The sequence below is a fragment of the Halosimplex yunnanense genome (genome assembly GCF_054504345.1).
The window spans coordinates 1-111,741 of the sequence record NZ_JBTJEL010000028.1 but is presented as its reverse complement, the minus strand read 5'-3'; the positions used below and the strand labels follow the sequence as shown (position 1 = coordinate 111,741).

General features: G+C 65.9%; 112 protein-coding genes (1 of these 112 only partly in view). 55 read left to right on the top strand and 57 right to left on the bottom strand.

Features of this window, described 5'->3' with window-relative positions; all coding sequences use genetic code 11:
• A protein-coding gene (locus AB2U09_RS03230; RefSeq protein WP_459191250.1) for a DUF8108 domain-containing protein crosses the window boundary here: on the bottom strand, window positions 1–807 show its 5' portion. It extends 165 nt beyond the left edge of the window; the window shows 807 of its 972 coding nt (coding positions 1–807); the start codon lies at window positions 805–807; its stop codon lies off the left edge, out of view.
• A 222-nt stretch (window positions 808–1,029) separates the two neighbouring features.
• On the opposite strand from AB2U09_RS03230, the gene AB2U09_RS03225 reads away from it, so the two are divergent.
• The 4 genes from AB2U09_RS03225 to AB2U09_RS03210 all read left to right on the top strand — a co-directional run bounded on the left by AB2U09_RS03225 (window position 1,030) and on the right by AB2U09_RS03210 (window position 6,377).
• Entirely contained in the window at window positions 1,030–1,737 is a 708-nt protein-coding gene (locus AB2U09_RS03225; RefSeq protein ID WP_459191249.1) for a hypothetical protein, read from the top strand.
• 14 nt (window positions 1,738–1,751) lie between these two features.
• Window positions 1,752–3,560, top strand: coding sequence for a spermidine synthase (locus AB2U09_RS03220; RefSeq protein WP_459191248.1), 1,809 nt, complete (start codon window positions 1,752–1,754; stop codon window positions 3,558–3,560).
• Window positions 3,557–4,156 carry a DUF2617 family protein gene (locus tag AB2U09_RS03215; protein WP_459191247.1) on the top strand — a complete coding sequence of 200 codons (600 nt, stop codon included), beginning with the start codon at window positions 3,557–3,559 and terminating at the stop codon, window positions 4,154–4,156. Before AB2U09_RS03220 ends, AB2U09_RS03215 begins: the two co-directional genes overlap by 4 nt.
• 64 nt (window positions 4,157–4,220) lie before the next feature.
• Complete coding sequence (locus AB2U09_RS03210; RefSeq protein WP_459191246.1) at window positions 4,221–6,377, top strand: pentapeptide repeat-containing protein; 2,157 nt, start codon at window positions 4,221–4,223, stop codon at window positions 6,375–6,377.
• On the opposite strand, the gene AB2U09_RS03205 is transcribed toward AB2U09_RS03210, so the two are convergent.
• Window positions 6,347–7,117: a class I SAM-dependent methyltransferase gene (locus AB2U09_RS03205; RefSeq protein WP_459191245.1), complete on the bottom strand. Its 771-nt coding sequence runs from the start codon at window positions 7,115–7,117 to the stop codon at window positions 6,347–6,349. The two genes, AB2U09_RS03210 and AB2U09_RS03205, sit on opposite strands and share 31 nt — an antisense overlap.
• 43 nt (window positions 7,118–7,160) lie before the next feature.
• Window positions 7,161–8,228 (bottom strand): phosphotransferase family protein, encoded by a 1,068-nt coding sequence (locus AB2U09_RS03200; protein ID WP_459191244.1) that lies wholly within the window; start codon window positions 8,226–8,228, stop codon window positions 7,161–7,163.
• A gap of 162 nt (window positions 8,229–8,390) precedes the next feature.
• Between AB2U09_RS03200 and AB2U09_RS03195 the strand changes: the two genes are divergently transcribed.
• Entirely contained in the window at window positions 8,391–8,624 is a 234-nt protein-coding gene (locus tag AB2U09_RS03195) for an antitoxin VapB family protein (RefSeq protein WP_459191243.1), read from the top strand.
• A 75-nt stretch (window positions 8,625–8,699) separates the two neighbouring features.
• Here AB2U09_RS03195 and AB2U09_RS03190 read toward each other — a convergent pair whose 3' ends face one another.
• Window positions 8,700–10,394 carry a Coenzyme F420 hydrogenase/dehydrogenase, beta subunit C-terminal domain gene (locus AB2U09_RS03190; protein ID WP_459191242.1) on the bottom strand — a complete coding sequence of 565 codons (1,695 nt, stop codon included), beginning with the start codon at window positions 10,392–10,394 and terminating at the stop codon, window positions 8,700–8,702.
• On the bottom strand, window positions 10,384–12,132 hold the full coding sequence (locus tag AB2U09_RS03185) for a nitrite/sulfite reductase (protein ID WP_459191302.1): 1,749 nt from the start codon (window positions 12,130–12,132) through the stop codon (window positions 10,384–10,386). The genes AB2U09_RS03190 and AB2U09_RS03185 overlap by 11 nt, the downstream gene beginning before the upstream one ends.
• A 431-nt stretch (window positions 12,133–12,563) precedes the next feature.
• Between AB2U09_RS03185 and AB2U09_RS03180 the strand changes: the two genes are divergently transcribed.
• The 3 genes from AB2U09_RS03180 (at window position 12,564) to AB2U09_RS03170 (ending at window position 13,908) form a co-directional block, all read left to right on the top strand.
• Window positions 12,564–12,722 (top strand): DUF8595 family protein, encoded by a 159-nt coding sequence (locus tag AB2U09_RS03180; RefSeq protein ID WP_459191241.1) that lies wholly within the window; start codon window positions 12,564–12,566, stop codon window positions 12,720–12,722.
• Window positions 12,723–12,780: 58 nt separating this feature from the next.
• The gene (locus AB2U09_RS03175; RefSeq protein WP_459191240.1) at window positions 12,781–13,446 is read left to right on the top strand and encodes a helix-turn-helix domain-containing protein; all 666 of its coding nucleotides are present in this window, start codon (window positions 12,781–12,783) and stop codon (window positions 13,444–13,446) included.
• 195 nt (window positions 13,447–13,641) lie between these two features.
• Window positions 13,642–13,908, top strand: a complete 267-nt coding sequence (locus tag AB2U09_RS03170) for a HalOD1 output domain-containing protein (protein WP_459191239.1) — start codon at window positions 13,642–13,644, stop codon at window positions 13,906–13,908.
• Between the two features lie 56 nt (window positions 13,909–13,964).
• Here AB2U09_RS03170 and ftsY read toward each other — a convergent pair whose 3' ends face one another.
• From ftsY to rpl18a, 3 genes are read right to left on the bottom strand one after another with little or no spacing between them, the layout of a single operon-like run.
• The gene (ftsY, locus tag AB2U09_RS03165) at window positions 13,965–15,260 is read right to left on the bottom strand and encodes a signal recognition particle-docking protein FtsY (protein ID WP_459191238.1); all 1,296 of its coding nucleotides are present in this window, start codon (window positions 15,258–15,260) and stop codon (window positions 13,965–13,967) included.
• Between the two features lie 6 nt (window positions 15,261–15,266).
• Entirely contained in the window at window positions 15,267–15,731 is a 465-nt protein-coding gene (pfdA, locus tag AB2U09_RS03160; protein ID WP_459191237.1) for a prefoldin subunit alpha, read from the bottom strand.
• Window positions 15,728–15,901 (bottom strand): 50S ribosomal protein L18Ae, encoded by a 174-nt coding sequence (gene rpl18a, locus AB2U09_RS03155; protein ID WP_459191236.1) that lies wholly within the window; start codon window positions 15,899–15,901, stop codon window positions 15,728–15,730. The genes pfdA and rpl18a overlap by 4 nt, the downstream gene beginning before the upstream one ends.
• A 169-nt stretch (window positions 15,902–16,070) precedes the next feature.
• On the opposite strand from rpl18a, the gene AB2U09_RS03150 reads away from it, so the two are divergent.
• Window positions 16,071–16,418 (top strand): DUF7344 domain-containing protein, encoded by a 348-nt coding sequence (locus tag AB2U09_RS03150; protein WP_459191235.1) that lies wholly within the window; start codon window positions 16,071–16,073, stop codon window positions 16,416–16,418.
• Window positions 16,419–16,431: 13 nt separating this feature from the next.
• Here AB2U09_RS03150 and AB2U09_RS03145 read toward each other — a convergent pair whose 3' ends face one another.
• The 3 genes from AB2U09_RS03145 to AB2U09_RS03135 are packed head-to-tail and all read right to left on the bottom strand — an operon-like array spanning window position 16,432 to window position 17,527.
• Window positions 16,432–17,097, bottom strand: coding sequence for a translation initiation factor IF-6 (locus AB2U09_RS03145; protein ID WP_459191234.1), 666 nt, complete (start codon window positions 17,095–17,097; stop codon window positions 16,432–16,434).
• A 2-nt stretch (window positions 17,098–17,099) separates the two neighbouring features.
• On the bottom strand, window positions 17,100–17,378 hold the full coding sequence (locus AB2U09_RS03140) for a 50S ribosomal protein L31e (RefSeq protein WP_459191233.1): 279 nt from the start codon (window positions 17,376–17,378) through the stop codon (window positions 17,100–17,102).
• Window positions 17,375–17,527 carry a 50S ribosomal protein L39e gene (locus AB2U09_RS03135; RefSeq protein ID WP_274325978.1) on the bottom strand — a complete coding sequence of 51 codons (153 nt, stop codon included), beginning with the start codon at window positions 17,525–17,527 and terminating at the stop codon, window positions 17,375–17,377. The genes AB2U09_RS03140 and AB2U09_RS03135 overlap by 4 nt, the downstream gene beginning before the upstream one ends.
• 153 nt (window positions 17,528–17,680) lie before the next feature.
• On the opposite strand from AB2U09_RS03135, the gene AB2U09_RS03130 reads away from it, so the two are divergent.
• Entirely contained in the window at window positions 17,681–18,187 is a 507-nt protein-coding gene (locus AB2U09_RS03130; RefSeq protein ID WP_459191232.1) for a hypothetical protein, read from the top strand.
• Window positions 18,188–18,222: 35 nt separating this feature from the next.
• On the opposite strand, the gene AB2U09_RS03125 is transcribed toward AB2U09_RS03130, so the two are convergent.
• Window positions 18,223–19,050 (bottom strand): ZIP family metal transporter, encoded by an 828-nt coding sequence (locus AB2U09_RS03125; protein ID WP_459191231.1) that lies wholly within the window; start codon window positions 19,048–19,050, stop codon window positions 18,223–18,225.
• Between the two features lie 208 nt (window positions 19,051–19,258).
• Here AB2U09_RS03125 and AB2U09_RS03120 point away from each other — a divergent pair, with 208 nt between their 5' ends.
• The gene (locus tag AB2U09_RS03120) at window positions 19,259–19,534 is read left to right on the top strand and encodes a DUF7999 family protein (RefSeq protein ID WP_459191230.1); all 276 of its coding nucleotides are present in this window, start codon (window positions 19,259–19,261) and stop codon (window positions 19,532–19,534) included.
• Between the two features lie 24 nt (window positions 19,535–19,558).
• On the opposite strand, the gene thpR is transcribed toward AB2U09_RS03120, so the two are convergent.
• Window positions 19,559–20,116 carry an RNA 2',3'-cyclic phosphodiesterase gene (gene thpR / locus AB2U09_RS03115; RefSeq protein ID WP_459191229.1) on the bottom strand — a complete coding sequence of 186 codons (558 nt, stop codon included), beginning with the start codon at window positions 20,114–20,116 and terminating at the stop codon, window positions 19,559–19,561.
• 113 nt (window positions 20,117–20,229) lie between these two features.
• Here thpR and hisS point away from each other — a divergent pair, with 113 nt between their 5' ends.
• From hisS to AB2U09_RS03090, 5 genes are all read left to right on the top strand, one after another.
• Window positions 20,230–21,540 (top strand): histidine--tRNA ligase, encoded by a 1,311-nt coding sequence (gene hisS, locus AB2U09_RS03110; RefSeq protein WP_459191228.1) that lies wholly within the window; start codon window positions 20,230–20,232, stop codon window positions 21,538–21,540.
• A 133-nt stretch (window positions 21,541–21,673) separates the two neighbouring features.
• A complete protein-coding gene (locus AB2U09_RS03105) occupies window positions 21,674–22,045 on the top strand; it encodes an SHOCT domain-containing protein (protein WP_459191227.1) in 372 nt (123 codons plus the stop codon).
• Window positions 22,045–22,857, top strand: coding sequence for a tRNA pseudouridine(38-40) synthase TruA (truA, locus tag AB2U09_RS03100; RefSeq protein WP_459191226.1), 813 nt, complete (start codon window positions 22,045–22,047; stop codon window positions 22,855–22,857). Before AB2U09_RS03105 ends, truA begins: the two co-directional genes overlap by 1 nt.
• A 515-nt stretch (window positions 22,858–23,372) precedes the next feature.
• On the top strand, window positions 23,373–24,107 hold the full coding sequence (locus AB2U09_RS03095) for a class I SAM-dependent methyltransferase (protein WP_459191225.1): 735 nt from the start codon (window positions 23,373–23,375) through the stop codon (window positions 24,105–24,107).
• Between the two features lie 67 nt (window positions 24,108–24,174).
• Window positions 24,175–25,083: a hypothetical protein gene (locus tag AB2U09_RS03090; RefSeq protein WP_459191224.1), complete on the top strand. Its 909-nt coding sequence runs from the start codon at window positions 24,175–24,177 to the stop codon at window positions 25,081–25,083.
• Window positions 25,084–25,092: 9 nt separating this feature from the next.
• Here the strand turns inward: AB2U09_RS03090 and AB2U09_RS03085 are convergent, their stop codons facing one another.
• A complete protein-coding gene (locus AB2U09_RS03085; protein ID WP_459191223.1) occupies window positions 25,093–26,493 on the bottom strand; it encodes a M28 family peptidase in 1,401 nt (466 codons plus the stop codon).
• Window positions 26,494–26,641: 148 nt separating this feature from the next.
• Here AB2U09_RS03085 and AB2U09_RS03080 point away from each other — a divergent pair, with 148 nt between their 5' ends.
• From AB2U09_RS03080 to AB2U09_RS03070, 3 genes are all read left to right on the top strand, one after another.
• The gene (locus tag AB2U09_RS03080) at window positions 26,642–27,973 is read left to right on the top strand and encodes a TIGR00341 family protein (protein ID WP_459191222.1); all 1,332 of its coding nucleotides are present in this window, start codon (window positions 26,642–26,644) and stop codon (window positions 27,971–27,973) included.
• A gap of 84 nt (window positions 27,974–28,057) precedes the next feature.
• Entirely contained in the window at window positions 28,058–29,848 is a 1,791-nt protein-coding gene (pepF, locus tag AB2U09_RS03075) for an oligoendopeptidase F (RefSeq protein WP_459191221.1), read from the top strand.
• A 103-nt stretch (window positions 29,849–29,951) separates the two neighbouring features.
• A complete protein-coding gene (locus tag AB2U09_RS03070) occupies window positions 29,952–30,296 on the top strand; it encodes a DUF7968 family protein (RefSeq protein WP_459191220.1) in 345 nt (114 codons plus the stop codon).
• Window positions 30,297–30,317: 21 nt separating this feature from the next.
• Here AB2U09_RS03070 and AB2U09_RS03065 read toward each other — a convergent pair whose 3' ends face one another.
• Window positions 30,318–30,776 carry a DUF5812 family protein gene (locus AB2U09_RS03065; RefSeq protein ID WP_459191219.1) on the bottom strand — a complete coding sequence of 153 codons (459 nt, stop codon included), beginning with the start codon at window positions 30,774–30,776 and terminating at the stop codon, window positions 30,318–30,320.
• Between the two features lie 142 nt (window positions 30,777–30,918).
• Here AB2U09_RS03065 and AB2U09_RS03060 point away from each other — a divergent pair, with 142 nt between their 5' ends.
• Entirely contained in the window at window positions 30,919–31,353 is a 435-nt protein-coding gene (locus AB2U09_RS03060) for a hypothetical protein (protein WP_459191218.1), read from the top strand.
• Between the two features lie 17 nt (window positions 31,354–31,370).
• On the opposite strand, the gene AB2U09_RS03055 is transcribed toward AB2U09_RS03060, so the two are convergent.
• Window positions 31,371–31,928: a DUF8056 family protein gene (locus AB2U09_RS03055; RefSeq protein ID WP_459191217.1), complete on the bottom strand. Its 558-nt coding sequence runs from the start codon at window positions 31,926–31,928 to the stop codon at window positions 31,371–31,373.
• Between the two features lie 105 nt (window positions 31,929–32,033).
• Between AB2U09_RS03055 and AB2U09_RS03050 the strand changes: the two genes are divergently transcribed.
• The 3 genes from AB2U09_RS03050 (at window position 32,034) to AB2U09_RS03040 (ending at window position 34,380) form a co-directional block, all read left to right on the top strand.
• Window positions 32,034–33,329, top strand: coding sequence for a phosphoglucose isomerase-related protein (locus AB2U09_RS03050; RefSeq protein ID WP_459191216.1), 1,296 nt, complete (start codon window positions 32,034–32,036; stop codon window positions 33,327–33,329).
• Between the two features lie 41 nt (window positions 33,330–33,370).
• A complete protein-coding gene (locus AB2U09_RS03045) occupies window positions 33,371–34,165 on the top strand; it encodes a CPBP family intramembrane glutamic endopeptidase (RefSeq protein WP_459191215.1) in 795 nt (264 codons plus the stop codon).
• 68 nt (window positions 34,166–34,233) lie between these two features.
• A complete protein-coding gene (locus AB2U09_RS03040; RefSeq protein WP_459191214.1) occupies window positions 34,234–34,380 on the top strand; it encodes a CopG family transcriptional regulator in 147 nt (48 codons plus the stop codon).
• A 125-nt stretch (window positions 34,381–34,505) separates the two neighbouring features.
• Here the strand turns inward: AB2U09_RS03040 and AB2U09_RS03035 are convergent, their stop codons facing one another.
• Both AB2U09_RS03035 and AB2U09_RS03030 read right to left on the bottom strand, forming a co-directional pair.
• Window positions 34,506–34,970, bottom strand: a complete 465-nt coding sequence (locus AB2U09_RS03035; RefSeq protein ID WP_459191213.1) for an NOB1 family endonuclease — start codon at window positions 34,968–34,970, stop codon at window positions 34,506–34,508.
• Window positions 34,971–35,210, bottom strand: coding sequence for a PRC-barrel domain-containing protein (locus AB2U09_RS03030; RefSeq protein WP_459191212.1), 240 nt, complete (start codon window positions 35,208–35,210; stop codon window positions 34,971–34,973). It abuts the gene before it with no gap.
• Window positions 35,211–35,369: 159 nt separating this feature from the next.
• Here AB2U09_RS03030 and AB2U09_RS03025 point away from each other — a divergent pair, with 159 nt between their 5' ends.
• The 4 genes from AB2U09_RS03025 to AB2U09_RS03010 all read left to right on the top strand — a co-directional run bounded on the left by AB2U09_RS03025 (window position 35,370) and on the right by AB2U09_RS03010 (window position 38,790).
• Window positions 35,370–35,861 (top strand): cupredoxin domain-containing protein, encoded by a 492-nt coding sequence (locus AB2U09_RS03025; RefSeq protein ID WP_459191211.1) that lies wholly within the window; start codon window positions 35,370–35,372, stop codon window positions 35,859–35,861.
• Window positions 35,862–35,916: 55 nt separating this feature from the next.
• Window positions 35,917–36,516 carry a plastocyanin/azurin family copper-binding protein gene (locus AB2U09_RS03020; protein WP_459191210.1) on the top strand — a complete coding sequence of 200 codons (600 nt, stop codon included), beginning with the start codon at window positions 35,917–35,919 and terminating at the stop codon, window positions 36,514–36,516.
• A gap of 159 nt (window positions 36,517–36,675) precedes the next feature.
• Window positions 36,676–38,490: a translation initiation factor IF-2 gene (infB, locus tag AB2U09_RS03015; RefSeq protein ID WP_459191209.1), complete on the top strand. Its 1,815-nt coding sequence runs from the start codon at window positions 36,676–36,678 to the stop codon at window positions 38,488–38,490.
• A 69-nt stretch (window positions 38,491–38,559) separates the two neighbouring features.
• Window positions 38,560–38,790, top strand: coding sequence for a DUF8015 family protein (locus tag AB2U09_RS03010; protein ID WP_459191208.1), 231 nt, complete (start codon window positions 38,560–38,562; stop codon window positions 38,788–38,790).
• 81 nt (window positions 38,791–38,871) lie between these two features.
• On the opposite strand, the gene AB2U09_RS03005 is transcribed toward AB2U09_RS03010, so the two are convergent.
• Both AB2U09_RS03005 and AB2U09_RS03000 read right to left on the bottom strand, forming a co-directional pair.
• Window positions 38,872–39,225, bottom strand: a complete 354-nt coding sequence (locus AB2U09_RS03005) for a DUF5811 family protein (RefSeq protein ID WP_459191207.1) — start codon at window positions 39,223–39,225, stop codon at window positions 38,872–38,874.
• Window positions 39,226–39,314: 89 nt separating this feature from the next.
• Window positions 39,315–39,800 (bottom strand): pyruvoyl-dependent arginine decarboxylase, encoded by a 486-nt coding sequence (locus AB2U09_RS03000; RefSeq protein WP_459191206.1) that lies wholly within the window; start codon window positions 39,798–39,800, stop codon window positions 39,315–39,317.
• A 111-nt stretch (window positions 39,801–39,911) separates the two neighbouring features.
• On the opposite strand from AB2U09_RS03000, the gene AB2U09_RS02995 reads away from it, so the two are divergent.
• Entirely contained in the window at window positions 39,912–40,514 is a 603-nt protein-coding gene (locus AB2U09_RS02995) for a hypothetical protein (RefSeq protein WP_459191205.1), read from the top strand.
• A 12-nt stretch (window positions 40,515–40,526) separates the two neighbouring features.
• On the opposite strand, the gene AB2U09_RS02990 is transcribed toward AB2U09_RS02995, so the two are convergent.
• The gene (locus AB2U09_RS02990) at window positions 40,527–41,450 is read right to left on the bottom strand and encodes an NAD+ synthase (protein ID WP_459191204.1); all 924 of its coding nucleotides are present in this window, start codon (window positions 41,448–41,450) and stop codon (window positions 40,527–40,529) included.
• Between the two features lie 224 nt (window positions 41,451–41,674).
• Entirely contained in the window at window positions 41,675–42,895 is a 1,221-nt protein-coding gene (gene pan2, locus AB2U09_RS02985; protein WP_459191203.1) for a proteasome-activating nucleotidase Pan2, read from the bottom strand.
• A 226-nt stretch (window positions 42,896–43,121) separates the two neighbouring features.
• Between pan2 and secF the strand changes: the two genes are divergently transcribed.
• The 4 genes from secF to galT all read left to right on the top strand — a co-directional run bounded on the left by secF (window position 43,122) and on the right by galT (window position 48,165).
• Window positions 43,122–43,976, top strand: a complete 855-nt coding sequence (secF, locus tag AB2U09_RS02980; RefSeq protein ID WP_459191202.1) for a protein translocase subunit SecF — start codon at window positions 43,122–43,124, stop codon at window positions 43,974–43,976.
• Complete coding sequence (locus tag AB2U09_RS02975; protein ID WP_459191201.1) at window positions 43,973–45,571, top strand: preprotein translocase subunit SecD; 1,599 nt, start codon at window positions 43,973–43,975, stop codon at window positions 45,569–45,571. The genes secF and AB2U09_RS02975 overlap by 4 nt, the downstream gene beginning before the upstream one ends.
• A 211-nt stretch (window positions 45,572–45,782) precedes the next feature.
• The gene (gene galK / locus AB2U09_RS02970; RefSeq protein WP_459191200.1) at window positions 45,783–46,958 is read left to right on the top strand and encodes a galactokinase; all 1,176 of its coding nucleotides are present in this window, start codon (window positions 45,783–45,785) and stop codon (window positions 46,956–46,958) included.
• A 223-nt stretch (window positions 46,959–47,181) separates the two neighbouring features.
• Window positions 47,182–48,165, top strand: a complete 984-nt coding sequence (gene galT / locus AB2U09_RS02965) for a galactose-1-phosphate uridylyltransferase (RefSeq protein WP_459191199.1) — start codon at window positions 47,182–47,184, stop codon at window positions 48,163–48,165.
• A 24-nt stretch (window positions 48,166–48,189) separates the two neighbouring features.
• On the opposite strand, the gene AB2U09_RS02960 is transcribed toward galT, so the two are convergent.
• The 4 genes from AB2U09_RS02960 to AB2U09_RS02945 all read right to left on the bottom strand — a co-directional run bounded on the left by AB2U09_RS02960 (window position 48,190) and on the right by AB2U09_RS02945 (window position 50,979).
• Entirely contained in the window at window positions 48,190–48,813 is a 624-nt protein-coding gene (locus AB2U09_RS02960; RefSeq protein ID WP_459191198.1) for a DUF7411 family protein, read from the bottom strand.
• Entirely contained in the window at window positions 48,813–49,172 is a 360-nt protein-coding gene (locus AB2U09_RS02955; protein WP_459191197.1) for a DNA-binding protein, read from the bottom strand. The genes AB2U09_RS02960 and AB2U09_RS02955 overlap by 1 nt, the downstream gene beginning before the upstream one ends.
• 217 nt (window positions 49,173–49,389) lie before the next feature.
• Window positions 49,390–49,851, bottom strand: coding sequence for a 30S ribosomal protein S19e (locus tag AB2U09_RS02950; RefSeq protein WP_459191196.1), 462 nt, complete (start codon window positions 49,849–49,851; stop codon window positions 49,390–49,392).
• Window positions 49,852–49,956: 105 nt separating this feature from the next.
• A complete protein-coding gene (locus AB2U09_RS02945; RefSeq protein ID WP_459191195.1) occupies window positions 49,957–50,979 on the bottom strand; it encodes a lysylphosphatidylglycerol synthase transmembrane domain-containing protein in 1,023 nt (340 codons plus the stop codon).
• A 138-nt stretch (window positions 50,980–51,117) separates the two neighbouring features.
• Between AB2U09_RS02945 and AB2U09_RS02940 the strand changes: the two genes are divergently transcribed.
• Together AB2U09_RS02940 and thiL are read left to right on the top strand one after the other, a co-directional pair.
• Window positions 51,118–51,543, top strand: a complete 426-nt coding sequence (locus AB2U09_RS02940) for an Ig-like domain-containing protein (RefSeq protein ID WP_459191194.1) — start codon at window positions 51,118–51,120, stop codon at window positions 51,541–51,543.
• An 81-nt stretch (window positions 51,544–51,624) separates the two neighbouring features.
• Entirely contained in the window at window positions 51,625–52,536 is a 912-nt protein-coding gene (gene thiL / locus AB2U09_RS02935) for a thiamine-phosphate kinase (protein ID WP_459191193.1), read from the top strand.
• A gap of 55 nt (window positions 52,537–52,591) precedes the next feature.
• Here thiL and AB2U09_RS02930 read toward each other — a convergent pair whose 3' ends face one another.
• Entirely contained in the window at window positions 52,592–53,767 is a 1,176-nt protein-coding gene (locus AB2U09_RS02930) for a site-2 protease family protein (RefSeq protein ID WP_459191192.1), read from the bottom strand.
• 353 nt (window positions 53,768–54,120) lie between these two features.
• Entirely contained in the window at window positions 54,121–54,369 is a 249-nt protein-coding gene (locus tag AB2U09_RS02925; RefSeq protein WP_436926346.1) for a DUF7123 family protein, read from the bottom strand.
• Window positions 54,370–54,771: 402 nt separating this feature from the next.
• On the opposite strand from AB2U09_RS02925, the gene pyrH reads away from it, so the two are divergent.
• The 3 genes from pyrH to AB2U09_RS02910 are packed head-to-tail and all read left to right on the top strand — an operon-like array spanning window position 54,772 to window position 57,741.
• Window positions 54,772–55,491, top strand: a complete 720-nt coding sequence (pyrH, locus tag AB2U09_RS02920; protein WP_459191191.1) for a UMP kinase — start codon at window positions 54,772–54,774, stop codon at window positions 55,489–55,491.
• Window positions 55,492–55,507: 16 nt separating this feature from the next.
• Window positions 55,508–57,379 (top strand): lysine--tRNA ligase, encoded by a 1,872-nt coding sequence (lysS, locus tag AB2U09_RS02915; RefSeq protein ID WP_459191190.1) that lies wholly within the window; start codon window positions 55,508–55,510, stop codon window positions 57,377–57,379.
• Window positions 57,380–57,420: 41 nt separating this feature from the next.
• A complete protein-coding gene (locus tag AB2U09_RS02910) occupies window positions 57,421–57,741 on the top strand; it encodes a hypothetical protein (RefSeq protein ID WP_459191189.1) in 321 nt (106 codons plus the stop codon).
• On the opposite strand, the gene AB2U09_RS02905 is transcribed toward AB2U09_RS02910, so the two are convergent.
• A complete protein-coding gene (locus AB2U09_RS02905; protein WP_459191188.1) occupies window positions 57,738–58,955 on the bottom strand; it encodes an inorganic phosphate transporter in 1,218 nt (405 codons plus the stop codon). The two genes, AB2U09_RS02910 and AB2U09_RS02905, sit on opposite strands and share 4 nt — an antisense overlap.
• 127 nt (window positions 58,956–59,082) lie before the next feature.
• Here AB2U09_RS02905 and AB2U09_RS02900 point away from each other — a divergent pair, with 127 nt between their 5' ends.
• The 3 genes from AB2U09_RS02900 to AB2U09_RS02890 all read left to right on the top strand — a co-directional run bounded on the left by AB2U09_RS02900 (window position 59,083) and on the right by AB2U09_RS02890 (window position 63,396).
• On the top strand, window positions 59,083–60,861 hold the full coding sequence (locus AB2U09_RS02900) for a site-2 protease family protein (RefSeq protein WP_459191187.1): 1,779 nt from the start codon (window positions 59,083–59,085) through the stop codon (window positions 60,859–60,861).
• A 72-nt stretch (window positions 60,862–60,933) separates the two neighbouring features.
• Window positions 60,934–62,961, top strand: a complete 2,028-nt coding sequence (locus AB2U09_RS02895; RefSeq protein ID WP_459191186.1) for a heme-binding protein — start codon at window positions 60,934–60,936, stop codon at window positions 62,959–62,961.
• 75 nt (window positions 62,962–63,036) lie between these two features.
• Window positions 63,037–63,396 (top strand): VOC family protein, encoded by a 360-nt coding sequence (locus tag AB2U09_RS02890; RefSeq protein ID WP_459191185.1) that lies wholly within the window; start codon window positions 63,037–63,039, stop codon window positions 63,394–63,396.
• Between the two features lie 152 nt (window positions 63,397–63,548).
• Here AB2U09_RS02890 and AB2U09_RS02885 read toward each other — a convergent pair whose 3' ends face one another.
• Entirely contained in the window at window positions 63,549–64,781 is a 1,233-nt protein-coding gene (locus tag AB2U09_RS02885) for an MFS transporter (protein WP_459191184.1), read from the bottom strand.
• A 316-nt stretch (window positions 64,782–65,097) separates the two neighbouring features.
• Here AB2U09_RS02885 and AB2U09_RS02880 point away from each other — a divergent pair, with 316 nt between their 5' ends.
• Window positions 65,098–65,430 carry a DUF8062 family protein gene (locus AB2U09_RS02880; protein ID WP_459191301.1) on the top strand — a complete coding sequence of 111 codons (333 nt, stop codon included), beginning with the start codon at window positions 65,098–65,100 and terminating at the stop codon, window positions 65,428–65,430.
• 116 nt (window positions 65,431–65,546) lie between these two features.
• On the opposite strand, the gene sufU is transcribed toward AB2U09_RS02880, so the two are convergent.
• The gene (gene sufU / locus AB2U09_RS02875; protein WP_459191183.1) at window positions 65,547–65,978 is read right to left on the bottom strand and encodes a Fe-S cluster assembly sulfur transfer protein SufU; all 432 of its coding nucleotides are present in this window, start codon (window positions 65,976–65,978) and stop codon (window positions 65,547–65,549) included.
• A gap of 189 nt (window positions 65,979–66,167) precedes the next feature.
• Between sufU and AB2U09_RS02870 the strand changes: the two genes are divergently transcribed.
• Window positions 66,168–67,418: a hypothetical protein gene (locus tag AB2U09_RS02870; protein ID WP_459191182.1), complete on the top strand. Its 1,251-nt coding sequence runs from the start codon at window positions 66,168–66,170 to the stop codon at window positions 67,416–67,418.
• An 86-nt stretch (window positions 67,419–67,504) separates the two neighbouring features.
• Here AB2U09_RS02870 and AB2U09_RS02865 read toward each other — a convergent pair whose 3' ends face one another.
• From AB2U09_RS02865 to AB2U09_RS02805, 13 genes are all read right to left on the bottom strand, one after another.
• On the bottom strand, window positions 67,505–68,272 hold the full coding sequence (locus tag AB2U09_RS02865; RefSeq protein WP_459191181.1) for an SAM-dependent methyltransferase: 768 nt from the start codon (window positions 68,270–68,272) through the stop codon (window positions 67,505–67,507).
• A gap of 61 nt (window positions 68,273–68,333) precedes the next feature.
• Window positions 68,334–69,020, bottom strand: coding sequence for a ferredoxin Fer (fer, locus tag AB2U09_RS02860; protein ID WP_459191180.1), 687 nt, complete (start codon window positions 69,018–69,020; stop codon window positions 68,334–68,336).
• A gap of 80 nt (window positions 69,021–69,100) precedes the next feature.
• Complete coding sequence (locus AB2U09_RS02855) at window positions 69,101–69,433, bottom strand: hypothetical protein (protein ID WP_459191179.1); 333 nt, start codon at window positions 69,431–69,433, stop codon at window positions 69,101–69,103.
• The gene (locus AB2U09_RS02850) at window positions 69,430–69,780 is read right to left on the bottom strand and encodes a helix-turn-helix domain-containing protein (RefSeq protein ID WP_459191178.1); all 351 of its coding nucleotides are present in this window, start codon (window positions 69,778–69,780) and stop codon (window positions 69,430–69,432) included. The genes AB2U09_RS02855 and AB2U09_RS02850 overlap by 4 nt, the downstream gene beginning before the upstream one ends.
• Window positions 69,781–69,866: 86 nt before the next feature.
• Window positions 69,867–71,102, bottom strand: a complete 1,236-nt coding sequence (locus tag AB2U09_RS02845; protein WP_459191300.1) for an aminotransferase class V-fold PLP-dependent enzyme — start codon at window positions 71,100–71,102, stop codon at window positions 69,867–69,869.
• 97 nt (window positions 71,103–71,199) lie between these two features.
• Window positions 71,200–71,529, bottom strand: a complete 330-nt coding sequence (locus AB2U09_RS02840) for a hypothetical protein (protein WP_459191177.1) — start codon at window positions 71,527–71,529, stop codon at window positions 71,200–71,202.
• Window positions 71,530–71,585: 56 nt separating this feature from the next.
• Window positions 71,586–71,876 (bottom strand): DUF424 domain-containing protein, encoded by a 291-nt coding sequence (locus AB2U09_RS02835; RefSeq protein WP_459191176.1) that lies wholly within the window; start codon window positions 71,874–71,876, stop codon window positions 71,586–71,588.
• Window positions 71,877–71,879: 3 nt separating this feature from the next.
• Window positions 71,880–72,608 (bottom strand): tetratricopeptide repeat protein, encoded by a 729-nt coding sequence (locus tag AB2U09_RS02830; protein ID WP_459191175.1) that lies wholly within the window; start codon window positions 72,606–72,608, stop codon window positions 71,880–71,882.
• A gap of 76 nt (window positions 72,609–72,684) precedes the next feature.
• Window positions 72,685–72,936 (bottom strand): hypothetical protein, encoded by a 252-nt coding sequence (locus AB2U09_RS02825; protein WP_459191174.1) that lies wholly within the window; start codon window positions 72,934–72,936, stop codon window positions 72,685–72,687.
• 59 nt (window positions 72,937–72,995) lie between these two features.
• The gene (rnhB, locus tag AB2U09_RS02820; protein WP_459191173.1) at window positions 72,996–73,751 is read right to left on the bottom strand and encodes a ribonuclease HII; all 756 of its coding nucleotides are present in this window, start codon (window positions 73,749–73,751) and stop codon (window positions 72,996–72,998) included.
• 180 nt (window positions 73,752–73,931) lie between these two features.
• Window positions 73,932–74,945 (bottom strand): SGNH/GDSL hydrolase family protein, encoded by a 1,014-nt coding sequence (locus AB2U09_RS02815; protein WP_459191172.1) that lies wholly within the window; start codon window positions 74,943–74,945, stop codon window positions 73,932–73,934.
• Window positions 74,946–75,026: 81 nt separating this feature from the next.
• Window positions 75,027–76,349 (bottom strand): tRNA pseudouridine(54/55) synthase Pus10, encoded by a 1,323-nt coding sequence (locus AB2U09_RS02810; RefSeq protein WP_459191171.1) that lies wholly within the window; start codon window positions 76,347–76,349, stop codon window positions 75,027–75,029.
• A gap of 69 nt (window positions 76,350–76,418) precedes the next feature.
• A complete protein-coding gene (locus AB2U09_RS02805; RefSeq protein ID WP_459191170.1) occupies window positions 76,419–77,549 on the bottom strand; it encodes a mechanosensitive ion channel family protein in 1,131 nt (376 codons plus the stop codon).
• A 128-nt stretch (window positions 77,550–77,677) separates the two neighbouring features.
• Between AB2U09_RS02805 and AB2U09_RS02800 the strand changes: the two genes are divergently transcribed.
• Window positions 77,678–78,526: an undecaprenyl-diphosphate phosphatase gene (locus AB2U09_RS02800; protein WP_459191169.1), complete on the top strand. Its 849-nt coding sequence runs from the start codon at window positions 77,678–77,680 to the stop codon at window positions 78,524–78,526.
• Between the two features lie 153 nt (window positions 78,527–78,679).
• Here AB2U09_RS02800 and AB2U09_RS02795 read toward each other — a convergent pair whose 3' ends face one another.
• Complete coding sequence (locus AB2U09_RS02795; RefSeq protein WP_459191168.1) at window positions 78,680–78,934, bottom strand: hypothetical protein; 255 nt, start codon at window positions 78,932–78,934, stop codon at window positions 78,680–78,682.
• A gap of 188 nt (window positions 78,935–79,122) precedes the next feature.
• Here AB2U09_RS02795 and AB2U09_RS02790 point away from each other — a divergent pair, with 188 nt between their 5' ends.
• From AB2U09_RS02790 to AB2U09_RS02780, 3 genes are all read left to right on the top strand, one after another.
• Window positions 79,123–79,395, top strand: coding sequence for an AbrB/MazE/SpoVT family DNA-binding domain-containing protein (locus AB2U09_RS02790; RefSeq protein WP_459191167.1), 273 nt, complete (start codon window positions 79,123–79,125; stop codon window positions 79,393–79,395).
• Window positions 79,395–79,832, top strand: coding sequence for a type II toxin-antitoxin system VapC family toxin (locus tag AB2U09_RS02785; RefSeq protein ID WP_459191166.1), 438 nt, complete (start codon window positions 79,395–79,397; stop codon window positions 79,830–79,832). Before AB2U09_RS02790 ends, AB2U09_RS02785 begins: the two co-directional genes overlap by 1 nt.
• A 97-nt stretch (window positions 79,833–79,929) precedes the next feature.
• On the top strand, window positions 79,930–80,799 hold the full coding sequence (locus tag AB2U09_RS02780; protein ID WP_459191165.1) for a CheF family chemotaxis protein: 870 nt from the start codon (window positions 79,930–79,932) through the stop codon (window positions 80,797–80,799).
• A 22-nt stretch (window positions 80,800–80,821) separates the two neighbouring features.
• Here the strand turns inward: AB2U09_RS02780 and AB2U09_RS02775 are convergent, their stop codons facing one another.
• Complete coding sequence (locus tag AB2U09_RS02775) at window positions 80,822–81,907, bottom strand: Gfo/Idh/MocA family protein (RefSeq protein ID WP_459191164.1); 1,086 nt, start codon at window positions 81,905–81,907, stop codon at window positions 80,822–80,824.
• Between the two features lie 169 nt (window positions 81,908–82,076).
• Here AB2U09_RS02775 and AB2U09_RS02770 point away from each other — a divergent pair, with 169 nt between their 5' ends.
• The 3 genes from AB2U09_RS02770 to glmS all read left to right on the top strand — a co-directional run bounded on the left by AB2U09_RS02770 (window position 82,077) and on the right by glmS (window position 86,148).
• Window positions 82,077–82,937 carry a CheF family chemotaxis protein gene (locus AB2U09_RS02770; protein WP_459191163.1) on the top strand — a complete coding sequence of 287 codons (861 nt, stop codon included), beginning with the start codon at window positions 82,077–82,079 and terminating at the stop codon, window positions 82,935–82,937.
• Between the two features lie 144 nt (window positions 82,938–83,081).
• Window positions 83,082–84,272 carry a bifunctional sugar-1-phosphate nucleotidylyltransferase/acetyltransferase gene (gene glmU / locus AB2U09_RS02765; protein WP_459191162.1) on the top strand — a complete coding sequence of 397 codons (1,191 nt, stop codon included), beginning with the start codon at window positions 83,082–83,084 and terminating at the stop codon, window positions 84,270–84,272.
• 67 nt (window positions 84,273–84,339) lie between these two features.
• Window positions 84,340–86,148, top strand: a complete 1,809-nt coding sequence (gene glmS, locus AB2U09_RS02760) for a glutamine--fructose-6-phosphate transaminase (isomerizing) (RefSeq protein ID WP_459191161.1) — start codon at window positions 84,340–84,342, stop codon at window positions 86,146–86,148.
• 46 nt (window positions 86,149–86,194) lie between these two features.
• Here glmS and AB2U09_RS02755 read toward each other — a convergent pair whose 3' ends face one another.
• Window positions 86,195–86,809, bottom strand: coding sequence for a hypothetical protein (locus AB2U09_RS02755; protein ID WP_459191160.1), 615 nt, complete (start codon window positions 86,807–86,809; stop codon window positions 86,195–86,197).
• Window positions 86,806–88,203 (bottom strand): DUF4330 family protein, encoded by a 1,398-nt coding sequence (locus AB2U09_RS02750; RefSeq protein ID WP_459191159.1) that lies wholly within the window; start codon window positions 88,201–88,203, stop codon window positions 86,806–86,808. Before AB2U09_RS02750 ends, AB2U09_RS02755 begins: the two co-directional genes overlap by 4 nt.
• A 184-nt stretch (window positions 88,204–88,387) precedes the next feature.
• On the opposite strand from AB2U09_RS02750, the gene AB2U09_RS02745 reads away from it, so the two are divergent.
• The 3 genes from AB2U09_RS02745 to AB2U09_RS02735 are packed head-to-tail and all read left to right on the top strand — an operon-like array spanning window position 88,388 to window position 91,487.
• Complete coding sequence (locus tag AB2U09_RS02745; protein WP_459191158.1) at window positions 88,388–89,572, top strand: NAD-dependent epimerase/dehydratase family protein; 1,185 nt, start codon at window positions 88,388–88,390, stop codon at window positions 89,570–89,572.
• A gap of 3 nt (window positions 89,573–89,575) precedes the next feature.
• Window positions 89,576–90,505, top strand: a complete 930-nt coding sequence (locus tag AB2U09_RS02740; protein WP_459191157.1) for an NAD-dependent epimerase/dehydratase family protein — start codon at window positions 89,576–89,578, stop codon at window positions 90,503–90,505.
• A complete protein-coding gene (locus AB2U09_RS02735; RefSeq protein WP_459191156.1) occupies window positions 90,498–91,487 on the top strand; it encodes an NAD-dependent epimerase/dehydratase family protein in 990 nt (329 codons plus the stop codon). Before AB2U09_RS02740 ends, AB2U09_RS02735 begins: the two co-directional genes overlap by 8 nt.
• A 44-nt stretch (window positions 91,488–91,531) precedes the next feature.
• Here the strand turns inward: AB2U09_RS02735 and AB2U09_RS02730 are convergent, their stop codons facing one another.
• On the bottom strand, window positions 91,532–91,843 hold the full coding sequence (locus AB2U09_RS02730) for a hypothetical protein (protein WP_459191155.1): 312 nt from the start codon (window positions 91,841–91,843) through the stop codon (window positions 91,532–91,534).
• Window positions 91,844–92,119: 276 nt separating this feature from the next.
• On the opposite strand from AB2U09_RS02730, the gene AB2U09_RS02725 reads away from it, so the two are divergent.
• Window positions 92,120–93,556 carry a sugar transferase gene (locus AB2U09_RS02725; protein WP_459191154.1) on the top strand — a complete coding sequence of 479 codons (1,437 nt, stop codon included), beginning with the start codon at window positions 92,120–92,122 and terminating at the stop codon, window positions 93,554–93,556.
• A 49-nt stretch (window positions 93,557–93,605) separates the two neighbouring features.
• Here AB2U09_RS02725 and AB2U09_RS02720 read toward each other — a convergent pair whose 3' ends face one another.
• The 8 genes from AB2U09_RS02720 to AB2U09_RS02685 all read right to left on the bottom strand — a co-directional run bounded on the left by AB2U09_RS02720 (window position 93,606) and on the right by AB2U09_RS02685 (window position 104,901).
• Window positions 93,606–95,054 carry a flippase gene (locus tag AB2U09_RS02720; protein ID WP_459191153.1) on the bottom strand — a complete coding sequence of 483 codons (1,449 nt, stop codon included), beginning with the start codon at window positions 95,052–95,054 and terminating at the stop codon, window positions 93,606–93,608.
• Window positions 95,054–96,595, bottom strand: coding sequence for an alkaline phosphatase family protein (locus AB2U09_RS02715; protein ID WP_459191152.1), 1,542 nt, complete (start codon window positions 96,593–96,595; stop codon window positions 95,054–95,056). Before AB2U09_RS02715 ends, AB2U09_RS02720 begins: the two co-directional genes overlap by 1 nt.
• A gap of 13 nt (window positions 96,596–96,608) precedes the next feature.
• Window positions 96,609–97,547 (bottom strand): polysaccharide deacetylase family protein, encoded by a 939-nt coding sequence (locus AB2U09_RS02710; protein WP_459191151.1) that lies wholly within the window; start codon window positions 97,545–97,547, stop codon window positions 96,609–96,611.
• Window positions 97,540–98,346 carry a glycosyltransferase family 2 protein gene (locus AB2U09_RS02705; protein ID WP_459191150.1) on the bottom strand — a complete coding sequence of 269 codons (807 nt, stop codon included), beginning with the start codon at window positions 98,344–98,346 and terminating at the stop codon, window positions 97,540–97,542. The genes AB2U09_RS02710 and AB2U09_RS02705 overlap by 8 nt, the downstream gene beginning before the upstream one ends.
• A gap of 2 nt (window positions 98,347–98,348) precedes the next feature.
• Window positions 98,349–99,464 carry a glycosyltransferase gene (locus AB2U09_RS02700; RefSeq protein ID WP_459191149.1) on the bottom strand — a complete coding sequence of 372 codons (1,116 nt, stop codon included), beginning with the start codon at window positions 99,462–99,464 and terminating at the stop codon, window positions 98,349–98,351.
• Entirely contained in the window at window positions 99,461–100,603 is a 1,143-nt protein-coding gene (locus AB2U09_RS02695; RefSeq protein ID WP_459191148.1) for a glycosyltransferase family 4 protein, read from the bottom strand. The genes AB2U09_RS02700 and AB2U09_RS02695 overlap by 4 nt, the downstream gene beginning before the upstream one ends.
• A gap of 23 nt (window positions 100,604–100,626) precedes the next feature.
• The gene (locus AB2U09_RS02690) at window positions 100,627–101,490 is read right to left on the bottom strand and encodes an O-antigen ligase family protein (RefSeq protein ID WP_459191147.1); all 864 of its coding nucleotides are present in this window, start codon (window positions 101,488–101,490) and stop codon (window positions 100,627–100,629) included.
• A gap of 489 nt (window positions 101,491–101,979) precedes the next feature.
• The gene (locus tag AB2U09_RS02685) at window positions 101,980–104,901 is read right to left on the bottom strand and encodes a LamG-like jellyroll fold domain-containing protein (protein WP_459191146.1); all 2,922 of its coding nucleotides are present in this window, start codon (window positions 104,899–104,901) and stop codon (window positions 101,980–101,982) included.
• Between the two features lie 559 nt (window positions 104,902–105,460).
• Here AB2U09_RS02685 and AB2U09_RS02680 point away from each other — a divergent pair.
• The gene (locus AB2U09_RS02680; RefSeq protein ID WP_459191145.1) at window positions 105,461–110,581 is read left to right on the top strand and encodes a right-handed parallel beta-helix repeat-containing protein; all 5,121 of its coding nucleotides are present in this window, start codon (window positions 105,461–105,463) and stop codon (window positions 110,579–110,581) included.
• A 266-nt stretch (window positions 110,582–110,847) separates the two neighbouring features.
• The coding region (locus AB2U09_RS02675; RefSeq protein ID WP_459191144.1) for a glycoside hydrolase family 5 protein at window positions 110,848–111,741 on the top strand (894 nt) is incomplete at its 3' end.

The following is a 111,741-nucleotide window of genomic DNA, read 5'->3' as shown; positions in this document are numbered from 1 at the left end:
GGCGTTCTCGCCGCAGTGCGGGCACCAGTCCTTGTCGGGGGCCGGCTCCTGCCAGGTGATCCGGTGGCGGCCGAAGGTGGCCTCGCCGTGGGCCTCGTCTTTCGACGTCTCGATCACGGCCTCGGGAGGGATCGGGTCCGAGTCGACTGCGTTGTCGAAGCCGCTCTCGGCGGCGGTCGTGACCGAGACGTACGGGCCGACGCTGACGCGGTTGTCCCGGCCGACGAAGTAGACGGTCGCGTCGACGTCACGGCCCTCGATCCGCACTTCGTTGTCCCAGCCGACGACGTAGACGGTGAGGTCGTGTTTCCCCTCGCCGACCTCGACGGTGTTCTTCGCGCCGCGGACGGCGACACCGTCTCGCGGGTCGCGGGCGTCGCGCGAGTGGTTCCACCCCGTGACGGTCACGTCGTAGCCGTCCGGCGAGTCGGTCGGCGTCCCAGCGCCGTCGTGGAAGACCTGCTCGGCGCCCGCCGGGTTGAGCGCGTCGGCGGCCCCCGCGGCCACGAACACGTCGTCGACGTCGCTGACGACCACGTCGCCGGCCACGTCCTCGACGTAGCCGTCTTCGAGGTCGCCCGTCACCTCGGTCGCCACTGCCGGTGTGTCCGGGCTTGCGCCGCCACTCGGGGCCGGTACGTCCGTGAAGACGTACTCCGCATCGGCGAGCCGAAGCGTGCCGTCGACCGACTCGGGGCCGACGAAGACGTCTTCGGCCCCCCGGAGGGCGACCGGCGGGTCGTGACTGCCGGCGAGTCGCACGTCGCCGGCGTAGCGTTCCGTGTCCGCGTCGAACGTGTCGCTCATTCGATCGTAGCCTCGTTAGCCCACTCCTACCGTCGGTCGTCACTTGAAGGGCCGCCATGCCGACCGGAGACCGCCGCGGGGTCCGGGTCGCCCGCGACGCCCGGCCGACTGGGCCGCCGACATCCCGAGCGGGCCGCCGCCGTCCCGAGATCGCGCGAGCCCGATATCGTCACGACGCGATAACATAAAGATACTTACCGGATGCCCGATGCGATACAGGGTATGAAGCGTAGACGCTTCCTTCGTGGAGGTACCGGCCTGCTGGCCGGTGCCGGCCTGGCGGGCTGTCTCGGCGGGAACAACTCGCCCCCGCCGCGGAAGTCGAGAGTGTTCGACGACGTGAATGTGCAGGGGACGACGCTGGCGATCCAGCTGGTCTCCGACGTCGAGGTCGAGTCGCGACTGGAGAACCAGGGCGACCTCGGCGCCGGCGTCGCCGGGCTCGCACCCGTCGGCGTCGCCAGCGCGGCCAAAGGCGCCAGCGGGCGCGCCTCCGGGGGCTACTCCTCGGCGCCGAGGCACTCCCGCCACCGCACCTGGGCCGTCTGGCACGGCGGGAGCTACACCGACGACTGGCGCGACGACCACGACGACGAACTGCGGATGTACGACGCCGTCGTCGCGACGCTGGCGGTCTCCTATCTCGGCAGCGAGCAGAGCTACGAGAACGACGCTCCCGGCCCCGGCCCGGGCGACGTCTCGTGGGACGAGACCTGGGATCAGCCCGAGGAGGGGACCGAACTGACGGCCGACCTCACCGCGGTGTCACCGGGCGACGGCGTCCGCGAGGGCTGGTACCGGATCGGCACCGAGCTCGTCTCGGAGGACGGCTCGATGGACTTCGGCTGGCAGGCCGTCGACATGGAGATCGACGCCAACGGCGACAGGGTACAGACGGGCGAGACCTGGTACGTCAAACCGAGAGTGTGAGCGTCTGACCGCCGATGGCCTCCGATAGCGACGACCGCGAGGCGGCCACTGCGCCCACCGATTCGACCGACCGGGAGCCGCCGCTGTCGGGACTCACGGACCGCCGGGTCCTGCTCGGGCTGACCTTCGTCGTCGCGTTCTGTTCGATCGCTTACGAACTCGTCTACTCGGAGCTGTTGACGGTCTTCTACGGCGGGACCGTCCTCCGGTACTCGATCACCATCGGCCTCTACCTCTTCTCGATGGGCGTCGGCGCGTTCCTCTCGGCGCACCTCGACGACCCCGGCCCGAACTTCCTCCGGACGGAGCTGTACCTCGCGTTCGCCGGGCCGGTCGGCGCCGGGTTCGTGATCGCCCTGAACTCCTTCCCGGACGTGGCCTTCCAGTTCAAGGGGCCGGTGACGCTCGCGCTCGCGCACGTCCCGATCCTCCTCGTCGGGCTGCTCTCGGGGTTCGAGATACCGCTGTTGAACGAACTCGTCGACCACCGCGAGCGGACGGTGTTCGCTGCGCTCGGCGGTATCTACCCCCGGCGAATCATTCGCGGGATCCTCGGGGCGTTCTTCTCGGTCTCGGAGGCCGAGGGGCGGTCGTTCTCCGAAGTACTGGGGGTCGACTACCTCGGGGGGCTGGCGGGGACGGTCGTCTACGCGCTGGTGCTGTACCCGCGCTACGGCCTCGTCGTGACGGTGCTCGTCCTCGGCCTGCTGAACGGGCTGGCCGCACTGGTCTTTGCGGCCTGGTCGGCTCGCGGCACCGAGCGCACGAGCGGCCGGTCGCTGTCGCTCGCCCGCTGGCGCGGCGTCGTCCTCGCCTGCCTGCTGCTGACGGGCACCTACGGCGGGCTGGTCGCCAACGCCGGCGCGGTCGACCGCGCGGTCACCGGCGCGTACATGGGCGACCGCATCGAGAGCGAGTACCAGCCCCAGAGCGCCGGGCACGTGACCGACCGGGCCGAGGTGACCGTCGAGTCCTTCGAGCGGACGCGCTACCAGCGGATCACTACCTACGAGCGCGACCTCGCGGGGAACGGCGCGAGCGAGACCTGCCTCCATCTCGACCAGGCGATCCAGCTCTGTGACAGCTGGATCGATTCCTACCACAGCGGCCTCGTCGACGTGCCGATGTCGGCGCTGGCGGGCGAGACGGGCGACGTCGCCTCGCTCGACGTGTTGATCGTCGGCGGCGGCGACTACATCGCCGTCGACCACTTGCGCGAGTACAACGTCAGCGTCGACCAGATCGACATCGACGGGGAGTTCCTCGCCTACTCGAAGGAGGAGTCGCGGTTCTCCCGCTACCACGACGACGCCGACGAGTACGGCCGGCTGAACACGACCGTCGGCGACGCCTACGACTACCTCCGCGGCTCCGAGAAGCGCTACGACCTCGTCCTGCTGGACGTGCCGGGCGCTCGCAGCGACGACTCGCTCGCCCTGTACTCGACGGAGTTCTACCGGACGCTGCGGAACCACCTCAGCGACCGCGGCGTCGTCGCGACGTGGGCCTACTCGAAGTACTGGTTCCCCGAGCACCACAAGGCGTACGTCAACACCGTCCGTGCGGCCGGGTTCGACCGCTATCTCCCCTACTCGGCCTACGAGGACCACGACGAGGACGGCGAACTCGAGCGCGGCGAGCGCTTCTACCTGCTCTCGGACGGTCCCCAGCCGGTCCCGAACGTCTCCCGCGCACGCAGCGACTACCTCGACGGCGTGGCCGACCGTTACGACGGGCTGTCCTGGCGGTCGATCCCCTCCTACCGCGGCGTCGAGCCGAACAGCGTCTTCGACCCCAACTACGACGTGATCGTCGACCCATGACACGAGACACCCTCCAGTTCGTCCACAGTACCGCCCCGCCCGCCGGCGATGTCCGGGTGTTCGACTCGCTCACCCGCGACCTGCTCGGCGCGACCTTCACCTTCCGGGTCATCGGGAGTTCCCACTACGTCAGCGCGCCCGCCTACGACTTCCACGAACTCGCCTCCTGCGAGCCGGTCGACGCCGAGGCGACCACGCTCCGCCTCGACGGCGCGACGACTGCCGACCCGCCGGACGCCGCCGCTCGCCGTCGACTCGACTACGCGGCCGGGGGACTGCGCTGCGCCACGGTCGTCGAGCGGCGTCCGCTGGCCGCGTTCCCGGCCGACGACTCGTTCGATCTCGCCTACCGGTTCGACCCGGACGCCTACACGACGGTCGACGTGACCCCCGACGGCTACGAGACCTACCACACGTACCCCGAGTTCGACCTCGCGCTGTACACGCGGACGGCCTTCGAGTCGGTCCCCGGCGGCGACCCGGTCGGCGAATCCGCGGACGGGACCGGCGACTACGCCGACCACGTCGACGAGATCGACCGCAGCGGCTTCCCGGACGACCGTGCCGTCGAGCAGGCCGGACAGCCGACCGACTGAGCGACGCCGGCGCCCTGCTGGTCGAGAGTAATATTTATCCCCGGTGGTTGTCCTGTTGGGTAGTATGACAGGTGGACGCGGGGCAACGGGCGAGACGGGCGCCTCGGCGGGGCAGATGGCCCGGTCGGTCGACGACTCGGTCCTGCACCTCTCGCCCGACGAACGCGAGCAGCAGGGGGTCACCGACGACGAGGTCCGAGAGGCGTTCCTCGCGGTCCTCCGCGAGGGCGACGCCGACCAGAAGGACCTGCGCGGCGTGACCCTCCCGGCGATCGATCTGGACCGCCGGACGATCGAGGGGGTCGACCGGCACCCGGTCGACCTGCGCGAGGCGACGATCGAGTCGCTCTCGGCGTCGTTCGCGTCGATCCGTCTCCCCGTCCGGCTCGACGACGCGACGCTCGGCGACGTGACGCTGGAGGAGGCCCACTTCGAGTCGGCGCTGCTGGCCGACGGCGCGACCGTCACCGGCGACTTCGACGCCTTCGAGGCGCGCTTCGACGGCGACGTCGAGTTCGAGGGCGCCACGTTCGAGGGGCGGTTCCACGCCGACGAGGCCGCCTTCGCCAACGACGTGAGCTTCGACGACGCGACCTTCGAGGGGGTCGTCGAGGCCAGAGGCGCGGAGTTCTACGGCGACTCGAATCTCTTCGACGACAACACGAGTTTCACCGGCGCGGCCTTCGAGGCGGACGCGGACTTCCGGCAGACGGAGTTCGGCTTCACGCACTTCGAGCGAGCGACGTTCGCCGGCGAGGCCGCCTTCCAGGAGGTGACCGTCGACGGCGACGCCGAGTTCGACGCGGTCGTCTTCGAGGCGCTCGCGGACTTCGACGAGGCCCGCTTCGACGGCGACACCTCCTTCGCCGAGACGACGTTCCGCGGCCCGGCGGACTTCCGCGGCGCGGCGTTTTCCGGCCGCGAGCGCGCGCTCGACGAGGACGCGACCTTCGAGGGGTCGACGTTCCGCGAGGGGGCCGACTTCAGCGACGCCCGGTTCCGATACGTCTCGTTCGTGGACGTCGGGTTCGGTGCGACGGTTCACTTCGAGCGCGCGGCGTTCGACGCCGACGCCGACTTCCCCGGCGCCCGCTTCGACGGCGAGGCGGACTTCGACGAGGCGCGATTCCACGAGGACGCCGACTTCTCGGCCGTCGAATTCGCCGACCGCTGTGTCTTCCGCGGCGCGGAGTTCACCGGCGGCGCCAACTTCCTGGAGGACGACCTGACCTTCGAGGGCGCTCACTTCGGCGACGACGCCGACTTCCACAACGCCGAGATCAGCTCGGCGAACTTCGAAGACACCGGCTTCGCCGGGCAGATCGACTTCGAGGGAGTCGTCGTCTCCGACCGCATCGACTTCGAGGCGACCCAGGTCGCCGAGGACGCGTTCGTCGACTTCACCCGCGCGAAGATCCGCACCGGTCGCATCGCACAGCCAGCGGACGACTGGGTGCGCTACGACCTCACCCTGGCCTCGCTGGGCGACGTGGAACTGGCCGCCGCGGCCGACGAGGACTACCGCCGCCTGCTGGATTTCTTCCGGTTCTGCCGGACGGAGTTCACCGAGTTCGACGGCCACGAGTTCGACTTCAGCGCCCACCGCGAGTACCTCGACCGCAACGCCTGGGCCATCCACGAGTTCCACGAACCTCCGGCGGCCGACCCCGACTACGCCCTGGAGATGACCCCCGAGGTCGTCGAGACCACCTACCTCAAGGCCAAACAGAGCGCGGCGGGCGTCGGCGACATGAAGGCCGCCGGCGAGTTCCGCGTCAAGCGCCAGCAGTACAGCCGCGCCGAGAACCTCGAGGTCGCCCGCGACCGCTCGCAGGACCTCTGGACGCGATTCAAGAACCTCGGCCGGGCGACCGAGAACTACTTCCTCGGGATCACCTGCGGCCACGGGATGCGCCCCATCAGGATCGGCTTTTCCTTCCTCCTCGCGCCGCTGCTGTACGTCCCGTTCTACGCCTTCGGCGGCTCCCTCTTCGAGACGCAGGCCGGGCAGATACCCCTCGGTGAAGCGCTGACGACGAGCGGTCTGGAGACGCTCTTCGAGATCGCCCGCTTCAGCTACGTCTCCTACACGACCATCGGCTACGGGTTCATGGGCCCCGTCGGTCCGGCCGCGGAGGTCGCGGCCGCCAGCGAGGCGTACCTCAGCGTCGTCCTCTCGGCGCTGCTGGTCTACGCGCTGGTCAAGCGCTCCGAACTCTGAGTCGCGACGAAGACGGTCCGACCGTCTTCCGGTCCGTAGCCGTCGCGGGTTTCGACGGCGAGACCCGCCGCCTCGAGCGCGCCGGCGACTTCCGCGTCGCTAAACGGCGTCATCGGCCGGCTGTTCGTGAACACCTCGCCGGCCTCGGTGAACGTGGCCGACACCCAGTTTAGCCGGTCGTCGGGCCGTCTCTGCATCTGCGCGACGCGGACGTAGCGCCCGCCGTCGTACTCGCCGACGTGGTACGCGGGGTCGTTGCCCTCCGGCGGCAACGGCGAGTTGTCGAAGACGAGGACGCCCCCCGCCGCGAGGTGGTCGCACATGTTTCCGACCGCGGGACCCAGATCCGCAGGCGGCAGGTGGTTGATGACTCCTCTGATGGCGACGACGGCGTCGAAACGCCCGTCGATGTCGATGTCGGGAAGCGCGCCGCGGCGGAACGTGGCCCCGTCGCCACACTTCTCGCGTGCGCGTTCGAGCATCCCCTCGTGGGGGTCGATCCCTGTCACGTCGAAGCCGGCCTCGGCGAACCGCCGCCCGTGCTCGCCCGTCCCGCAGCCCACGTCGAGGACGGACGGGTCACCCGCGGCCGCCCGCTCGGCGACGAACGACACGTCCCGGTCGTAGTCCCACTCGCGCTGGATCGCGTCGTACAGATCCGGGTGTTCGGTGTAGAGCCGCTCGGTCATCGCGTGGACCGGTTCATCGGTCCTCTCGCGGGTAGTCGTTTCGCCGACCACGTTCGCGCCGCACCCCTCGTGATCGGTGACCGCGCGTCGCCCCTCACAGCAACTCGGCGACGAACTCGCGGTAGTCTCGTTCGACCACGTCGGCGTTCTCGGGCCCGACTCCCCCGTCGACCCAGTTCATGATCTCGGTGACGAACACGAGCCGGTAGAGCCGGCGGCGCTCCTCGAAGCCGTCGCCGGGCGAGTGACCGGCGGTCCGGTCGTACCCCTCGTAGAGCCCACTCCGAACCCGGTTCCGTCGCTCTGAGTCGAGCGTGTCCGTGCCACAGAAGCCCTGCTCGGCGCAGACAAGTTCGTACTCTGGATGCGTCGTCCGTGCCAGCTCCCAGTCGAGCAGCCCGGTCACCGTCCGCGACCCGCGGTCGACGACCAAGTTCCTCGGGTTGTAGTCGATCCGGGCGATCGCCGGCCTCCCCGTGAGGTCGAGACCGTCGCGCTGCCGGTCGATCGCCGCGCGCAGCTCGGACGCGAGGTCGCGAAATCGAGTGTCGCCGAGGCGCTCCAGTGCCTCCTTCGCGGTCGCCTGCAGCCGGGACGCCCAGCTTTCGTGGGGATCCTCGAGCGCCAGCCCGTACTCGGGGGCGAGCGGCAGTTCCCCGCCCGCGTCGGTCGGGTCGACGCGCTCGGCGTCGACGATCGGCCCGTAGGCGTCGAACGCGTCGAGACAGTGGACCCGGCCGAGCGAACGGCCGACCTGGCGGGCGTACGCAACTAGCTCGCCGTCCGGAACCGTCGACACGTTCGCGGGTAGGGGGTCGCCGTCGGCCCGTTCCATGAGAAAGAAGGGCGCCGGAAGATCCGGATGGCCGTCAACGATACCGTACACTTCGGGGACGGGGACGGCCGTCTCGGCGCCGAGCAGGCGGAGGAGCGTCGCTTCCGCGGCGAGTTCCCCGCCGCCGTTCTCGTCGTCGGTCGCCTTGAGGACGCACTCGCGGACGCTGTCGCCCGTCTCGACGGTTACCGATACCGTCTCGCTGCCGCCGTCGTCGATCCGAAACGCCTCGCGGACGTCCCAGGCGTCGTCGACGGCGGTGATCATCCGTTCGACCGTCGTCGCGTCGAGCGCGTCCGACGCCGATACCCGTTCGTCTGTAGCCACGTGGTCGCTCACGTTCGACCAGCAGTTAGGGTTTCTCCTGCCCGGTCCAGCTGTGACCGGTGCGATGGAACCCGCGGAACGGAGAACGGGCCGACATCGACCCGACAGTGGAACCGCTGGTCGCCCGACGATTTACATAGATGCGCACACGGCTGTGTATTGATGGCGGCCAAGACGATCTCGCTCGACGAGGAGGCATACGAGCGGCTCGCTGCCGAAAAGCGAGCGGGAGAGAGCTTCAGTGACGTGGTGAAGCGTCTGGCAGGTGAGCGGTCCTGGAGCGAAGTCGCCGGCATCTGGAGCGATGGAACCGAGAACATCGAAGCGGCGATCGAGGAGGGACGCGACCGGTCGCGTACCCGTCGGGAGCGCCTGGGCGACGAAATACCCGAATAATTCACGCCACCTCCGTCGTTCTCGACGTAGAAACGTATTGAGCGGATCGGCGAAAAAGACCGCCGAGACCCGCGTTCAGTGCTCGGCTTCGTGCGGGTTCAGTTCGGTCCCGTAGTTCTCGGCGTGCTCGGTGTACTCGATGAACCGGGGCGCGTCCGGGTCGAAGGGTCGCTGCAGCGAGTCGAAGGCCTTCTTCTTGTCCCACGACTGCAGGCCACCGATGGCCGAGCGGTCTTCCAGGTCGTGGTAGTCGAGGTCGTCCTTGGTCAGGTTCCAGGCGTCCAGCCCCTGCTCGGTGCGGACGATGACCGAGGAGTACTCGTCGCTGGAGCCGACGGAGCCGACGGTCAGGTCGGCGCAGTAGCCGGTGAAGTCGGCGCACTCGTCACAGCCCTTCAGCGCGGCGTCGTGGAACTCCTCGACGTCCTCGTCGACGATGAGTTCGCCCTCGTGGTCGTAGGCCATCATCCGGCCGTCGAGGACGTCCATCTTGCCCACGTCGTCCAGATCGATGTCGCGCTCTTCCTCGAGCTTCTCGCCCATGAGCTTCTCGTAGTTGAAGTTCTTCGTGCACATCAGGGCGATGGCGTAGTCGATGGAGCGGACGCCCTCCTCCTGACTGGCGTAGTCCCACTCGAAGTCCTGCAGGGCGCGGATGCCCTCGATCTCGCAGGGGGTGCCGACGAGCGCGAGCGAGGCGTCGTCGATAGGTACGTCGAGCTTGTGCTCCCACCGTTCGAGGTCGAGGTTGCCGAGGGCCATCGTCTGGTTGTAGAAGCTCCCGGCGTTCTCGATGCACTCCTCGGGCGTGGTGGCGAGGAACGACTCGGCCTTCCACGGCTCGTCGTCGCTCTCGGTGGCGATGAGCGCGCCGTCGATCTCGCCCTCCTCTAAGAGCTTGCAGAGGACGGCGGTGACGAGGCCGCCGTCCTGGGCGTTTTCGCGCCAGTCCTCGTCGACCTTCGCGGAGAACTCCGTGATGGGGTCGCCGGCGCCGGAGACGTTGTCGTCGCCGCCGGTGATCTTCCACTGGCGCTCGTAGCGCAGGCCGCCGCGGGGGCAGAAGTCCCAGCACATCGAACAGCCCGTGCACATCTTGACGAGTTCGGGCAGGCCGTCGTCGCCGATGCCGATGGAGTCCGACGGGCAGGAGGCGACGCAGGTACCGCACTGGATGCAGCGGCCGGCGTCGATGACGCCCTCGTCGAGTTCCATGAACCACGTCTTGTCGTCGGGCGTCTCGATGTCGTTCATCTGCGACCTGATCTCGTAGGAGGGGGTGTCGAGAGCCAGATCCTCCTCGCCCGGGCGCTGGACGCGCTGGTCCGGCGCCGTCTCGTAGACGTCCTGGCTCTTGCCCTCGGCCGGCGCGGTGAACTGGACGTCCCGGAGCTTGCCGTTCTCGTCGACGTTGGCTGGCGTGGCGCCGCCGTCCGGGACCGCGGGCGATTGCCCACCCGACTGCCCGCCGCCGTGGGTGTGCGAGTGTCCGCTACCGTTGCTGTGCGAGTGACCGCTTTCGGAGTGGCCGCCGCAGCCACAGGAACTCCCGCAGCCGCAGTCGTCGGCGTCGTCGCTTCCCACGTCCGGGACGCCGGGCATCGGCCCGTCGCGTCCCCCGTCGGTCAGCAGCCGCGAGTCGTCCAGTTCGACGTCGTCGCCCTCCGTCTGCTCGGTGAGTTCGGGCGCGGCGTCGGCCGGGGCCACCTGTTCGTGGTCGTCGCTCCGGAGGTCGCGCTCGCGGCGGTCCCACGGGCGCTCAGTCGCCATGGGCGACACCTCCGGAGACGTTGGCGTCCGCACGCTGCATGATCTTCCGCAGGCGGTTGTTGCCGACCCGGCGGGTCCACTCGTAGAAGCGCTCGCTCTCCTCGCGCTCGTCGACGTAGGCCTCGAACAGCTGTTCGATGGCCGGGATGACGGCGCTGGCGGGGACGGCGTTCTCGACCCAGTCGATGAACTCGTTGTCGGCGCCGAGCGCGCCGCCGAGGCCGAAGTCCATGCCCTCGACGATGTTGTCGCCTTCCTCGTTGGTCGTCGTCTCGGGGTCGTCGACGTTGACCGTCTCGCCGCGGAAGCCGATGTCGGCGATCTGCGGCTGGGCGCAGGAGGCCGAGCAGCCCGACATGTGCATCCGGACCACGTCGAGGTCGTCGGGCGTATCGATGCGGCGATCCAGGGCCTTCGCCCAGCGGTACACCCGATTCTTGGTCTCGATGATGCCGTAGTTGCAGAACTCCGAGCCCGTGCAGCCGACGGCGCCCCGCGAGAACGGACCGGGGTCCGGGCTGTACTTGCGGGCGAACGGCTCGTTCAGCAGGTCGCCGACGTTCTCCTCGGGGACGTGCGTGATGAGGAAGTTCTGGTCGGTCGCGAGGCGGATCGAGGTGTCCTCCGTGCCGTACTTCTCGGCGGCGCGGGCGGCCTCTGCGAACTCGTCGCCGCCCATGCGGCCGGCGATGACGTTGAAGCCGACGTACTTCAGCCCCTCGCCCTTCTGGTCGTGGACGCCGACGTGGTCGCCGGTGTAGCCCTCCGTCAGATCGGTGCCGCTGGTGGGCAGGTCGACCTCACAGCGGGTGCGGACCGCTCGCTCGAACTTGTCGGTGCCCATCTGCTGGACGAGGTAGCGCATCCGGCAGACGCCGCGGTTGTTCCGGTCGCCGAGCTCCTTGAACGTCTGGGCGACGGCGCGGCAGAACTCGACCGTGTCCTCCGGCGGGACGAACACGTCCATCTGCGTCGCCATCCGCGGGCCGTCCGAGAGGCCGCCGCCGACCTTGCAGTGGAAGCCGTAGATCTCCTCGCCACCGTCGGACGAGTCCGACGAGCCTCCGGCGGAGCCGGAGACATCGACTTCCTTCCGGGCCGGGGTCAGTCCCACGTCGTTGATCTGCGACTGGCCGCAGTCGTGCTTGCAGCCCGTGATGGTCATCTTGAACTTCCGGGGCAGGTTGGCGTACTCGCGGTTGCCCGTGAAGTAGTCGGAGACGGCGTCGATGACCGGCTGGGCGTCGAAACACTCGTGGCCGTCGAGACCGGCTGCGGGGCAGCCGAGGACGTTGCGGGCGCCGTCGCCACAGCCCTGGATCGTCGTGAGGTCGACCTCGTCGTAGGTGTCCCAGATCTCGGGCACGTCCTCGACCCGGATCCAGTGCATCTGGATGTCCTGGCGGGTCGTGATGTCCATGAACGCGTCGCCCCAGATGTCGTTCTGGTCCTCGCCGCCGTACTCCTCGGGGGCGACGGCGTACTCCTCGGCGACCTCGCCGATCACCTCGGCCTGCTCGGGCGACAGGTAGCCGCCCGGAACCTTGGTCCGCATCATGAAGTACCCCTCCTTGCGGCCGTGGGAGTACATCCCGGCCCACTTGAGCCGTTCCCACTCGCCGCTGCCGGCCCGCTCCTCGATCTCCTCGAACGAGAGGCCTTCCTCGGCGTACTCCTTGACGTCCTCGACGACGTCCAGCGGGTGTTTCTCCTGTTTGTGCTGCTCGACCGTGTTCACGTCGAATCCCTCCGCGTTCCAGAGGCGAGTCTGTCTGTCCCGTTCATGAGTGAGAGCCTGCGCGGCGATTGCGCGCGTGCCTAGCGGCACAACGTGATCATCCATGTAAGTCCTCGTCACGGACAGGTCTGCCAGGGCTGCGGGAAACCCCCACCTGATTGCCGGTACCTGTGATGGATCGCGAGCGCTGACAGGCCCCCCTGTTTCACCTGCAACGTCCCGGCGACCCGAGTTCGCGGGACCCGATACCACCGATCCGGCGTCATTTGCCGGTGGTCTCGAGAACCCGTCTCGCTTCCTCTCTCTACCCGAATCAGCCCGATCGGAGCTCACCGGGATCCGGAGATATTTGTCGCTTCCGGGCAGTGACGGCGAGGGGTGCACGGATGTGGAGGTTTATACGTAGTGGGTCCTTGGAACTGAACAACCAAATGACCGACACGGCAAACGTGCAGGCGACCGACGAGGATGCGCAGGTCGAATCGGACGAACGAGCTCAGGACGTCGACACGTCTCATCTCGACGACGTCGAGGACGGATGCGGCTGCGCCGAGGTGTGGGAGCACCTCTCCGACGAGCGCGACGAGTAACGCCCCCAAGGGGCTCCACCGGCGAGACGTTTATGCGCCGGCGACGCGAATTCCGCCTGTGTCCATCATCGGCGAGTTCAGCGTCCCGGCGGCCGTTTTTCTCCTCGATGACGCGCTCGACGCGGTGGAGAGTTCGGTCACCATCGAGCGCATGGTGTCCGACGGCGACGAAGCCGTCACGCCGTACGTCTGGGTCGCGACGGGGGACTTCGAGGCGTTCGAAGGGGCGCTGCGGGAGGATACCTCGGTCGATGAGTTCGAGACCGTCGAGCGCTACGACGAGGAGGCCCTCTACCGGGTCACGTGGCGCGAGGACGGCATCGACCTGCTGGCGGCCCTCGAGGACGTGGCGGCGACCGTCCTGACCGCCGAGGGCCACGGCGACCGCTGGGTTCTCCGTGCGCTGTTCGCCGGCCGGGAGGCCGTCTCGGCGTTCGACGACCGCTTTTGCGCCGCCCACGAGCGGGTCGAACTCGCCCGGCTCTATGGCAGCGACGATCCCTCCTCGTACGGGAAATTCGAGGTGACCGACAAGCAGCGCGCGGCGCTGACGACTGCCCGCGAGGCGGGCTACTTTGCGGTCCCCCGGGAGTGTTCCCTGCAAGACGTCGCCGACGAACTCGGTATCTCGCGCAACGCGGCGTCGGCGCGACTTCGCCGCGGACAGGACGCCCTCGTCGGCCACACGCTCGACCACGACCACCGTGATCCCCGCCGGCTCTGACGGTTCGCAACAGTCGGCCGCTGGCGTCTCCAGCAGCGGACGCCGCGAGTCACGGTCGGTGCGATCAACGCGCCGTCGAGCACTTAATACCCGTGACGCGTCACACCGAGGACTGATCCCCGTCGCGGCCCAACGCGCCAGTGGTGGTACTGTTCGTACAGCGACCGCGACGGTCGTACCAGTGGAGGAGTGAGTATGGTTCGTGAACAGCAGACCGACGGCGGCCACGCGGGCGGATCGCCCGACGCGATCGACGCCGTCTCGGTGGCGGTCGTCGAGCGGCTCGCAGCGGCGAAAGGGTGTGACCCCGAGGTGCTCCCGCCGCTGTACCGGTCGGTCGACCCCGACGCGCTCGAACGCCTCGTCACCCGCTCGAAGGGCGGGCTGTCGCGAATCTCTTTTTCACACGCGGGCTGCGACGTGACCGTCACCGGCGACGGCGACGTGTCGGTCTCCGGGTGAGGTGTCCGCACCGCTCCGGCTGAGCGGCGCCCGCGAAACGACCGCAGAAAGCCGGCTCAGTCTTCGCCGATGAGCCGGTCGACGATCTCCTCGGGGTCGAACTCCGTGAGGTCGTCGTAGTCCTGCCCGGTACCGAGAAAGAGGATCGGCTTGCCGGTGACGTGGGCGATCGAGATGGCCGCGCCGCCCTGCGGGTCGGCGTCGGCCTTCGTCAGCACGGCGCCGTCGATCTCCGCGGCGTCGTTGAACTCGCGGGCGCGGTTGACGGCGTCCTGCCCGGCGACCGCTTCGTCGACGAACAGCGTCAGGTCCGGCTCGACGACCCGGTCGATCTTCGAGAGCTGGTCCATCAGCCCGTCGGAGGTGTGGAGTCGGCCGGCCGTGTCGCCGAGCACGACGTCGACATCGTGGGCCTTCGCGTACTCGACGGCGTCGTAGATCACGGCGGCGGGATCCGAGCCCTGCTCGTGGGAGATGACCTCCTTGTCGAGGTTGTCGGCGTGTTGCTGCAGTTGCTCGTTGGCTCCCGCGCGGTAGGTGTCGCCGTTTGCCAGCACCGTCGACAGCCCCCGGTCCTCGAAGTACTGCGAGAGCTTCGCGATGGTCGTCGTCTTCCCGACGCCGTTGACGCCGGTGAAGATGATGACCACGGGGCGGTCGGCCTCCGTGACCCGCTCGTCGAAGTCGAACTGCCCGACGCTGATCACGTCGTACAGCGCTTCCCGCAGCGCGTCGCGGACGAGGTTGCCCGTCGAGGACAGGCGCCGCCGCGTCTCGCCGACGAGGTTCTCCTCGACGCCATCGAGGATCTCCTGGGCGACGCCCATCTCCACGTCGCTCTGTAGCAGGGCCAGCTCGAGGTCGTCGAGGTGGTCCTGCAGGTCGTCCTCGTCGATGACCGTCTTCCCGGTCGCGAGGATCTTCGCCCGCTCGCCGAGGCTCCGGCCGTCGTCCTCGTCGTCTTCGTCCGCTTCGTCTTCGTCCGCTTCGTCTTCGTCGTCGGATTCCGGCGTTTCCTCGACCTCGGCGTCGTCCTCGATCTCGTCCGTCTCCGCGTCGAGGTCGTCCACGTCTGCGTCGTCGGTTTCGACCTCGGTAGCGTCGGCCTCCTCGGTGTCGTCGACCTCGGCGGCTTCGGCGTCCGCGGCCGCGTCGACCGTATCGGCATCGTCGACGGCTTCGCTCTCGGCGGACGCTTCGCTGGCTTCGGATTCCGCCGCGGCTTCGGGATCGGCTTCCTCGGCGGCAGCCGGCTCCTCCTCGGTCGCTTCCTCGTCGACTGCGTCCTCGTCGACGTCCTCTTCGACGTCGCTGCTGAAGCGGCCGAGTTTCTCTTTCAGTCCGTCGAACATCGCGCCTTACTCGTCGTCCTGCTGCTGCTGCATCTGCTGCATCTGCTGCATCTGCTGTTGCTGCATCTGCTGGGCCTGCTGTTCGAGCTCCTCGCTCTCGGTCTCCAGCTCCGCGATGTCCGAGCGCACGTCCTCGATGCGATCGTCGAGGGTGTCCTGCTTGTTCTCGAGGACGTCGATGGCGTCGTTCTGCTCCTGCTCGGCGGCGTAGCCGGCGCCGAACTCGACGATGACCTCGTCGATGTCCTGGACCTCGGCGCGGACGTAGGCGTCGCCGCCCAGCGGGACCTGGACCGTCGAACCGGATTCGAGGGCCTCGATGGCCTCGATGGCCTCGTTCATCTCCTGTTTCTCGGTCTGGAGGTCGTCGATCTCGCCCTCGAGGGCCTCGATCTGCTCTTCGATCTGTTCGATCTCCTGTGCGATCTGCTGGAGTTGCTGCTGGGCGCCGCCGCCGCCACCGAGGCTCATGCGTCTACCCCCTCGATGTCGACCTGCGTGCGCTTGAGTCCGTGCTTGGAGCCGAACTCCGCGAGGACGTGCTCGCGGGCGACGTCCTCGTTCTCGGCCTCGATCTCCTTCTCGAAGGGCTGCCAGCCGTCGCGGGCGCTCCACTGCCCGGTGACTGTGAATTCACTCATGTGTCCCGCTGGGAGAGCGAGCGGGAAGTACCTTCCGCAACGAACTCTCCGCACGCCACAACCGGCCCCGCACCCATCACGTACCGGCCTGTTCGACGGTACCGTAACGGTCGTCCGAACATTTGATAACGAGATAACAGTTATGTGTGGCCCGCGTGAACACGTGAGTATGATCGGGGCCTCGGAAGTACTCGGACTGCTGGCGAACGACGTCCGACGGCGACTGCTGTTGCTGCTGTGCGAACACGAGTCGGTTCGCGTGCCCGACGCCGTGCTGGACCGCGACCCGCGTTCGTCGATGACCGAGACGGCCCTCGACGGACTCCGGTCGCGCTCGCGAGAACACGCGGCGCTCCGGTTGCAGCACGTCCACCTCCCGAAACTCGCGGAGGCCGACGTGGTGGAGTGGCACCGCGAACGCGACGTCGTCGCCCGGGGGCCGCGGTTCGGCGACGTCGAACCGATGGTGGCGGTGCTCTCGGAGAACGCGACGCGGGTCCCGCAGGAAGTCTTCTGAGCGCCGCGACCGGTCAGTCGATGTAGCCGAGCGCGGACTCGATGCGGCCCAGTTCCGGGCCGGTGGTGTCCTGACCGACCACGTAGCCGTAATCGTTGGCGACGAGGCCGGAACCGACCAGCGGCGCGCCGTAGTTCACGGTACCGATGTCGGCGGGGACGTCCAGTAGCTCCTCGAGAAAGTCCAGTTCCGCGTCGGTAGCGTCCGGGTGACAGAGGACGCCCGCGTTGGTCGCGACGGCCGCGGTCCCGACGGTCCGCGAGCCTGCGAGGACGCCTTGCTCGACGGGCACGTCGAGGGTGTCCTCGACGGCGCGGACCGCCTCCGCCGAGAGGTCCGGGTGGACGTACGCCCCGGTGTCGTTGGCGAGGACGACGTTTCCGGCGGCGTTGATCCGGCCGGGCAACTCTCCGATCGGGACGTCCGCAGCCTCGGCGATCCGGTCGCGTTCACGCTCGCGGACGCGGCTGCTGACGAGCAGCCCGTTGCCGTTGCCGGTCGCGAGGGCGCCGACGGTACCGGATCCGCCGACGGTCGTGGGGACGACCGGGACCTCCAGTTCCTCGCCGAGGTCCTCCCGGAGGTCCTCCTCGACGTCGGGGCGGACGAGCAGACACTCGTCGGTCGCGCGTGCGAACACGCCGACGTACGCCGAACCGGAGAAAGCCGCGCGGAGCAAGTCTACTCTGCCGTCTCGGCTTCGACGATGCTCTCGCCGTCTTCCTCGAAGCGGGCGGCGCGGACCCGGAGCTTGCGCGGCGGGTTCGACCGACCGTTCGCCCAGATCGCCTCGTTGATCGAGGGGTCGAGCCTGATGGCGTCCTCGTCGACGGCGAAGTGCTTGGCGAGGTGCTCGCGGACGATGGACATGGCCTTGTCGGCCTCCTCCTCTTTCGGCGCGGCCTTCGTGTCGCGGAGCGGGACGGTGACGACCCGTTCCTCGAAGTCGCCGGCGCTCATTCGTCCGTGTCGCTACGGCGCCAGTGGCGCCGCTTCGGGTTGCGTTCGACGTTGCGGTCCGTCTTGAGCATGACCCACGGCGGGACGCGCGTGTTCTGGCGCTCGAGTTTCCCCAGGCGCTTCTTCTTGGCTTTCGATTTCTTACCCATAGTGTCACCCTCTTCCGTGCCGGCGTTTAAATTCCTGTTCCTTTCGCCCGGGGCGGGGTTCGCTGCCGAACGCCAGCCGCCTGCCGGCAGATCGCTATCAGGATTGATTGTCCGGCAGGTACCTCTTTATACCAAAATTCGACACCTACCGCTATGGATCGGCGAGCACTCCTATCGACGGCGGCGCTGGGGCTGGCCGGCGGAGTCGCCGGCTGCGTCGGGGGCGGTGGCGAGGTCGTGACCACCGTCCAGCGGACGGTATCCGTCCAGCCCGGACAGGGCTGGGTCGAGGAGATTCCGGACGTCTCCGATCCGGGCGGCGCGATCCGCTACCGCGCCAGGGCCGACCGCCCCTTCGACGTCTACTTCTTCCCCTCTGAGGAGTCGTACATGTTCTACGACACCTACACCGACGGCGACGAGCCGGCACTGACGCCCGCGGGCAACAGCGACGTAGGTGCGAGCGCAAAGCAGATCGCGGAAGACACCTTCGAGGCGCAGACCCAGAAGGGCGGGGCCCGACAACCGATCGACGCCAGCGGACCCTACTACTTCGTGGTCGACCACTCGGCGTACCGCGGTGAGTCCGGCCCGGACGACGATCCCGAACCGCTCGACGTGTTCGTCGATCTCACCGTGACCCAGCGGAAACTGATCTGACGGGCGGCGGCCGGTAGCCCGGTTCGGGCAGCGATTCAGACGAACGCGAGCGGGACCATCAGGAGGACGCCGGCGGCGGCGCCGAGAGCGAGTTCGCGCTGGCCGCCGCCCGGCAGTCCTTCCCCCCGCTCGAGCGCTTCCGGGACGAACTCCGTCGCGACGAGGTACACCATCGCGCCCGCGGCGAACCCGAAGCCGAAGGGGAGCAAGCGCTCGGCCAGGGTGACGAAGTAGTAGGCGACGACGGCGCCGATCGGTTGCGGGAGACTGGAGAACACCGCCCACCAGACCATCCGCCACTCGCTGACGCCCATCGAGCGTAGCGGGATGGAGACGGCGACCCCCTCGGGGACGTTGTGAATCGAGATGGCGACGGTCATGAACACCGCCAGCACCGGCAGGGAGAGGCCGGCGAGCGAGACGGTCGCGAGGCCCGGGTCGTCGATACCCAGGTCCGCGAAGGAGACGCCGACGGCGACGCCCTCGGGGAAGCTGTGGACGGTCAGGATGCCGAGGATGAGCACGAGCTTTCGGAAGTCCGCTTCCTCGTACTCCTTCGCGTCGAACTCCGCGTCGGCCAGCACCTCGTGGCCGACGACGACGAGCGCGACGCCGGCGAGGACGCCCGGGCCGATAGCCATCGCCGCGGCGACGGCACCGCCGTCCACGACCGCCAGCCCCTCACCGACCAGGCCGAACAGCGACGCCGCGACCATGATCCCCGAGGCGACGCCCCACAGCACGACGTTCCAGCGGTCGGAGATGTCCTCCACGAGGAAGAAGGGGACTGCGCCCAGCCCGGTCGCCAGCGCCGTCACCAGTCCCGCGACGAACACCAGTCCCAGGTTCGCGACTGCGACCATCTCCCTGAAAATCGTCTCCCCGTCCCCCTAAGTCTTATCACGAATCTGATTATTTTTGGCAGACCTAAAGCCGATGGCGTTGTCCGAGTAGCGATACGAAACGGGATTCACACCGGCCCAACGCTCAATTAATGGGCCTTATACGCATTATGAATATACTCTCTCCTATGCGGTGAGATATAAATACTGTTCAGCCGAAGAATACAGTATGTCAACCACGACGCGCACGACCGACGCAGAGGCGGCGAGGACCGAAGTCGAGGCCCATCGGGTCGTCGACCCGCTCGACGGTTCGGGACGGATGACCGTCGAGACGACCGACGGCGAGGAACTGACGGTCGTCGAGTGTGTGGACGAACTCGTCGCGGCACGGCTCGCTGACCGGGCGCCCGGGTCCACCGTCCGCATGGAACTTTCGCCGACGCCCGCGGGAGAGGGGTACGTCGCGGCGCGCGTGCTTCCCGGCGGTCTCCCCGCGCTGTAAGGCCGCTCGACGACGCCGACGTCGCTACAGCGGGAACCGGTCGACGGTCTCGTAGGTCGGTCCGTCGGGACCGAGCGTGCTCTCTTTCAATCTGAGTTCCTCGACGCCCAGCGTCCCGACGTCCGGGTCGCGCTCGCGGACGACTTCCTGAACCAGGCTCTTGCCGCCGGCGTGTTCCATCCGCGCGACGGTGACGTGGGGCGTGAACTCGTGGTCTTCCGCGTCGAAGCCCATCGCCGTCGTCCGCTCCTCGACGGCCTCGTGAAGCCGCGTTAGCGATTCGCCGCCGGTCCGCGTGCCGACCCAGACGACGCTGATGTAGTCGAGACTCGGGAAGACGCCGAGCCCGCCGAACGTCGCCTCGAAGGGGTCGACGCCCGCGTCGGCGACCGCGGCGTCGAGTTCGTCGCGCAACTCGTCGATCCGGTCTGGGTCGGTGTCGCCGAGGAACTTCACGGTGACGTGGGCCTGTTCTGGGTCGGTGACGGTGAGGCCCGACGCGTCCGCGAAGCGTTCCTGGACGGCCGCGATCTCGTCGGCCAGTCCGTCGAGATCGACGCTGACGAACAGTCGCTTGCCCATGTGCATGGTTCAGTCGCCAGCGCCTTCAGGTCGTCTCCTCCGGCGGGTGGCTCGTCGACGCCCGCTGGCTGCCGAAAGACAGTTTCAAGCGACCCCTACCCGAACGACGTGGTATGTACGAGGGACTGAAGGGGTTCACCGACTTCTACCCCGCGGAGCTGGCCCCGCGCCGGGAGGTCATCGACACGATCGAGGCGACCGCCCGGGCGTACGGCTTCCGCGAGACGGCGACCCCGGCGCTCGAACCCGCCGAGATGTGGACGGACAAGAGCGGCGAGGACATCGTCGACGAACTCTACGACTTCGAGGACAAGGGCGGCCGCCACGTCACGCTCACGCCCGAACTCACGCCGACGGTCGCGCGGATGGTCGTCGCCAAACAGCAGGCGCTGTCGAAGCCGATCAAGTGGTTCTCGACGCGGCCGTTCTGGCGCTACGAGCAGGTCCAGCAGGGCCGCTACCGCGAGCTCTACCAGACCAACGCCGACATCTTCGGCTCCTCGGAACCCGAAGCGGACGCCGAGGTGCTCGCCTTCGCCGCCGACTCGCTCAGCAACCTCGGCCTCGACGGCTCGGAGTTCGAGTTCCGCGTCTCCCACCGTGACATCCTCGGTGAACTCCTGCGGTCGTTCGACGCCGAGGTCGACACCGCGGCGGCCATCCGCGCGGTCGACAAGCGCGCCAAGGTCGAAGACGAGGAGTACCTCGGCCTGCTCTCCGACGCGGGGCTGTCCTACGAGCAGGCGCGGGAGTTCGACGACCTGCTCGTGGCGGGCGACGACGACCTCTCGGCGCTGACGGACTTCTCGGACAGCGACGACCTCGCCGCGGCCGTCGAGAACCTGGAGAACGTCCTCGCCGCGGCCGAGGACTTCGGCGTCCGGCAGTACTGCGACGTGAGCCTGACGACCGCTCGCGGGCTGGATTATTACACCGGCGTCGTCTTCGAGTGTTTCGACGCCTCTGGCGAGGTGTCCCGCTCCATCTTCGGCGGCGGCCGGTACGACCACCTCATCGAGGAGTTCGGCGGCCAGCCCACGCCCGCCGTCGGCGTCGGCATCGGCGTCATGAACTCGACGCTCCCGCTGCTCCTGCAGGTCCACGACGCCTGGCCCGGCGAGGGGTTCTCGACCGACTACTACGTCCTGCAGGTCGGGGACGTGCGCCCGGTCGCCTCGCGGATCGCCCGCGAGTTGCGCGAGCGCGGCCACGTCGTCGAGACGGACGTCAGCGACCGGTCGTTCGGCGCGCAGATGAACTACGCCGACTCCATCGACGCCGAGACGGTCGTCATCGTCGGCGAGCGCGACCTGGAGAACGACGAGGTGACGATCAAGGACATGGAGAGCGGCGACCAGACGAACGTCCCCGTCGACGAGTTCCCCGGCGAAGTCGAGCGGCCGACCTACGACGACGTCGCCTGAACAGTACGAGTACGCCACCGCGCGGATCCCGTCGACGCGCCCGAACTCCGGGACGTTCCGGGCGAGGTCCCGGCGGGAGTCGAGGACGGACACCGACGACACGCTTTTGGCGTCGTCGACCGGACTCCTCGGCATGGCTGACGGTCGCGAGGCGGTGGTCGACAACGTCACCGAGGTGCTCATGTTTCTGGGCTTCGCAGTGCTGTTCCTCGGCAGTGCTATCGGCGTCGAGGTCGTCACCGTGCTCGGCATCGTGACGTTCTTCGCGGCCATCTTCCTCTCGGACCCCATCGAGGCGCTGCTCCGGTCCGACGGCAGCGACGATGACGACGCGGCGACCGACCCCGTCGACGAACTCCGCCAGCGATACGCTCGCGGCGATATCGACGACGTGGAGTTCGAGGAGCGTCTCGACCGCCTCCTCGAGACCGAGGACGTCGAGGTGGTCGGTGACGTCGAATCGGTCGAGGAACGGGACCGCGATCGGGTGCGGGACCTGGAGTGATGCGCGCCTACCGCGTCGCCTACGACGGCCGGCCGTTCCACGGGTTCCAGCGCCAGCCCGACGTCGCCACCGTCGAGGACGCCGTCTTCGACGCGCTCCGTGATCTGGGTCCGCTCGACGACGATGCCACAAAACCCGAGGGCTACGCCGCCGCCGGTCGCACGGACGCCGGGGTTTCGGCACGGGCGCAGACCGTCGCGTTCGACGCCCCCGAGTGGCTCTCGCCGCGGGCGTTCAACAGCGAGTTGCCCGCGTCGATCCGCGCGTGGGCAAGCGCGGCTGTCCACCCGGATTTTCACGCCACTCACGACGCCGAGCGGCGAGTCTACCGGTATTACCTCTACGCCCCGCCAGCGGGAGACGTCGACCGGTCGGCGGTCGAGGCGGCGCTGGAGCGACTCGCGGGCGAACACGACTTCCACAACCTGACGCCTGACGAGGACGGGACGGTCCGGGATCTTGACGCGTCGGTCGAGGACGAGGGGGACTTTCTGGTGGCTCGACTGGAAGCCGGGGGGTTCGCCCGCCAACTCGTCCGGCGTGTGGTCGGGTTGGCTGTGGAAATCGGGCATGGCGAGTCGGGTCTGTCGAAAGTCGATCGCGTGCTGGACGAGGAACCGCTGGACGGTCCCGAGGGCGTCGCACCGGCGCCGCCGTTCCCGCTCGTCCTCTGGGACGTGGCTTACCCCGGTGTCGAGTTCTCGGTGGACGAGGACGCTGCCGGGAGTGCACGTGAGGTGTTCGGGGCTCGCCACGCCGAGTTCCGGACGATCGGGCAGGTCGCTGGCGTGATCCGTGATTCGCTGGAGTGAGTTGCAATCGTAGAGTGCGGTGAGCGTTGCAAGTCCTCGCCGCGCTCGCTAGCAGTGACTGCAACCGCAGGGAACACTGGGAGTTGAACGCCCTCGGCGCGCTCCTAGCTGGAAGAGTGACCGCAACCGCAGGGAACACTGGGAGATGAACGCCCTCGGCGTGCTCGCGGTCGCTGAGGCGGGATATCCGCGCTCTCCGCACCGCCCGCGCGGATAGTTGCCCGCTCAGGCGACTGAACTGGACGCGAGCCCGCCTCGCCCGTTCAGTCCGCCAGGGACCGCCCCGCGACCGTACCGCACAGCACCGCCGACAGCCACACGCCTCCCCAGCCGATTGCGCTCCGCGCGCCTGCGGCGTGCGGTGCTCATCCCTCGCACGACTATTTCGAGCGGCCCGCCACGAGGCGGGCACGCTCGACAGCGCGCGCCGTTCCGATTGTCCACCAGATCACAGCGCCGGGAACGCTTCTCGTTCCCACACAAGACCTATTCTGGGGGACCGAAATCCCACGCGTATGACCGAGGAAGTCCGCGAGTGGTGGGAGCTGACGGCCCGCTGGTTTCAGGAGGACGCCGATCTCGACGTGGGGGTCAACTGGACGGGGCTGGGGACCGACGACGACCTGACGCTTCTGCTCGACGTGGCCGGCAGGGACGTGCTGGAACTGGGCTGTGGCGGCGGTCAGTGCTCGGTCGCACTCGCCGAACGCGGCGCGTCCGTGACGGGGCTCGATCTGAGCGCCGAACAGCTGGCGTTCGCCCGCGACCTCGCCGGCGAACGCGACGCCGACGTCGAGTTCCTGCAGGGCGACGTGACCGACCTCGGGTTCGCCGACGACAGCTTCGACGTGGCGTTCAACGCCTACGTCTTCCAGTGGGTCGGCGATCTGGCGGCCTGCTTCCGCGAGGCCCACCGGGTGCTGCGCCCGGCGGGCCGGTTCGTCTTCTCGATGCCCCATCCGGTCTACGGTCTGGCCGACGCCGAGTCCCACCGCGTAGAGGGGAGTTACTTCGACACCGGACGGCAGGTGACGCCCCAGGACGACCTCGACGTCGACATGGTGACCTACCGCCACACGGTCAGTGAGGTGCACAACGCACTCGTCGGCGCGGGGTTCCGCGTCGAACGCCTGCTCGAACCCGGTTCCGACGACCCGGACGACTACGAGGAGGGGCCGTGGGGCGAACGGAAACCGGAGCTACTGGCGAAACTGCCGTCGACACTGATCTTCGAGGCGCGCGCTGAGTGACGCCGGGGCTCGCCCCGCCTCCGGCGTCGCGGAAAACCTTTGCTGCCGGCGGCGGCATCCACCGTCGATGCCCTCCAGATTCGACCGCGCGGTCGAGGTCACCTCCGAGTCGCTCTCGCTCGCCTGGGTGCCCGTCGCGGCGACGCTGCTGTCCGGGTCGAAAGTCGCCCGCGCGCTCGCGGCCGACGGCGGTGGCGGCGTCACCTTCCCGTTCCCGAGCGGACTCCCGACGCTGTGGAACTACGTCTCGTTGCCGAGCGGCCCGAGCGGCGTCGGGGTCAGCGGTCCGCTCTCGGTGGCCACGTTCGTTCCGCTCTTCGTCGTCGGGCTGGTCCTCACCTCGGCGCTGGAAGCCGGGTTCCTCGGCGCGCTCGACAGCCGCATCGACGGCGGCCCGCTGGCGTTCGCCGACGGCGTCAAGCAGTTCACCGGCCGCATCGTCGGCGTGAACGTGATCCGGTTCGCGGTGGTCCTCGCGGCGCTCCCCGTCATCGTCCTCCCGCCGCTGGCGATACTGGTCGTGGTGGTTCTCACCTATCTGGTCTACGGGCTTCCCTTCGCGGTGGTCGTCGGCGACCGCGACCTCTCGACGGCGCTCGACTCGACCATCGAATTCGCGAAGTCGGGGAACGAGTACGCGTCGTTCGGCCTCACCCACCTCGTCGCCGGCGCCGTCGGGTCGTACGTTCTCTCGGGCGCCGTGCGGAACCTCGGTGCGTTCGGGATCCTCTTCGGGACGGCGGTCGTGGCGGTCCCCGCGCTCATCGTGAGTACGTACGGTCTGCTGCTCTTCCGCGAGTTCGACCCGGACGCCGGCTGGAGCGAGCCCGCACCCGGTGCCGGCGAGCCGGGACCGTTCGACGCCGGCGACCCGTCGGCGCCCGAGTTCGTCCACAGCCCGCCGGAATCCGATGCGGGCCCGGACGATGACGACGAGGGTCGCGACCGCAACGACCGCGGCGGCAACGGCGACTGAACGACCGCGTCACCCCCATTCTGGTGGCCAGATCTCGGCGGCGCGCATGCCCTCGTCCGAACCGGCGTCCACGAGTGCGTCGCGGACGTCCTCGGGGTCGAGTCGCCCCACGTCGGTCGCGGCGATCTCGCGGACGAACAGCGCGGTCAGCATCGCGTGCTCGCGGAGGTTCCGCCGGTCGGCCTTGTCGCGAGTGTCGGCGCGGGTGTGGGTCCACCCGCGGTCCCACGTCCCTTCGGAGTCGGGCGCCGAACTGTGCAACTGGAGGACCGGCACGCCCTCGCGCAGGAACGGCCAGTGCTCGCTGTAGGGGTGGGGACGCTCCTGCACGGTGACGGGGTGGCCGGCCGCGTCGGCGACTCGGTCGACGAGGTCGGCCATCGCCTCCGAGGCGTGGACGAGCGCGTTCAGGTCACGGTAGCGGCCGGCGCCGTCGACGTTGACGACGGCGTGGACGCCGTCGAGGTCGAGCGCGGCCGCGAGCGCCTCGCTGCCGACCAGTCCCAGTTCCTCGCAGCTCACGCCGGCGATCCGGACCGGCCGATCGAGATCCATCGCGGCGAGGATCCGGGCCATCCCCGCGACGGTCGCGATGCCGCAGCCGTTGTCGAGTGCGCCCTCACCCACGTCGTGGGCGTCGAAGTGGGCGAGGACGACCACCTCGTCCGCAGCGGCGGAGCGGTCGTCCCGGCCGCTCTCGTCCGCGGGGTCGTTCGGGTCGGGACCGACCACGCCGACCACGTTCCGACTGGTCGCGGGCTCGGTGTCGGCGTCGACGCGGACGTGCGCCCGGGCGCCTTCCGCGGCGTACTCGCGGAGCCACTCGCCGGTCTCCCGGCTGACGCCGAGCCCCGGAATGGCGGCCTCGCCGTTGAACCGGAGCGACCCGGTCGGCGGGAGCTGCCCGGGGACGTGGTTGGTGAAGACGAACGCCTCCGCGCCGGCGGCCGCGGCGTGGCCGACCTTCTCGGCGCGGTGATAGGGGCGACCGAAGTCGGGCGGCGTCGCGGTCTTCGTCACCGCGACCGCGCCCGCCACGTCGGCCTCGTCCAGTTCCCGGGGCGTCCCGTAGCCCACGTCGACGAGCGGCGCCTTACCCTCGTAGGCGGGCGAGTACGGCAGCGCCACCGCGTCGAACGACCGCTCGACGCCCCGCTCGGGGACGGCGATCCCGAGTTCCGTCCGCCCGCGCGTCCAGCGGTTGACGTCGAACGATTGCTCGCGGGCGTCCCGGACGCCCGCCCGCTCGAACGCTTCGGCGACCAGTTCGGCGGCGCGACGGTCGCCGGGGTGGCCGCCCAGCCGGTCGTCCAGTTCGGTCAGCCGGGTGAGCAGGTCCCAGCCGTCGTCGGCCAGCCACGCGCGGCCCAGCGCCGCGGCGGTCGCCTCGTCCGCGTCGAAGTCGTCCATGGCGGGCCATCGGGCGCCGCCGGCAAAAACTGTGTAACCGCGCCGGGGTTCGCCGACCGACGCCAGCCACCCGGGATCGACGCCTTCGAATCCAGCTGCTCGGTGGTGTGAGCCGGCAGTTGAAGGCGCTGGAGCCCCAACCCGTCGCATGCGCCTCGTCCAGCTCGCGGTCCCGGAGGAGTCGGTGTCCGCGATCGAGTCCGTCCTCGACGAGGAGGGGCTCGACTACTACTGCACGGACGAGCGGAGCCGCGAGGGGTACGACGTCATCGTCTCCTTCACCGTCGATTCGCCGGACGTCGAGCCGGTACTCGACCGCATCTACGAGGCGGGCTTCGACAGCGACGACCACGGCGTCATCGTGGACATCGAGTCCGACCTCTTCGAGGAGATCGAGCGCGACCAGGGGTCCGAGTCGGAGATCGGCCACCACGCGCGCATCGCCGACGCGGAGCTGCGCGCGGAGGCCGGCAACCAGATCATGGACCCGTACTCCTTCGCGCTGATGACGGTCCTGAGCTCGCTCGTCGCGACGGTCGGGCTGATACTGGACTCGGCGGCGGCTATCATCGGCGCGATGGTCATCGCGCCGCTGCTCGGCCCGGCGCTGAGTTCCACCGTCGGAACCGTCGTCAACGACCAGTCGCTGTTCCGCAAGGGCGTCGCCTACCAGATCGGGGGCGGCCTGCTGGCCGTCGGAAGCGCGACGCTGTTCGCGTGGCTGCTCCGCATCACCCACATCGCCCCTCCCGGTCGGGCCGTCGCCGACACCGCGCAGATCGCCGAGCGGCTCTCGCCGGACATCCTCTCGCTGATCCTCGCGCTCGGCGCGGGCGCCGCCGGCGTGCTGAGCCTCGCGACGCGCACCAAGAGCGCCATCGTCGGCGTGATGATCGCCGCGGCGCTCGTCCCGCCGGCCGCGACGGCTGGCGTCGGCCTCGCGTGGGGCCTGCCGGTCGTCGCCATCGACTCGGGCATCCTCGTGGTCGTGAACCTGCTTGCGATCAACCTCGCCGGGCTGGCCGTGTTCTGGTACCTCGGCTACCGCCCGCCGACGTGGATCGGCCTCGAACGCGCCCGGAGGACGCTGCTGAAGCGGTCGGCCGTCATCGTCCTCGCGCTGCTGGTGATCTCGGTCCCCCTGTTCGTCACGACCACCGCGAAGATCCAGGGATCGCAGCTCGAAGGCCGCATCGAAGGCAGCGTACAGGAGGCGATCGACCGGCCCCGGTACGACGAGGTCAGCGTCAGGAGCGTCCGCGTCGTCAAGGACCCCACGGACGTGACACACCCGCCCGACCACGTGGTCGTCGTCCTCGACATCCCGCCCGGGGAGCACTACGGCAACCTCACCGGCGCGGTCGGCGACGCGGTCACCGACGTCTCCGACCGGGGTCTCGGCATCAAGGTGGAGTACGAACAGGTCGACGAGCCCGACACCGGCGAGGAGATCGCCACGACCGCCGTCGGACAGGGGTGAGAGGAAGCGGGGAATGCACCGAACCCCGCTCGCGGGTCGCGTTCTCATGAAACACTTACGGCGGTCGCTCGCCAACCGGGAGCCATGAGTTCGGTACCGGAACGGAGTGACATCGACGAGGAGTACAAGTGGGAACTCGAGTCCCTGTTCGCCGACGACGACGAGTGGGAGGAGGCGTTCGACGCCGTCCGGGAGCGGCTCGACGAGCTCCGGGCCTTCGAGGGGCGAGCGACGGAGGACCCCGAGACGCTGCAGGAGACGCTCGAGACCTACGAGTCGATCATGCGCGAGGTGGCCAACGTCTCCGCCTACGCCCGGATGCGCAGCGACGAGGACACCGCCGACAGCCACTACCAGGCGCTCTCGTCGCGCTCCCAGTCGCTGTCCTCGGAGGCCTCGAGCGCCGCGAGCTTCCTCGAACCCGAGATCCAGAGCCTCGACCGCGAGACCGTCGAGGAGTACGTCGACGAGAACCCCGATCTGGAGGTCTACGACCACTACTTCGACGACGTGCTGCGGATGAAACCGCACACCCGTTCCGCCGAGATCGAGAACCTGCTCGCCGACCTCGGCGAGGTCCTCGGCTCCACCGGCGAGGTGTACAACATGCTCGCCAACGCCGACATCGAGTTCCCCGCCGTCGACGACCCCGACGGCGAGCCCCGGCGGATCACCCTCAACAACTTCACGACGCTGCAGGAGAACCCCGACCGGGAGTTCCGCCGCGAGGTCTACGAGACGTTCTACGACGAGTGGGAGGACTACCGGAACTCCATCGCCTCGGCCTACAAGAACAGCGTCAAGACCGACGTGAAACTGGCCCGCGCCCGCAACTACGACACCGCCCGCGAGGCCGCCCTCGACGGCCCGAACGTCCCCGTCGAGGTCTACGACACGCTCGTGGACACCGTCGACGAGAACCTCGACGTCCTGCAGCGACACGCCGACCTCAAGCGCCGTTCCATCGACGCCGACGAGCTGAAGATGTGGGACCTATACGTCCCGATGGTCGAGGGCGAGAGCCCCGACGTCGAGTACGACCAGGCCCGCGAGTGGGTCACCGGCGCCGTTGAACCGCTCGGCGAGGAGTACCAGTCCCGACTCGCCGAGGGGCTCGACTCCCGCTGGGTCGACGTCTACGAGACCGAGAACAAGCAGTCGGGGGCCTACTCCGGCGGCACCTACGACTCCCAGCCGTTCATCCTGATGAACTACCAGGACGACGTGGCCTCGATGTACACGCTCGCCCACGAGCTCGGCCACTCGCTGCACTCCGAGTTCACCAGCGAACACCAGCCGTACGTCTACAGCGGCTACGAGATCTTCGTGGCCGAGGTCGCTTCGACCGTCAACGAGACGCTCCTCACGCACCACCTGCTGGACGTCGTCGAGGACGAGACCCTGCGCCGGCACGTCCTCAACCAGTACCTCGAACGGTTCCGCTCGACGCTGTTCCGCCAGACCATGTTCGCGGAGTTCGAACACCGGGCCCACCGGCTCGAAGAGGAGGGCGAGGCGCTCACCGCCGACCGGCTGGACGAGATCTACCGCGATCTGAAAAGCGACTACTACGCGAACGCCGCCGTGGACGACCGCATCGCCCGCGAGTGGATGCGCATCCCGCACTTCTACCGGGCGTTCTACGTCTACCAGTACTCGACCGGTATCTCCGCGGCCGTCGCGCTCGCCGAGGGCATCCTCGAGGAGGGCGAACCGGCCGCCGAGCGCTACCGCGAGTTCCTCTCCAGCGGCTCCCGCGAGTACCCGCTCGAACTGCTTGAGACCGCCGGCGTCGACATGACCACCTCCGACCCGATCCAGTCGGCCATCGACACCTACGACGAGTTCCTCGACGAGTTCGAGGACCTGATCTGAGCGCGGCGGATCTCCGTCAGTCCGCTCTCTGCCTGACGCCCTCGTTTCGACTCGAACGACCCCCGACAGAATTCCTTTCCGCGTCAGCGCCCTACGGGGATCCATGTCGACACCGAACCGACCATCGGCCGACGCCGCGGCGGTCGCCGAGAAGATCGTGATCTCCTACCCCTCCGACCTGAGCACGTGGGGCCGCGACATCGTCGACGGGCGGCCGTTCCGCGCCTACCTGCAGAAGACCCTCGGCGAGGTCGAGGTCGGGCAGGTCACCGAGGAGTTCACCGGCGTGGGCTGCTGCGGCGACACGCTCGACGTGCCGCTCGCGATCGAGTCGATCGAGGGCGGCGCGCGCGTCGACGACTCGACGGCCATCGAGTACACGGTCCGCGACAGTTGCGAGGTGGAGGGCGGCTGGCGCGTCCAGAGCGCCGGCGGGCCGACCCAATGAGAGCGGGTTCGCGCTGCGTTCTCAGGGGAGGTAGCGCACGCTGACGACGCCGGGTTCCGAGCGGATCTCGACGCGCTCGACGCCGATGCGGGCGGCGCGCTCGACGGTCGCCTGATCGTCGCGCACGTCGGCGACGGCGCTCTCCGTCTGCTCCTCGGGGACGGTCAGCACGTGGACTTCGCCGGTGCCGGCGCGCTCGTGGGTAGTGACCTCGCCGACGGGCTGGTCGGCGGCGGTCTCGCGGGCCCGCTCGGTCGGCGGCTCCTCGTGTTCCTCGACGGAAACGGTGAACCGGCGGGTGATCTCCTCGACGGTCCAGACCACGTCCATCGGGGGTTCGGGCGCGAGCGTCCCCTCGATGGCGTCGCCGACGGACAGGTCGGGATTCGACGCCAGCGTGTGGATCTGGCTGTCGCTCACGTCGCGCAACACCGCCGACTCGGCGTCGGCCTCCGTGACGACGAACGTCCCGGTCTTCATGGGTGGCGATACCCGGTCGACCCTCTTGGATGCCGCGGTCCCGGACGGCCGCCCGCCGAGGCCGAGGTCCGGTAACGCCCCAGGCCCCCGAGCGCCCGATCGCAACCGCTTAGGAGCGACGCGGTCGTAGCGCCCCTATCAGATGCAGGGACACGCCCGGGCCGCGCTGGTCGCCGTCGTCGTCGCCGCGCTCCTCGCGGGCTGCGGATCGGCGGTCACGCCGCCCGACGAGGTGGCCGTCGACAGCCCGGACGCCTACGCCGTCGAGGACGTGAACGTCTGGACCTCGGGCACGACGACCGAGTACAGGTCGCAGGTCGTGGTCTCGGGGACGCTCCGCTCGACCGACGCCGCGACGGGCAACGTCTCGATCCCCGAGGTCAGCGTCCGCTTCGCGACGGCCGACGGCGAGACGGCGACCGCGGCGGCGGTGTACGAACTCGACCGCCGACAGACCGCGTTCGAGGATCTGGGCAACGCGACGCTCGCCCCCGACGAAGGGATCCCGATCCGGGCGGTGTTCGACCCCGCTGGGGACGCGACCGTGCGGAACGCGACGATCCGCGTCGCGGCGTGAAGGCCGGATTTCTCCCGTCAGCCGCTCGCCGCGTCAGCGCCGGGTACGCTGGTGGCGAATCGACGGTGGGCGAGAATCATGACGCCAGCGACGACCAGCGGCGGGACGACGCCGATGACCGCGGGCAGGTCGTACAGCAGTGCGACGACCGGGCCGAACGCGCCGGCCGGCGGATCTTGCTGCTGGGCGGGGATACTGATGACGAGCATCACGTACAGCGCGGCGAGGAAGCCGTAGCCCGCCAGCGCCAGCGCGCGGTCGTAGCGCGCGTCCGAGCCGGTCCGGCGGTGTCGCCGGGCGACGAGCAACACGGGCGCGACCAGCGGCGCGACGACCAGCAGCATGAGGAAGAGGAAGAAGGCCCGCGAGAAGGTAAAGGAGCCGCCGGGGACCGACGCCGTGCTCCCGAGTAGCGTCACGACAGCGAAGGCGAACAGCAGCACGACGACGGCCGTACACAGCCCGCCGAGTACCGCGTACGAGCGGAACACGCGCGAGTCGCTCGCCCGGAACGCGTAGGGGAAGGCGGTGAGGAGCCCCCGATACGTGCGCTCGTCGGCCGATCCGTCGCTCATCTGCCTGCTCGTTCGCACCCGCTGGGAATAAAGCACCCGTTCGCTCCCGGGAGCGTATCGGCCGCCTCGAAAAGGACTATCCCCCGGCCGGGAGAGCATCCGGACATGCGAGTCGACATCGGGAACGCGCTGGCGAGCGAGGCCGACCCCGGAATCGGAGGGGAGGCCCTCGACGACCTCGACGAGCGCGTCGCCGACGCCCACGACCGGATCGCCCGCGGGATGGCCGACGACGAGTTCGGCTACGCCGCGCTGAACCTGCCCGAGCGCACCGACGCCGATGCCATCGAGGCCGCTGTAGACGGCTTCGACCCCGACGCGGTTCTCACGGTCGGTATCGGCGGAAGCGCGCTGGGCGCCGTCACGATCACCGAGGCGCTCGCGGGCGACTCGCCGGTCGACCACTACGCGCTGGACAACGTCGACCCGGCGCACGTGAACCGCCTGCTCGACGAGTTGCCCCTCGACGAGACGGTCGTCCACGTCGTCTCCCGCTCGGGGACGACCGCCGAGACGCTCGCCAACTTCCTCGTCGTCCGCGAGGCGATGGACGCGGCGGGCGTCGACTGGACCGAGCAAACCGTCGTCACCACCGGCGAGTCCGGCCCGCTCCGCGAACTCGCCGAGACCGAGGGACTGCCCGCGCTCGACGTGCCCGAGGGCGTCCCCGGTCGGTTCTCCGCGCTCTCGACGGTCGGACTCGTTCCCGCTGCCATCATGGGCGTGGATCTGGAAGGCCTGCTGGCGGGCGGTCGCGCGGGTGCCGACGCGCTCGCGGGCTCGCTGTACGACTGCCCGGCCTACGCCTACGGCGCCGTGGCCTACGCGCTCGACCAGCGCGGCGCGAGCGTCAACGCGATGGTGCCCTACGCCGAGGGGCTGGAGTCGTTCGCCGAGTGGTTCGCCCAGCTGTGGGCCGAGAGCCTCGGGAAGGACGGCGGCGGCCAGACGCCCGCCCGCGCGCTCGGCGCGACCGACCAGCACTCCCAGCTCCAGCTCTACCGCGCCGGCCCGCGTGACAAGCTCGTTACCCTCGTCCGCCCCGCAGCGCGGCCCGACTGTCCGATCCCCGAGACCGACGTTGCGGACCTCGAATACCTCGGCGGTCAGGACCTGGGGACGCTGCTCGACGCGGAGTTCGAGGCGACCGAGGCCAGTCTCGCCGCCGCCGAGCGCCCGTCGGTCCGGATCGAACTCGACGCGATGGACGCCGAGAGCGTCGGCCGCCTCCTCTTCGATATGGAGGCCGCCTGCGTCCTCGCGGGCGAACTCTACGGCGTCGAGACGTTCACCCAGCCCGCCGTCGAGTGGGGGAAGAAGGCCGCGCGCGGCCTGCTCGGCGGCGGCGAGTTCGAGGAAGCCGAGGCCGTCCGCGAGAAGACGGAACTGGTCGTCGAGTAGCGCGGTCCACGCTGGCGTGGCCGGGCGACGGGACCGGTGCAGTGAAACGGACGGGCCGCGAACTCGCTGTCGATCAGATGGCCTCCGAGTACTACCGCGCCGCCGACCTGGAGACGCGCGTCGAGAGTCTGGTCCACTCGGTGGCGCTCGTCGTCGCCGCGTTCACCTTCGGAACGCTGTTTCTCCTCACCAGCGCCTCCGTCCTCCGGGCGTTCGGGTTCGAGGTCGAGACCATGGCCGCCCTGCCGCCGCTCCAGTACGCCGCGCTCACGGCTACCCAGTTCGTCGGCTTTTTCGCCGTCATCGGATTTTACGTCAGGTTCCACCGCGGCGGTGAACTGTTCTCGATCGAGGTGCCGTCCCTGCGGGCGCTGCTGTGGATCGTCGGCGGCTTCGTCGGCCTGTTCGCCGCCGCAACGGTGCTCTCGGCGGTCTTCCAGGCCATCGGCGCCGACACGGCGGTCAACCAGGTCTCCAAGCAGATCAGCGACCACCCGGCGCTGGTCTTCTACATGATCCCCATCACCTTCCTGTTCGTCGCGCCCGCGGAGGAACTGCTGTATCGGGGTCTCGTCCAGGGGCTGTTCCGCCGGGCGTACGGCGTCGTCCCCGCCGTCGTGCTTTCGAGCCTGCTCTTCGGCGCGCCCCACTACTTCGCGCTGCTCGGGCCCGGCGACACGAAACTGCCGACCATCGTCCTCATCACCGTCCTCGGCCTCGTCCTCGGGACCCTCTACGAACTGACGGACAACCTCGCCGTGCCCATCGTCGTCCACGCCTGCTGGAACACGTTCAGCTTCATGAGTCAGTACGCCGACGCGACCGGGATGCTGTGATCGGTCCGCAAACCTGTCGGACGACTGTCTGACGGGTTATTAAGCCAGTTGTCGGGAAACTCGGTGCTATGCCGACCCGCTACACGGTCGTCTGTGACGACGACCGCGCCCGGGAAATCAAGGCGATCGCCCGGCAGTACGACCTCACGGAAGAGGAAGTGCTCCGGCAGCTCGTCGACGCCGGGCTCGAACACCTCGAAGAGCACGCACCGTAGCGGGTGGGAGTGGGACGACACCGAACTCACGGAACGACCCCGCAGCGGCGCTTCGGTGGCCGACGAGCGGTGGCAGTCGAGACAGCGGCGACGGCTTCGGAGCGGGGTCCGTCGCCGGCACAGAATCAGGCGCTAGAGGGGTTCTTGCGCGAGAGTTCGCTCCCGCAGATCGGACAGCGGTCGTGGTTCTCGTCGAACTCGCGGCCGCAACCGGCGCACTGGAACTGCCAGTCCCGTTGCTCGCTAATGCCCTCGCGGGCGATGAGTTCGACGGCGACCTCCAGCTTCTCGGCGACGTTCTGCATGGCGTAGTCGTCGGTGACGAGGTGGCCGTCGAGTTCGAAGGCGGCGGCGACGAGGCGGATGTCGGTCTCTGAGAGGGTGTCGAGGTCGCCCGTCTCGCGGGCGGCGCGCTCGATGCGTTCGACGGTCTCCTCGTCGGGGATGTGGATGTGCATGCCCGAACCTTCCATGGCGTCGTAGCGGTAGGCGCTCTCGTCTTCGAGCTCCTCCCGCACCATGGGGACCGTCGCCTGCTGCTCGGTCGTGTGATACTCGTTGATAAAAGCCGAGGCGTCGAGGACGTACATTTAACGCTGGACGATCATCTGGTCTTTGACTGCCTGGACGCGATCGACCGGGACGAGGAGGTGTCCTTCCTCGTCGACCTCGAACTGCGAGTTGTCGAGGTGTTCGTTAGGCTCGATGATGAGGTTCTGGAGTCGACCAGTCTCGAGATCCATCGTGATGTTGTACAGCATGCCCATCTCGGCGCCGTCGGTTCCGGTGACGGCCTTGCCGGAGAGGTTCTCGGCGAGTATCTCGGCCATGCTCCCGACTACCGAGTCAGTCCCCATAAACGCCACGGGCGCGTCTGACACCTGCGTGACGGTGCGCGGCCGAGACGATCGCTCGCAGCGAACTATCCGGGCCCGATCGGCCCCGCGGGATCACCGGGACTAAAGTCGTCGTCCCGCAACGGACCCTCCATGGATCGCCGAGGATTCCTTCGGGTGGGTGCCGCGGCGTTCGCGGCGAACGTCGCTGGCTGTACGTTGGGGACGGGCGACGGGACGCAGGCCGATGCTGGCGACCCGTCGCCGACGCCGACCGAGACGCCGACTCCCGAACCGACGCCGACCGCCACGCCGACCCCCGAACCGACGCCGACCAGCGCGGACCCCGCGGACGCCGCACAGGTCGTCGCCGTCGCCGACGGCGAGCGCACGTTCGACCCCAAAGTCTTCGAAATCGAACGGGGCGAGACCGTCGTCTGGGTGTGGCACAACAGCGGTCACAACGTCCGCGCGACGGCGCGGCCCCGCGGGTCGGACTTCACGGGGACGGCCGGCGGCGACGAAGACCTCTACGGCGAGGGCCACACGTTCTCGCACACCTTCGATGTCGCCGGCGACTACGAGTACCGCTGCTATCCCCACCGCAACATCGACATGACCGGGTCGTTCACCGTCGTCGAGTAAGCGTCCGAACGGGCGATCAGCGTGGATTTATCCGCAGTCAGACCGAAATCTCGGCATGAACCGACGACACGTGCTCCGGGCCGGCGCCGCGGGGCTCGCGGCGGCTATCGCCGGGTGCGGCGAGGGTGACGGGACCGAGACCGAGGCGCCGCAGGACGGCGGGGGTGGCCAGTCGACGCCCACTGCGAGTGCTCCCCCGGCCGACGGGTCCGAGACGACGGCTCCGCCCGCCGAGACGTCCGAACCCGAACCGACACCGGCGGGGGACACGGGGACGCCGACCCCGGAGGCGACGCCCACTGCGACGACCTCGCCGACCGCGACGGCCGCGCCGACCGCCACCGCTACGGCGACGCCCCGGGACGCCGCACAGGTCGTCGCCGTCGCAGACGGTGCGCTCGCGTTCGCCCCCGACTCCTTCGAGATCAGCACTGGCGAGACGGTCGTCTGGGTCTGGCACAGCAACGGGCACAACGTCCGCCCCGCGTCGACGCCCAGCAACTCGGAGTTCTCGGGGACCGAGGGCGGCGAGGACACGCTCTACGACGAGGGCCACACGCTCTCGCACACCTTCGAGGTCGCCGGCGAGTACGAGTACTACTGCGATCCCCACCGGAGCGCGGGGATGACCGGATCGTTCACGGTCACCGAGTGACCGCTCGCGGAGCGACCACTGGGGCTGAGCGGCGGGGCAGTTCTCGGTCACGCGCGCTACAGCAGTTCCGGCCGCGCGCGGCGCGGGTGCGCGGAGATGAATGCACTTATCCCGCGCGGAGGGCTGATCTCACACAACCGGCCCTTCTCAGGTGATAGGATGGTAGATTCAGAACCGACAGACACCGACGACACGTCCGGGGACACGCTCCGGACGCCGATAGTCGCCGTACTCGGCCACGTCGACCACGGCAAGACCAGCCTGCTCGACGAGATCCGCGGCTCCGCGGTCACCGAGGGCGAGTCCGGCGCGATCACCCAGCACATCGGCGCGACCGCCGTCCCCCTCGACGTGATCTCCGAGATCGCGGGCGAGCTCGTCGACCCCACGGACTTCGACCTGCCGGGGCTGCTCTTTATCGACACGCCCGGGCACCACTCCTTCTCGACGCTGCGGTCGCGCGGCGGCGCGCTCGCCGACATCGCGATCCTCGTCGTCGACGTCAACGACGGCTTCCAGCCCCAGACGCTCGAAGCGGTGGACATCCTCACGCGCACGCAGACGCCCTTCATCGTCGCCGCGAACAAGATCGACACCACGCCCGGCTGGAACCCCAACTCACACGCGCCCAGCAAGCAGACCATCGACGCCCAGACCGACCGCGTCGAACGCGACCTCAACGAGAACCTCTACGAACTCATCGGCGACCTCTCGGACAACGACTACTCCGCGGACATGTACTGGCGCGTCCAGGACTTCCAGAACAACGTCGGGGTCGTCCCCGTCTCCGCCGAGACCGGCGAGGGCATCCCCGACCTGCTGACCGTCATGATGGGCCTCTCCCAGCGGTACATGAAGGAGGCGATGGCCGTCGACGTCGAAGGCCCCGCAGCGGGGACGGTACTGGAGGTCACCGATACTCAGGGCTTCGGGACGACCGTCGACGCCATCATCTACGACGGGACCATCCGCGCGGACGACCGGATCGTCGTCGGCGGCGTCGAGGGCCCCATCGTCACCGAGGTCCGCGCGCTGCTCCGCCCCCGCCCGCTCGAAGAGATCCGCACCGAGGGTCAGTTCCAGCAGGTCGACTCGGTCGCGGCCGCGGACGGCATCAAGATCGCCGCCCCCGATCTCGACGACGCGATGGCCGGTGCGCCGATCCGCGTCGTCGGCGACCGCGACGTCGACGAGGTCATCGCGGAAGTGCAGTCCGAACTCGCGGACATCGCCGTCGAGACCCAAGAAGAGGGCGTCGTCGTCAAGGCCGACACCCTCGGCAGCCTGGAGGCGCTCGCCTCGACCCTCGAAGAGGCGGAGATCCCCGTCGTCCGCGCCGAGGTCGGCGACGTCGCGCCCCGCGACGTGCGCGTCGCCGAGACGGCAAACGAGGAGAAACACCGCACCATCCTCGCCTTCGGCGTCGAGGTGCTGGATGACGCCGTCCAGCTGGCCGACCAAGAGGACGTCAGGATCTTCGACCACGACGTCATCTACCGGCTCATCGAGGAGTACGAGGAGTTCGTCGAGGAGCGCGAGCGCGCCCAGCAGGACCAGGTGCTCGACAACATCACCCGGCCCGCGCGCTTCCACATCCTCGACGACCACACGTTCCGTCAGTCCGACCCCGCGGTCGTCGGCGTCGAGATCCGCGGCGGGTCGCTCCGGCGCAACTCCCACGTCGTCAGGTTCGACGGCGACGAGCCCGAACGCGTCGGGATGCTGAAATCCATCCAGGACGAGGGCGAGGACGTCGACGAGGCCCGCACCGGCGAGCGCGTCGCCGTCTCCATCGACGGCCCGACGGTCGGCCGCCAGATCGAGGAGGGCGACGAACTCTGGACCGAGATCCCCGAGAAACACGCGAAGATCCTCGAACAGGAACTCTCAGAGGACATCCCGGCCGACGAGATCGAGACGCTCAACATGTACCTCGAGAAGCGGCGCAACCGCGACCCCTTCTGGGGCAAGTGAGCGGCCAGCCCCGTCGGGCCCGCTCACGCAGTAATAATATTTAATTACGTCGCGCTCGACGGTTGACACGTGTTCCGAGGAGCCGAGCGCGACACGAGGGGGGTGCTGTCCGTCCACGACGCGGTGCTGGCGCTGATCCCGGCGATCCTCGTCGGCGCGGCGCTCGTCGGCGCGGCGCTGTCGTGGTCCTGGGGAACGGCCCTGGCCGTCGGGAGCGTTCCGGCCAGCGGGACCGTCGGCTACGCGCTGTTTTTCAATCCGCCGGCCGGCGCCGGCGAGCGGCGAACTCGCGAGCGGTGAGTTTGGGCCCAGCGAGTCAACGAACGTGCCGTTCGAGCGGTGAGTCCGTGAAAGACGGTACGTCGCGAAAAACGGGGTAGTCTATCGGGCGGTCGGGCTGGTGCTACCGGAGAGTGTCTGTTTGACCTGCAGCGCTGCGCTCGCGGCCAGCCCCTGTGCGAGGTCTGTTCGTTCGTCCTCGGAGATCGTCGCGTCGGCTTCCTCGGGCGTGTAGCCGGCCGAGACGACGGGGCCGACCGGCGGGCGGACGGCGACGGTGGCCTCGGGGCCGTCGGAGCCGGCGGTGAGGTCCGAGCCGACGACGAATTCTGCGGGGAGGAGTTCGCGGGTGTGCTGGGCGACGAGCGAGAGGTCCCGCTCCAGCTGGCGGCGCTGGTCGGCCGAGAGCGACTCCGGGTCCAACCCCTCGTCTCCGAACTGCGTGTTTCCGTACATGAAGCTCTTCGCCCCTCGTACTCGACGCAGGGCCTTAACCCCTGTGTGTCGCGGAGGCGCCCGCCGATTTCGTGTCTCCGACGAACAATTCAGTCGAGTAACGGTTCGCTGGTACCGTAGGCGGCGACGACGACGGCGGTCGCGTGTTCCTCCGGGTCGGACGGGACGGATTCGACGACGACCTCCGGTTCCTCGTGGAAGGTCCACTCGCGCAGTTCCATACCGCGGCGCAGTCCCGACTCGACCGCGTCGGCCACGGCGTCGGCGTCGGTGCCGCTCGCCTCGTAGAACAGTCCGCGGTCGGACTCGCTGCGGACCCACCCGAGGCCGGCACAGGCCTCGCCGTCGGCGCCCGGGATCAGCGTCTCGCGGCCGACGACGGCGTACAGCGCTTCGCCGGCCGGCCCGAGGTCCGGCGCCGTGCCGACGGATTCGAGGCGAGCGTTCGCGGGGATGACCGAGGAGAGCGTCACGAGGTTGTAGTTGTGCACGCCAGCCTCGGCCAGCGCCGTGTCGAACGACGACATCGCGGTCGGGCCGGTGGCCGACCCCCACGCGACCCGGATGGTACTCATACCTCCGTCTCCGGTACTCCGTCGCTAAGGGGTTTCGTTTCGGGTCGAACCCGGCCGCGAACGAATGTCTGGCGAGAAGACATTTACCGCAACCGGCCGCCGTCGCTAGCGATGTCCCCGACTCGACGCTCGCTCCTCCGGGCGCTCGGCGCGGCGGTCCCGGTCGCGGTCGCCGGCTGCGGGTCGACCGACGAGGACGATCCGGACGAGGATTCATCTCACGCGCCGACGCCGACCTCCACACCCCACGGCGTGACGGCAGTATCCACACCGACGCCGACGACTGCCGTGTCCACGACGGATCAATCTGCGATGACTGTCCTTCCGGAACCCGGTAACGGATGGACGCTCGCAGAGACGCGGCGAATGGCCGCTCGGATGTTAGGCGCCCAGACGGGCATCGTCGGTAAGTACGAGAGCCCCGACGGGACGCGCTTTCGCGCCGTCGTGCTGGAGCGGTTTCCGCGCCACGATCCCACCTACAAAGCGGAGCGCTGGGCCTGTATCGGCTGGGACGTCGCCGTCGCGTACGAGCGGTTCGCGTTCGCTGCGGGCACCGGCACCGAACAGCGGAACTACACCCCCGAGACGCCGCCGCACATGGACCGAACCGCGATCCCGGGGAGTACCGATCGCTCGCGGGATCTGCTCGCGCGGTCCCCGATACTCTCGGCCGAACTCGTCGAGGAGAACGCGGTCGATTGCGGGCAGTGACCGACTCCGGATTCACAGCCTGCTGGCCAACGGGGCGAGATGCAGTGGCGCGGACCCTTCCGATCCCTCGCCCCGCCCGTCGATCCCCGGCGTCGGTGGAACCGCGCGCTTGTGGAGCGAATCGACGTACATGCGGGCGACCGTCTCGGCCGTCTCGCGGTCGACGTCGAGCGCCTCGACGGCGTCCTCGACCCGTTCGCTGCGGTCGACGATGTGGCGCAGGACAGGGTCGATATCGGAGTACCGGGCGCCGAGGTCCTCCGCGTCGGTCTGGCCGGCCCACAGGTCCGCGGTCGGCTCCTTGGCGATGATCCGCCGCGGGACGCCGACGTGCTGGGCGAGCGCCTGCACCTCGGTCTTGTAGAGGTCGCCCAGCGGGAACAGGTCGGCGCCGCCGTCGCCGTATTTCGTGAAGTAGCCCAGCAGCAGCTCCGAGCGGTTGGCCGTCCCGCAGACGAGAGACGAGCGAGCGTTCGCCGCGTAGTAGAGCGCACACATCCGCAGGCGCGCCGCGACGTTGCCGATCTCCCGGCGACCCCCCGACGGTGCGACCGCCGCCGCGACGTGGTCTTCGAACATATCGAGCAGCGGCCGCAGGTCGACCTCCCGGAACTCGATCCCCAGCCCCTCCGCCATCGTCTGCGCCTCCTGAGCGTTGTCCTCGTCGGTGTGCGCCGGGAGTCCGAGACCGAGGACGCGCTCGCTGCCGAGCGCCTGCACGGCGAGGTTCGCGGTCAGCGTCGAGTCGATCCCCCCGCTCAGCCCGACGACGACCCCCCGAGCGCCCGCCTGCGTTACCGTGTCTTTGATGAACGCGACTGCCTCTTCGCGTACGGTTTCTAGATCGTCGCGGTCGGTCAGGAAACCGGGTTCATCGTCGCGTGGGTCAGCAACGTCGCGATCGGCTCCGTTTCGTTCCGTGTGTTCGGTCACCATCGTACGACTAGCCTGTTCAAACGTCTTGTATTTAGTGCTAATCCTAAAATTACTAGTAGCGATCGAGATAAGATGTGATCGGACGGACCTCGATCGGTGGGCAAACACACTATCCGTTGCGCGTACTCGCTGACCGGCTGTATAGACTCCAGAAAGCGAGCTCGATCTTTCAAGCATCCGCGCCTGCGGCGCGCGAGGAAACCCGGGCGGGAAAAAGATGGCTGCTAGTAGAACGCGACCGGCTGCCCCTCGGTCTGGTCGCCCTCTTCGATCTTCTCCAGCGCCTCCTCGAAGTCCTCGGTGCGGACGTCGGTGCGGCCGTCGCGGATGGCGAACATGCCGGCCTCGGTGGCGAGGCTGGCGAGTTCGGCGCCGGAGAAGCCGCCCGTCTCTGCCGCGAGGTGCTCGAAGTCGACCTCGTCGGCGAGGCTCATGTCCTGCGTGTGGATCTCGAGGATGCGGCGCCGTCCCTCGGCGTCGGGCTCCGGGACTTCGATCAGGCGGTCGAAGCGACCGGGGCGGAGGATGGCGCGATCGAGCATGTCGAAGCGGTTGGTGGCGGCGATGATGCGGATCTCGCCGCGGTCCTCGAAGCCGTCCATCTCCGAGAGCAGTTGCATCATCGTCCGCTGGACCTCCGCGTCGCCCGAGGTCTTCGACTCGGTGCGCTTGGCGGCGACGGCGTCGATCTCGTCGATGAAGATGATGGCGGGTTCGCGCTCGCTCGCGAGTTCGAACAGGTCGCGGACGAGCCGCGACCCCTCGCCGATGAACTTCCGGACGAGCTCGGAGCCGGCCATCTTGATGAAGGTCGCGTCGGTCTCGTTGGCGACCGCGCGGGCGAGCATCGTCTTCCCCGTGCCCGGCGGGCCGTGCAGGAGTACGCCGCTCGGCGGCTCGATCCCCACCTCGTCGAACTGCTCGGCGTTGACCAGCGGCTCTTCGACGGCCTCGCGGACCTCCTGAATCTGCGACTGGAGGCCGCCGATGTCGTCGTAAGTCACCTCGGGCGACTCGTCGACCTCCATCGCCTGCGCGCGGGCGTCCGTCTCGGATTCGAGCTGGGACTGGATGGAGAAGGAGTCGTTGATGGCGACGCGGTCGCCGGCCTCCAGGGCCTCGCGGAGCTGCGCGGGAAGTTCGGTGAGGACTTCCTGGTTGTTGCCGTGCTGTTTGACGACGACGCCGTCGTCGGTGATCTCCTCGGCGGTGGCGACGTACAGCGAGGAGCTCTTGAGCGTCTCGTTCTCGCGTTCGAGCTCGTCGACCTCTTCTGTGAGGCCCTCGCGGCGTTCGCGGGCGCTTTCCAGCTGGTCTTCGAGTTCGTCGTTCACTCGCACCAGCTGCTGGTAGTGCTCCTTGAGGGCCCCCAGCCGCTCCGACGGTGACATGTCGGGGTCGAGTTCCAGCCGGGGTCGCTCGGGAAGAGAGGGACTGCGTGACATCGGGTTAGTGGGTGGTAACGAGCGAACGAAAAAGTCTCTTTGGGTGCGACGGCCGGTCGATCCGGGGGACGTCCTGCGGTCGAAGCCTGCACGGACCGGTCGCGACGGCCGATCGGCCGAGAGCAAGAGACGGTGCATTCCGGCGGTCGTGCGGGTCCGGTACCGCGGTCGCCACGTCGCGGCGGAATGGAGAAGGCTTATCGGCTGGCGTCGCACACCGACGGGCATGGTCGAGTTCGTAGTACCGGAACCGGATTACGACCGGTACTCAAACCGCCAGCTCGCGGCCGTTCCGCTCGCGCTGCTGGCACTGGCGTTGCTGGTCCTCGTCGGCTGGTACCTCGTGAACGGGGTGCCAGTCACGCTCGGGATCGAGTTTACCGGGGGGACCGAGGTTCAGATAGCGACCGACGTACCACAGTCGGAAGTCAAACAGGCCCTCGATTTCGACGATAGCGTCCAGCCGGTCGCGGGGTCGAACGAGTACATCGTCACCACGCAGTCGACGGACACGGACGCCATCCGCTCGCAGGTGGAGTCGGCCGGCTACGAGATCGTCTCGATACAGACGCGGTCGGCGAGCTTCGGCGCCGACGCTCAGGGGCTCGCGCTCAAGGGCATCGCCGTCGCCTTCATCGGGATGAGCGTCCTCATCTTCGTGCTGTTCCGGTCGTTCGTGCCCTCCATCGCGGTCGTCCTCTCCGCGTTCTCCGACATCATCATCCCGCTCGCGCTGATGAACGTCTTCGGGATCAAGCTCTCGCTGGGGTCGGTCGCGGCGCTGTTGATGCTTATCGGGTACTCCGTCGACTCCGACATCCTGCTGAACAACCACATCCTCCGGCGGCGGGGGAGCTTCTACGAGAGCACCTACCGCGCGATGCAGACCGGTGTGACGATGACCGTCACCTCCATCGCGGCGATGTCGGTGATGTACATCGTCTCGTCGCTGTTCAAGATCCCACTGTTGCCGGACCTGGCGATCGTGCTCGTCTTCGGACTGGTCGTCGACCTGATGAACACCTACATGATGAACCTGAGCCTGCTTCGCTGGTACAAGTTCGAGGGGGTGAACCGATGAACCTGCGCTCGAACTGGCGGATACTCATGCTCATCGTGTTCGTGCTCGCGTCGACGGCCGCGCTGTTCGCACCGGCCGCCGACCCGGCCGCGGGAACGAACAACAATTCGTCCGTCGGTGCGTCGACCGACCCGACGAACCTGCAGTACGGGCTGGAACTGGCCGGCGGGACGCGCATCCGCGCGCCGCTCGTCGGCACGACCGCCGAGAACCTCGACATTGCACAGGACGACCGGGCGAGTATTCGCCAGACGGTCGCGTCCGAGATGGACGTCGGGGGCGGTGACGTGAACGTCCGGTTGAACACGGGTAGCGGCGACGCTGTCGAAGTGCTCGAACGGAACGTCAGCGAGCAACGCTTCCGCGCTGCCCTGCAGGCCGCGGACGTCGATACGTCTGACGCCACGTTCCGGCGAGGCGTCACCGAGCAGACTCGCCAGCAGACTGTCGACACCATCCAGGCGAAGATCAACCGCGGCGGGCTGAGCGGCGGGACCGTGACCGACCAGCGCTCGGTGACCGGCGAACACTACATCACCGTCGACGTTCCCAACGCCAACACGACGCAGGTCCTGAACCTGATCGGCAACCAGGGCGAGGTGCAAATGGTAGCCAGCTACCCGGTCGAGACCGACAACGGGACGGAGTATCGAAACGAAACGATACTCACGAACCGGCAACTCGAGCGATCTCAGATCGGTGTGGCCCAGACCGACCGGAACGGGCGCCCCTACGTCCCGATCACGCTCACGGAGGAAGACGCCCGGAACTACTCCCAGAAGCTCGTCGACCTCGGATTCACGTCCAGCGCGGCGACGACCGGCAATCAGCGCTGTAGCTACCGCGACAATCCTGAGGATCCGGGCTACTGCCTGTACAACGTCGTCGACGGCGAAGTGGTGTACGGCGCCTACCTGAACCCCGACCTCGCCGAATCAATCGAGTCCGGGGAGTACCTGAAGGCACCGACCTCCCGGATGCAGACTACGTCGATGGAGGAGGCCCAGCGCCTGCAGGTCAACCTGCGCGCCGGCGCACTGCCGACCGAACTCGCCGTCGATAACGGGACCGTCCTGTTCCTCCAGCAGAGTCTCGGTGACCGCTTCAAGTCGGATGCGCTGCTGACCGGTCTCATCGCGTGGCTCGCCGTCAGCGGGATGGTGTTCCTGCGCTACAAGAATCCGCGCGTCGCGCTCCCGATGCTGGCGACGGCCGCCGCCGAGGTGTACCTGCTGCTCGGGTTCGCCGCGGCCATCGGCCTCCCGTTGAACCTCTCGTACATCGCCGGGTTCATCGCCGTCATCGGGACGGGAGTCGACGACCTGCTGATCATCGCGGACGAGATCCTCAACGAGGGTGAGATCGCGACCGGCAGGGTGTTCCAGAACCGCTTCCGCAAGGCGTTCTGGGTCATCGGCGCCGCCGCGGTGACGACCATCATCGCGATGAGTCCCCTGGCCTTCCTCTCGCTCGGGGACCTGCAGGGCTTCGCCATCGTCACCATCGTCGGCGTCCTGATCGGCGTGCTCGTCACCCGTCCGGCCTACGGTGACGTACTCCGAAACCTGATGCTCAACGAACAGCAGCGGGAGTAAACGGACACGCGCCACGGCGGCTTTCCGACTCGTCCGTCGTCCGAATCGCCGCGTTCCCTTCTTGATTCGAGCCGATGTGTCCGTAGTGACGGTGACAGGCAGGATCAACTAGTCCGGCCACCCGGCAGAGAATCGGGCTCTCGTCGGAGACTGCGGGACGAAGACGGTGATTGTTTATTACCGTCCCAGTCGACGGTACCGACAATCAGCGATGACTGACCAGACAGCGCGCGCTCGCGGGGTCCTCGACGAGGCGTTCGGCGGATCGGCGAAACCGACCGAGACGGTCTCGGCGCCCGGCCGGGTCAACCTGATCGGCGGTCACACCGACTACAACGAGGGGTTCGTCCTCCCGGCGGGGATCGACCGTCGGATCGCCATCGCGGCCCGGCCGCGCACCGACCGGACGGTCGGCGTCCACTCGACCCAGTTCGACCAGACCACCGCGTTCGACCTCGCGGAGATCACCTCCTCGGACGACGCGCCGTGGAGCGACTACGTACGGGGGGTCACTGAGCGACTCGTCGACCGGGGGTACGACGTCGGTGGGACGGAACTGGCCGTCGTCGGCGACGTGCCGATGGGCGCCGGACTCTCCTCCTCGGCGGCGTTCGAGGTCGCGGTCGGGGCCGCGCTGGCGGCCGTCCACGATCTCTCGCTGGACGACGACGAACTCGTGACCGTCTGCTGGGAGGCCGAGACGGAGTTCGTCGGGCTGAGCTGCGGCATCATGGACCAGTACGCCGCCGTCCACGCCGAGCGCGAGAGCGCGCTGTTCCTCGACTGCCGCGACCAGTCCCACGAGGTCGTCCCGCTGCCCTCCGGGGAGGTGACCGTCGTCGCGACGAACACGAACGTCCAGCGGGAACTCGTCGACTCCGCGTACAACGACCGCGTGGCGACCTGCGAGGGGGGCGTCGCGTTCTTCGACGACGCGCTCGACGAGCAAGTCGAGACGCTCCGGGACGTGTCGGTCGAGGCGTTCGAGGCCCACGAGTCGGAGCTGTCCGAGACCGTGCGCAAGCGAGTCCGCCACGTCGTCACCGAGAACGAACGGGTCCGCGAGGCCGCGGCCGCGCTGCGCGAGGAGGATCTCGACCGCGTCGGCGAACTCCTCGACGACTCCCACGCGAGCCTCCGGGACGACTACGAGGTGAGCGTGGAGGAACTCGACGCGGTCACGGCGATCGCCGGCGACCTCGACGGCGTCTACGGCTCGCGGATGACCGGCGCCGGGTTCGGCGGGTGCGTCGTCACGCTCGTCCGTCCGGACGCCGCCGAGAGGGTAACAGAGGCCATCGACGAGCGCTATCGCGACCGCACCGGCATCGAGCCCGACGTGTACGTGTGCAACCCCGACGGCGGCGTTCGGCGCCACGACCAGTAGTCGGACGAAACGGCGGGGGCGAATCGAAGAGCGGGACGGGAGCCGACTGTCCGGGGCCGAAGACGATTGACCGGAGCCCGGGGGATTATTTCGCTGGCGCGACACCGACGGGATACGATGCGCCGCCGAGAGGTCGAAAACGACAACGGCAACCGGCTGATCTACTACGAGTTCGACGACGAGCGCGAGAGCGACGAGTCCGACCGGCGGGACGACGAGGGCGATGTCTGAACGAAGATGGGACCCGGTCCGCCGGGAGTGGGTGATCACGGCCACTCACCGCCAGGACCGGACGTTCAAACCGCCGAAGGACTACTGTCCGTTCTGCCCGCCCCGCGACGACGGGGTCCCGACCGCGGTCACGGAGTCGGACTTCGACATCGCCGTCGTCGAGAACGGCTTCCCTTCGCTGCAGGAGGACCCGCCCGAACCGGCGGTCGACGGCGACGAGCGCCACCCCGTCGAACCGGCCAACGGCGTCTGCGAAGTGGTCCTGTACACGCCGGAACACGACGCCGTCGCGTCGGAGCTGCCGGCCGCGAAGTTCGGCAAGCTCGCCCAGGTCTGGCGGGATCGCTATCGCGAGCTGGGCGACCGCGAGGAGGTCGACTACGTCTACCTATTCGAGAACAAGGGCGAGGAGATGGGCGTCACCCTCCAGCACCCCCACGGCCAGATCTACGCCTACCCCTTCGTGCCGCCCACCGTCCAGCGGGAACTCGACTCCAGCCGCGCCTACCACGACGAAGAGGGCACGTGCCTGTTCTGCGACCTCGTCGCCGCCGAGGTGGCAGCGGGCGACCGGGTCGTCGCGGAGAACGACTCCTTCGCCGCCGTCGTCCCCTTCTCTGCGCGGTACGCCTACGAGGTACACGTCTACGCCAAGGAGCACCGACCCTCGCTCGACGACTGCTCCGACGCGGAGTGCCGGGCGCTGGGATCGCTCCTCAAGCGCCTGCTCGTCGGCTACGACTCGCTGTTCGACTTCGAGATGCCCTATGTCATGGCCACCCACCAGCAGCCGACCGACGGGACCGGCGACGAGTACGCTCACTTCCACCTGGAGTTCTACCCGCCGTACCGGACCGCGGAGAAACTGAAGTACCTCGCCGGGAGCGAACTCGGCGCCGGCACGTACATCAACAACAAACTCCCCGAGGAAGCGGCGGCCGAACTCGCCGATGTGGTCCCCGAAACGGCGGAGTGACGGCGCGGTCGCCGGTGGGTCAGTTCACCTGCGTCGGCCGACGACCCGCGACTGGACGTGCTCGGGAAACACGTCCGACACCGCCGCTTCGCCGTACTCTTCGGCTAGCAGCGCCCGGAGTTCCGTCTCGTAGTCGCCGGTGGGAATCGTCTCGCTCGGTCCGGTCTCGACCTCCAGCAGTCGCTCGGCCAGTTCGTCGATGGCGCTCCGGCCGTAGCCGGCGAGCGGCCGCAGGTAGTCGACGTCGTTCCTGTCCTCTAGGCTCTGGGCGAACGGGCGGTCGATGACTGGCGCGCGGTCGTCTCGGCGAGTCCCGTCCGCGACGGCCGCGAGCGGTTCGCCCCCTACCTCGGCGCGGCCGGCGACGGTCTCCAGCGCGTGCTCGTGGACAAGCTGGATGCCCTCACGCGGATAGCCGTCGTCGACCATCCGCTCGACCGCTTCGCGTGCCATTGCCTCGTCGAGTTCGACCGTCGCGACGGGGAAGCCGACTCGCTCGCCGGCCTCGCGAGCGGCCTCGGCGACCGACGGTTCCACGGATAGTCCGAACGTGCAACTACAGAGGGTGACGTCGTAGAACGGGTCGAGCAGCGCGGCGGCGAGCGTCGAGTCCTTCCCGGCGGAAAACAGCGTCGCGACCGTCGGCATTACCGCCGCTGGATGTCGAAGCTCTGCTGGTCGGGCTGGAGCTCCTTGAGTAGGGCCTTCATCTTCTCCTCGTCGACCTTGCCCTGGATGCGGCCGCTCTGGGCGAGCGCGAGCACCTGCTGTTCGACCTTCTCGCCGAACTCGGGCTTGGACATCTTCACCGTGTTGAGCCGCTTGCGCGCACCGTCGGTGAGGTGCTGGCGCAGCATGGCCTTCTTCTGGGCCTCCTGCTGTTCGCGCTGGGCCTGCATGGCCTCCTCGTCGACGCCCTGGCCCTGCTGGCCGCCCTGTTCCTGCAGCTGCTCCATTTTCTCCTGCCGGAGCTTCTCGAGCTCTTCGTCGTTCGGGTCGCCACTCATAGGCGTACGTTGTCGAGTCGGCGGGAAAACGATTTCGGAGCCGCCGACGGGCCGAACGCTCGGCTTACGATCCGGACATGGCAGCGAAACGAACGGGTTACGAACCGGGGCCGGCGGCGAACCGTCGGCTTACGCGAGCGAAAGCGGTGCCAAACGGCCCGTGGTACGATAGCGTCGCAACTCGCGGACAGAGAACAGAGACAGGTCGGAGACCGGTCTACGCGTAGCGTTCGAGGTCCGGGCGGTCGAGGTCCTCGAGGACTTCGCCGGCGACCTCGTCGAGCAGGGCCTGCCCGTCGGCGGTGATGCGGCGGCCCTCACCCTCGGCGACCTGGACGTAGCCCGCGTCTTCGAGCTGCTGGAGCGCGGTGCGGACGACCTTACCGCTCCCGTCGGTCGTCTGGTCCGGGCGGACCTGATAGCGGTTCGACCCCTGTTTGGAGTCGCCGTAGGCGGTGCGGAGCGCGCCGACGCCGACGGGGCCGTCGACGGCGACCTTCCGGAGCAGGCTGGCGGCCCGCAGCTGCCAGAAGTCCTCCTGCTCGGGCGGGAGTTCGCGACCGACGCCGGTCTTCGCGAAGGTGAACCAGTCGGGCTCTTCCACTGCGCCTTCGTCGGCGAGACGGTCCGCGACCGCCTCGTTCAGGGCTTCCGCGGGCACGTCGTAGAGTGTCGTCATTGCCACGTTCTTCCGGAGCGGCTCATTTAAGGGCATCGTTCGCCGGTCGGCCACGTCAGGGCGACACAGGGGGAGAGCGCGGCCGGGCGACCGGGATTCCGAGGATCAATCGCGGCTGCGGGCGCCGAGCGCGAAGGCGACGCCGCCGCCGACGACCGTCGGGAAGACGTACGTCGCGGCGCGGTGGACGAGGACGGCCGCGCCCGCGGCCCCGCCGGTGATCCCGGTCGTCGAGACGAGCAGGGCGATCAGGACGGCGTCGACTCCGCCGAGGCCGCCCGGCAGCGGCGTCATCCCCGCGACGGCGCCCATCGGGACGACGAGCAAGACCGCCGAGAAGTCGACGGGGTGGCCCAGCGCGAACAGCGAGAGCCACAGCGAGGAACACATCGCGAGCCAGCCCAGTGCCGAGAAGCCGATGGCCTCGACCAGCGTCGTCCGGCTCCCGGCGACGCGGTCGATGGCGACGAAAAAGCCCTCGATGCGGCTCTCGATGGCCTCGGCCGCCGGCGGGGACTTTCGCGGGATCACGCGCCCGAGGAAGCGGACGACGGGCGTGATCGCTCGCACGACGGCCGCCTCCAGTTCGTAGCGGTACTGCCAGCCGAGGTAGACCGCGACCGGGATACCGACCGCGAGCGTGACCAGCGCGCTCGTCGCGAACACGAGGTTGCGGCCGAACTGCGCCGCGCCCGCGACGACGAACGTCAGGCCGACGATGGCGTAGGCGATGGAGGGGACGAAGTGGATGGCGTCGACCGAGGCGATGGCCGCGAGGCCGGTCTCGTACTCCCGGTCGGTCGCCCGGGAGATGAGGTAGCCGCTGACGGGTTCGCCCCCGGCCTGTCCGAAGGGGGTGACGTTGTTCGAGAAGACCGCACCGGCGAACACGAGCGCGCTCATCGCGATCGAGATTGGGGCGCCGAGCGCGCTCAGGACCGTCCGGAGCGCCATTCCCCAGCAGAGGAGCCAGCAGACCGCGATCGCGAGGATGGCGAGCAGGTACTGGGCCTCGATCCCGCGGAGTTGCGTCAGGATGTCCTCGATCCCGACGACCCAGACGAGGGCCGCGAGGACGACCACCGCGCCGGCGAAGCCGACGACCGTCGCCCACCTGTCCCCGTTCATGTGCCCGATGAGGGCCCTGCACGGTTTGAACCCACCGGAGTGGACGCGTTTCGGCCCCGCGACGGCGCCGCTCGCCAGTGACAGCAGCCAGTCGGAGGCGGCCACAACGTTCTTCCCCGTCCCGCGAGCGCGTCAGCTATGGACGGTCCCTGCACGAGACGTGCCCTCCTCGCCGGCGGCTGTGCGACCGTCGTCGGCGCCCTCTCCGGTTGCCCCGGCGCACCCGGTTCCGACGACCTCGCACATTACGTCGAGGCGTTCAATTACGCGGAGGGGACGCACAACGTCTTCGTCCGTGTCACGAACGCCGAGGGCGAGGACCTGTATCGCCAGCAGTTCCGTCTCGGTCCCGACAGAGCCGAGGAGGACACCAATCCGTTCACCGGCGACCCGGCGACGATCGCCGTCACGGTGGACGGGAGCGAGCCGGTAGAACGCGACTGGCCCGAGAACCGTTGTGAGGAGCGCGGCATCAGATCCGCGGGCGGTGCCGAGGTCCGCATCGGAGAGGACGGGACCGTGGAGGTCGCGCTCTCCTGCGATACGGTCGCTGCGGACGACTAACTGTGATCGTCGAGCCGCCGGACGCTACGGCCGGCCGCCGAACCACAGGGGGTTTTGACCGGGGGAGCGAACGCGGGGTATATGGACGAACGGACCGCGCTGGGGCTGCTCGGCGACCGCCTGCCCGCGGCCGGCGACGACGCCGCCGTCGTCGACGGGCAGGTCGTCACCACCGACATGCTCCACGACCGGACGGACTTCCCCGCGGGGACGACCCGCTACACCGCCGGCTGGCGGGCGGTCGGCGCCTCCCTCTCGGACGTGGCCGCGATGGGCGCCGCGGCCACCGCCGCCGTCGCCGTCTACGCTGCGCCCGCCTTCGACGAGACCGAACTCGCCGACTTCGTGCAGGGCGCCGTCGACGTCTGCGAGTCCGTCGACGCCGAGTACGTCGGCGGCGACCTCGACGACCACGTCGAGTTCACGGTCGCCACCACGGCGCTGGGCCGCACCGCCGATCCCGTCTTCCGCTCCGGCGCCGAGCCCGGCGACGCGGTCTGCGTGACCGGGACCCTCGGGCGCAGCGCGGCCGCGCTCCGGCTGTTCGAGCGCGGTGAGACCGAACGAGCGAACGAGATTTTCCGGTTCGACCCCCGGATCGCCGCCGGGCGAGCGCTCGCGGACCACGCCACGGCGATGATGGACTCCAGCGACGGCCTCGCGCGCTCGCTTCACCAGCTCGCCGAGGCTAGCGACTGCGGGATGGCCGTCGAGACGCCCCTCCCCGTCGACGAGTCCGTCGAGGCAGTCGCCGAGGACGGGGACGACCGCCTCGAACTGGGCGCGTTCTTCGGCGAGGACTTCGAACTCGTCTGTACGGTGCCCGAAGCCGAACTGGCGGCCGCACGCGAGGACGTGCCCGTCGACCTGACCCGGATCGGCACCGTCGTCGATCGCGAGGCACAGAGTGCCTCGGACCGGAACGGCGAAGCCGCAGAGAATCGTGTTACGCTGGACGGCGAGGAACTTCCCGACCGCGGCTACACGCACTGAAACCGGCGTTCGGCCGAATCATCCTTCTGCTATTCGCTGAGGCTCGGATTGCGAGTTACGCCGGCAGGATCTCGAACGGGACGGGCGTGAAACAGAGGAGACCGAGCCCGAGCGTCAGGGCGCCGATCGCCTTCCGGCGGCGGTCGATCGGCTCGTCGCGGATCGGCGTCGCGGGGCCGGCGTAGGCCAGCCCGCCGGCGATGAGTCCCCAGAACGCCCAGAGGACGACCGCGTTCGTCGCTTCCTGGGCGAAGTAGAGGTAGCCGGCGAGGCCGAACAGCGCCGCCGGGACCGCCGCGGCGACCGTCTCCTGGCGCGGACCGAGCACGGCCCGGACGATGTGGCCGCCGTCGAACTGTCCCACCGGGAGGAGGTTCAGGAACGTGACGAACATGCCGACCCAGCCGCCGAAGATGACGGGATTGGCGGCCAGCTGCGGGTCCGCGTACTCGAGCTGCTGGCCGGTCAGATCGGCGAGGATGACGAGCAGCCACGGGTCGTTGAACCGGATCGACGTGCCGCCCTGTGCGACCTGCTGGGGGACCTCGATCGGATCGAGATGGAGCCCGATCACCGTCACGACCACGGTGGCCACGAGGCCGGCGAGCGGTCCCGAGACGCCGATGTCGAACAGCGCCTTGCGGTCGGGGATCCGGCCGCGCATCCGGATGACCGCACCCATCGTGCCGATCAGCGACGGGAACGGGATGAAGTAGGGCAGGCTCGCGTCCACGTCGTGGTAGCGGATCATGACGTAGTGGCCGAACTCGTGGACCGCGAGAACGCCGAGGATCGCCGCGGTGAACGGCCACGCCTCCAGCAGCGAGAGCGGGCCCTCGATGTCCACGTAGTACCAGCGAGTGCCCACCAGTAGCGTCGAGAGCACTGTGAGTACGAGGAAGACGATGTTCGTCCACGGGATCCCGTCGATGTGCGGCGAGCGCGGTTCCGCGACGAGGACGTACTGGGGTCGCGACGGCCCGAAGCGGTCCGGGACCACCGCCGGGTCGTCGAACGACGCCGACGACTGGGCCCGCGTCGTCAGCGACACGTCGTACCCCTCCTCGCGGAAGCGTTCCCAGAGTTCGCGCTCTAACGTCTCCGCGGACGCGAGCGGCGTCCCGAGGTAGTAGATCGTATCGTCATCACCGACGCGGACGTCGGCGACCTGAAAGACCGACTGCACGGCATCCACCGGCGGCCCGGCCCCCGGCTCGCGACGCTCGTCCATCGAATCGAGGTTGGGCGCACCCGGGTATAAATCCCGGGAACTACCGGACGTCGGCGTGGTCGGAGTTCGCCGTGTGACTCGAGCGGACTCCGGGCGACGCCCGTCGAAAAGGGAGGGAACCGCGACGCCGTGGTGGAGAGCCACCGCGTCGCCGTTCAGCAGGGAACGTGTGTTCGGAGCGTTCGGATGCAGTCGGTAGTTCGTGGTGGGTTCGGGTTGTCGCGGTGTGTGAGTCGCGATCGGTCAGCGGGCCACGTCGTGTGACAGCCGTGGTGTGTGACAGTCCGTGTGTGGTGGGGTCGGGTCCGCCGCGGGGAGGCGGGCAGGCGCTCCGGCGGATCGTGACTCGAACACTACGCGCGTTCGACGCGCCACGTGGTCGCGCTCGTGTACGACCACTTCTCGACTTCGAGTTCGGACGCGGAGTCGCGGATCTTCACCATCAGCGCGCCGATCTCCTTCGGTGACAGGCCGACCTCGTCCGCGATGAATTTGCTCTTGAAGTACATCTCGCCGTCCTCGGCCTTCTGCGCGAGATAGGCCTTGAGTCGCTCTTCCTTCGACGGCTCGTCTTCGGTGGAGGGCTGTAGTATCGAGCTCATGTTGACACCTCGCTCCATTCTGTGGCCCCTATCTCCATATAAAGGCGGGAAGCTTCGGTTCGCTTCGTGTCGTTTCACAGACTTTCCGGCCAAAACGGAGTGAATTCGATTTTTCAAGACGTTTCCTGAAACGTTTAGACGTTTTATTCTGTTTTCTGAGGGCGCGAAACGGATTCGATCGAGCCGCGAAAAACTGGGTCGTAAACGGTCGTTCGATCGCCGATTCAGTCCGATCTTGAGGCAACATTATCCTATTTCGGGTGGGTTTGGCGGCGAACGTGTTCACGAACGCGCCGGCCGGCCGTCGGTGTCGACCCCGCTGAGCCGCCCGGAGACCGAGGCCGTGATCGCGGCGTCGCGGCTTGACAACCCTTAAGACGGCATCGCGGTTACGCCGTCCCAATGAAAGTAGTCGTCTCTATCGGTGGGAGCGTCCTCGTCCCGTCGGTCGGTCCGGACCGGGTCCGGACCTACGCCGACGCGCTCGAATCGCTGGACGCGGACGGATACACGCTCGGCACCGTCGTCGGCGGTGGCCCGACTGCGCGGGAGTACATCGAGGCCGCACGCGATCTCGGCGCCAACGAGATCGAACTCGACCAGCTCGGGATCGAGGTCACGCGCCTGAACGGCCGCCTGCTCATCGCTGCGCTCGACGAGCGAGCCGCACCGACGCCGCCCGAGAGCTACGAGACCGGACGCGAGGCGATCCGTCGGGGAGACATCCCCGTCATGGGCGGGACGGTCGCCGGCCAGACCACGGACGCCGTCAGCGCAGCCTTCGCGGAGTACGTCAACGCCGACCTGCTCGTCTACGCGACGAGCGTCGACGGCGTCTACGACGCCGACCCGAGCGAGGACGCCGACGCACAGAAGTTCTCGGAGATCAGCGCCGACGAACTCGTCGGCCTCATCGCCGACCTGGAGATGGACGCCGGGAGCAACGCCCCCGTCGACCTGCTCGCCGCGAAGATCGTCCAGCGGTCGGGCATCCGGACCATCGTCATCGACGGCGAAGACCCCGCCGCCGTCGAACACGCGATCCGCACGGGCGAACACGACGGCACCGACGTCGTCCCCGAAGCCGTCGGCGAACCGCCCGCCGAGTGGACCGACCGATGAGCGCAACGGTGACAGCATGAGCGAGAGCGAACCCGACGACGCCGGCGGAACTGCGAACGCCGACGCGACCGCGAGCGCGGACGAGACGGACGCACCGGGCGAGACGGAATCGGCCGACGACACCCGCACCGACGAGGCGGCCGGCGAAGACCACTACGCCTTCTGGGCCGACGAAGTGGCCGACGCCGTCGAGGCGCGCGACCCCGAGGAGCCGATCGTGGTCAAGGGCGGCATCTCCCCCTCGGGCGTCCCCCACCTCGGCAACGTCAACGAGATCATGCGCGGCTACTTCGTCGCCGAGGTGCTGCGCGAGCGCGGCTGGGAGGTCCGGCAGGTGTTCACCACCGACGACCGCGACCCCCTGCGGAAGCTCCCCCGGAAGCTCGCCGACCTCGACGGCGGCATCGTCGACCTGGGCGACGTGAACGCGGGCGCGCTCGGCAAGAACCTCGGGCACGCGTACACGGACATCCCCGATCCCTTCGGCTGCTGTGACTCCTACGGCGAGCACTTCTCGACGCTGATCGCCGAGTCCGCGGAACTGCTCGACGTCCCCATCGACGTCGTCTCGACGACCGACCTCTACGAGTCCGGCCGGATGGACGACGTGGTCGAGCACGTCCTGGAGAACCGCGAGCAGGCCCGCGAGGTCCTCGCGGAGTACCAGGACAAGGTCGACGAGGACTACGTCCCGTTCAACCCCTTCTGCCAGGAGTGCGGCAAGGTGACCGAGACGGTCACCGGCGTCGACGTGGACGCCCGCGAGGTCGAGTACCGCTGTACCGATATCGAAGCCGGAAATCGCACCATCGAGGGCTGCGGCCACGAGGGCACCGCCACCTTCCGCGAGGGGAAGCTCCCCTGGCGCTTCGAGTGGCCCGCTCAGTGGCAGGTCCTCGGCGTCGACTTCGAGCCGTTCGGCAAGGACCACGCCGAGGGGTCGTGGCCCTCCGGCGTCGACATCGCGGAGAACGTCCTCGGCAACGAGCCGCCCGAGCCGATGGTCTACGAGTGGTTCACGCTCGACGGCGAACCGTTCTCCTCCTCGGAGGGCAACATCGTCCTCGTCCACGACGTGCTGGAGACCCTCGAACCCGAGGTCCTCCGCTACTTCTTCGCGAAGGACCCCAATCGGGCCCGCGACTTCAGCGTCGAGCGCCTCGACCAGCTCGTCGACGAGTTCGACCGCGTCGAGCGCCTCTACTACGGCGAGGAGTCCGGGACCGAACAGGAGGAACGCCGCGCCGAACGAGTCTACCCGTTCGTCCACTCGCTGGCCGACGTCCCGCCGGGGGCGCTCGCGGCCAGCGGCCTGTTCGAGGACGACCCCGACGGCGCGGCGTCCCACGCCGCCGAGTTCGACCACAACGACCGCGAGGACCGTCGCCGGCGCCGCGAGTTCGTCGACGGCGAGTTCCGCGAGCGGGTCCGGCTTCCCTACACGTTCGCCGCCGTCCTCGGGATGTTCGACGACGAGGACGCGCGCATGGACACCGCGCGCAAGGAGGGGCACGTCTCCGACGACGACCCCGCGTGGGCCGTCGAGGACGCCTTCGGGCGCGTCGCGCTCGCCAGCGAGTGGGCCGACCGCACCGACAACGAGTACAACTACACCGTCGCCCGCACCGACCAGCCCGACGTGTCCGTCGACGAGTCGACCGCCGCCGCGCTGGACGAGCTGGCCGACTTCGTCGCCGAAGGGCACGACGGCGAGGCCATCCAGGGCGAGATCTACGAGAGCGCCAAGCGCCACGACGTCGAGATCGGCGATTTCTTCACCGTCGGCTATCGGCTGTTCTTCGACGCCGAGGAGGGGCCACAGCTCGGTCACTTCCTCGGCGATCTGGACCGGGAGTTCGTCGTCCAGCGGCTTCGTCGCGAGCGCTGACCGTCGCCGGACTTACGGATCTCCGTGCCCGATCCGGGCGCATGGACCTCGACCTCCGGGTCGAGAGGCCCGACCGGCCGATCCGCCGGACGCTCGTCCGCGGCGTCGAACAACTGTCGTCCGCACGCGCGCCGGCCGACCGGACGATCCGTGACTCGTTTATCCAGAGACACACCCGGTTCAGATCGCTGGACGCGTTCTGCGAGGCCAGCCCGTCCGAGGGGAACGGTCTCGCCGCCGTGTTGCGCCTCGACGCGGAGGAACGCGACCGCTTCGTCGCCGCCAGCAGCGAATTCCACGACTGGTCGGAGCTGCGACGGACCGCGCGGATCGAAGACGCGATCGACGTCGCCACCAGCTAAGTTCCGAGCCCGGGAACGGCGGCGAGCGCCTCGTAGAGCGCGTAACTGATCACGCCGCCGCCGACCATCGATCCGACCCACGCGGCGACCGTGTAGACGCTCTTGGACGCCGAGACGCCGCCTCCCTCCGAGGAGCGGCCGACGAGCCCGCTGCCGACGATGCTCGAGATCATCACCTTGTTGAACGAGATCGGGATGCCGAGAACGATGGCCAGTTGCGCGATGAGGAACGCGGGGATCAGCGCGGCGATGGACCGCTTGGGGCCGAGCGAGGCGTACTCCCGCGCGACCGCCTGGATGAGCCGCGGCGAGCGGATCCAGCCACCCAGCAGGATGCCGAAGCCTCCGAGCGCGAGCAGGTACACCGACGGGAGGCCGAGTTCGGTCTCGAAGATCGCCTCGAGCGGCCCGGTCGCGAGGCCGACCTGAGTCCCACCGCTGGTGAACACGACGATCGTCCCGAGGCCGATCAGCACCCGGTTGATACCGGTCGAGATGTCGCGGTCGAGTTGCCAGTACGTGACCGCGAGGGCGGCGCCGGCGAACGCCAGGCTGACGAGGGCCATCCCGACGGTGTAGGAGCCGGCGAGCGCCGTCGGCGCGAGCGAGTAGGCGTCCGCGACCGCGGCGGCGATAGAGCGCATCTCCCCGTCGGCGCCCAGGAACGCCAGTCGGATGTTCGCCAGCGCGTAGCCGACGCCGCCGGCGAGGGCGGCGACGTCGAGCGTGTCCGACCGGTCGTCGCTGAGCAGCAACCGGGCGAGCCCGTAGGCGAGGACGCCCTCGGCGATCGGGATCGCGAACCAGAAGCCGAGGATCTCGACGTACTTGGCGACCGCGAACCCGCCCCCGAGCGCGAGGCCCGCACCGACGGCCGCCCCGGTCACCGTGAACGCCGACGGGATCGGGTAGCCCCGGGAGTTCCCGATCGTGATGAGCGTCGCCGCGGTGAGCAGCGTCGCCGCGGCCGCCAGCGGCGTGATCGTGACGCCGGTCACGAGGCCTTCGCCGATGGTTTCGGAGATGCTGCCCCCCTGCGCGATCGCGCCGAGTCCCGCGACGACCCCGACGAGCAGCGCCGCTTTGAGTGTCGAGAGCGCGTTGGCGCCGACGGCCGGTGCGACCGGCGCGGAGTTGCTGTTGGCGCCGACGGTGAAGGACATGAACAGCGATGCGACGAGCGCGACGGCCAGGACTCCAGCGATCGACGACATGGTGAGTCGGAGTTCCGTGTCGCTTTCCGATCGACACTGAAATGACTGGTGGTCCCGGAACGGCCCCGGATCCGGGGGACGGAACCGAACCAAACCCTCTTGACGGGGTGGCCCCTGCAATCGGGTAATGGTACGCCCGCTGTACTGGGTACTCGCCGGGATCGTCGCTTACACGGCGGGGGCGATGGCGCTGCAGGCACGGGGGTATCTCCCCGATTCCGTCCGGGTCTCTGGCCCGATCACGACCCTCCACACGCTACGCGGCCGTCAGTTCCTCACGAAACTCGCCGCGCCCAAACGGGCGTGGCGCGCGTGGGGTAACTTCGGCGTCGGGATGGCGCTGGTCACGATGGTCGGCATGTTCGCCGCCGTGTTCAACGCCGGCTGGCAGGCCATGCAGCAACCCGAGGCCCAGCCGGTCCAGAACCCGCAGAACGTACTGGTCATCCCCGGTGTCAACGACTTTCTGCCGCTCGCCGCCGCACCCGAGATCGTCCTCGGTCTCCTCATCGGCCTCGTCGTCCACGAGGGCGGCCACGGGCTGCTCTGTCGCGTCGAGGACATCGACATCGACTCGATGGGCCTGGCCTTCTTCGCGTTCATCCCCGTCGGCGCGTTCGTCGAACCCGACGAGGAGAGCCGGCTGCGGGCCAGCCGCGGCAGCCAGACCCGGATGTTCGCCGCGGGCGTGACGAACAACTTCCTCGTGGCCTTCGTCGGCTTCCTGCTGCTGTTCGGCCCGGTTTCGGGCGCGATCTCCGTCGCGGCGGGCGTCCCGGTCGGCAACGCCGCACCCGGTTCGGCCGCCGACGACGCTGGCCTGGAGTACGGCGATCTGGTCACTGCGGTCGAGAACCAGTCGATCGCGAACGCCACCGAGTTCGACGCGCGACTCGATGAGGCCGACGATCGGTCGGTCGAGCTCACGTTGAAAAGCGGCGAGACGACTACGCTGGAACGGAAGCTATCGCTCGCTCGCTCGGTCCCGTCGGTGACCGACGGCATCAGTCCGAACCGGCAGAACGCGACCATCGTCGAAGCCGTCAACGGCTCGGCGGTCTACACCGAACGCGAGTTCGCCCGCGCGATGGCGGACCGCGAGACGGCCACCATCGAGACCAACCGCGGGAGCGCGACCTTCGCCGTCGGCGCCTACGGCCTCGCCGTCGAGAACGGCCCGCTCGCCAACGCTTCGGTCCCGACCGGTACCGACGTGATCGTCACCCACGTCGCCGGCGAGCGGACGTCGAACGCCTCCGTCTACAGTAACGTCGTCAGCGGGCTCGAACCGGGCTCGACGGTCGACGTGCGGGCCTCCGTCGGCGGGGAGCGCGACACCTACTCCGTGACGGTCGGGACCGGTGACGGTGCGGGCGACGCGCTCGGGCTCCGCACCCAGCAGGGCTTCAGCGGCATCGCGGTGACCGACGCGGGCATCGACGTCTACCCGGCCGGATACTTCCTCGCCGTGCTCGGCGGGAACAGCGGCCCGTGGGGCGGGCTGTTCAGCGGCGAGTTCCTCCAGCAGATGTTCATCGTCCTGCTGGTCCCGTTCCTCAGCACGGTCGCGCCGAGTATCGGCTACAACTTCGCCGGGTTCGTCCCCGACGTGGCGAACTTCTACACCGTCACCGGCCCGCTGTCGGCGCTCGGCGGCGGCATGTTCCTGGTCGCTAACGTCCTCTTCTGGACGGCGTGGGTCAACCTCAACCTCGGGGTGTTCAACTGCGTGCCCACCTTCCCGCTCGACGGCGGGCACATCCTCAGGGCCTCCGCGGAGTCGGTCGTCGCCCGCCTCCCCGTCGAGGACGGCCGGCGGGCCACCACCGCGGTCACTGCGTCGATCAGCCTGCTGATGCTCGCCGGTCTCTTCCTGATGCTGTTCGGCCCGCAGCTGTTCAACTGAGGACGGGCCGGACTCCCCCGCGTCCAAGCCCGGAAAGGCAAGCTTCCTAAACTGCGACTCGCTAGCTCCCGTATGGTCAGACGCGAGCCGCCGCAGACGGAAGAGGGCTGGTACGCCCTCCACGATCTCCGGACGGTCGACTGGGAGGCCTGGCGCGACGCCCCCGAGCGCGTCCGCGAACGGGCGCTCGACGAGGTCGTCGACTACCTCCAGTCCGCCGAGGCCGTCGCCGACGCCGAGGAGGGCGACTCCGCCCTCTACGCGGTCGTCGGACACAAGGGCGACCTCATGCTCCTCCACCTCCGACCGACGGTCGCCGACGTGGAACGGCTCGAACGCGAGTTCGAGCGCACGGAGTTCGCACAGTTCACCGAACAGACCTACTCGTACGTCTCCGTCACGGAGGCGTCGGGATACTCCGAGCGCGCCCGCGAGTACTTCGACGGCGAGGTCGACGACGACTCCGGGCTCGCCCAGTACATCCGGTCGCGGCTCCACCCGGAGATCCCCGACAGCGAGCACGTCTCCTTCTACCCGATGTCGAAGCGCCGCGATCCCGGGCAGAACTGGTACGACCTGCCCTTCGAGGAGCGCGCCGAGCACATGGCGAGCCACGGCGACATCGGCCGCGGCTACGCCGGCAAGGTCAACCAGATGATCACGGGCTCGGTGGGGATAGACGACTGGGAGTGGGGTGTCACCCTCTGGGCAGACGACCTGACCGACGTTAAGGAACTCCTCTACGAGATGCGCTTCGACCCCTCCTCGTCGAAGTTCGCCGAGTTCGGCCCGTTCTACGTCGGTCGCAAGTTCCCGCCCGCCGACCTCGGTGCCTATCTCGCGGGCGAGCACGTCCCGACCGCCGACACCGCGGAGGAGACCGGCGGCGAGCGGCCCGCCCACGCGAGCGCGTCCAACGCCGGCGGCGCCAACGGACACGGCGGCGACGCCGGGCAGGCCGCTCACGACGACGCCGCAGCGTCCTCGACCGACGCGGCCGCAGCCGACGATGCGGCCACGGCCGACGACGGATCCGAATCCGCCGAGGCCGTCTCCGAGTCGAACGACGGCGGCGCGAGCGGCGGGCCGCCCGCGGCCGTCCAGCAGGACACGGACGACGAAGCCGTGGAGAGCCGCGACGCCGAGGAGATGGGACGGACCCTCGCGAACTTCGGCGTCTACCCGGACGACTACGACGACGGCGACTACGGGCTGGTCTGCTACGCCGACGCCGACGCCGAGGCGCTCGTCGACGAGGTCGACGGCCTGCGCGGCAACTTCGAGCACTACGACACGCACGTCCTGACGAGCGTCCGCGCCAACCAGGGCCAGACCGCCGTCGTCAGCGTCTGGGCCAACGAACGGGCCGCCGACACGGCGCTGGGCTTCCTCACGGACATCGATGCGGTCACTCACAGTGCCCGCGGCCCGCTCGGTGACGCCGACGTGGCCGGAGACGCTGCCGACGGAGAGAGCGGCGGCGAACCACAGACCGGCGACGACACGACCGCCGCGGACATCCGCGAGGAACTCGCCGCCGAGGGCGTCTACGCCGGCCAGCCCCACGGCGAGGACGTCTACGCGCTCGTCCTCTACTCGGAGGCCGACCCCGAGACGCTCGACGCGGAGGTCTCGGACCTGCGCGACGGCTTCGACCGCTACGACACCCACGTCAAGACCGCGGTCTACGGTGACGTGGCCGACGACTCGGACACGACGGCGGTCGTCAGCCTCTGGGACACCGAGAGCGCCGCCGACACCGCCGCGGACTTCCTGACGGACCTGCCCGGCATCGTCGGTCGTCCGCAGGACCGCGAGGGATTCGGCACGATGGGCATGTTCTACACCGTCAAGCCCGAGTACCGCGAGGAGTTCGTCGACACGTTCGGCGCCGTCGGCGAGAAGCTCGCGACCATGGACGGCCACCGCGAGACCGCCCTGCTGGCCAACCGCGAGGACGAGGCGGACATGTTCATCGCGAGCCGCTGGGACGCCAAGGAGGACGCGATGGCCTTCTTCCGTTCCGACGACTTCCGCGAGACCGTCCAGTGGGGGCGCGAGGTGCTGGCCGACCGACCGCGCCACGTCTTCCTCGCCTGAGACCCCCTCCGTTCCCCTCGCCAACACTTTCCGCTACCGGTGGCCCCTTTTCGGCCCCGCGAATGAGTGTAATGCATGCTCGAAGTAGAACATATTACCTTCGCTTGTGACGATCCGGAAGAGCTCGCGACGTTCTGGGAGCGGGCGCTGGACGGGAGCCGCCGAGACCTCTCGGGATTCGACGCGGAGATCGTCGACCGCGAGGGCGACCGCGCGGCCCTGCTGTTCAAGGAGTTGCCGAAGGGGACGGAACGGGACCTGCCACTCCACCTCGATCTGGTCACGGACGACCGGAGCGCGGCCGTCGACCGGTTGACCGACGTCGGCGCGACGGTCCGCGAGACGAAGACCGAATCGGGCGAGGGCTACAGCGCGACGTGGACGGTCCTGGAGGACCCGGAGGACAACGGGTTTTGCGTGACCGAATACGACTGAGGGCAGTAGCTACAACACCTAGCCGAACCCCGCGAGATGGTCGACGCCGTCCTCTTTCTCGTCTCCGGGGCGGCCTTGTCCGTCACCGGGACGACCCTGTGGATCAACGGCGGCGTCCCGGCGGTCGGGCCAGGCTTCGACTGGGTCCCCGACTACTCGATCGCCCAGAGCACGAGCGACAGCGCCGTCGCCGCGACGAGCCCCGCCGCGAGCAACCCGAACGCCGTGGCGAAGCCGGCGGTCTCGGAGAGGAACCCGACGATAGCCGGCGAGACGGCGCCGGCGCCCATCAGCAGCGTCCTGACGACGCCGAGGCTCCCGCCGGCGACCGACTCCGGGACGACGGCCATCATGTACGCGCCGCGGACGGGCCGGTAGCCGTGAGCGCCCAGACCGAGCAGGGCCACCGCGCCGCCGAGGACGACGGGGCCGCCGGTCGACGAGAGCGCAAGCACCGCGAGCAGCCCCGCGGTCGCGACGCCGAGCGTCAGCGCGAGGATGGCCTCGACGCCGACACGGTCGCTGGCCTCGCCGGTGACGAGCTGGATCAGGCTGACCACGAAGAGGACGCTGAACAGCAAGTTCGCCGTCGCCTCCGAGACGGCGGTCTCCTTCGCGAGGTACAGCGGGAGGAAGGCTACGGCGCCGTTGTACGCGAACGAGAAACAGATCGTGACCACGACGAACAGCGCGAACCGGCGGTCGCGGAAGAGGGCGACGTAGGTGCGCAGCGGGACGCCGTCGGCTCCGTCGCCACCGCCCGATCCGTCGCCGTCGACGGTCGCGCCGGCCGGTTCGTCGGGTAGCCGTCGTGGAACGACGCGGGCGAAGCCGACGGCGAGGCCGACGCCGACGACGCCGGCGGCGAGGAACAGCGAGCGCCACGGAGCGCCGAACGCCGCGGGGAGGCCCGAAGCGACGACGACCGCCGCGGGCGCCGCGACGCCGCCGAACGTCCCGAACGTGTCGAAGACGCCGAGCGCTCGCCCGGTTCGCTCGGGGTAGGCCCGCGAGAGCAGGCTCACGCTGACCGTCTTGTACGTCCCCGTCCCCGCGCCGACGAGCGCCATCGCGCCGATCAGCACCCACAGCGGCGCGTCGACGGCCAGCGCGAGCGCGGCGGCCGCCGCGAGCAGCGCCCCCGCGGTGATGACCCGGACCGATCCGAGTCGGTCGGCCAGCAGCCCCGAGGGGAACTGCATCGCCGCGTAGACGAGCATCAGTCCGGTGAACGCGCTCCCGAGGACGGTCCGCGAGACGCCGTAGGTCGTCCCGAGCGTTCCGAACAGCGGCGGGAAGGCGTAGCGGAGGAACTTCCCGAGGAACCACACCAAAGCCGTCAGCGCGAGCGCGTCGAACCGCGCGAGCCGGTCGGGGACTACCACGCTCGCCCTCCCGCGCCGGCAGGCCGCCGACCGGGACCCGTCGCTCGGCAGTCTCGGAACTCGCGCGCGCCGCTACGGGCGGGTTTCGGCTCCATCTCGGTCGTTCGGTGGAGGCGCGTTCGCGCGGAAATACGTCCCGGTTTCGGCCGGCCGTCCGGACGGTACCGACGGTCGCGACCCCAACAGAGCCAAGGCCGTCGCGATGCAACGGAATCCCGTGCCAGACGATACTCACGGCGGAGACGGCGATCCGGACGAGAGCCCGGTCGACGCCGGCCCCGGCCGCCCCGACCCCGGCCCGGACGGCGGCGGTCCGATGCCAACGGACCTCGACGACACGCCGACGGTCAGCTGCTCGCGCTGTGGCCGCGAATGGGATCTCGCGTACGAACTCGACGACCTCGGCGTCGGCAACCAGGCGGTCGAACAGTTCGCGCTCGACCACAAGCGCCACACCGGCCACTTCCCGGACGACGTGACCACCTGGCTCGCGAAGTGCCGCCGCTGTCCGGAAGGCTCCGAACACCTCGTCCGCCACGCCGCCGAGCGCTGGGCGAAGATCCACGCCCGTCACACCCGCCACGCCGTCGAGATCGAACACGGGATCGACGACGACGTGACCGTCGTCGAACCCGACGACGTCAACTGACTGCTCTTCCGAATCGACTGACTGCTCTTCCGAACCAACTGACCGCTCTTCTGAAGAATCGCGACCGTGACCGGCGACCCCGCCGGAAAACTGCCCGAGCGCTCGCGGCGCTAGACTTACTCCTCGTCGTCTTCGGTCGTCGTCTTGTCGACGTCCGTCTCGCCGAAGTAGATCTCCGCGCCGTCCTGTGCGACCTTCTCGGCGAGGACGGCGCACTTGACGCGCATCGGCGAGATGTCGACGCCGAGCATATCGATCACGTCGTCCCTGTCCAGTTCCTCCAGGTCCTCAACGGCCATGCCCGTGAGCTCCTCCGAGAGCATCGAGGCCGAGGCCTGCGAGATGGCGCAGCCGTCGCCGCGGAAGGCCACCTGCTCGATGACCTCCTCGTCGTCGTTGAGGACGACGTCCATCTCGATAGTGTCGCCGCACATCGGGTTCTCGCCGACGTGGGTGAACGTGGCTTCCTCGATCTCCCCGAAGTTACGCGGGTTCTTGTAGTGGTCGAGGATCTGCTGTCGGTACATGTCCGATCCGCCGATGCCCATTGTTGCCAGACGATATGCTCTATCGGCGGAAAAGGATTCCGAGGGAGCGCTTCGCACGGAACCCCGACCGGCCCGCCGGCGACCCGTCTCCCCGGTCGCAGCGACACCGAACGGGTCGTTTCACTCTGTGAACCTACACCGAAGTTTATTACCTACCCTCTCAGAAATAGGGACAACGGACACAGGGCAATGTTCGACCGAGTCAACGACGCCATCTCGGGTGGGTCCGGGTCGGGCGGGGCCGACGCGGAGCATCTGGGGGACATGTTGCGGGAGGGCGAGGCGTTAGCGCACGCGCTCGCCAACGACGGGACGATTGAACACACGAAGGACGGTCGAACGACGACGATCGAATCGAGCGGCGACCACGGGGCGTACATGCTCGTCACCGACGAGCGTGTGCTGTGGGTGCTCGGCGACCAGCCCGAGGAACCCGAGATCGCCTTCGAGTTGACCGACCTGGAGACGAGCCACGTCCGCAAGGGCCTGCTCAACAGCAAGATCGAGTTACAGACCGACGACGAGACGGTCGTCTTCGACCCCGACGAAGGCGACGTCGAGGAAGCGGAGGACTACGTCGACGCGGTGGGGTCGTCGTGGTCGGACATGGACGCCGCGCTCGCGCACGCACGGGACGCCATCGCCGCCTACGAGGACGCCTGCCAGCGCGGCGAGGACCCGAACCAGCACGCGCTGTCGGCCCGGTCGCAGTTCTCGCAGGCCCGGCGCTGTGCGACCCGCGAGGAGCGCGCACCCGAGGAGAAGATCCGCGCCGAGGTCGACGCGGTCGTCGAGGAACTGCAGCACACGCAGGTCACCGCGTGGCTCGACCGCGCGCTGTCGAGTCACGAGACGGTCGAGACCGCGCTTGACGAGGACCGCTACGGCGACGCCTGCGAGGCCTACGTCGAGGCCGCCGAGGCCATCGAGGAGGCCCGCGACTCCATCGACGACGTCGACAACCCGCCGGAAGGGGCCGCCGACCGGCTGGACTCCCTCGAAGCGGACCTGCGCGACGCAGGCGAGCGATTCCTCGACGACGCCGCCGGCCGCTGCGAGACGGCGCTGTCAGCCGACGACGTCACGGTCGCCGTCGACGCCTGGGAGGAGGCCTTCGACCGCTACCGCGCCGCGACCGACGCCGGGTGGAACGGCCACGCGCCCGTCTCCGAGGACGCCATCGAGTACCAGCTCACGTGGGTGACCGCGGGGCTGCTCGAAGCGATGAGCGCCCACGCCGCGGCCCTCGAACGCGAGGGCGACGACGCCGACGACAGCGACGACGCCGGCGACTACTACGAGGACGCCGAGGAGTGGTTCGAGCGGGCTATCGACCTCGCCGCAGAACGCCCCCACCACGAGGCAGACGAGTACGAGCAGGCGCTCGACCGCGTCGAGGAGAAGCGCCTCGAGAGCGCCGGCTGGGAGTTCGGCGGCTGAGCGACCCGCTCCGGGACGCTACCCCGCTCAGCCGCGACCGTGCCGCGTCCGCTCGTTTTCTTGCCGTCTTCGGCCGACTGCTGTCTTCAGCGAGCCACGGTGACGACCCGCTGGGAGTCGAGCGTCAGATCGCTCCCGTCGAACCCGCCGAACAGCGTCACGTCCGCGAAGCCCGCATCCTCGCAGATCTCTCGAAGCACCGGCGGCGCGTACAGCCGGTTCTCCCACTCCATCCGGTCGACGTAGTCGTACCCGTCGTCCGTTACGTCGAAGACGTCGATCTGCGTCGAGAAGCGGCCGCTCGCGGCGTCGAACGCCTGCCGGTACACTTCCATGCGGTCGTCGCCCTCGCTGACCGTCGCCTCGTCGAAGTTCCGCAGGTAGAAGTCCCGGTTCGACTGCCCGACGACGAGCACGCCGTCGTCGGCGAGCAACTCCCGAGCGCCGGCGAGGACCTCCACGTCCGTCTCCCGGCCGTAGTACCCCAGCGAGTTCCAGAAGACCGTGATCAGGTTGTACGATCCCGACCGCTCGTCGAGGTCGCGCATATCGGCCTCGTGGAACGTCGCTCGGTCGCCCAGTCCTCGATCGACGGCCCGCTCGCGCGCTCGCTCGACGAACTCCGGGGAGAAGTCCAGCCCCTCCGCGTCGATCCCGCGCTCTGCCAGCGCGAGGACGTGCCGACCGACGCCGCAGGCGAGGTCCAGCGAGCACTCGGGCTCGCGGTCGAAGTCTTCGGCCAGCAGGTCGAGCAGGTCGGCGACCTCCTCGTCGGCCGCCTCGAACATTCCCTCGAAGCTCTCGGCGAACAGATCCGCTTGCTCCCTGAAGAGCTGATCCGCCCAGTGAGTCATGTCCGACGTGTCAGCCGACCGCGCTATAAGTCTGTTGTCCGGGTGACACGTCGTCACACGGTCAGTCGTCGTGGGCCTGCTCGAACGGCCGCGGGGGAAGCAGCAACTCCTCCAGTTCCGGCATCGACTTGACGTTGTACAGCACCTGTAGCTCGTCGGAGACGGGCATGCCGTTGCAGGACAGCTGGAACCCCTTGTCGAGCATCTCCGGCGGGAGCACGTGGTCGACGCGGGTCCGCATCTCGCCTTTCAGGACGATGATCGCACAGTTGGCGCAGGCGCCCCCGCGGCAGGCGAAGGGCCACGCGAACCCGTGGCGCTCGGCCGCCTCCAGCAGTGACTCCCGCGGTCGCACCCAGAACTGGCCGTAGTCTTCCCGATCGAGGCCGCCGTCCGCAGCCATCTCCATGAGATCGTCGTCGTCGACGTCCCAGCCGTGGTCGTCCAGCACCTCGTAGTTGAGGTACTCGACCCGACACCGTTGTCGCCGCCGCGGCTCCTCCCCGTTCTCGCCGGGCGAGGTGGCCGGTGCGGCCTGCTCGACGGATTCGTCGTCCTCGTCACCGTCCTCCTCGACGACGGCGTCCCCGTCCTTGATCTCCTCGTAGGCGGCCCTCACGAGCTGGAATTCCCGCGCCGACCCCCCGTGGTCGGGGTGGGCGTCTTTGACCCGGTCCCGGTACGCCTCTTTTATCTCCTCCTCGTCGGCGTCGGGGTCGACCGAGAGAACGTCGAACGGCGACTCCACGCCCGGTTCTAGCGCCAACACGGGCATAAATCCCAGTATTCCGGACGGCCCGCGGTTCGGTCGTCGTCCCCGACCGCCGGTCACTCCCTGACGTACAGCGACCCCAGGAGCGCCGCGACCCCCGCGAGCCGGACGAGTTCCTCGACGAGGAACAGCCCCCAGAGCGTCGATGCCGTCGGCGGTCGCCCGGCCGGTCGCCCCATTTGCGCCCCGTCGAGCGCGACCTCGACTATCGCTTCGAACGCCGGCGGCGCGACCAGAAGCAGGAACAGCCCGACGGCGAGCAGGAGCATCGGACGGCTCTCGTGCTGGCGGTAGGCGACCGCGGCTTTGCCGACGACGACGAGCGTCCCGACGACGACCAGTCCCTGAACCAGCGACGTGAGGGTCGCGAGCGTGCCGGCCGTCGTCATCGCAGATCACTCCAGAGGGCGTGGAGCCGGGCGGCGGTCTCGTCGCGGTCGCGGTGGTCCACGGTGATCTCGAACCCGTCGTCGGTGAGCGCGACAGCCAGTCGGTCGAGCCTGGCGCAGAACTGGGCGTAGTGGTTCCCGAGATCGTCCGTGCGGGTGCCCTCCGAGAGGAAGCCCGCCTCGGTCAGGTCGTCGATGCGGTCGTAGACGGTGGAGGGCGCGGCGTCGAGCGCCTCCGCGAGCGCGTCGGCTGTCATTGGTTCGTTCCGTGTGGCGATGAGGATCGCGCGGGCGTATTCGTCGCCCAGCAGCGCGAGCGTCTCCTCCGGTGGCGGCGCATCGCTCACACCGACGCGTTTCCCCGCCCATCAAATAAACCTCCGCCGCAGTTCGCGAGTCGCAAAACGCGTCTCCGGTCCCGAACGCCGAGCCGTTAGGCGAACAGCTGTCGGGCCTCGTCCAGCGCGTCGACGAGCTTGTCGACTTCCTCGCGCGTGTTGTAGACGTAGAAGCTCGCGCGGGTCGAGGATGGGACGCCGAGCTTGTCGTGAAGCGGCTGGGTGCAGTGGTCGCCGGCCCGCACCGCGACGGCGTACTCGTTGAGGATCTCCGAGGCGTCGTGGGCGTGGACGCCGTCGAGGTTGAACGAGACGAGCGCCGCGCGGTCGTCGCCGGGCGGCCCGAGGATATTGATGTCCTCGAACTCCGAGAGGCGCTCATGGGCGTATTCGGCGAGTTGCTCGCCGTGACGCTGGACGTTCTCCATCCCGATGTCGTCGAGGTAGTCACACGCCTCCGCGAGGGCGATGCCCTGCGCGATGACCGGCGTCCCGGCCTCGAACTTCCAGGGGAGTTCGTGCCACGTCGAGTCCTCGTAGGTCACCTTCTCGATCATCATCCCGCCGTAGAGGTACGGCTGCATCTCCTCCAGCAGGCGTTCTTTCCCGTAGAGGACGCCGATCCCTGTCGGACCGCACATCTTGTGCCCGGAGAAGGCGAAGAAGTCGGCATCCATCTCCTGGACGTCGACAGGCATGTGCGGGACCGACTGGGCGCCGTCGACGAAGTACAGGGCGTCGTGGTCGTGGGCGATCTCGCCGATCTCCTCGACCGGGTTGATGGTCCCGAGCGTGTTCGAGACGTGGATCATGCTGACCATCGCGGTGTCGTCGGTGATCAGCTCGCGGGCGTGGTCCACGTCGAGGTAGCCGTCCTCGTCGACCCGGATGAACTTCACGTCTGCGCCCGTCTTCTTGGCGAGTTGCTGCCAAGTGACAAGCGTCGCGTGGTGGTCCATCTCCGTGAGGACGACCTCGTCACCGGGACCGAGTTCGGCCAGCCCCCAGGCGTAGGCGACGGTGTTGACCGCCTCGGTCGCGTTCTTGGTGAAGACGACCTCCTCTCGGCCCTCGGCGCCGATGAACTCGGCGACGCGGTCGTGGGCTTCCTCGTAGGCGATGGAGGCCTCCTGACTCAGCTGGTGGAGCCCGCGGTGGACGTTGGCGTTGGTGTGGCGGTAGTAGTGCGAGATGGCGTCGACGACCTGGTCGGGCGTCTGGCTCGTCGCCGCGTTGTCGAGGTAGACGAGCTGTTCGCCCCTGAACTCGCGTTCGAGGATCGGAAAGTCCTCGCGTATGCGCTCGACGTCGAGCGGGTCCGATTCTGACACTCCCATTGGGGGAACGAACGCGCTCGACGGGCAACATTCCTTCGGTTTCCCGAAAACTCAGTTCGCACTCGACGAACACTCCGACCGGCCACCCGGCTCAGATCCACCGACTGACCGGCAGAACGTCCCTGAGGGCCATTACCATAACCGCGAGGCCGAACGCGAGCGCGAAGAGTCCGAGACCGAGCGACGCGGTCGAAGTCGCGCCGAGGACGCCCGAGATCCCGGAAAAGAGAAAGACGAACCCGATCCCGACCAGCAGGAGCGTGCCGACGACGCCGAGGATCGCGTCCTCGACGGCGTCGTGGACGATCTCGTAGAGCCGTTCCTCGTCGATCCCGGATGAACTGCCGCCATCGGAAACCGGTGAATCGGTCCCCGTCGAGCCCCCTGTCGGTCCGTCGCCGTCGCTGTCGCGGTCGCTCATGGATATGTCGACTCGTTACGAGGTCAGAAACGTTCCGGTCGCGACGACCGGGTCGGTCACATCCAGAGCAACTGGGCGTGGCGGGTACCGTCGAGGTCGAGGACGTTCTCCTCGTCGACGAACCCGTGTTCGATGGCCAGCGCCACGGCGTCGGTGCCGACGATGTTCGCGGTCGAGCAACGCGAGAGGCTGTCGACGACTTCCTCCTCGGTCGCCTCCTCGCCGTCGTAGAAGTCGGGTTCGACTGTCAGCGAGACGCTCCCGTTCTCGTAGGTCTCGCCCAGGTCTTCCGGGTCACAGACCGAGACGAGCAGCCCCTCGTCGGTGTCGCGCTCGTTGAGCAGCATCGCCTACTCCATCATCTCCGCTTCGGCCTGCTGGCGGAGTTCGTCGGCCTCTTCGGCCAGTTCCTCGGCGCGTTCGTCCTCGCCGAGCTCTTCGAGGGCGCGGGCCTTCTCTTCGATGATCTCGGCGTTGCGGAACCCGAGGCGGATGGCGTTGTCGAAGGCGTTGCGGGCGTCCTCGGCGAGACCGCGTTCGAGCAGGAAGAAACCGCGGTTGTACCAGCCCTGCGCGAACCGCGGGTCGATCTCGACGGCGCGCTCGGCGTGTTCCAGTGCCTGCTCCGTGCGGCCGGAGTTCCAGAAGGCGAAGGCGAGGTTGGTCTCGGCCGTCGCGGCGTGCTCGGAGTCGTCGTCGATGGAAAGCGCCTCGCGATAGGCGCCGATGGCGGCGTCCCACTCCTCCAGTTCGGCGTGGGCGGCGCCCTTGTTCGTCCAGGCCTCCTGTTCGATCCGCTCGTCCTCGGCGAAGCGAGCGGTCCGTTCGAGGGCGTCGGTGGCCTGCTCGTAGCGGTTGATGCCGATGTAACTCAGCCCGACGTCGAGCAGTTCCTCGGCGTCGACCTCGTTCGCGGCGATGTTCCGCTCGTCGAGTTCGTCCGCGAGGACGCGCGAGTCGACGGGGTCGACCTGGTCTGGGTCGACCTCGAACTCCGGCGGATCGATGTCGAACCCCTCGTAGGGGTCGCCGAATCCCTGCCCCGAAGAGAACTCGTGGTCGTCCCGGTCGTCGGTCATACCAGCGGATATGCGAGGAAGATGGATAAGGGCTACGTCACAGTCGTTCCCCGCCGGCGTTCGACCCGGCAGACGACTAGTCGTCCGTCTCGGCCCCTCGCTCGGCGTCAGACTCGTCGTCCGGTTCCAGATCGGGGCCTGATCCCGACCGGCTGCGGTCTTCCAACTGGACGGCGGTGCTCACGAGGAGATAGCCGAGTGCGACGACGACGGCGAGCGTTCCGTCGTACTGGTAGTCGCTGATCGGTCGGAGCGCCGGGACTACTGTCAGGATGAGGACTGCCGTACAGCGGCGGAGGGTGCGGCGGAGGGCGGCGGGGTCGTCCATGCGTGCCGATGACCCCGGTCGGAGGGTAAGTGTGGCGGTCAACTCTCCCGGGAGCTGCACTAGAAGTCGTCCAGGGTCGTCCGCTGGACGTCGCCGCCGTCCGAGCGGACTTCGGTCTCGCCGGTGTCGTCGGCGAACTGGCCGCCGTCGGGCCGGAACTCGCCGAGGGAGGCCTGCGAGGCGGCGGCGAGCACGTCCTTGCTGGTCTGCCAGGATTCGCGGGCACAGGGCGGTAGAGCGTCGTGTTCGGCGACGTAGGATTCGAGGAACTCGCGGGTAGTCCCGTCGCCGGGGTAGCCGCTGCCGAGCGGGCCGTACTCGTCGGCGAGGGCGTCGACGTGGGCGTCGCGGGCGACCTTGGCGACGATGCTGGCCGCGCCGACGACGGGGTACGTCTCGTCGGCGCCGTGTTCGGCCCGTAGGTCCAGCGCCGGGTCGGCGGCGTCCTCGACGCGGCGCTCGAAGCGGACGGCGTTGGTGTCGCCGGCGTCGACGTAGCCCGAATGGGACTCGTCGGGGTCGAGGGGTTCGTCGGCGGCCTCGACGAGCGCGTCGACCGCTTCGGCGTGGGCGGCGACGGTCAGCGAGTTCATGTCCGTCTCCGCGTCGTCGATGCGGTCGACGGGTATCTCTGCGACGCCGACGGTGCCCACCTCGCGGATGGTCGCGGCGAGTTCCTCGCGCCGGGCGGGGGCGATCCCCTTGGAGTCGCCGACGTCGTCGGGCAGGTCGGCGGGGTCGACGGCGACCGCCGCCGCGAACATCGAGCCCAACACCGGCCCCTTGCCGGCCTCGTCGACGCCGAACTCGTACATGGCGGCGCCTTGTGCCTACTCCTATTTAAACCGTCGCGGTCGAGACGCCGGTCGTCTGACGCGCGTCTGCCGTCTCGGGGCCGCTTCCGGCCGGTCTGCCGGGTCGGGTGGGCCGATCGACGCCTCAGATTCCGGTCGATCGCCGGGTCGCAGTGAATCACCGACTGGCGCGCGCCGGGGTCAGTCAGTCCGCGCGTCGAGGCGGCGGGCCAGCCCCCAGCCGATGGCTTCCATCCCGGCGTCGCCCGGGTGGAGCACGTCGGCGGTGTAGCCGGAGACGTCCGTCAGGTCGGTGCCCTCGATGACGAACAGGTCCGGATGGTCGACCTCATTGACGATCTCGCCCAGCGCCGTCCGGTAGGCTTCGGCGCGGTCGGCGTCGCCGTCCTCGACGACGTCCGGGTAGAACGGGAACAGCGTGATACAGGCGATCGGTTTGTCCGGGTGGGCCTCCGCGATGGTCTCGACGAAGGTCTGCGCCCGCTCGCGGAACTCCTCCACCGAGAACCCCTGGTTGGCCATGTTGATCGACAGCGCGAGCGTCGCCACGTCCCAGTCGTCCCGCTCGGCGATGTACTCCGCCATCGCGCGGTCGCAGTAGGCCGACCCCGAACAGCCGAAGTTCAGTGCGTCCCACTCCAGCGCGCGTGCGACCCGCGAGACGTAGTTGAGGTGGGTCGCCGAGGCCGCGGCGCCCTCGGTGATGGAGGTGCCGTAGGCGAGATAGCGCGTGTCGGGCAGTTCCTCGGCGGCGGGCGGGCGACAGTCGCCGGTCACGTCGTGGACGGCGACTGCCGGCGTGCGCTCGAAGCAGATCCGGCAGACGCGCGGGTCGAACCGGCCGGTCGCGTCGGTGTCGAGGTCCCGGAGGCGCTCGGGGACCGAGAGCGTGAGCGTCTCCGGTTCGGGACCGATGTCGGTGGGTTGCCACGGCTGGAACCCGCCCCAGAAGACGCGGACCTGTCCCGGTTCGGCGGCCGAGAGCGTCACCTCGATCTCGGCGTCGTCGCGCTCCGGCACGAACCGGAGTTCGCTCCCGGTGGCGTGGCGGACGCGCTCGTCCGCCATCTCGTTCAACTCCGCGGCGACCCCCGCGGGGAGCCGGTGTAACCGGTCCCCGCCGCTGGCCCACTCCGCCGGCACCGTCTCGGCCACGTTGTGCAGCGAGACGGACGGATATTCCGCTATCGTCATGTGAACTGATTGGTGGGTCGAACGGCGCCGGGATGACTCTACTGGATCCGGTCGGTACCACCTCGAATCCGTGAGCGACGGCTACGCTTCGCCCGCTTCCTCGTCGCCGTCGCGGAAGAACTCCGGTTTCGCGAACGGCTCGTCCTCGCCCTGCACGTCGAGCACGTCGAGCGCCGTCACCTCGGCGTCGACGCCGAGCAACCCGGCGAGGCTCGGCTCGGTGCGGCCCTCGTCGCTGGAGACGAGTTCCTTCACGTAGAGGCCGCCCTCGCCGTGGAGTTCGACCGTCGCGTGGCGCTCGTCGGTCAGTTCGCCGTCGATCTCGTACACGTCGCGGGTCCGCTCGATGTCCGCGCGGCGGTGGTCGACGCGCTGGGGAGTGCGCTGTTCGATCGTCGCCCCTTCCAGTTCCTCCAGCGCCGCATCGAAGGCGTCGGCGTCCACGTCGCCCTCGAACTCGATGTCCATCCGGTAGGTCTTGCTCGCGTCGAGTTCCTTGACGCGTTCGACCATCTGGTAGGTCGCCTGCCGCAGGTCGGTCACCTCGACCTTGCCGTCGGCGAACTCGTTGATCTCCGGCTGGAGCGCCTCGGCGTCGACGGTCCGCTGGCGCGGCTCGTCGATCTCGATGACGAACGGGCGGCCGCCCTCCAGCATCAGCGCGTCGACGTCCTCGCGGCCGGCGCCGTGGAACGTCGCCGACCCGCCGTCCATGGCCTCCTCGACGACCGGCGCGGTGAGTTGCTCGACGCTCTCGTCGTAGCGGTAGCCCGAGCCGTCGCAGCCCTCGCAGATCTCCCCCCGATTCAGGCCGGTGCCGTTGCAGTCGGAGCAGGGCCACTTCGTCTGCGGGATGTCGCGTTCGAGCTTGCGGTAGCGGCCGTAGACGAACGCGGAGTTGACCTGCGCGTCGACGGTGTCGTCGCCGAGATTGAGCGTGACCTGCACGTCCGGGCGCTGGAACTCCACCTCGCTGTCGGTCTCGCGGCCGAAGCGCTTGCCGACCTCCCGGTTGAGTTCGGTCTTGAGCGCCTCGCCCGCGTCGTCGTCCAGCCCGAGGTCCTCTCGGAGGAGCGCGTCGTTCTCCTCGAACAGCGGGGGGACGCGCGTCCCGACCTGGAAGGTCTCGAAGTCGTACTCCCGGACGGCGTAGGCCGCTCGCTCGGCCCACTCCTGGGCGCGTTCCTCGGTCGATTCGCCCTCGCAGACCCAGCAGGGCTCGTCGGGGTCGAGGTCGGCGACGGGACGGTCGTCGGCGAGCGCGGCAGCGACGCGGAGGCTCCGGCCGCGCTCGCGGTTGGTGAGGCCGAAGCTCCGGTCGGCGACGAGCCGGCCGAGACAGGGGTCACAGAGCGGCCCCGTCTCGACGGCCCGCCGGGCTAGATCGAGAACGTCGTCGGTCATGAGAATGGGTGGGCGACGGGCGCGTAATTCCCTTTCGAAGCGTTGCCGCGCGGATGCGTCGCCACCGGTTCAAATCGATCGTCCGCCGTCTGTCGCGGAGTCTATCGGCGTCCCGTCGGTCAACCGCTGGTCGGAAGGCGGCAGTCCGCCGTCGGACGCGCCGTTCATCGTCACCACGCGCTGGGGAAACGGAATCTCGATGCCCTCGGCCTGGAACGCCCGGTAGACGGCCTTGTTCAGCCGGTGGGTCGCGCGGCCGCGCAGGACGGGCGCGGGGATCCAGCAGAGCAACTCCACGTCGAGCCCGGACTCGCCGAACCCGCGGAACCGGACGCGCGGCTCTGGTTCGTCGAGCACGACGTCCTCTGCGGCCGCAACGGCGTGCAGCGTCTCCTCGACGTGGTCGACGTCGCTGCCGTAGGCGACGCCGACGGAGACGCGGACGCGGCGCTCGCGCTCGGGCGAGGACTCGTTGGTGATCGTCGCGGTGTTGAGCACGGAGTTGGGGACGGTCACGAGGAGGTCGTCGCGGGTCCGCAGGACGGTCGACCGGATGGAGATGTCCTCGACGCGGCCGCGCTCGCCGGATTCGAGGACGACGAAGTCGCCCACCTTGTACGTCCCGTCGGCGTACAGCGCGATGGAGCCGAAGAGGTTGGCGATGGTGTCCCGCGCGGCGAGACCGACGACGATGCCGACCAGCCCGGCCGATGCTAAAAGCGGCGTGACGTCCACCCGCCAGTACCAGAGTACGAGAAACGCGCTGGCGCCCAGCAGGACGGCCGACCAGACGTTCTGGAAGATGGGCGCCATCCGGTTGCCGACCCTGTCGTCGCTGGTCAGCTCGGCGGAGACGCCCCGCCCCATCCGCGCCAGCTGGACCGCCCAGACGACGGTGATCAGCGTCATCGTCGCCGCGTGCGACGGGTCGACCCACGCGGGCACGTCGACGAGGAGTCGCACGCCCAGGTACAGCCCCGCGATGACCACCGACACGTACAGCGCCGGGTGGACGCTCCGGAAGACGATCGAATCCACGTCGCCAGGGATCTGTCGGGTGAGCCGCCTGATCGCGAGGTCGCCGCCGACCTGGATGAGCCGCGCGGAGAGGAGGGAGACGCCGACGACGACGAGGACGCCCTGCCAGCGCGGCAGCGCCACCACCGCCGCCCAGAGGCCGGCCGCGAGATCCGTTTGCATGCGAGTAGTAGCCGGGTAACGGCGATAAGCGTGCCGTTTAGCCGCACGAGTGGGAGAACGCATTCGTGCCCGCCCTGAACACGATTCGATCCGAATGCCCTTTACCGTGAAACGTTCCCTGTTCTCCCATGGATACGCAGGCGACGCTGTTGGCGCTGCTGGTCGGCCTCGTGCAGGGCGTGCTGGAGTGGCTGCCGGTGTCGAGCGAGGGCGGCGTGGCGCTGGTCGTCGCGCTCGCGACCGGCGAATCGGCGTTCGACGCCACGCGGTTCGCGCTCTTTCTCCACGTCGGAACGTCGGTCGCCGCGCTCGCGTTCTACCGCGACGACGTGTTCGACCTCACCAGCGGTATCCCCTCCTGGCGGCCGCGCGACGCGTTCGGCGCCGACCGCGCCGACCTGACGTTCTACGGCGTCGCGACGCTCGTCTCGGGCGTCGTCGGCCTCTCCATCTACGCCGCGCTGTCCGAGGTCGGATCGGAACTCGCAGGCGGCGCGTTCGTCGCGGCCATCGGCGTCCTGCTGGTCGGAACCGGCCTCGTCCAGCGGGCCGCCGACCGCTGGGGACTGGGCGAGCGCGACACGCCCGACGCCGTCGACGCGGTGCTCGTCGGCCTCTGTCAGGGCCTCGCGCTCCTGCCGGGCGTCTCCCGATCCGGGACGACGGTGAGCGCGCTCCTCCTCCGCGGTCACGAGGGCGAGCGCGCGCTGCAACTATCCTTCCTCCTCTCTATCCCGGCCTCGCTGGGCGCGGGTCTGCTCGTCGTCCTCGACGACGGCGTGCCGACTATCCCGATCCCGCAGGCGCTGCTCGCGCTCGGCATCAGCGCCGTCGTCGGCTACCTCACCGTCGGGGCGCTGGTCGCGCTGGTCCGCCGCATCGCCTTCTGGGCCGTCTGCATCGGGTTCGGCGCGCTGGCGGTCTTCGGCGGCGGGCTGCTCGTCGCGATGGAAAACGGCTGGATCGCGGTCGCATAGAGTCCGGCCGCCGGTCGGTTCCGGCGCCGGGAGAAGCGTAGGAGGTGGGCCAAACTGGCGTCAGCGGGACCGCGTCCGTCGCGGTGATACGTCGGTTTCGGTTCGCTCGCGCCTGTTACGTGCCGTCAGTTCGGTCGTGATTCTCCGTTCGCGTCACTTCGCCGAGGCCCGCTGCTCGACGCGCAGCCGGTCGTGGGCCCGCCGCGAGAGCGGAACCGTGACGACCCGCCGCGCTCGGACGGCGACAGCGGCAACCGCGAGGCCGACGCCAAGCGCGGGCTGGGCGACGACCGCGACCAGCGCGACCGTCACCAGCATGGCGGCCAGACTCACGACGAGGACCTGGCCGATGCCGTAGGCGGCGAGGGGAGCCGATACCGCAGTCGAACCGCGTGAACTGTGTTGCATCTCTATCTAGTCGTAGGGGCCATCGCCCCATAAGCATAATCTGAAATACATTTCTGTAGGGCGAGATACTGAAACGCAGTCCTGTAAACGTGTTGTCTGGATATCTCTCAGACCGAACTGGATCGGGAGCATTCGACCTGTGCACATGTAGCGAAACATGTATCGGACGACCGACTGTACCAGCAGGTATGGCGACGGACGAAACGCCCGAGGAGACGAAAGTCAGCGACCGGGGGATGGTCACGATTCCGGCGTCGCTGCGCCGCCGACTCGATATCGAGGCCGGCGACAAACTACGCTGGGACGTCGACGAATCGGGACAGCTCGTGGTCGAAGTCGTCCGCCAGCGATACGGCGCGTTCGAAGACGACGATCTGAAGGCCGACCTCGGCGGAGACAGCAACGAGACACACGACCTCGGTGGGAACGAACGCGACTCCGCCTTTTCGGAGCGCATCTGATGGCGATCGCGGTCATCGATTCCAACGTCCTGATCGACTACAAAGACACAGGGGCCGGAAGTCGCCACGAACGGGCCGAAGCCATCGTTCAGGCCGTCGATCGGGGCGATCTGCCGACAGTGAGGGTTACGAACTACGTACTGCTGGAGACCCTGAACTGGATCCACGAACGCAAGCGCCACGATATCGCTGTCGACCTCCGGCATCGACTTTCGGAGTCTGCAGGGTTCGAACTGATACACTCCGCACAGGCGGATTTCCATCGGGCAGCCGAATTGTTCGAAACGTACGACGGACTCGCGTTCGGCGATGCGACTATCGCCGCGTACATGGAGCGCACGGCGATCGAGTATCTCTACTCCTTCGACGACGATTTCGACGCTCTCGACGACATTACACGGCTGGAGACGGCAGAAAATCCGTTCGGGGGACAGTGAAGCTATCCGGCGCCCGGTCGTTGCTCTGGCTGCGCCGCCCAGCGACGTGCCAGACGAATTTATATACGTCGGGCCATCAACGTCCGGTAGTCACGGCATGAGCGGGGACGAAACCAAACTCGTGGACACGTCCGGGGACTACGCGTTCGTCGTCCGGGACGGGCAGCCGGTCGACGCGCCCCAGTGGCGCTCCTCGCGGCTGGTCCTCACCAGCAAGCGCCTCGTCCTCGCCGAGGCCGACGGCAACAAGTCGTTCCCCCACCGTGCCATCGAACTTGTCGACGACGGGGACGACGTCGTCCCCGATGACTTCCCGGCCGAGGGCGCGACCGCCATCCGCGCCGGCGACCACGTCCTGCTGGTCGACGCGCCCGACGTCGACGCCTTCGACAGGGAGTACTGCCGCGCCGCGCTCGACGCAGAGGTCATCCTCGTCAAACACCCGGCCGTCGTCGGCGGCGTCGTCCAGGACACCGAGTGGTCGAAGGCCCGCTTTCGCTTCGCCGACGACGAAGTCAAACTCGCGCTCCCCGGCGGGCAGACGACGTCCTTCGCCGTCGAGGACGTGGGCACCGTCGAGACCGCCTCACAGGGTGTGATGGGAGCCCAGCGGCAAGTCGTCAAGCTCGAACACACCGACGAGGAGGGTCGCAGCGTCGAGACGCACTTCTCCGGCACCGGCGCCCACTGCCGCGCGCTCGCCCATCTCTTCGAGGCCGTCGTCTCCGACCGCCAGACCGACGAGTACGAGCTCACCGACACCGAGAACCAGGTACTGATGGCGCTGTACTCCGGCGTCTCTCCCTTCGAGATGGCCGATTTCGTCGGCATCAGCGTCGACGAGGTCGAGGAGATCTACCAGAAACTGCTGGAGATGGACGCCGTCGACGAGGTCCGCGTGCGCACCGAGGTGTCGCTGAACGCCCACGGGCGCAACCTCGCCAGCGAGGCGATGAGCGAGCAGTGACCGGCACGCGGACTCACACTCGTCACTCGTCGTCGACGCTCACGCACGATCCGGACTCGGCCGACCGGTAGACCGCGTCCATGACTCGCTGGACAGTCAGCGCTTCTTCGAGCGTCCCCGTCTTCGGCGGCTCGCCGCTGGCAACTGCGTTCAGGAACCGCTCGTCGCTACCTTCCCAGCCGGTACGGTCGAGCGCTCCGGCAGTCAACTCGGTCTCCATGACGTGGTCGGTCCCCTGGCGGCCGGACTCGATCAGCGACAGTTCTTCGCCGCCGAGATCGAGTCGGGCGCCCGCGTCGGTCCCGCGGGCGACGAACTCCTGGGTGTCGGTCTGGTTGGCGGCCCAGGCGACTTCCAGCGAGATCGTCCGGTCGTCCGCACATCGGATCATCGCCGTTGCGGAGTCCTCGACGTCGAAGACGGCCTCCTCGGTGGCGTCGTACCAGTCGCCGGGGTCGGCGTACTCCTCGCGGTCGCCGAACTCGGTGCGGGTGACCGCGAACACCTCCTCGACCGGCGGGAAGTCCATGAGGTAGAGCGCGAAGTCGATGGCGTGGACGCCGATGTCGACCACCGCACCGCCGCCCGACAGCTCCTCGTTGGTGAACCACGAGCCGACGCCGGGGATGCCCCGCGAGCGGACGTAGTTGGCCTGGACGTGCGTGACGTCGCCGAACCGTTCGTCGTCGCGGTAGCCCCGGAACACCTCCGCGGCGGTCGAGATCCGGTTGTGGAAGTTCACCGCGCAGAAGCCGTCGGACTCGCGGGCCGCCGTGGCGATGCGCTCGGCGGCCGCCAGATCGTCGGCGAGTGGCTTCTCGCAGAACACGTCGTAGCCGCGTTCGAGGGCGCCGACGACGGCCTCCTCGTGGAACGCGTTCGGTGTGGAGACGACGACCGCGTCCAGCTGTTCCGTGTCGTACATCTCCGCGGCGTCCTCGTAGGTATTTGCCCCGTACGAGCGGGCGAATTCCTCGCGGCTGTCCGGGACGACGTCCGTGCCGGCGACCACCTCGTGGCCGAGGTCGACCGCGTTGCTCGCGTGGGTCTGTCCCATGAAGCCGAGTCCGACGACGCCGAGGCGAACCGGATCGAGTCCGTCGCTCATACGTATCCACTCGCCTCGATGGAGGATGAGTGTTTGGCCCGCCCCCGTTGTGACGCCGCCGCTCGGTTGCCGCTCCGGCGGGGGCGGCCGATTATCGGATCCGGAAATCGGCCCGCAACCCCTTTTGCGGACGCCGGGGTAGCTCAGACAGCGCGACCGATCCCCGAGAATGAGCAACTCCGAGAAGAAGGTGACCGACGTGCAGGGCCGGTACATGCAGGCCGTCGCCGACGGTCACCAGCGCGACGACGCGACCTGGCAGTCGTGTCGGATCGTCCTGACGACGGAGCGACTGGTACTCGTCTCCGAGGGCAAGCTGACGATCCCGCTCGGCGACGTCGACGAGATCGGCGTCCGCGCCGACGTCAACCAGCGCGCCGCCGGGGTCGCCAGCTACCTCGGGCTCACCGTCGGCGACGACGTCGTCCTCGTCTCCGCGGCCGAACACGGCGAGTTCGAGACCGACTTCTACCACGCCTGTCTCGACGGGCAGATCCTCTACGTCGACCACCCGGCCGTCGAGGGCGGGGTCGTTCAGGGCACCGACTGGACGAAAGCCCGCATCCGCATCACCGACGAAGACATTCGACTCGCGCTCGCCAACGGCGAGCGGGTGGTCATCGAGCGCAACGACATCGGCGAGGTCGAGGAGGACGAACGCCAGGCGGCCGGCGACGAGCGCACGGTCATCGAGGTCGAACACAGCGAGGGGGAGATCAGCGTCGAGACGCACGTGACCGGCGACGAGTACGACCTGTCGGTCCTTCGGCAGGTGCTCGAAGAGGGCGTCGAGCGCAACCGCGCGGACATCGACCTCGGGCCGGTCGAGAAGCAAGTCGTCATGGCGCTGCACTCGGGCGTCTCGCCGTTTGAGATCCCCGAGTTCGTCGGGAGCGAGGTCGAAGACATCGAGGAGATCTTCGACCGCCTCATCGAACTCGACGTCATCGAAGTCGTCCGCGAGCGGACGGAAGTCGAGATGACCGCCCGCGGCCGCTCCGTCGCCGGCGACACGATGGGCGAGCAGTGACGGCCCCGCTCCCGGCTTGTGCCGTTCTGTGAGAGTACGACTGGACTCTCGCGGTCGAACAGTGGCAGAAATGCGGCCCGAGAGGAGACGCATGTCATCTCTCTCGCCCAGAAAGTTGAAAGTGGCTGGCGACGACGAGCAGATATGAGCATTGACACCGCGGTGGTCCTCGCGGCCGGGGAGGGGACGCGCTTGCGTCCGCTGACCCGAAACCGGCCCAAACCCATGCTACCAGCGGCCAACCGGCCGATACTGGAGTACGTCTTCGACGCGCTGGTCGCGGCCGACGTGCGCCGGATCGTCGTCGTCGTGGGGTACAAGCGCGACCGCGTGCGCGACCACTTCGGCCCGACGTACAAGGACGTCGACGTGACCTACGTCACCCAGCACAAGCAACTGGGTAGCGGGCACGCCCTGCTGCAGGCTCGCGAGGCCGTCGACGGACCGACGCTGGTCGTCAACGGCGACCGCGTCATCGACGCCAACATCGTCCGCGACGTGGTCCGGGAGTTCGACCGGAGTGGCGAGCCGTCGATGGCCGTCCTCGAACGGCCGGAGACGAGCCAGTACGGCGCGGTCGTCCTCCACGAGGGCGACGTCTCGGAACTCGTAGAGAAGCCCGACACCGACGAGTACCGACTCATCAACGCCGGCGTCTACGCCTTCGAGCAGTCCGTCTTCGAGGCCATCGACGAGACCGACCGCTCGGACGGCGAACTCGCCCTGACCGATACCATCGGGCGCTTGATGGACGACGGCCGGGTCCGCGGGGTCCGTACCGAAGGGATGTGGGTCGACGCGACCTATCCGTGGGATCTCCTGGCCGTCGCCGACGAGGTGCTCGCGCGGGGACACGTCGACGAGCCCGCCCGCGGCGACGGGGTCTGGGTCGACGAGGCGGCGACTGTCCACGACTCGGCCGTCCTTCAGGGCCCGGTCGTGGTCGGCCCCGACTGCGAGATCGGCGCGGGCGCTGTCGTCGGCCCGAACGCCGCCCTCAGCCAGAACGTCACCGTCGGCGCGAACGCGACCGTGCGCAACTCCGTGTTCGACACCGACACGCGCGTCGCGTCGGGATCGACAGTCATCGACGCCGTGACCGGTCAGGACGTGACGCTCGGCGCGGGGACGGTCGTCCCCGGCGGGCCGGCGGACGTCCGGGTCGGTCGCGAGGTGTTCGAGGACCAGCGGCTGGGCGCGGTCATCGCCGACCGCGTGACCGCCGAGGGCGACGCCAGCTTCGCGCCCGGCACGCTCGTCGGGCCGCGCGCTCACATCGGGACGAGCGTCCGCGCGAGCGGCACCGTCGCCGAGGGCGCGGAGGTGGTGCGATGAGCGGACCGCGAGCGGACGCCTGGCAAGCGGACTCACGGGATGCGGACACGCGGGAGGTGCTACGATAATGTGTGGAATCATCGGCTGTGTGGGCCGCGAAGACGAGACGCTCGACGTGCTCGTCCACGGCCTCTCGAAACTGGAGTATCGCGGCTACGACTCGGCGGGCGTCGCCCTCTCGGGCGAGCGCGTCGGCGTCTGTAAGAAATCGGGCAAGATCGACGACCTGCGCGAGGCGCTGCAGTCGCGGACGCTGGGCGGTGCGGCCGGGATCGGTCACACTCGCTGGTCCACGCACGGACCGCCGACCGACGAGAACGCCCACCCGCACCTGGACTGCAACGGGGACGTCGCTGTCGTCCACAACGGCATCATCGAGAACTACCAGGAGCTGCGCGACGAACTCGTCGGCGCCGGCCACGCGTTCAAGAGCGATACCGACACCGAGGTCGTCCCCCACCTTATCGAGGACGCCCTCGCCGACGGTCGCGACAACGAGGCCGCCGTCCGCGAAGCCATCGCGCGGCTGGAAGGGAGCTACGCCGTCGCCGTCGTCGTCTCCGGCGACGACACCATCTACGCGGCGCGCAACGACTCGCCGCTGGTGCTCGGCATCGACGACGGCGACGAGGACAGCGACCCCGCGTACTACCTCGCCAGCGACGTGCCCGCGTTCCGCGATTTCACCGACCGCGTCGTCTACCTCGCCGACGGCGAGTTCGCGACGCTGCGCGCTGGCGGCTGGCGCGTCTCCGACGTCGACGGCAACGAGGTCGACAAGGACGTCGACACGGTCGACTGGGACCCAGAGGAGACCGGCAAGAGCGGCTACGACCACTTCATGCTCAAGGAGATCCACGAGCAACCGCGCGCCATCAGGCAGTGTCTGCGCGGGCGCGTCGACGAGCTCTCCGGCGAGGTCGACATCGGCGATCTGGGCGACCTCTCGCCGACGGGCGTCCAGTTCGTCGCCTGCGGAACGAGCTACCACGCGGCGCTCTACGGCGCGCAGTTGCTCCGCGACGCCGGCATCCCCGCCCAGACGTTCCTCGCCAGCGAGTACGCGACCGCCGTCCCGCCGATCGGCGACGCGCTCGTCGTCGGCGTCACCCAGAGCGGGGAGACCGCCGACACCCTGTCGGCGCTCCGGGAAGCCCGCAAGCGCGGCGCCAGGACCCTCGCCGTCACGAATACGGTCGGCTCGACGGCCGCCCGCGAGTGCGACCACGCGCTGTACATCCGCGCCGGCCCGGAGATCGGGGTGGCGGCCTCGAAGACCTTCGCCTCACAACTCGCCGCGTTGACGCTGTTCTCGCTCGGTACCACCCGCGTCGACGACGCCCGCGAGATCATCGGCGCGCTCCGTGACCTACCGAGTAACATCCAGGCGATCCTCGACGACTCGACGGCCGAGTCGGTCGCCGAGACCTACGTCGACAGCGACGCCTACTTCTTCATCGGCCGGGGCCACCAGTACCCCGTCGCGCTCGAGGGCGCGCTGAAGATGAAGGAGATCACGTACAAGCACGCCGAGGGCTTCGCGGCGGGCGAACTCAAGCACGGGCCGCTGGCGCTCGTGACCGAGGACACGCCCGTCTTCGCGGTCGTCACCGGTGACGGCGAGATGGCGCGCAAGACCATCGGGAACGTCAAGGAAGTCGAGGCTCGCGACGCGCCTGTCATCGCGGTGACCGACGGCCAGTCTGACGTCGAGCGCTACGCCGACGAAGTGCTCGAAGTCCCCGAGACGCACCCGCGGGCGGCGGCCGTGCTCGCGAACGTCCAGTTGCAGCTCGTCTCCTACTACGTCGCAGACAAACTCGGCCGGTCGATCGACAAGCCGCGCAACCTCGCCAAGAGCGTCACGGTCGAGTAAGCCCCGTTCGGCTTCTTTCTAATTCGCGCCGTGTGGGACGTGGCTGCTACTCTCGTTCTTCCGGTGGCTCCGGCGGCTCTGGAGGTTCCAATAGCGCGACCAGTAGCTCGTACGTCTGTGAGTCGGTCACCTCGTCCCACGACACCCGGATTCGCGTTCCGGCCAGTGCCACACTCGCCGCGAGGAGTCCGAACCCGATGGTCTCTCTGGTCGGTGACCCGAGTACGATTGTCATCGCGAGCCCGGCGACGACGGCCGCGAGCACAGCGGCGCTGCCGATCTGGATCGGTCGGTCGACGAGTAATCGGTAGAACTCTTCGAAAAGCCGGCCCGACCGTGCATGTTCCCAGCCGCGGCCGAATATGTCAAAGGCCCAGTCGAGGATCCGGATGACGGGCCCGACGACGTACGTCTCTCGCAGGTCGATCACGACGATGTCCGGGTCCGGTTCGGCGGTCAGCCAGTTGTAGAGCCACGAAGCGCGGGCGGCGTGGGCGCTCCAGTCGACGCCAGCAGCGAGCCGGCTGCCGGCGGCGAGTGCTTGCAGGCGGTCGAGCGCCTGTCGCGCACTACGAGTCGTCTCAGCGCGCTCGAACGCGGCACGAAACCGCCGCGCTCCGGTCGATAGCAACTGTGCCGTGCGGGAGTTCTGGACGCTCATTCGGCGTCGAGGTCGACGACCTCGGCTTGGATCGTCGTCGTCCCGAGGTCGAGGACGACCGTGTTTCCTTCCTGTATCCGCTGGCCCTTGAAGCGGACGCCGTTGTCGAGTTCGCGGATCTGCAACTGGGTGGTCAACGTGACGTCCTTGTTGACCGGATGTTCGCGCTCGTAGATCTCGCCGCTCTCGCTCTCGAGGACGACGACCGCTGGCTCGATGTCGACGTTCGTCACCCGTGCGATCGTCTGGCCGGCGTTCGTCTCGGTCATGCCCGCCGAGAGGCTGTTCGCTCGCTCGGGGGGAACGTTCTGGAGTTCGAGTTCGACGGTCCGCTCGGTCGCTTCCCCAGGCTCGCTGGCCGTTTCGAGTCGAGTGATCTGAGCGCCGAACTCGTAGCCGTCCGTCCGGAACGGCAGCCAGGTTCCCTCCCGGAGCGTCCGGTTCGCGCCGAACTGCGGACGGTCGTCGATCGTCAAGGCTTGGACGGAGAGCCCGACGTACACTCGCTTGCGGTCGGCGTCGTTCGTCCCATAGACGGAGACGCTCTCGACGGTGGCTATCGACTCGCCGGCCACGCGGTACTCGTCGCCCGTTTCGATCCGCTGGGCGACGTTGTCGTCGACGGTGTTCGTGACGAGCACTCGCTCGGTCGATTGGGTGAGATTCCCGCCAGTCCGCTCGATCGCACCGGTGAACTGGTAGCCGGCGAGGGGGAGGACGAGTTCCTGCCCGGATTCGACGCGGGTGCCGGCGAACTCCGCCGAACTGCCGTTCCCGTACGTCTGCAGGTCGACAGCGAGGAACAGCGTTCGCTGACCCGACCTGTTAGCATCGTACACCGCGGACTCCGAGACGGATGCGACCGTCTGGTCCGCGATCCGTGTCTCGGTGCCGGTCTCGACGTCGTCTGCGACGCCGTTCGGGGCCGTTCCGTGCAGAATTACCGTCCGCTCCTGGGTCGGGAGGTCGGTCCCGTTTCCGACGCTCTGGATCGTCCCGTTGACGACGTACTCGTCTGTCTCGAACCGCAGCGTCCGACCGAGGCGCAACGTCTCCCCGCCGTACGTGAACCCGTCGTCGGTGAGGGTGCCGTCCACCTCGACCCGGGCGTACGCTTGCGGGTTGTCTTCACCGGGTGTGAAATGGGTGTCCGTGATCGTCATGTTCCCGGGTTCGCTCTCGAGGGAGGCGGTATCGCCGGGATCCAACTGTTCGAGCACGTACTCCTGCTGGGGGCCGAGATCGAGCGTGACGTGACGGGTCTCTTCTTCGCCAGAGCCGCCAGCGACCAGCGCGATTCCGGCGGCGGCGACTGCGAGGACCAGGAGGACGGCCAGCGCATCGACGACGTTGATCGTCCCGAACAACCGACCGTCCTCGTCGATGATCGCCATTGCTGATTCAGGACAGCGCCAGTGCAGGTATAGTGGTTTCGTTTAGGTTTCCAGTCCCTTCCCGCGCCGTTTCCCACCCAGTCCCGGCGCGTACCTCAGTTTCGGGGAGTGTTCCGGGACGAACTCCTGTGTGGAGACGGCAAGACTTTTAGGCGAGCGTAGTTACTCACTATCTGAGTAACTCATGACAATCCTCGTCACCGGCGCCGACGGCTACATCGGCTGGCCGACCGCCTTGCGAATCGCGAACCGAACGGACGACCGCGTGCTGCTCGCCGACAACTTCGCCCGCCGCGAGTGGGTCGAAGAGGTCGGATCGAAGAGCGCGACGCCGCTCGCGGGCATCGACCAGCGCATCGAGGCCGCCGAGGACGTGTTCGGTCTCGGGAACCTCTCGTTCGTCGAGGGTGACCTCGTCGAGAAGTCGTTCGTCGACGAGCTGCTGGCCGTCCACGAGCCAGACGTCGTGGTCCACGCGGCTGCCCAGCCCTCGGCCCCGTACTCGCAGATCAACGGCGAGCGGGCCAACTACACCCAGCACAACAACATGCAGGCGACGCGCAACCTGCTGTGGGGACTCGACGAACACGGCCTGACGGATACCCACTTCATCGAGACGACGACGACCGGTGTCTACGGCGCCCCCGAGTTCCCCATCCCCGAGGGCGGCGCGGTTATGGAGAACGACGGTGAGCGCGACGAGGTCCCCTTCCCGGCGATGGCGGGCTCGTGGTACCACCTCACCAAGAGCCACGACGCCGCGAACATGCGGCTGGCTCACAAGCAGTTCGACATCCCCATCTCCGACGTACGCACGGCCATCACCTACGGCACCGAGACCGAGGAGACCCGCGAAGACGACCGCCTGAAGACCCGCTTCGACTTCGACTACTACTTCGGCACCGTGGCCCACCGCTTCGCAGCCCAGGCCGTCGCGGGCTACCCCGTCACCGTCTACGGCAAGGGCGAACAGCGCAAGCCCTTCATCTCGCTGGAGGACGCCGTCGAGGGCCTCGCCAACCTCGCACTGCAGGACCACGAGGAGCGCCCCGACGACCTGACCGTCTACAATCAGGTCACTCGCGCCATCTCCATCGTCGAGATCGCCGAGACCATCGCCGACGTGGGTGATGACTTCGACCTCGACGTCGCGGTCGAGCACTTCGAGAACCCCCGCGACGAGGACGAGACCCACAAGATGGAGATCGAGAACGACAACTACGTAGCGCTCATCGGCGAGCAGGCCCAGGACTTCGAGGACGGCGTCGCCGACATCTTCGAGACGCTGACCCGCTACGCCGACACCATCGAGGCCCACGAGGACCGGTTCCTCCCGGGCGTCCTCGACGACTGGGACGACGAGGAGTAAGCCGTGGACGTCCTCGTCACCGGCGGCTGCGGCTACATCGGCAGCCACCTCGTCCCGCAACTGCAGGCCGACGACGACGTCGACCGCGTGGTCGTCCTCGACAGCCTCGTCTCCGGGTCGCCCCGGGCGCTGTTCGGCTGCTTCGACGAGGCGCTGGACTTCCGCCGCGGCGATGTCCGCGAGTACGGCGACGTCGAGAGCGCGATGCGCGACGTGGATCGGGTCGTCCATCTGGCCGCGATCACGGGCGCCGCGAGCACTCACGACCGCCGCGATGAAACCTTCGCCGTTAACTACGACGGTACCGAGAACGTCCTCACCGCGGCCGGAAAGCTCGGCGTCGAACACGTCGTCTTCGCCTCCTCGTGTAACATCTACGGCCGCGCGACGAGCACGGACATCGACGAGACGGTCGATCCGGACCCGATCAACCCCTACGCCGAGACGAAGTACCAGTCAGAGGGGATGCTCGCCGACTACTGCGAAGAGTACGACATGACCGGCACCGCCCTGCGGATGGCCACCAACTTCGGCTACTCGCCCGCGGTCCGGTTCAACCTCGTCGTCAACCACTTCGTCTTCCGCGCGGTCACCGGTCGGCCGCTGACAGTCTACGGCGACGGGTCGAACTGGCGCCCGTTCGTCCACGTCGACGACGCCGCCCGCGCGTACAAGCGCGCCGTCTGCGAACCCGAAGCGTGGGACCAGCTGGTCTACAACGTCGGCTCCAACGGCGGCAACTACCGCATCGAGGAGATCGCCGAAGTCGTCCGCGACGAAGTGGGGCCTGTGGACATCACCTACCTCGAAGACGAACACCCGGGTCCGTCCTACCACGTCAACTTCGACCGTCTCTCGGAGACGGGCTTCGAGACCGAACACACGCTCCGCGAGGGCGTTCGCGACCTCGCACGGAAGTTCACCAATGAGTGAGACCCCCACCGACTTCGACCCCGACTCGCCCACCGTCGCCGTCACCGGCGCGGCGGGCTTTATCGGCAGCCGCGTCGTCTACGAACTACAGCAGGCCTACCCCGACTGGGAGATCACCGCATTCGACAACTTCTACCTCGGCGATGTCCGCGAGATCGGCGATGTCACCGTCGAGCACGTCGACATCCGAAACCGCGACCGGCTGGAAGACGCCCTCTCCGGCGCGGACATCGTGATGCACCTCGCGGCTATCTCGGGCGTCGACGACTGCGAGGACAATCAGGACCTCGCCTACGAGGTCAACGCCCAGGGGACGAACAATGTCGCGTGGTTCTGCCGCAAGACCGGCGCCGCACTGGTCTTCCCGTTCTCGATGGCGACCATCGGCGACCCCATCGAGTTCCCGATCACCGTGGATCACCCGCGGGACCCACTGAACTGGTACGGGCGGACAAAACTGCTCAACGAGCGGGCCATCGAGGGCTTCGCCGACGGATCGTTCCCGGCGCACCTGTTCCTCAAGTCGAATCTGTACGGGGAGCACGAGATCGACGGCCAGACGGTGTCGAAGGGGACGGTCATCAACTTCTTCGTCGGCCGCGCGAAGGCGGGCGAGAACCTGACGGTGTACGAGCCCGGCGACCAGGCGCGGAATTACGTCCACGTCAAGGACGTGGCCCGCGCGTACGTCCGGAGCGCCGAGCGGCTGGTCGAGCAGCTAGACGCCGGCGAGACCGGCGTCGAGAAGTACGAGATAGCGAGCGACGAGGACCCCGGTATCACGTCGGTCGCGGAGATGGTTCGGGATATCTCGGCCGAGGAACTCGACTTCGAACCGGAGATCGAACTGCTGGAGAACCCGCGCGACGAGACCCTAGTCAGTGAGTTCGCGGTAGACACGACACGGGCTCGCGAGACGCTCGGGTGGTCGGTCGAGCACTCCGTTGAGGAGAGCATTCGCGAGTTGCTGCAGCGCGACTGAAGTAGTCCGTCGTCGGTTAGGTCGAATCGCCACGGTGGCTCCGGTTACTCGGCGCTGTCGCTGTCTGCGGATCCGTACGTCTTGGCTGGCTCGTCGAGGTCGACGGTGACGAGGTCGTTGTCGCCGTCCCATTCGGGGAGATACTGCGTGGTGATTTCGGGGAGCAGTGCGTACTCTTCGAGAAACGCCTGTCCGGCGATGGTCCCGCCAGAGTCGGTTTTCGAGACCGTGTAGGCGGCCTCGTCAGCATCGCTGTCCGCGACGGGTTCGATCCCGACGCGGTTGGCGTCTTCGTCGTAGTACAGAACTGCACCGTCGTCGTCCTCGAAGTACTCCTCGAGCGCGGCCTGGTTCACGCCGATAGAGCCCGACTTCCGGAGCGATATCTTCGGGTCCGTTCCAGCCGGCCGGCCTCGGCCACGTCCTGCCTCATCGAATTTTTCAAAACCCATGATTTTGGTTATTCGCTCAGGTCTTAAAATAATTCTGTTGCTTGTTTCAAACATCTCCTGGTTTCAGATGTCTCTTTGTGTTTATCGATCGTTTTTCGTTTCCGGTGTATCACACCCCTTGAAGTCGGGGAGAGCTGATGCCGTAGCGCTTATGCCGGCTTACTTTTGTTGTACAGACGAATGGCCGTTCGGTGGCACTACCGCATCGCGAGCGTTGTTGGGTCCGTCGCACTGACAGTGTTCGCGGTGTGGATGGCCAACCTCGCCGTGGTTCAGGAACTGTTCAGTCAGGTCCCCTACTTCGGGCGGCCCGCACCAATCGTCCTCTCTGGAAGCGATCTGACCGGCGCGATCTCGACGGCGCTGGTCATTACTATGGCCGCGATGTGGCCCGTGTTCAAGCCCCGACCGCGCCGGATCCTCGATACCATCCTGCTGACCCACAAGCGCGTCCTGCTGGCGATGGTCGGCCTCGCCGCGCTGGGATACTACGACTACAGCTACGCGCTCCCCCGGCCCACACTCATCCTGATGACCGGCTTCCTGCTGCTCACGTTACCGGCCTGGATGACGGCGATTCGACGGCGTCCCAGCTCACAGACGCGCGCGGTCATCATCGGTGACGATCCGCAAGCGATGGAAGAGCTCCTCGCAGCCACGAATGTCCCCGTTCTGGGGTACGTTTCTCCTCCTTCCTCGTATGTCGCTGAGGGCCAACAGGCGGTTGGTAGCCCTGAATTGGCCGACGGAGGGACTGGGAGGAACCAACTTGACGAACTCTCGAATCTCGGTGGACTCTCGCGGCTCGATGAGGTGTTCGTCAAATACGATATCGACACCGCTTTGCTGGCATTTACCGAGACGGATCGGTCGGAGTTCTTCGGTACGCTCGCGGAGTGTTACGACCACGGTGTGACCGCGCAAGTACACCGGGATTACGCCGATACCGTTCTGACGGAGGGCGTCGCTGGCGGCGACATCGTGGAGATCGACCTTGAACCGTGGGACTGGCAGGACCACGTCGCCAAGCGTGTCTTCGATGTCGCCTTTGCGCTGTCGGCGCTGGTCGTCCTCGCGCCGCTGCTAGTGGTGATCGCCGCCGCGATCAAACTCGATAGCCGTGGGCCGGTGCTGTATGCCCAAGAGCGGACCGCTGAATTCGGCGACACGTTCACCGTCTACAAGTTCCGGAGCATGGTGACCGACGCTGAGGCCGAAAGCGGCGCGAAGCTCAGCGAAGAAGACCGCGGCGGCGTTGACCCGCGTGTGACTCGGGTGGGGCGGGTGCTTCGGAAGACTCATTTGGACGAAATTCCGCAGCTGTGGTCGATTCTGGTCGGCGATATGAGCGTTGTTGGACCGCGCCCCGAGCGGCCCGAGTTAGACAACGATATCGAGTCGAACGTCGGTGAGTGGCGTCGTCGGTGGTTCGTCCGGCCGGGACTAACTGGGCTTGCTCAGATCAACGACGCCACTGGCCACGAACCAGAGGAGAAGCTTCGCTACGATGTCGCGTACATTCGGCAACAGTCGTTCTGGTTTGACCTGAAGATCGTCATACGGCAACTGTGGATGGTGGCTATAGACACGATAGTCGGAACTAGACGGATTCTCTGAGAAAACACCGTAAGCTGTATGAAGAAGGGGTCAAGTCGACCAAATTAGCTTATGAGGGCAGCAACGGGCTAGGAACGTACGCTTTCATTGAACTACGTATGTTAGGGGCCCCTATTGAAAAGATAAGGTATAGAGCCCCTATAGAAAACATAATCAATATGAGTTCATAATTGGAGCTAATGTCTATATTAGTTTTCATGAATAGTCCAATTATGTAGGTGATTGAAGATAATAATAAATATTCTCCTATGGGACGGAAAGGAATTTCATAGTCAATGTGAGTAGACATATATCTCATATGGAAGAGGAGATTGATGGCCAACGAGGTAGAAGTTGCAATGGCTGCGCCAGTTATCCCTAGTAGAGGTATTAGCGATATATTTAACAGTAAATTTGCGGCCGAAGATATAGTTGCTGATTTGGCCGATTCAGCAGGGTAGTTCATTGCTTCCAAGAAATTTCCAAATACTGTGTAAATACCGTGTAAGATTTTACTGAAGATCAGTATCTGGAGTGCTATAGCGCCTTCGGAGTACCCACTTCCAAAAAGTAAATTCAGGATCTCCGATCCAAATAGGAGAGAAATAGAGATCGAAGGAAAAACAAAGTACAGGGATGGAATTACTAGGCTAGGTAATAAGTCACTTAGTTTTTGTCGGTTCTCACTCATATCGGAGGACAGTTCACTAACCTTTGGGAAGGCGGTTGTAGAGATCGCTTGACTAAATAGCATTATCACTACAGAGACGCGCCAAGCCAACTCATACTGTGACACTTTTGCAGCCTCTAGATACAGGCCTATTAGAAGAACATCCAACCACTTAAAAAGTTGAAAGTTTGCTGTCCCTATGAAACTATATTTGGAAAAATCCCAAATAGATTGTAAATGTTCCTTTTTTGGAGCCTTACATCCGATATCGAATATTATAACGGACAAAAATATCGATATTATGTCCGATATTATGTACCCAAATATCAAGGAATCGTAGCCATGGCCATGACTTGATAATAAGAATGCGCTGATAAAAAGAATTATTTTTCTAGATAATTGAATCATGGATACCTTTACTATTTCCATTTGTCCTCTTCCAATTTTAAACAAGGCTCCAGAAAACTCTTGAAATATGAGTCCTGTAGTGAGTAGAATCACAGTTTCTTCTCCGAATACTATAGACACATCACCAGATACATGATTTACTACATAATCGGATAATGTAAGTATACACAAACAAACCACTGAGAGAGATACTATTTTGATCAGAATTGCAGAGGAAATATAGCGTTCATCCGAGGTTTCGCTTAATTTCTTTTCGATCCCACTCCGTAGTCCTAGATCTGCTGGCAGTGAAAGTATTTCCAAAATGGTCCGGTACAAGAAATATATTCCTAAAGTTGCTGGGCCCAATTTTCGGCTGAAATATGCGAATCCAACAAATGTAGCTATTGAGTTCAATATCTTCGAGAAAAACACAACAGCAGATGTTCGATCTACATCCATTAATCGAGATAGCCCAAGTCTTCTAGACGATCCTCCAGGTCGTTGTCAGTGTGATGTTCTAAAACCTCGCGGGATATAGAATCAGTAAATTCAACCTCTGATTCCATCGCTGGGCTCGAATGAGAAAACACGTCTTTTCTCACCTGCCCATCGTAGTCATTAGGAATACTAAGGCCGTGTAAGTGTAGAAGAGTTGGGGCGAGATCGAGAATTGAGATGTCAATACGTTCACCTTCTGTTTCACCGAAGTCTGGCCCATTCGCGACAAACAGTCCTGTTTTTTTGTTTTCAGCCTTCCAGCCTGAATCCTCCGGATGAGTGACAATGTCATCACTACCTATACTCCCTGGTATATGAGTACCGGATTTCTGGTCAATTATCAGGTCCGGTGCCTGGTCGAGATACTTTCCCGAATATATATTCTGTTTCTTATGTATGCCTTCGAGTAATTTTTCTTCTTTTTCTATATTTAATTTTTCAAGCTCTTGGGTTAATTCTTTTTCGTCTTTGCCATCTTTCGATATCATATAAACTGGGCCCTGTCCACTGGCTATTGCCTTTGAAGACTCCCAATCTATGCTTTCTTCTTTTGCCCCATGATTGATTGTCCCTGATTCATCCGGCAGCTTGTTCAATATCTTTTCGGGTGTGTGATTTTTTGCGAGGTCGAAAATACCCAACCTTGCAGCTACTTCTCCAATTCTTTCTCTGCTCAGACCGATTTTATGAAGTGCCTTTTGGGTTTTAAGATTGGTATTTAAGTATCCACTCGAATCTAGCCAATCATTTATGTGGAATACTGTGTCTATTTCTGTGGAACCATGGTCACTCATGAAGATTGTATTTGTGTCCTTAGAATCTAGCTTTCCGATATACTCATCAATAATCTTCCAGCCTTTGAGGGTATATTTATGATCCCAAAGATAATGTTGGAGTACGTTAATATAGAAGGTTGTTATCTGAAGGAACCCTATATTTTCCTGCTCAAGCATTATCTCTGCAGCCTCATACCGAGACTCAATGAGATCTAGAATTTCAGTAGCTGCTCGGTCGATATCCTCGCTAATGTTATGTTTGTTTGTCACTCGGTAGTTCAGTTCTCTATTCAATGTCTGTTCAAATGAAGCAGGTGACGCAAATCCTGTGTTCTGACCGTCAGGCGCTCCAGCAACAACATACCCGTTCACGTCTTTCGGAGGGTACGTAGTCGGAACACCAATTACACCAACAGGTGTATGCTGCGAGATTAATTCCCAAAATTCCGTTAGAGAATTTTTCCTTTCTGAGGGGTAATATATTCGTTTTTGGTCAACATCTATGTTTTCCCACCAAAATATGCCTATTTTTCCAGGGTTTCGCCCAGTCATATACGCTTTCCAATTGGGGGACGTTACCGGAGGAAGTACAGACTCAAGGTCACCACAGATGCCAGATTCTATCTGTTGTTCCAAATTAGGGAGTTCTCCTTGTTCAATCCAGGGTTCTATTAATTCAAAATGTGCACCATCAATCCCAAAAACTAACGTATCGGGTGAGTCCATTGTTGGACCCTTGTTACGGGCGGTTATTGGTGTTACGGACTGCCTCCGCCATCGATTGAATAGGTATATCTAGATTATCCGCAACTTTGATTACTTGCTCTAGATCGTTTAATAGTTCATCATCAAAATCATGGGGATGAGCCCACAGGTGTAGTATCCCTCCGTCCCTGTTTATTACCTTTAATGCTTTTTCAGCTCCGTCTACTCGTGGATGTTTGGGAAATGATTGCAGGGCTTGATTGATCGGGTGCCGATGAGCATACGCGAAGTTTTGCGAAGCTGGGATTGTCCACATGTTCTCACTAACCTTTTGTGGCCAAACAATTGGAAATGGATCTCTCCGGATAAACGAATAGAACTTGTAATACCTTCCGAATCTCCTTTGTCTCTGGTTCTTGATTGTAGGTGAGGGAGACCTGAATACGTCGAATCCAACTTTTTCAAGAATATCTTGAAATCGAACTACATTCTGTGGGTATACAAATGACGATGGGGTTGTTCCCAATTTTTCGGATAGTTTCTTAGCTTTGACTACATCTTCTTTGAATACCTGTCTTGAAATCCTGCTGTCTGAGCAGACTATATGAGAAAATGTATGAATTCCAATATCTTGATTTTCTTTCGCATTTTGGATTTCTTCTATGAGGTCTCTTCCGAACCGCAGAGGGCTGGAGTCAGCGTTACCACCCGGATCATCCTCCCACCAGCTGGGATCTATAGGAAGTTCAGGGTGATCTCCAGAGCACGACTCTAAAAAGAGATGTCCTACAAGCGCCCAAGTCGCCGTAGCATTGTATTTGTCCAATATAGTGAGAATCCGTCTAACATTCCCTTTGACTCTTTCTTTGTCGGGATAGAGATGATCTGGCTTGTCTAAATCATGAAAACCCCACTCTAGTTCTGTATCAAAAGAAAGGACCAGTGCTCGAATTTCGCTCTCGCAGTTATTCATATTCTTCTCCCAAAACCGATCTTCTGTCCATCATCATGGATCTAACACCTTTTGCAACCCCATATAAAATATTTGAAGGGTGCATCCACATTTTTTCTATTAAATTGCGATTTCCTCTTTTGATCGCCAAGTACCCACAGACGATGTTCGCATAGGCTTGAGTGATGGGGTTAGTCATACCCTGTATGCTCCCTTCTCGATTATAAACCTCAACCAGCACATCATCAATGTTGATTATTTTATGTTCTTGTAGCCTTGTCCATAATTCATAGTCTTCCCAATGATAATCGCGATAACCCCCTGCAGAAAGGAGATGGGATTTCCGTATCATCGAGGCTGGATGAATAATTGGAGGTGAAAAGATTAGCTTCCTTCTAATGTTGTCATCCGTTACTGGCTTTTTATCAATCCACTCTGTTCCCGAGGCTGGATGTATCCGCTTGGCGTGCGAACCGACAGCCGCGATCGCTGCGTCAGATTGTAGGACTTTTACTTGCTTCTCAAATCGAGTTGGTTTAGAAATGACATCTGCATCAACTCGTGCTATAAATTCTCCTTCTGACATTTTAACTCCTTTATTACAAGAGGCAACAAATCCGCCACCGTGTAGGACTTGAACTTGCTCGCCGGCTATCTCTTTGCAATACTCTAACGTCCCATCTGTTGATCCACCGTCCACTATTATGAGCTCTATATAGTCATACGATTGGGACAAGATTGAATCGATACATCTCTCTATGTAATCACGGTCGTTCAGAACAGGCAACACTACAGAAACCAATGGTTTACTCGATCTCATTATTAGTCTCTTATATTCTGGTATATATCTTCCATTTTCGAGATCATGCCTGACTTTGTGAATTTGTTTTCTACTCTTTTTCTAGCGTTCTTCCCATATTCACATCTCAAATCATCATCCTGGATCAGTGTATTGACTGCAGTTTCGATCTCGTGTGGCTCCTTTGGTTGGACCGTTAGCCCTGTCTTCCCATCCAAGCTTACCCAGGGAACGCCAGTAGGCAACTTGGTATTCACTACCGGTGTTTCGCGAGCCATGGCTTCAAGCTGCACAATACCGAATGCCTCGCTTCTCTCGACAGATGGGAGGACAAATACATCCGCAACTTCGTACATCTCATTCAATTTTTTCCTATTAACGTGCCCTAAAAACGTAATCTTATTTTCTAAACCGTATCTTTGTGCCTGCTGTTGAAGGTCATCTTCTAAAGGACCGGTTCCGATAATATAGAGCTGTCCCTCGATCCCTTCCATCGCTTTGATAAGGTACTCTACCCCCTTATAGTAAACTAGTCTTCCTACAAATAGAATTATAGGTTCTGAATTGCCAACCCCCCCACTGCTGCAAATACTATTCCTTTCACGATTGATTCTTTGTAGATCTACTGAAAGTGGGACAACCTCAACTTTTGAGTCATATTTCTCTAGTACGCGAGAGTTTTCTGACATCTGTGGAGATGTGGTCAATATTTTATCGCATTTGTTGAGGAACCGTTCCAGAATTGGCCTATACATAGCATAGCTTTTTTCCTGTTTCACTATGTCGCTATGATATGTTGCTAATATTTTTGAGTGTTCCGTAAATGATAGGTGACTGGACGCTACTGCCGGGGGATTGGGCAGGTGGTAGTGGGTCACGTCAAAACTTCTATTTAAAGAGTGAAGTCTGATCGGAAGCGTGGGTGAGATCGGCACGGATAAAACCTCACCTAAACTAGTCACTCTGTGTATAGTTATATCATTAATGTTTTCAGTAGTTCCAATTTTTCCTTTAGCCGAACATAGGATCTCTGATTTGACATCAGAGCCAATTCCTTCTGCAATCATTTGTGCTACTTTTTCGATTCCACCTGTAGTTGGTGGGTAATATTTTGGCACCTGTAGTACGCTGACAGTCATCTGTTTTTCTCTATGGCTTTTTTATATTCTGGAAGGAGAGAATTGGTCACGATTCTACTGTAGCGGAACTCATCTACTGAAGACCGAGCTGTATTAGCTAATCGTTTTCGTTTACTATTTGACTCGAATATTTCTCTCATGCCATCTGAGAATGCTTGCACGTCCGGTTTTGTTACGATTGCATTCACATCATCTGTAACAAATCTCCTGTTCCCTGGAGTGTCTGTAGCAACAACTGGGAGGCCAGTAGCAAGGTATTCTACAGTTTTCAATGGTGGTTGATCCCGATATTGCTTCTTGTCCGGAATATACGACAATCCACAGTCAAGTACCTTGTAATAGTTAGGGACATCACTAAACGGGACAGCTCCAGTAAATAGAACGGAGTCGGATATCCCTAATTCATTTGCCAAGGTTTTCAGATTGTCTCTCCCGTTACCTTCTCCAACTATTAGAAGCTTACACTTCTTGCCGCACTCGGATTTTTTGAAAGCCTTGATCATTTCCTCAAGGTTCCGAGATTCATGAAGATGACCAATATATCCAAATAGGAATGTGTCTTCGTTTATATTAAGTAAATCTCTGAGCTGTGGGTTCTGACCGGGGGAAAATCTATCGAATGAGACACCTAAGGGGACAATCCCTATGTGATCACTGTCCCGACCCCAGATCCGGTCCCTTACGTTTTCATCGACAACGATAGTCCGATCTACCATTCTATGTTGTATCTTGATACCAAAGCGTGTCACAGCATCAAATAAACTATTTCCAATCCCTGTCGCACGAACATCAGCTATTACGGGGGGAGAGTCTTTCCAAGAGACTGCATCAAGAATTAGACCAGTATTTGGAAATGCGCGCATGTGAATAACGTCTATTTCATTGTCGTTATCAACAGTCTTGAGCTCGTTTATCGCTTCTAGCGCATATTTGGACCTGTACAAGATCTTGCTACTCTCCTTGGTATCTATCCTATAGATGTCGGCTCCATACTCAGTATCTCGATAGTCCTGGTCATTAGCTTTAATTGCCATCACTGAAACACGATGGCCCCTTTCGCAAAGCTTCCGTACATATTCATTTGTCGCTGTACCCAGGTTCAGAGGGAATGGATGATGTGATACAAACCCGATGTGCATTATGTTCTTGTTTCGAATTTGCTCTAAAGAGGTTTGTCAATCGAATCCGTCGACAGTGATAGATGCGAATACGCGATAGCGATTACCACCCAGGGAAGGTAGTCTTTCCCTCCCGGATAGCCTACTGCAATAATAAGGCAACCAACCAATGCGGCGAATATTCCAGCACCAAGTGGGCTAATCGATTTTTCCAGTATTTTCCCAGTGTATCCACGCAGGATCCCAACTAATACAATTAAGAATAATAGGAACCCAATTGTGCCGTTGTATGCTAGCAATTGGAGATAAAGATTATGTAGGGTTGTACCGGTTTGATACCCTACTTTACCTAGTCCAGAGCCAAAGATTGGATTTTCCCTAGTAAGATCGATGGCGATCATGTATTGATGTATCCTATTGAATATTGTAGATCTCTGTATACGTGTAAATGTTTTCACTATATGGGGGGTTGCAGAAAGTAGTGAGAATACCACTACTGAAAGTGTGGATATAAATACGGTTTTTCTCGCAGTTATCCAAAATCGAACTGTAGAATAGGTAGCAACCGAAGCAAACATTCCTAACCAAACCGCTCTCGATTGAAGTACAAATGTAATTCCAACCATGATAATTGCAGATCCGATAAGACAATTCTTTCTTTTTAACAAATAGCCGCTCTTCAGCGAAGAGAGTGCAAGCGACAATCCAGTCACGGACCAGATACCGTAAGAGGCAAAGACGGTAAATATAGCAACAGCGCGGTGCTGAACTGGGAATTCATATCCTGCAATTGCTCTATTCGGAACAAGACGAGAGCCTGGGAATTGAATTATACCCAAACCTTGAATAATATTAAATATATTTAAAACAACAGCTGATATAACTAAAATACGCATCACTAAAATCATATCGCGCCTCGAATTTATAGATTTGAATATGTGTAAAACAAGTATAGATGTTGTAAATCCCTTAATCACAAATTGGATAGTTCGTGGTCGAAAGTCCGGGGATGAGTCTGGAATAGTGAGAATTCGGAGTATTGCCATAAGAAGGATACAGGATACTATGACGAGGTTTCTCCGTGACATAGCCAATCCACCACGGTAGAGGGCCTCCACGAACAGGGTCAATCCCATCGCTATGATAAAGATATCCGTAAGAGAGAATACCCAAATGACGCTAAATTGATCTAATGGATAGATCGCCACGAATAGACACATCAAATAAAATTGGAACAACTTGAAACGATCTCTGGCAGGGTTCATCGCTGTACTGGATATAGCTAATAGTAAATCAGTTTCTTCCGAGTATATTATTCTTTGGACCCAGTGGCCGATGTTTCTAACATCTAAATCGTGAAACTAGACGTGGGGATAGAGGTAAATTCAGACATTAGTTCAGTCAACGGGACGCAATCTCACGTTTTTCAGCTCGCCTACGAAGAAATGATTCAAGTCTGACGTAGCTCCAAACGTCAGTGGCACATCTGTGCTTATCGGGCCGCCAAAGCTACCAGAATCCACAATCGAATTATCAACGGATAAGCGGCAGGTATTCCCATCCCAGGTCATACGTAAAGTATGCCAGTTACCATCGGTAATATCTGGTCCTGACATTACTGATACCGAGCTATCACCATCTCCCAACGCGCCGAGCACTCGTCCCCGGTTTAAGCAGATCTGGTATCCCTCTGTTTTGCCAAATGAACTTGAATTAGCCTTTGAAATGAGTCGAGCGAAAGGCGTGCCTTCCATGTAGTCCGTGTCTGGATCCGTTCGTACTTGGACAGACAAATCGAACCCACCTTGACCAGATATCACATCGTGATGGGGGATATGCGCGTAGTTTTCACTCGTGGATCTAAAGACCTGATCTTGGTTAGAACTAATCCATTCACCCTTCACCACCAAACCATGGTTCCCCCCTTTATTATCAAATATGTAGTTACCATGTCCCTCATCAAGTCGCCAATATGCAGGCATGGTCCTTTCATTGGCCACTAACCCCGCCCTCACTTCATCGTCAGTAACCGTAATATTACTATCTCCTGCTGCGTATTCGCCAGAATAAGGAACACGTGCAGCACACCAACCGTTCTCTGCGGAGTTAGCTGATACTCTGTGACGATGGGTTTCACCATTCACTGTAATTTCTGTATACATATCTATTTCGTCAGAATTTGTCTGAGTTGCGACAATTGCCCCCCGAACTAAGGTGTATACTTTTCTGGACGGATCTGCCCATATCGCTCGGTAATGCCCAGAACCATCACCCCAGCCAGTACTAAGATCAACTCCAATCCCCTCAGATAGACCATTCACAGACTTGTTTGAAATAGTTATAAAACCAGTTCCACCACGTAACCTTTCATACCAACTCGCACCATCTGTAGCTGAGGAAAATTCTGAATACCTACTTTTTGCAAACCTGTAGTCACTAGACTCACCATTCACAAACCAATTGTACACCCGATTGCGCCCCCACTCACTGAACACGTAGTTTTCAGGATACTCCCACCCACGCTCTTCCGAATAATCGCGCATAAATTTCGCAGCCTCGTACATCGAGTCATCGATAGTCAACTGCGAGTGCCGAATCGGCGTCAATAGCCCGCCGAGACTCCCGACCCCAAGCCCGAGGGCGCCAAGCTGGAGCGCCTCCCGGCGGTCGGGTTGAGCCAGTTCATCAACAGAACTGGAGTCGTCCCTACCGTCACCGACGACACTGGGCCCATTAGTCGGCCCGTCGACGAACGGCACCGGCACCGACGCCAAGTCGACCCATGCCGCCAGATGGACGAACGCTAGCCCACCAAACAAAGCTGTGAACAGCGCCAACTGGCCCGCGAACCGAACCTGAATCGCGGACAGCAATAGGAAGTACCAGCCGTATACGCCGACCAACAACCACTCCGGCGCATGGCGGCGATAGCTCGTCCAGAGGGCCCACCCCATATGCCCCAGCGCCAGAAAGAGTCCCAACCCGAAGAGAAATATTGGACCAACGATCGTTCCCAGATCTCCTGAGACGATCGAAGTCGTCTCCGCGATCCCCTCAGTTGTTAGCAGAAAGTTCACACCGCGCTCCAGTTCCGTCTTGAATGCCGGCACCAGCGATCGCAAGGCGAGGATGCCGAGGACCGACCCAGCGACAGCGACGCCCGCAACCCCCCTCGAAGATACACGAGTACGCCGCGCACCCTCACTCAATATGAGCAGGCCAGCGATCCCGACCGACAACAAGACGGGTGCGACGATGACCGCCATGGAATGCCAGCCGAGCAAAACGTGTGCGAGAACAGCAACAAGCGTCCCCAGCGAAACGCCGGCTAGCAGCGGCCCCCCGGACTGCAGCGTCGACTCTCCAGCACGCAACGCTGATGTCACCAGTCCCACCGCGAACAGTCCAAGCGGTAGCAACAATAGCGGCCCGGCGTCCCATGCGAGCACCTGCCCGGTGACCCCAACCGCGAGTGCACCGACCCAGGCCCACGTCCGGCGTTCCCGAATATCTCGACCGACTACCGAAACGACGGCTAGCGCGGTCAACACTAGCCACGGGTAGTCGAAAGCGTGGTGATCCGCGAATCCTAGTCCCGTCCGGAAGGCGTGGGCGGGCGTCACCGCTAGCAACACGACCGCCACAATCCCGACCCGCTTGTCGTCGGTCAACCGGACCGCGAGAGCGTAGACCAGCAGCGCCGTCACGACCGCCGAGACGACCGGGAACCACGCGAGCACGCCACCGACCGCGGACTCGCCGCCAAGTAGTGCCGAAACCCACCACAGCGTCGTGACCATTAGCGGTTCCCCGTGGGACACACCTGCCGGCAGCGCCGACAGTACGGACAGGTCGAAGGGGTTCGAACTCACCGCGAGCAGTTCGTGAACGAGATAGCGATAGGCGTACGGGTCGTTGCCCGAGAGGACGACGTCATCGCCGCGGAACACTGACCGAAACGGAAGCACGCGAAAGAGAACGACCAGCGCCAGTGCCGCAACGACGCCAGCGACTTCCAGCCGGTCGAAGTCGAACGAGGGCAGCGATACGGCTGCCTCCGAGTCCGTCGCCGGCTCGGTTACGTCGTCGCCGTCGAGCGCCCGCCGCACCGCATCACTGTCGGCAAGCGCGTACTCGTCGTCGACCTCTTCGACGACCCCGCGGGAAACCAGCTCGCCGAACACCCCCGAATCGAGGGGTACGTCATCGAACGTCCAGGTGTCGGTGTCTTCGTCGACGGCGACGACCTCCCGCAACGGCGCTTCCAGATCCGGTTTGTCCGAGAGGAGATCGTCAGTCGCCGCCCGCACGTCAGTCATGTAGGCTACCTATCGACGGACAGGCATAAAGTACGCCCTTCTCCGTCTGCAGCACACGATGGAATCGGGTGGTGGTCGCCTCACCGAATCGTCACCGACCGAGTCAGCTACCAATTCCTTCTTCCAGTTACTCTGCCACCTATAACCCCCTGAGATTTCACCAGCGAGGCGAACACCCTTGCGTAAATCTTCGGGCATGCGGGCAAAGCTGTATTTGATCCACGCTACTAGCAGATAGCCCGTTGGATACTCTTCTGTGTCGATTCGCGGGATAAGTGCTGTGTAGCCCGAAAGTATGCACCTTCATCGGTCCGTCTTTTCACTCACATCGCCTTATCAAGGCGTGCTTGTCTCAACCGCTTCTCGTACTGTCCCGTAACCTGAGCTTACGTACCTATTCGCGAAACTAACTGTATCTGGGGTTTATTTGTCGACTCAGTTTACAGTCCTCTCGTCAAGCACGGCGAGTTCTCTCGTCACACCCTCAGAAAATGACTTTCAATCCCACTCCATCTCGAGTTTCGAGCGAACGCAACCGAACTGACTACCGGAGGCGACGATGAACGACGCCATTCCGATCGGACTCGTCATCCTTGTGGTCTGTAGCGTCTTCGCGCCGACAGTCGCGGCGACCGATACCACACAGACCGACTCAGTACAGGACCGACCATTCGTCGAAGGCCCGACAGAACACGTATCGGCACAACCGACAGCCGACCGGCAGTCCACAGTAGCCTCACTACAGGAGGTAGACGAAGTTCCGTACGACGAGATCAGTGATCAACTCCGCGCGCTTGCGAGCGTAACGCCCGAGGCGGACGTCTCTGTCAACGAGACCCTGAACGAGAGCCAGCGAGAAGCGGCGAGAGCCGGCGCACAGGCGGGCGCAGAACTCGTTCAGGAGCAGGGCGTCGACGTTACACAGACACAGATCAACGCGACGATCAACAGTTCGATGCACGCGGCCGCGCAGTTTCAGAACGCCTCGGCCGGGCAGATCCAGGCCGCTACCAAAGGCGCAGCACACGGCGCGCTCGTTCAGTCCCAGCAGGTCAACATCACGCAGACACAGGCGGGCGTGTACGCGAGCGTCGCGGGCGCGCTCTCGCAATCCCAGTCGGCGAGCGTCACGCAGGTACAGGCGGCCGCATACGGCGCGGCGCACGGTTCGGTCGCCCAGTCCCAGCGCGCGAACGTCACGCAGATCCAGTTCGCCGCGGTCGGTGCGGCGGCCGGCGCTGCACACGCGAACGCTCCGGAGGCCGACTCGCCCACCACAGTCCAGACGCAGCAGGTGAACGTCACGCAAGTGCAGGAAGCAGCGCAGGGCGCCGCCTACGGCGCGCTCGAACAGCGCCAGCGCGTGAACGTCACGCAGCGACAGGCGGCGGCGTTCGGCGCCGCGGGCGGTGCGGTCGAGAGCGAGAGCGGCGCGAATCCGAAGAAGACTCAGGAGTCCGCGATGGGCGCTGCGCAGGGGGCGCTCGTCCAGGTCCAGCAGGTGACGATCACGCAGATCCAGGCGGCAGCGCGCGGCGCCTGTAAGGGCGCGCTGGTCCAGAGCCAGAACGCGACCGTCACGCAGATCCAGCAGTCGTCGATGGGCGCCGCGGAAGGTGCGCTCTCCCAGTCTCAGAGCGCGACGGTCGTCCAGATCCAGGCCGCCGCGCTCGGGGCCGCTCGCGGGACGATCACGCAGGTCCAGTCGGTGACGGTCGTGCAGGTACAGCAGGCGGCGTTCGGTGCGGCCGCGGGTGCAGTCGGGTCAGCAGTTCAGCATCAGGTGACGAACGTCCGGCAGATCCAGGCGGCGGCCTCCGGCGCGGCCGCGGGGACCGTGATCCAGATCCAGCAGATCAACGTCGTCCAGATACAGGTCATCGTCGACAGCGCGGCCAGGGGTGCGCTCTCGCAGTCCCAGGGTGCGTCGGTCGTCCAGATACAGTCGGCGGCCCGCGGCGCGAGCGAGGGGTCGCTCGCACTCATACAGAGTCAGGAGGTCAGCATCGAACAGATCCAGACCTCGACCCAGCGCGCGGCCGCGACCACCGTCCAGACGGCGGTGGAGATCAACGTCACCCAGGAAGTGACCATCTACAACTACGCGAAGGGCGTCGCCGAGGATCCGGAAGCTGAGGAGGACGACGGCGACGGAGGGGACGCGGACGAACAGGACGAACTGCGGAGCCTGTTCGCTTCGGTCGACGACAAGACGGTCTTCCTCGCGAACCCCAACGACGTCGCGGTCACTGTGACGGTGACCAGCGATGGCGACGACCTCCGGACTGTCACGCTCGCGGCGGGCGAGTCGACGACGCTCGACCTCGACCCGGGGACGTACACGCTCACGGCGGAGACCGAGGACGGCCGCGACGTGGAACTCGCGGGCCGAGCGGAACTCACCGTCTCCGTCGGAGACGAACTACAGAGCCTCTCCGCGACCGTCGGCAATCAGACGCTCACCGTCGAGAACCCGAACGACCAGCGCGTCGTTGTGACGGCGGAGAGCGACGAGGGCGAGCGAGTCAGCTTCGAGGTGCCCCGCGACTGGACGGTTGACCAGCGACTCGATCCGGGGACGTACACGCTCACTTCCGAGACGACCGAGGGGCGGTCCGTTCAGATCAACGGCCAGTCCGCGGCCGAAGTGACGGTCGAAGCTCCGGCGCCTGCGCCCGAACCAGAGCAGCCCGGGGCGATCGACCTCAACGTGAGCGTCGACGGCCAGACGCTCACGCTGGAGAACCCGAGTAACGCGAGCGTCACGGTCACCGCGTCCGGCGACGGGATCGACGACCGGACGCTCGAGGTCGCGGCCGGGGAAACCGTCACCGAGGCGTTCGAACCGGGAACGTACACCCTGACCGGCGAGAGCGACGAGCGTGACGTCCTAATCGACGGTGACTCCACCTACGAGTTCACCGTCGAGGAGGAACCGCCGCTCGACCTCGCCGTGACCGTCGACGGTCAGAACGTCTCGATTTCGAACCCGAGCGAGACGAGCGTCATCGTGACGGCGTCCGCCCAGGATACCGACAACCGCACGATCGAGGTCGCGGCCGGCGCGACCGTCACCGAGCAGTTCCAGCCGGGCGAGTACACGCTGACCGGTGAGAGCGCGGATCGCGACGTGCTCGTCGAAGGGGAATCCGCGTACACGCTCACTATCAACGAGAGCGCCGAGACCGAAGCTATCGATCTCGCCGTCTCCGTCGAGAACCAGACCGTCTCGATCACGAATCCGAGTGGCGTCTCCCTGACCGTCACTGTGTCCGCCGATGGGGATCTGGTTAGACCGATTAGCGTTCCCGCGAACGAAACCACCCGTGAACTGCTCGACCCGGGGAATTACACACTGACCAGCGAGGGAACGGAGCAGGAGATCCTGCTGAACGGCGAGACGAGCCTGAATATCACCGTCGAATCGGCTCACGACCGACAGATCGACAGCTGTCAGAACATCACCGCGCCCGGTCGCTACGACCTGACCGCGAATATCCCGGCGACGGACGACGGGTCTTGTCTCCGGATCCAGTCTGATGACGTAGTGATCGACGGGAACGGCTTCGCGATCGAGGGCGACGGCCCGGTTTCGGACGCGGGGTCAGGATCCGACGCCACCGCTGGAATCCTCATCGACGGCGCGGACATCGACGTGTTCGAAGCTCCCTTCGACAACGTCACCATCCGAAACGTGGAGGCGACCGGCTGGAACGCGGGCGTCCGGTCAGACGTTGTCGGGCTCAGCGGCGTCTCGAACGTCAGTATCGTCGACTCCGCCTTCCGGAACAACGACGACGGCGTCGTGTTGCAGGGGCGGACCGGGACGCTTCGAAACGTGACGCTGACCGGCAACGAAGACGGCCTCCGCGGGTACGAGGCCGGGTCCGTTACGGTCGAGAACGCCACCATCGAGGGCAACGATCTGGGCGTGAGCGCCGCGGACGGGGCGAACATCACACTCGACCACTCGACCGTCCGGAACAACGCCGAGGACGGCGTCTTCACCAGTTACAGCGGTATCGCGACGATCGTAAACAGCACCGTCGCGGGGAACGGTGACGCCGGTGTCGAAACCGAGATGAGCGGCGTTATCTTGCTCTCCGACGCGACCGTCTCGAACAACGGCGGCGCGGGCGTCCACGCCGTCGGTGCGGTAAGGCTGGCGGAAAACGTCACCATCGCCGACAACGGCGGCGCGGGCGTCCAGATCGACGCTGGAACCAGTTCGAACTTCGAAAACGTCACTGTCGCCGACAACGGCGCCGAGGGCCTGCTGCTCAACGCGGACGCAACGCTCGACAACGTCACTGTCACCGACAATGCCGGCCTCGCACTCGACGCGACCAGGGGGAGCGTTACTGCCACCGCGCTCCGGCTCGGTGACTCGCTGAACACTACCTTCACCGAGCGATCGGTCGCGCTCGACGACGTCGAGCAGGCGGCGCTCCCGGAGCTTCCCGAGGAAGCCACTGCTCTCGGACCCGGACTGAACGCGAGCAGTGTCGACGGCGACCTCGAAGCTCGATTCGAGATCGATTCCGCCGAGACCGAGGAGGGCGACACGACCGACGAATCTGAGGAAGTCGTCCAGCTCTGGCGCTACGACGGGACCGAGTGGACGCCTGCCGTGAACGAGACGGAGACCGTCGACGGCGTGGTCACGGAGACCATCAGCGAGGACGGGATCTACGCGCTGGTCAGCGCCCCGGTCGAAGCCGACCTCGCCGTGAACGCGACCGTCGGCGACCGCGTCGTCTGGGCGGAGAACCCGACCGACCAACCGCTCACCGCGACCGTCGCGAACGAGTCCGGCGCCGTCCGAACGGTCGACCTCGTCGCGGGCGCGAACGAGTCGATCACCGGTCTCGATCCCGGCGCGTACACGCTGACCGCCGCGACCGACGCGAACGAGTCGGTACCCGTCAACGGCGTGACGGAGTGGACGTTCGAACTCCCACCGGACCTCGATTCGATCGCGCTGACCGTCGACGACAACGTCACCGCGACGAATCCCAACAACGAGTCGGTCGAGTTGACCGTTGCAAACGAGTCGGGCGTCGTGACGACGCTCCCAGTGGCGGCCGATTCGACGGCGCAGATCGACGGAACGACACTCGAAACAGGAACCTACACCGCCTCTGCGGAGACCGCCGACGGCCGAAGCGTCCCCGTCGACGGCGAGTGGAACCTGACGTTCGCGTTCGAGCGCCCCGAGACGACCGGGGACACGACGACCACCGCGCCGACGGACACCGAGACGGCGACCGCATCGCCGACCCAGACACCAACCGTGTCTCCGACCGAGACGACGGTCGGTCCGGAGACGGAAACGGCAACAGACACCGCTACTGAGACGGCTACCGACACCGCGACGGAAACCGAGACGGCGACCACGTCACCTACCGAGACGCCGACTGCATCGCCCACCGAGACCTCCACCGCGTCCCCGACTGAAACCCCGACGGCGACGCCGACGGTGGAACCGACTCCGTCGCCGACGGAGACGCCCACGGCGACACCGACCGCGACGGCGACTGGAGCGGGGACGGACACAGTAACGGATACTGCGCCGGACGCACAGCCGTCGACCGACACGGTGGCCGAACTGGCGGAAGCGAGAGCGACGCTCGACGCAGCGGTGTCGCAACTCGGGACACTCTTCACCACTCTCGGCTGACGGAACGACCGATCCCTTCGGCTCGCGGTGGACCCACTCCATCGCGCTACAGAGCACCGTCGCGAGCACGGTCACTCGAAGTCCTTCTCGAACGTTCGCGCGACGCGTTCGATGGTGGTGCCGTCACTGGTTTCTAGAGGCGACACCGACCGTCTCGGTGCATTCCTCAGCTGAAGTGTTTCAAATTGTGAATGTAGTGCGGGTCACCTTGCCGACGTTTCATCCAACCATGGTATTAAATCATGTCGTTTCGATGAAAGAGTGGAATGGTACCAGATACCGACCCACACGGATCTGACGAGCGGCGAACGGGCACACGGGAACGGACGGCGACGCGACGGGGCGTCCTCCGGGCGACCGGCGCGGGGGTAGCGGGGGCCGCCCTCGGCGGGTTCGCGGGGACTGCGGCGGCCGAAGGGGAGACGCCGCCGCCGCGGTTGCACACCGACGGTAGATGGGTCCGGGATGCCGACGGCGAGGTGATCCGGCTGCACGGCCTCGCGACGGCGTCGATGGGGTTCTACGAGGTCGAGGGGACCCACCCGAAGACGCCCACGGAAGTCGTCGACTGGGCGAGCGACCCCGCTCGGGGCTGGTACCCCAATGTCGTCCGGCTCCCGGTCACCCAGTGGGACGTTGATCAGCTGGGCGTCGACGCGCTGGTCGAGGACGTGCTCCGGCCGGTCGTCGACCTGCTGGGCGAGCGAGGGACCTACGCGATGATCGACTATCACCTCGTCCACCCCTACACCGAGGCGGCCGCCGAGGACGCCGACTACGACACGAACCCGGACGAGATCGTCCGGAACTTCTGGGGCGGCGTCGCACCGGCGTTCGCCGACGACGAGCACGTCCTCTACGAGCTGTTCAACGAGCCGACGTACCCGATCTTCTGGAGCGACAACGGCGAGAGCGTCGAGAGCCCGGAAGACGAGTGGTTGTTGTGGCGTGAGACCGCCCAGCCGTGGGTGGACATGGTCCGGGAGGAAGCGCCCGACACCCCGATCGTCATCGGCTCCCCGAGCTGGACCTCGCGGACGAACTTCGCCCCGGAGTACCCCTTCGAGGGCGAGAACCTGGTCTACGCGGCGCACATCTACCCGGACAACGGCACGCCCGAGGAGTTCGACGACACCTACGGCGCGCCCGCCGAGGACGTC

Coding starts and splice junctions, on each gene's coding strand:
- AB2U09_RS03090 (WP_459191224.1), top strand. CDS start 24,175: ATGCCCTCCAGATTCGACCGCGCGGTCGAGGTCACCTCCGAGTCGCTC.
- AB2U09_RS02725 (WP_459191154.1), top strand. CDS start 92,120: ATGGCCGTTCGGTGGCACTACCGCATCGCGAGCGTTGTTGGGTCCGTC.
- AB2U09_RS02735 (WP_459191156.1), top strand. CDS start 90,498: ATGAGTGAGACCCCCACCGACTTCGACCCCGACTCGCCCACCGTCGCC.
- AB2U09_RS03135 (WP_274325978.1), bottom strand. CDS start 17,527: ATGGGTAAGAAATCGAAAGCCAAGAAGAAGCGCCTGGGGAAACTCGAG.
- AB2U09_RS02795 (WP_459191168.1), bottom strand. CDS start 78,934: ATGCAACACAGTTCACGCGGTTCGACTGCGGTATCGGCTCCCCTCGCC.
- AB2U09_RS03020 (WP_459191210.1), top strand. CDS start 35,917: ATGAACCGACGACACGTGCTCCGGGCCGGCGCCGCGGGGCTCGCGGCG.
- AB2U09_RS03080 (WP_459191222.1), top strand. CDS start 26,642: ATGCGCCTCGTCCAGCTCGCGGTCCCGGAGGAGTCGGTGTCCGCGATC.
- infB (WP_459191209.1), top strand. CDS start 36,676: ATGGTAGATTCAGAACCGACAGACACCGACGACACGTCCGGGGACACG.
- AB2U09_RS02695 (WP_459191148.1), bottom strand. CDS start 100,603: ATGCACATCGGGTTTGTATCACATCATCCATTCCCTCTGAACCTGGGT.
- AB2U09_RS02690 (WP_459191147.1), bottom strand. CDS start 101,490: ATGATTTTAGTGATGCGTATTTTAGTTATATCAGCTGTTGTTTTAAAT.
- AB2U09_RS02805 (WP_459191170.1), bottom strand. CDS start 77,549: ATGCAAACGGATCTCGCGGCCGGCCTCTGGGCGGCGGTGGTGGCGCTG.
- AB2U09_RS02950 (WP_459191196.1), bottom strand. CDS start 49,851: ATGACGACACTCTACGACGTGCCCGCGGAAGCCCTGAACGAGGCGGTC.
- AB2U09_RS02990 (WP_459191204.1), bottom strand. CDS start 41,450: ATGGTGACCGAACACACGGAACGAAACGGAGCCGATCGCGACGTTGCT.
- AB2U09_RS03105 (WP_459191227.1), top strand. CDS start 21,674: ATGGCTGACGGTCGCGAGGCGGTGGTCGACAACGTCACCGAGGTGCTC.
- AB2U09_RS02910 (WP_459191189.1), top strand. CDS start 57,421: ATGGACCTCGACCTCCGGGTCGAGAGGCCCGACCGGCCGATCCGCCGG.
- AB2U09_RS03070 (WP_459191220.1), top strand. CDS start 29,952: ATGTCGACACCGAACCGACCATCGGCCGACGCCGCGGCGGTCGCCGAG.
- glmU (WP_459191162.1), top strand. CDS start 83,082: ATGAGCATTGACACCGCGGTGGTCCTCGCGGCCGGGGAGGGGACGCGC.
- sufU (WP_459191183.1), bottom strand. CDS start 65,978: ATGGGCATCGGCGGATCGGACATGTACCGACAGCAGATCCTCGACCAC.
- AB2U09_RS02785 (WP_459191166.1), top strand. CDS start 79,395: ATGGCGATCGCGGTCATCGATTCCAACGTCCTGATCGACTACAAAGAC.
- AB2U09_RS02685 (WP_459191146.1), bottom strand. CDS start 104,901: ATGACTGACGTGCGGGCGGCGACTGACGATCTCCTCTCGGACAAACCG.
- AB2U09_RS03140 (WP_459191233.1), bottom strand. CDS start 17,378: ATGAGCGCCGGCGACTTCGAGGAACGGGTCGTCACCGTCCCGCTCCGC.
- hisS (WP_459191228.1), top strand. CDS start 20,230: ATGTACGAGGGACTGAAGGGGTTCACCGACTTCTACCCCGCGGAGCTG.
- AB2U09_RS02960 (WP_459191198.1), bottom strand. CDS start 48,813: ATGCCGACGGTCGCGACGCTGTTTTCCGCCGGGAAGGACTCGACGCTC.
- AB2U09_RS02750 (WP_459191159.1), bottom strand. CDS start 88,203: ATGGCGATCATCGACGAGGACGGTCGGTTGTTCGGGACGATCAACGTC.
- AB2U09_RS02720 (WP_459191153.1), bottom strand. CDS start 95,054: ATGGATGTAGATCGAACATCTGCTGTTGTGTTTTTCTCGAAGATATTG.
- pyrH (WP_459191191.1), top strand. CDS start 54,772: ATGAAAGTAGTCGTCTCTATCGGTGGGAGCGTCCTCGTCCCGTCGGTC.
- AB2U09_RS02930 (WP_459191192.1), bottom strand. CDS start 53,767: ATGGACGAGCGTCGCGAGCCGGGGGCCGGGCCGCCGGTGGATGCCGTG.
- pfdA (WP_459191237.1), bottom strand. CDS start 15,731: ATGAGCCTCGGTGGCGGCGGCGGCGCCCAGCAGCAACTCCAGCAGATC.
- AB2U09_RS02940 (WP_459191194.1), top strand. CDS start 51,118: ATGGACGGTCCCTGCACGAGACGTGCCCTCCTCGCCGGCGGCTGTGCG.
- AB2U09_RS02790 (WP_459191167.1), top strand. CDS start 79,123: ATGGCGACGGACGAAACGCCCGAGGAGACGAAAGTCAGCGACCGGGGG.
- AB2U09_RS03025 (WP_459191211.1), top strand. CDS start 35,370: ATGGATCGCCGAGGATTCCTTCGGGTGGGTGCCGCGGCGTTCGCGGCG.
- AB2U09_RS02870 (WP_459191182.1), top strand. CDS start 66,168: ATGTTCGACCGAGTCAACGACGCCATCTCGGGTGGGTCCGGGTCGGGC.
- AB2U09_RS02880 (WP_459191301.1), top strand. CDS start 65,098: ATGCCAACGGACCTCGACGACACGCCGACGGTCAGCTGCTCGCGCTGT.
- AB2U09_RS03060 (WP_459191218.1), top strand. CDS start 30,919: ATGCAGGGACACGCCCGGGCCGCGCTGGTCGCCGTCGTCGTCGCCGCG.
- AB2U09_RS02890 (WP_459191185.1), top strand. CDS start 63,037: ATGCTCGAAGTAGAACATATTACCTTCGCTTGTGACGATCCGGAAGAG.
- AB2U09_RS02840 (WP_459191177.1), bottom strand. CDS start 71,529: ATGAGCGACCGCGACAGCGACGGCGACGGACCGACAGGGGGCTCGACG.
- AB2U09_RS02770 (WP_459191163.1), top strand. CDS start 82,077: ATGAGCAACTCCGAGAAGAAGGTGACCGACGTGCAGGGCCGGTACATG.
- thpR (WP_459191229.1), bottom strand. CDS start 20,116: ATGGGCAAGCGACTGTTCGTCAGCGTCGATCTCGACGGACTGGCCGAC.
- AB2U09_RS03095 (WP_459191225.1), top strand. CDS start 23,373: ATGACCGAGGAAGTCCGCGAGTGGTGGGAGCTGACGGCCCGCTGGTTT.
- AB2U09_RS02865 (WP_459191181.1), bottom strand. CDS start 68,272: ATGACTCACTGGGCGGATCAGCTCTTCAGGGAGCAAGCGGATCTGTTC.
- AB2U09_RS03000 (WP_459191206.1), bottom strand. CDS start 39,800: ATGAGTACCATCCGGGTCGCGTGGGGGTCGGCCACCGGCCCGACCGCG.
- AB2U09_RS02705 (WP_459191150.1), bottom strand. CDS start 98,346: ATGAGATCGAGTAAACCATTGGTTTCTGTAGTGTTGCCTGTTCTGAAC.
- AB2U09_RS03180 (WP_459191241.1), top strand. CDS start 12,564: ATGACCGACACGGCAAACGTGCAGGCGACCGACGAGGATGCGCAGGTC.
- AB2U09_RS03150 (WP_459191235.1), top strand. CDS start 16,071: ATGATCGGGGCCTCGGAAGTACTCGGACTGCTGGCGAACGACGTCCGA.
- AB2U09_RS02810 (WP_459191171.1), bottom strand. CDS start 76,349: ATGACCGACGACGTTCTCGATCTAGCCCGGCGGGCCGTCGAGACGGGG.
- AB2U09_RS02925 (WP_436926346.1), bottom strand. CDS start 54,369: ATGAGCTCGATACTACAGCCCTCCACCGAAGACGAGCCGTCGAAGGAA.
- AB2U09_RS03120 (WP_459191230.1), top strand. CDS start 19,259: ATGTCAACCACGACGCGCACGACCGACGCAGAGGCGGCGAGGACCGAA.
- AB2U09_RS02800 (WP_459191169.1), top strand. CDS start 77,678: ATGGATACGCAGGCGACGCTGTTGGCGCTGCTGGTCGGCCTCGTGCAG.
- AB2U09_RS03065 (WP_459191219.1), bottom strand. CDS start 30,776: ATGAAGACCGGGACGTTCGTCGTCACGGAGGCCGACGCCGAGTCGGCG.
- glmS (WP_459191161.1), top strand. CDS start 84,340: ATGTGTGGAATCATCGGCTGTGTGGGCCGCGAAGACGAGACGCTCGAC.
- AB2U09_RS03210 (WP_459191246.1), top strand. CDS start 4,221: ATGACAGGTGGACGCGGGGCAACGGGCGAGACGGGCGCCTCGGCGGGG.
- AB2U09_RS03055 (WP_459191217.1), bottom strand. CDS start 31,928: ATGAGCGACGGATCGGCCGACGAGCGCACGTATCGGGGGCTCCTCACC.
- pepF (WP_459191221.1), top strand. CDS start 28,058: ATGAGTTCGGTACCGGAACGGAGTGACATCGACGAGGAGTACAAGTGG.
- AB2U09_RS02995 (WP_459191205.1), top strand. CDS start 39,912: ATGTCCCCGACTCGACGCTCGCTCCTCCGGGCGCTCGGCGCGGCGGTC.
- galT (WP_459191199.1), top strand. CDS start 47,182: ATGTCTGAACGAAGATGGGACCCGGTCCGCCGGGAGTGGGTGATCACG.
- AB2U09_RS03215 (WP_459191247.1), top strand. CDS start 3,557: ATGACACGAGACACCCTCCAGTTCGTCCACAGTACCGCCCCGCCCGCC.
- AB2U09_RS02905 (WP_459191188.1), bottom strand. CDS start 58,955: ATGTCGTCGATCGCTGGAGTCCTGGCCGTCGCGCTCGTCGCATCGCTG.
- ftsY (WP_459191238.1), bottom strand. CDS start 15,260: ATGTTCGACGGACTGAAAGAGAAACTCGGCCGCTTCAGCAGCGACGTC.
- AB2U09_RS02780 (WP_459191165.1), top strand. CDS start 79,930: ATGAGCGGGGACGAAACCAAACTCGTGGACACGTCCGGGGACTACGCG.
- AB2U09_RS02900 (WP_459191187.1), top strand. CDS start 59,083: ATGGTACGCCCGCTGTACTGGGTACTCGCCGGGATCGTCGCTTACACG.
- AB2U09_RS03225 (WP_459191249.1), top strand. CDS start 1,030: ATGAAGCGTAGACGCTTCCTTCGTGGAGGTACCGGCCTGCTGGCCGGT.
- AB2U09_RS03085 (WP_459191223.1), bottom strand. CDS start 26,493: ATGGACGACTTCGACGCGGACGAGGCGACCGCCGCGGCGCTGGGCCGC.
- thiL (WP_459191193.1), top strand. CDS start 51,625: ATGGACGAACGGACCGCGCTGGGGCTGCTCGGCGACCGCCTGCCCGCG.
- AB2U09_RS02700 (WP_459191149.1), bottom strand. CDS start 99,464: ATGACTGTCAGCGTACTACAGGTGCCAAAATATTACCCACCAACTACA.
- AB2U09_RS02680 (WP_459191145.1), top strand. CDS start 105,461: ATGAACGACGCCATTCCGATCGGACTCGTCATCCTTGTGGTCTGTAGC.
- AB2U09_RS02830 (WP_459191175.1), bottom strand. CDS start 72,608: ATGACCGACGACCGGGACGACCACGAGTTCTCTTCGGGGCAGGGATTC.
- AB2U09_RS02975 (WP_459191201.1), top strand. CDS start 43,973: ATGAACCTGCGCTCGAACTGGCGGATACTCATGCTCATCGTGTTCGTG.
- AB2U09_RS03035 (WP_459191213.1), bottom strand. CDS start 34,970: ATGTACGTCCTCGACGCCTCGGCTTTTATCAACGAGTATCACACGACC.
- galK (WP_459191200.1), top strand. CDS start 45,783: ATGACTGACCAGACAGCGCGCGCTCGCGGGGTCCTCGACGAGGCGTTC.
- AB2U09_RS02895 (WP_459191186.1), top strand. CDS start 60,934: ATGGTCAGACGCGAGCCGCCGCAGACGGAAGAGGGCTGGTACGCCCTC.
- rnhB (WP_459191173.1), bottom strand. CDS start 73,751: ATGTACGAGTTCGGCGTCGACGAGGCCGGCAAGGGGCCGGTGTTGGGC.
- AB2U09_RS03125 (WP_459191231.1), bottom strand. CDS start 19,050: ATGGTCGCAGTCGCGAACCTGGGACTGGTGTTCGTCGCGGGACTGGTG.
- pan2 (WP_459191203.1), bottom strand. CDS start 42,895: ATGTCACGCAGTCCCTCTCTTCCCGAGCGACCCCGGCTGGAACTCGAC.
- lysS (WP_459191190.1), top strand. CDS start 55,508: ATGAGCGAGAGCGAACCCGACGACGCCGGCGGAACTGCGAACGCCGAC.
- AB2U09_RS02815 (WP_459191172.1), bottom strand. CDS start 74,945: ATGACGATAGCGGAATATCCGTCCGTCTCGCTGCACAACGTGGCCGAG.
- AB2U09_RS02835 (WP_459191176.1), bottom strand. CDS start 71,876: ATGCTGCTCAACGAGCGCGACACCGACGAGGGGCTGCTCGTCTCGGTC.
- AB2U09_RS03195 (WP_459191243.1), top strand. CDS start 8,391: ATGGCGGCCAAGACGATCTCGCTCGACGAGGAGGCATACGAGCGGCTC.
- AB2U09_RS03005 (WP_459191207.1), bottom strand. CDS start 39,225: ATGTACGGAAACACGCAGTTCGGAGACGAGGGGTTGGACCCGGAGTCG.
- AB2U09_RS02715 (WP_459191152.1), bottom strand. CDS start 96,595: ATGGACTCACCCGATACGTTAGTTTTTGGGATTGATGGTGCACATTTT.
- AB2U09_RS02945 (WP_459191195.1), bottom strand. CDS start 50,979: ATGAACGGGGACAGGTGGGCGACGGTCGTCGGCTTCGCCGGCGCGGTG.
- AB2U09_RS03050 (WP_459191216.1), top strand. CDS start 32,034: ATGCGAGTCGACATCGGGAACGCGCTGGCGAGCGAGGCCGACCCCGGA.
- AB2U09_RS03190 (WP_459191242.1), bottom strand. CDS start 10,394: ATGGCGACTGAGCGCCCGTGGGACCGCCGCGAGCGCGACCTCCGGAGC.
- AB2U09_RS02955 (WP_459191197.1), bottom strand. CDS start 49,172: ATGAGTGGCGACCCGAACGACGAAGAGCTCGAGAAGCTCCGGCAGGAG.
- AB2U09_RS02745 (WP_459191158.1), top strand. CDS start 88,388: ATGACAATCCTCGTCACCGGCGCCGACGGCTACATCGGCTGGCCGACC.
- rpl18a (WP_459191236.1), bottom strand. CDS start 15,901: ATGAGTGAATTCACAGTCACCGGGCAGTGGAGCGCCCGCGACGGCTGG.
- truA (WP_459191226.1), top strand. CDS start 22,045: ATGCGCGCCTACCGCGTCGCCTACGACGGCCGGCCGTTCCACGGGTTC.
- AB2U09_RS03170 (WP_459191239.1), top strand. CDS start 13,642: ATGGTTCGTGAACAGCAGACCGACGGCGGCCACGCGGGCGGATCGCCC.
- AB2U09_RS02710 (WP_459191151.1), bottom strand. CDS start 97,547: ATGAATAACTGCGAGAGCGAAATTCGAGCACTGGTCCTTTCTTTTGAT.
- AB2U09_RS03040 (WP_459191214.1), top strand. CDS start 34,234: ATGCCGACCCGCTACACGGTCGTCTGTGACGACGACCGCGCCCGGGAA.
- AB2U09_RS02825 (WP_459191174.1), bottom strand. CDS start 72,936: ATGGACGACCCCGCCGCCCTCCGCCGCACCCTCCGCCGCTGTACGGCA.
- secF (WP_459191202.1), top strand. CDS start 43,122: ATGGTCGAGTTCGTAGTACCGGAACCGGATTACGACCGGTACTCAAAC.
- AB2U09_RS02855 (WP_459191179.1), bottom strand. CDS start 69,433: ATGACGACGGCCGGCACGCTCGCGACCCTCACGTCGCTGGTTCAGGGA.
- AB2U09_RS03220 (WP_459191248.1), top strand. CDS start 1,752: ATGGCCTCCGATAGCGACGACCGCGAGGCGGCCACTGCGCCCACCGAT.
- AB2U09_RS03030 (WP_459191212.1), bottom strand. CDS start 35,210: ATGGCCGAGATACTCGCCGAGAACCTCTCCGGCAAGGCCGTCACCGGA.
- AB2U09_RS02775 (WP_459191164.1), bottom strand. CDS start 81,907: ATGAGCGACGGACTCGATCCGGTTCGCCTCGGCGTCGTCGGACTCGGC.
- AB2U09_RS02755 (WP_459191160.1), bottom strand. CDS start 86,809: ATGAGCGTCCAGAACTCCCGCACGGCACAGTTGCTATCGACCGGAGCG.
- AB2U09_RS03130 (WP_459191232.1), top strand. CDS start 17,681: ATGGATCGGCGAGCACTCCTATCGACGGCGGCGCTGGGGCTGGCCGGC.